Genomic DNA, 115343 nt, shown 5'->3' with positions numbered 1-115343 from the left:
AGTAAGTCCAAATCCGCCTATTTTTTCACCCTTTGCCTGCGGAACTAAGTAGCGTTGTTTTTGTTCATCTGTTCCCCATTGCAAAAGCGACATGCTGTTAAGGCCAGTATGAACAGACACAGCCGTTCGGAAAGCCGTGTCTCCACGCTCTAATTCTTCACACACGATAGCCAGGGAATTGTAGTCCATGCCGCTGCCGCCATATTTTTCTGGAATACATACGCCCATCAAACCTAAGTCAGCCAGTTTTTTTAACAAGTTTGGATCAAATTTTCCATTCGCATCCCATTCTCCGATATACGGCATGATTTCCTTATCCACGAATCCGCGCACTGTCTTGCGGAGCATGACCTGTTCTTCACTGAAATCAAAATCCATAAGATCTCTCCTTAAATAACACTCATTTTTCTCAGTTCTTCAATTTGCGTCTTCTTATAGCCCAGTGACTTTAGGATTTCTTCCGTATGTTCTCCTGGTTCAGGAGGGTGGCGCTTTAGTTTCACCTTGGACCGGGAAAGTTTCAAGGGGCTTCCGATCATTTTTATGGGACCTGCTTTCGGATGCTCGGCTTTTAGAAACATCTCTCTTTCTTTAAGCTGTGGGTCGAGGAACAAGTCATCCAGTGTATGGATTGGTCCAAATGGAATATTGGCTCCCTGACATTTTTCTTTCCAGTAATCTGTAGGTTTCTCAAGAAATCCTTCTTGTAAGAGCGGAACAAGTTCCTGTCTATGGGAGACTCGATCTGGATTCGTGCGAAAGCGAATATCTGCAGCAAGCTCGGGTTTTTGGATGATCTGACAGAGAGAAGCAAATTGAATGTCATTTCCAACAGCGATCACCATATCCCCATCCTTGGTGCGAAAAGTTTGGTAGGGGACGATATTGGCGTGATGATTGCCGAGTCTGCCTGGAATTTCCCCGGACATTAAATAATTGCTTCCTATATTAACTAGTGAGCTGACAGCCGCATCGTATAGTGATAAATCAATTTGCTGGCCGTAACCTGAGCGAGACCGTTCGAGTAAAGCAGCTTGAATACCGATACAGGCATATAAGCCCGTTAATATGTCCGTGATGGCAACCCCCGTTTTTTGAGGCCCGGATTCTTCGTTTCCTGTAATGCTCATCAGCCCGCTCATTGCTTGGATGATGAAGTCATACCCTGGGAGATGCTTATAAGGCCCTGTTTCACCAAATCCGGTAATGGAGCAGTAAACAAGCTCTTTATTAATCGTTTTCAAATGCTCATAACTAATCCCGAGCCTCTCCATAGTACCTGTTTTGAAATTATGAAGAACAACATCACTTTCAGCTGCGAGCTGTCGGATGATCTCTCTTCCTTTTTCATTCTTTAAATTAATGGTAAGACTCTTTTTATTACGATTGGCACATGCGTAATAAGCGCTGACTCCTTCCTGAAACGGCGGCCCCCACTTCCGGGTGTCATCGCTTCCCCCGGGCGCTTCCACTTTAATAACATCTGCCCCGAGATCTCCAAGAATCATCGAGCAATAAGGACCAGCAAGCACCCGGGTCAAATCAAGTACACGAATTCCTTCAAGAGCCCCAGCCAATTGGATCACTTCCTTTCTAACAAGTAAAAAGCCAGAAGAACCCATACGTAGTATGAATCCAACTGGCTTGGGAACGGTGGTCATGATTGTAATAAGGTCTGTCCTAAAAGGGTTACACTTCATCTTATTCAAAGGGTGTGGTGGATATGAACCCTTTCTTCATTTTCATTCAATGAATAAATGCCTATCATGAAATAATTTCTATCGTAATAGGATAGAGCAGTGGGACAATTCTGAGAAAATCAGGACAGGTACCAGAAATGGCCCATTCATTTACATCTTAGCAATCAAGATTACTCGATTTGTGACTTGGGGGTTTTACAATGGAATTTGGTTCAAGACAGGTGAAAAGTCTGCCTCCTTATTTATTTTCCATCTTTCATGAGAAAAAGAAGAAATTAAAGCAGCAGGGGATAGACGTTATTGATTTAGGAATAGGAGCTCCGGATTTGCCTGCTCCGTCCTTTATTATCGATCGTTTAACTGTAGAAGCGGCCAATCCTGACAACCATAAATATGCCCCTTACGGCGGATGCGAGGAATTTAAACAGGCAGTCGCTTCCTTTTACAAAAAGCATTATGATGTTGACCTCGACCCGGAGACAGAAGTTCTGGCCTTAATTGGTTCAAAGGAGGGAATCGCTCATTTAATCCGGGCGGTCATTGATCCAGGGGACGGTGTGCTGATTCCTGATCCAGGCTATCCTGTTTACCAGTCAGCCGTACACCTGGCCTACGGAACGGCGCTTCCTTATCCATTGGACAGACAGAATGGGTATGTCCCCGATTATCAACTGCTGGTAGAGGAAGACGTGGAGAAAGCGAAACTGTTGATTTTAAATTATCCTGGAAATCCAACCGGGGCAACAGTAGAGATGGAGACCTTTGAGAAAGCTGTGGCATTTGCGAAGCAGCATAAGCTGTGTGTAGCTCACGATGCAGCTTATGATTTAGTAACGTTCTCTGGTTATAAGGCGCCTAGTATTCTGCAGATACCAGGCGCGAAAGAGACAGCGGTGGAGTTTGGTTCTTTATCGAAAAGTTTTAATATGACTGGATGGAGAATTGGATATGCGGTAGGCAATAAAGAATTAATACAAGCGTTAGCTGTCATGAAAAGTAACACAGACACCAGTCAGTTTCTGCCTATTCAAAAAGCTGGAGCGGCTGCCCTAAACAGTGACTTCTCCACAGTGAAAGAAAATAACAGGATTTATGAAAAGCGTATGGACCGGATGCTGACTGGTTTATCGGAAATGGACATCCATGCAGATCGTCCAAGAGGCACCTTTTTTATTTGGGCACCAGTGCCGAAGGGTTATACATCACAAGGGTACGTTGAAAAAGTACTGGATGAAGCCGGAGTGATTTTAACACCAGGAACGGCTTTTGGGAAGAAGGGAGAGGGGTATTTCAGGATTTCCTTATCCGTCCCTGAAGAGCGTCTGCAGGAAGCGGTTAATCGCATGAAAATCATGAAGGCAGGAGAGCATTCGAATGGTCCATAAGGAATCGCGATTGATGACTAGTGCCCGGGCAATTATAGAATGCATGAAAATAGAAGCCATCGATAAAGTGTTTTGTGTACCTGGAGAAAGCTACCTTCCGGTTATGGATGCGATTCTTGATGAACCGTCTATGAAGCTGATATCTGCACGGCATGAGGGCGGGGCTTCATTTATGGCTGAAGGTTATGCAAAAGCAACTGGAAAGCCTGGTGTTGTAATGGCTACAAGAGGGGTGGGTGGATCGAATCTTGCGATTGGCGTGCATACAGCTTATCAGGATTCCACTCCCTTGGTAGTTTTTTTAGGACAAGTTCATAGCGGATTCAGAGGGAGAGAGGGGTTCCAGGAAATTGACCTGGCTCACTTCTTTAGTTCAATTACGAAATGGACGGTGGAAATCGATAACCCTGTCCGCACTCCCGAACTGGTTCAGCGGGCCTTTCGAATCGCACAAACCGGACGGCCGGGACCTGTGGTGATTTCTCTACCAGAAGATCTACTGCCAAAAGAAGCCAACATGGAGTTTCAGAATCCAACGGCCAGGCCTTGTCCTGCTCCATCCCGAAAAGAAATCAAGCTTGTAGAAGAGCATATACAAAAAGCGGAGCGTCCTCTCCTTATTGCAGGTGGCGGCGTGAAAATGGCAGGTGCAGAAGAGACACTCGTTCAAGTGGCAGAGAAATGTGAGATCCCAGTGATGGCGGCTTTTCGGAGGCAGGATGTTTTTCCAAATAACCACAGGCTGTATGCCGGACATCTCGGTTTAGGAACGGAGAAAGCTGTCGTGCAGACGGTGAAGGAAGCAGATTTCATCCTGGCAGTAGGTACACGGTTATCCGAGATTACCACCCAGGATTATACGATATTCAATAAAGACCAGACCTTGATCCATATGGATATAAATGATGAAACCCTGGGGAAAGTGTATGCCCCTGATGTGGGGATCGTATCCGATGCGAAAGAAGGACTGGAAGCGCTTTTAACTTTAAATGCTGTGCCAAAATGGAAGCAATGGACGGCGAAGAGGAGAGAACTCTATCAATCTTCGTTGAATCGATCGGTTCATAACACTAGTAACCAGAGGATCATCGCACTTCTTCAAGAACATTTGCCCAATAATGCGATTCTTACGAATGATGCCGGAAACTTTGCTGGATGGCTCCATAAGTACTACCAGTTCAACTCTAAGAAAACGTATATTGGTCCTACATCCGGAGCGATGGGATATGGTTTGCCCGCAGCACTCGGAGCTAAGTTAGCTCATCCGGAGCGTACGGTCGTTTCTCTCTCTGGAGATGGCGGGTTCCTCATGACGATGCAGGAGCTTGAGACGGCTGTAAGATATAACATTCCGGTCATTAGTATTGTATTTAATAATTGTATGTATGGAACGATCCGTATGCACCAGGAAATGCGGTATCCATTTAAAACGATTGGAACGGATCTTGGGAACGTACCTTTTGCGGACATGGCCGTTCAGTTAGGTGCCATGGGTTTCTACGTGAAGAATCCTGAGGAGTTTGAACAAGCCTTGCTGGGAGCCCTGGAATGCCAGGAGCCGGCTCTCATTGAAATAGAAAGTGATGCAGAACAGATATCTGTGTCTTCAACGATTCAACAAATAAGGCAGCGAGCTGCAGATTAAAGTTAGTTCGAGGAGGAGATTACCTGTGAGTCAAAAGTTGAACCAGGAAGAAAAACTGCAGAATTTCATTAATGGGGAATGGGTGGAACCAGGAAGTGGCGCGTATGCGGATGTAACCAATCCGGCTACGCTGGAAACGCTGGTCCAAGTGCCCTTGTCTGGTAAAGAAGAAGTAGCTTCCGCTGTAGAGGCAGCAAAGAAAGCTCAAAAGGACTGGGCGCTTGTGCCTGCTCCTCAGCGTGCGGAAGTACTTTACCGGGTTGGTTTAATTATGAAAGAAAGAAAAGAGTACTTGTCTCGCTGGCTGACGATGGAAAATGGAAAGGTGCTGGAAGAAGCACGCGGGGAAGTGCAGGAAGGGATCGATATGGCTTTCTACATGGCTGGGGAAGGTCGGAGGTTATTCGGCCAGACGACTCCATCCGAACTGAAGGATAAATTCGCTATGAGTGTACGCGCCCCCGTGGGAGTGGTCGGGATAATTACACCTTGGAATTTTCCGATAGCCATAGCTACTTGGAAATCGTTCCCGGCCATCGTCGCAGGGAATGCGGTTGTATGGAAACCCGCCTCCGAAACACCGGTCATGGCTTTTGAATTAGCTAAAATATTTGAAGAAGCGGGCCTTCCTAAAGGAGTCATCAATGTCGTATTCGGTTCAGGTTCTTCCGTCGGGGAAGCTATGCTTGAAGAAAATGACATACGGGTCATCTCGTTTACTGGTTCTAATGAAGTGGGGCGCGGAATTGCTTCTACGTGCGGTCAGAAACTGAAAAAAGTTTCACTTGAAATGGGAGGCAAAAATGCGGTCATTGTGATGGATGATGCTGATCTTTCATTAGCCGTAGAGGGTATTTTGTGGAGCGCATTCGGAACGAGTGGACAGCGCTGTACCGCCTGCAGCCGCGTATTGGTTCATGAAAGCTTAAAGGATCAATTAGAAGAGCGGCTGATGTATGAAATGGCTAAGCTGACCATAGGTAACGGATTAGATGAATCGATTAAGGTAGGTCCTATTATTAATCAAAAAGGACTTGAAAAAATAAAAAGTTATATTCGAGTAGGGAATGAAGAAGGGGCCAAACTGCTTGCAGGTGGCTATGTACTGGAAAACGGAGAACATAAAAAAGGTCATTATTTCGCCCCTACACTATTCACAGATGTGAAAGCCGATATGCGTATCGCCCAGGAAGAAATCTTTGGACCGGTTGTTTCCCTGATTCCAGTAAAGAGTCTCGAAGAAGCTGTTGAGATCAATAACGGAGTGGAGTTTGGCCTTTCGAGTTCTATCTTTACGAAAGATATCAATAAGGTTTTTGCAGCCCAGCGCGATCTGGACACAGGAATTGTATATGTAAATGCAGGAACAACAGGCGCGGAGATCCATCTTCCTTTCGGCGGGACAAAAGGAACGGGCAATGGTCACCGGGATTCCGGTCTCGCTGCTTTAGATGTGTTTACGGAATGGAAATCCGTGTATGTGGATTTCAGCGGTAAATTACAGCGTGCTCAAATCGACGTGGAGTAGATTGTATGGTAATGAGGGAAGAGGAGGACGGATGATGAAAGTAGCAGTACTTGGATCTGGTCTAATGGGGAAAGAAGCAGCAAGGGATTTAGTCCATAGTCCAGGAGTCGAGCACGTGGGACTCGCTGATATAGATTTATCTAGAGCGGAGAAGGTCTGTCAGAGCATAAACTCTCCTAAAATCCACGCTTATAAAGTGGATGCAGGAAACGCTGCTGAACTGGCTGCTTTTATGAAATCTTATGATGTCGTCATTAATGCTTTATTCTATTCGTTCAATGAAATGGTTGCCAGAACCGCCATAGGGGTAGGTGTAAGTTCGGTAGATCTTGGAGGGCATATCGGTCATATCACGGACAAAGTATTAGAATTAGATGAGAAAGCCCAGGCTGCAGGAGTCACTATTATTCCTGATCTTGGTGTAGCTCCTGGAATGATTAATATTCTATCAGGCTATGGAGTTAGTAAACTGGACAAACTGGATTCCCTGCGTTTGTTTGTCGGAGGTATCCCTGTCCAGCCAGAACCTCCTTTAGAATACAATCACGTTTTTTCGATGGAAGGTCTGCTTGATCATTATACAGATCCTTCTACTATTATTCGAAACGGTAAGCTTGAGGAAGTCTCCTCTCTTTCAGAAATAGAACCTATCTATTTTGAACGTTATGGTCCGCTTGAAGCGTTCCATACGTCCGGAGGAACATCGACATTGATTAAGTCCTATCCAAAGGTTCGTACGCTGGAATACAAAACCATCCGGTACCCGGGCCATGCCGAAAAGATGAAGCTGCTGGTCGACTTGAATTTAACGCATAATAACAGCGAAGTTGAGGTCGGCGGTGTGAAGATTAAAACCAGAGAAGTGCTGTTAAAGACGATCGACCCAATTGTTAGCTTAAAGAATAAGGAGGATGCGGTCCTTTTGCGAGTAAACGTGGGCGGAGAAAAGGATGGGAAACAGGCCACCTATCAATATGAAATGGTCACCTATAAGGATCGGGTTACTAATGTGACGGCGATGGCCCGAGCGACGGCGAATACGATATCAGTAGTCGCTCAGATGATTGGCAGTCAGGCCATCACTAAAAAAGGTGTCTGCCCTCCTGAGCAAATAGTTCCGGGCGATCTTTATATTAAAGAAATGGGCAAAAGAGGGGTCATCATTACTGAAAAACCAATCACTTAGAATGATAGAAGCTGCAAAACGCAGCTTCTATTTTTTATGGAAATCTTACCAAATCTCCACCGTGACAATACTTACAGAAAAGCTCCCTATAGCTGAAGACTCGATTTCGAGATATCTAGTGTTTTCCGTCACCAAAATGAGAGGAAGCGGGGTTGGGGAAATGGAGTCGCTTTCCGTGGGCGAACGGCGAGCTTCCTCAGGCTGACGCCTTGCGGGATCTCTCCTGCTCTCTGTTCCCACAGGAGTCTCCCCCATTTCCCCAACCCCTTTTCGTAATAAAGAAAGACGGAAGAAATGTCTAGCGTTCGACCATTTCCTGTTTATGGAACGCCTATATAGAGATGGATTTTATAACCCTTTTCTTAGGTGCTGCCTCGTAGACCAGTCGTTAACTTAAGCTAGCTTTAATCATCATGTTAATATGGGCAAAAACCCATTCGTAACGCTATCCCGGTCCTTATTTCCTAACAAGAATACATGATTATTAATCCTCCAATATCCATCGTATAATCGAACATTTTCTGAATTCATCTATGATGGCACAAAGTCTGTAACTTCTTTTACCAGCCACGGCTTTTGTAAGTGGTTTCGAGTCACTGATTCGGCAAGGTCCGGAGGGGAACGGGGAGACTCCTACAGGATGCACATGACAGATGAGATCCCGCAGGGCGTTAGCCCGAGGAAGCTCAGCGCATGCCTGTGGAAAGCGACTCGTTCCCCGCAGGACCTAACCCACTTAACAAAATATCTCGAAACTGAGTCTTCAAGAAACCGGCCCTTTAGTGGAATAAAAGTGATGAGGACTATTCAAAAGCGTTTGGTGTGGTCATTATAGAAAACTAGATGATTATGTATATTTATTCCTTAATATGGATGGTGGTATCAGAAAATGAAACAGAGGAGTAACTTTCTTCTTAAAAACCATTGAATCAATATGCAATAAAATGTATGATTAACAAATTGAAAAGGATATATAACCTTAAAATTCGAAAAAATATGCATTCATATTCAGAAGTGGAGGAAGGAAGATGGAGTTAGAAAAGCAAGAACTACAGATGGAAAAGAAATACACAGCTAAACAATTATTTAAATTCTTAATCCCGTCCATCATAGGGGTGTTATTGTTCCTCGTGCCCATCTCAGTAGATGGTACGGTCACGATTGGGCTCGGGGTAATGGCCGATGGGCTGCAGGCTGCTATTTCTGATTACATTCCATTATTTATGACAAGTGTACTTTGGATTTCAGCGGTCGGCGCTATTGCAATCAAAGGAATCAGCCAGCCCGCTATTCGCAATCATACATTTATCGCAAATTTATTTGATGTGGGCTTATTCTGGATAGTTCTGCGTTTACTGGGAGCTGTCTTTGCTACCATGACACTCACTGGTGCAGGTCCTGAAATAGTGTCTTCTGAATTAACGGGTCAGGTTGTGTTGTTTGATCTAATTCCGGTACTAATGGTCTGGTTTTTATTTGCCAGCTTGTTCATGCCGTTGTTGTTGGAATTTGGTTTAATGGACTTCATTGGGACGATGGTCCGTAAAGTTATGCATCCATTATTCAAACTGCCGGGCCGTTCCTCCGTCGATGCTTTAGCTTCATGGATGGGCAGTGGAACGGTTGGAGTGTTGCTGACTACTCAGCAGTATGAAGGGGGCTATTACTCCAAACGAGAAGCGGCCGTGGTTGCGACTAACTTTTCCATCGCATCGATCGCCTTCAGTTTAGTTATTGCAAGATTTATAGGAATTGACCATATGTTCGTCCAGTTTTATTTTACTGTAGCCGTATGCGGTATTGTAGCGGCGGTGATCTGTCCGCGTCTTCCACCGCTTTCCCGGAAGAAAAGTACGTACTATGGACCTGCAGGAAAACAAATTGATGAGGCTGTCCCTTCAGGATATTCAAGCTTCCAATGGGCGGTGGAACAGGCTGTAAGCAAGGCCGACCAGGTAAAAAGCGCTCGTAATGTTATCAATAGAGGGATTTTCAATGTCGCCGATATTTGGCTCGGCCTTATTCCTCTGGTTATGGCACTCGGAACGATCGCACTTATAATCGCTGAGTTTACGCCGATTTTCACGTTTTTATCTTATCCTTTTATTCCGTTTTTGAACGTACTGCAAATACCGGAGGCTCAGGCAGCTGCACCGGCAATGATTGTCGGCTTTGCGGACATGTTCCTGCCAGCTGTTATAGGATCGGGAATCGAATCAGAGTTGACCCGTTTTATCATCGGAGTCATGTCTCTGACTCAATTAGTTTATATGTCTGAGATTGGTATTCTATTAATTAAATCGAAAATTCCTTTGAACATTGGAGAATTATTCACTATCTTTTTGCAGAGAACCGTTATTACGCTGCCTATTGCAGCTTTGATGGCTCATCTATTATTCTTTTAAACCGCGTGCTATTATAGAGAGAGTTTTTTATGGAGGTAGTTTGTAATGGGGAACGATTGGAATCATCTTGTGGAAAATATGTCAAACCGGCTGGCGCCAAGCATGGCTAAGGACCACCCTAATTTGCCGGTACTTAAAGAAGAAGGGTGCTATTATTACGGTGTAGATGGCAGAACGTATCTGGATTTTACTTCGGGTATTGCCACTACCAACGTCGGCCACCGCCATCCCAAAGTGGTGGAGGCTATTAAGGAAGGAGCAGATCAGCTTGGGCACGGGCCATCTGGAGTGATTATTTATGAATCAATTCTGAAACTTGCGGATCGTCTGGCTGAAATTATGCCCGGAGATCTCGACTGCTTCTTTTTTGGAAATAGCGGAGCGGAAGCCATTGAAGGTGCTATCAAACTAGCAAAGCATGTGACGGAACGGCCTTACATTGTATCATTTATCGGCGGTTTTCACGGGCGTTCAATGGGCGCTCTAAGTGTAACCAGCTCGAAAAGTAAATACCGTAAGTTTCTGAATCCGACCGGATCTTATCAGATTCCTTACGCCCAGGTGGAAGATGCTCCTGAAGGCACGGATCCAGAACAATATGTAGTGCAGCAATTAGAAAAAGATTTCGAGCGTCTCTTTGCCCATCAAGTGACATCAGATGAGGTAGCGGCTATTTTAGTTGAACCCGTACTTGGAGAAGGGGGCTATATCGTCCCGCCAAAAGCTTGGCTTCAAAAGGTCCGCGAACTATGTGACGATTACGGTTTATTACTCATCTTTGATGAGGTTCAGACAGGATTTGGACGGACAGGTGAATGGTTTGCCTCCCAGACTTTTGATGTGACACCGGATATCATGGCGATTGCGAAAGGCATTGCTAATGGAATGCCACTCAGTGCCACGGTGGCTCCAAATGCACTGATGAAGCAGTGGCCGCTGGGAAGCCATGCCACTACTTTCGGTGGAAATCCAATTGCCTGTTCTGCAGCCAATGCGGTTCTGGATGTGATTCAGGAAGAGAAGCTGCTTGAAAATACAAAGGAAGCTGGAGCTTACGCTGCTCGGAAGCTGCAGGAGATAAAAAGCCGGCACCAATCAATCGGACGCATACGGTCTGTCGGTCTTATGATCGGTATTGAAATAGTGGACCCTGTTACTGGAAAGCCCAATAGCGAAGGCTTATTTAACGTTCTGGACAAGGCTCTTGAAAATGGAGTTCTCTTTTACTTTGGCGGCAATCAGACGGACATCATTCGTATGATACCTCCGTTAACGATAAGTAAAGAACAGATTGACGCGGGACTGAAGATGTTTGATGAAGCTTTAACGGCTTATGAAGAAGAAATAAAAGTGTATTAGGAAAAGACGAGAGATCACTGTTGATCTCTCGTCTTTATTAGTGTAAAAGTTTTATCAATAATCCAAAGCTGCGTTTTATCTATTTTTAAAGAGCTGTTTCAGTTTTAACAACGGGTTCTGTTTTTTCCTTTGATAGGAACCAGCCACCGGCACCGATAGCCAGGAGAACAGACCAGAAGATAAGTTTCCAGGTCAGGCTTTTAGCGAAACCATCTGCTAATAGACCAAGCTCAGGATGGGCTAGTGTGTAGACGGCAAGTTTAACGCCTACCCAGCCTACGATAAGATAAGCAGCTGTTTCAAGACCAGGACGCTTATCGAGCAGAGTTACAAAGTACCCGGCAGCAAAACGCATAATAATCAGCCCGATAATTCCACCCGCAAGGATAACCGCGAAGTGTCCTCCGTCCAAACCGCCGATCTGAGGAAGAGAGCTTGCTGGGAGCATGACGGCTAAAGCGACTGCAGCCAGGATAGAATCTACAGCGAACGCAATATCAGCAAGTTCGACTTTCACAACGGTCATCCAGAAACCAGAGCCTTTGCTTTCTGAGGATGATTTCTTCACCTTTGGTTTTAACACATGTTTTTTCCACAAATGGTAAGCAGCTATCCCGATTAAATACAAAGCACCAATCGCTTGAACCTGCCAAATTTGGACCAGATAGGAGATGATAAACAGAGAAGCAATTCGGAAAGCGAAAGCGCCACCTAAACCATAAAATAATGCTTTTTTCCGTTTATCTTCCGGTAAATGTTTAACCATAGTTGCGATAACAAGTGCATTATCTGCGGCCAAAATACCTTCTAATCCAATAAGAATAAGTAAGACCCAGCCGTATTCCAATAATAATGAAAACTCCATTCCATTATCCCCTTTTTACTTATTTATTTTTAATTTAGACTCTATTAAACTTCGGTGATGGCTTTAAGGTAAAGCTCCCGTTACTTGAAGACTTGATTACGAGATAAATTGGGTCCGTTACTTCATATAGAGGAGGCATGGCTGCAGAAACAACTCGCTTTCCTGCGTCATGCAGGGCAGGAAAGCGGAATCGTCCCCCGAAGGACCTTCCTCATAACCAATATCTCGAAACTGAGCCTTCCACAATCCGGCCCTATTGCGCAATAAGTCTTTTACGAAGAATCTAATCTATTACAAAGCCTTAATTTATAACAACAAGTTCATCGTGATCGAAACGTTTAACATCATCGACGAATACAATCTTCGTCTGCAAACGATAGGAAGATGCATGCGACGTAGGAGGGAGATCTTCAGGAATCTGATAGTGAAAAGGTACTTCCCGTTTTCCTTTCCGTTCGATTGTTTGAGACATTAATACGGTAGCGGCAGGAGCAATGACTTCTATTTTACGATCCTTCGCTTCTCTTACAAAATCGCATTCCAGCCGTTTGATTTTTTGCGGAAGCCATCCTCCGTAAATGTGGAAAGACCCTTTCACTATAGCGCCGGGAACAATCTGATGAGACTGCAGCACTAAATCTACTTTCGGGGAACCGATTTTAAATAAGTTTAATAATGATTGAATCACAACCTGGATCCTCCTTAGTTTTTTTGGGGTTTAATGAATAATCAACTTTCATTGAGTGGTACTCCTTCTTTATGCATTAAAAAAACCTTTACCATCACTCTGGTAAAGGTTTGGGATATCCAAATAAATATACCTTTACCAAATTGGCAAAGGTCTCGCAAACAACATAATGTTGCCAGTTAAGCCGGTGATGAATCATCACGTATTGTCGACATAACTGTAAGCTACTCCCCTTTGGAGTATAATAAGCTCATTAAGAGCACAGTTTTTTACTCGCTAACTGTAACTATATATTATTATATTTTTCCAACTCTGTCAATTTATTTTTTTGAAAATTCTTTCATCGGACACGCCTGAATTTATTTGAGGAACGGTTGGCAAGGGAAGGATTGGCAGTTGCGCCACTCCTGTAAATCAGTATAGACTAGTGGAGCCATGGGGGATAAAGAGATGCCAACTGAAAAAGCACGCTTATATCATCAAATTCAGAAGCCAGTCTACGTGTTGTTAAAGCAAATCGATGCAGGCAAGATTACCAACAATCCTCCAGGTGACAGGATGTAAGATAATTAGTTAGGAGAATGAAATATGCCCGATTTAACAAATCAAATAACTTTAATCACGGGTGCTAATCGAGGCCAGGGGAAAGCGATGGCCGAACATTTAGCTGAGCTGGGAAGCCGTGTAGTGGTTGCCGCTCGTGATTATTCTCAAGCAATGGAAACAGCTGAAGAAATCGGAAATGAGAGGGCTTTTCCAGTAAAGTTGGATGTTACGAGTGAAGAAGAGTGGAAAGAAGCAGTAAGTCTGATCATTACGAGGTTCGGCCGAATTGATACGCTTATTAATAATGCAGGAATCCTTACCCGTAAACCTTTCAGTGAACTTACAATAGAAGAATATCAAAAATTAATTCATGTAAATCAGCTTGGGGTGTTCATCGGCATGCAAACCGTGACCCCTTACATGGAATCACGGAAAAAGGGCGCGATCATTAATAACCTGTCCATTTCGTCTTTTGCTCCTATCAGCGGTTCCTCAGCTTATGCCGCAACCAAGGCGGCAGTGGTGGCGATGTCTAAATCTGCGGCAATTGAATTAGGACCAAGAGGCATTCGAGTCAATATGATTCATCCCGGGGGTATTGAAACGCAGATGGCTACTCAGGGTAAAGGAGTTCCGGAATCCTATCAAAATATCCCGTTGGGACGCATTGGACAGCCTATAGAAATAGCAAGAGTGGCAGCTTTTCTTGCTTCAGATGAAAGCTCATACTGTACAGGAACGGAGATTGTAGTAGATGGAGGCATGACACTTGGTACCTCTTGATATAGGGGCAAATCGTGATGAATTTTTTAATAATCACGTTTGCCAGGTCCAGGCAGGTTTGTTTAGATAACATCACGAATTGTTTAAGTTTTTGTAACAAAAAGACGTGTTTTGTAGATCTGTGGTATGATAACTTAGGTTTATTGAAATTATATAATAATAAGGATGATCATTATGCAGAAAGATAGAATTGAATCTATCTATTTTTTAAGGCTGTTTGCCATGCTGATGGTTGTACTAGTTCATACTACAGGTATCTTCCAATCCGTCTTTACTGAAGGTAGTATGGAGTTTGGAGTCTATCACTTTATCAATCGAATTATACGATTAGAAGCTGGTATCTTCATCATGATTACAGCCATGGTGTTTTTCTATAAATATATGGATAAAAAAATGACAGTACCGGAACTGAAAGACTATTATAAGAAGCGGGCGCTTTATATTGTGGTTCCCTACCTTTTATGGGCTTTATTCTATGAAGCTTTCTCTCTTTACATTGGCGCGGTTCCTCTCAATTTTGCAGAGATGACCTGGAGAATAATTCAAGGAGAATCCTTTTACCAGCTTCATTTTATATTCTTAATAGTGCAATTTTATCTGGTGTTTCCTATTATTCTGTTTATTGCCCAGAAGGTTCCAGTGTTTAAAAAATACATGTGGGTATTTGGAATTGCTATAGAAATCGGATACTATTTCTTTGACCAGACATTCCAATTGATTCCGTTTTCCATCTTCCTAAGCTCTCTGGGACCTTATTTGCTTGGAGCGTGGATCGGAGCATATTATAAAGAACAGCGTTCGCTCATCTATAGAAAAACGAACGTCGCTTGGGCCGTTTTTGCACTGGCAGCCGGTGTGACGACCGTGTTCTTACACTATCATTTATACACGGTTTCTACGTTCGCCCTCCCAGGGTATGTTTATTTAATTATGAACCTTTCCTATATTCTAAGTGGAAGCTATCTATTGTTCCGATTGACCGAAGTTATCTGTGACAAGTGGCCGGGCATTATTCCGTATGTGCAGCGAGTGGCTGTGTATTCTTTTGGATTTTATCTGCTTCACCCTTTTATCCTGAAAGTCGTGGCTCAATTCATTCCTGCGCCTGAAGGTTATTGGTTCCATTTGTTCATTCTTCTTAGATACGTAAGTACGATTATCCTTTGTTACTTGGTCATCTGGTTCACGCATAAGTACTTCGTGCGGCCTGGTTTACTATTTGGAAAACTTCCTAGAAGAGCACCTTCAATTTTGGAAGCTCCAAAAGTTTCTACAGATAATAGAAGTACTGGAACGTAAAATTATAGTTTCTTCAAAGATGCACGCTCTTTCCTGGGCGTGCATCTTTTTTATAATGGAAGTGGACTATCATCCCCTTTTATTATACTGGAAATTATATTATTCCTGTTCGCTTATCATAAACAAGGTTTATATTATATCGGAATAAGGAACAGAACCCATATAGTGTAAATTATGAAGGGGGAAATTAGAATGAAGGAAAGAATCGAATATTTAACAGAGTGGTTACAAGGTAAAGTAAAAGAAGCAGGAGCGGATGGAGTTCTCGTAGGTATAAGTGGGGGAATCGATTCAGCTGTAGTTTCTTATTTAATTAAACGAGCGTTCCCAGAAAATTCGTTAGGGGTACTGCTCCCTATTAACAAAGAAGTAGAAGATCAGACGGATGCTCTGAATGTAGTAGAGGGCTCTGGTCTTGATTACGTTGGAATTAATCTGACGTCTTCTTATGAAACGACATATGCCGCTATTCAGGAAGAACTCGAAAAAAAGGGTGACTGGAATAGTGATAAATCTCAATTAGGTGGAGCCAACCTTCAGGCTCGTCTGCGTATGAGCACGCTTTATGCTGTAGCGAACAACTATAATTATCTTGTCGTAGGTACAGATAATGCGCCAGAAGATTATACAGGCTACTTTACGAAGTACGGAGACGGAGGAGTGGACCTGGTTCCTCTTATCAATATGAGAAAAGAAGAAGTAAGGGAAATGGCAAAAGCCCTGGACGTGACCGATGCCATTATCCATAAGAAACCGAGTGCAGAGCTATGGGAAGGACAGTCTGATGAAGAAGAGCTTGGCCTTTCCTATGACACGATAGATGCTTACTTACGCGGAGAACAAATTGACCCAGAGGATGAAAAGCTCTTGAAGGATCTGCATGAAAAAACAGAGCACAAGCGCCAGATTCCAGCAGGTCCGGAAAAATATAGCGGAAAGTGAGTGTTGTTATATGAAAAACGATACAGCGCTCATTATCATTGATATGATCAATAAAATGGATTTTAGTGGAGGCGAAGACCTTCTTGAGAATACAAGGCCTATGGTTGAAACCCTCCAATCTTTTAAAAAGGAAATGCAAAAAGAAGGCTTACCTGTCATTTATGTTAACGATAACTTTGGTCTTTGGCAGGATAATGTATCTGACTTGATTGATGAATGCAGGAGTGGACAGGGAGAAACTGTTATTAATCAAATTCTTCCTGATGAAGACGACTACTTCATCATTAAGCCGAAGCATTCAGGTTTTTTTGGAACTCAGCTTGATATCCTGCTCAATCAATTAGGTGTGAAAAACCTTATTTTAACTGGAATTGCAGGAGATATTTGCGTTTTATTTACGGCTAATGATGCATACATGCGGGAATACAACTTGTGGGTTCCGGAAGATTGCACGGCCTCAGAAAAATCAGAAGGCAATGAAAATGCCCTCAAAATTATTGAGCGCTCCTTATTTACGAGTACAGCACCAACCACTGAAGAAAGTTATCAGTCCATTTTTGAGGATTGACATTTCCAACTTCAGGACATATATTAAAAAGAGGAACAGACTTCTGTTCCGCCAACAATATCCTTTCAATAAGAGGAGAATGGTTTATGAGTGTGGTTGTTCTTAACTAATCCGTAATTGGATAAAGTCCTGATTAAAGGAATGGGAAAAGGCGTGGAATTAACACGTCTGGTTTGTGAACCCATTTTTCAGGAACAGTTAAGAACAAGCATAAGCGTAGCACGTTGAGGATAGAAACGAAGCTATGACTGGCTTATTCAGTCATAGCTTTTTTTATATTCTCTGTTGGCGGAATAGAAGCCTTCACTTATAAGTGAGGTCTGTTCTAATCAAGCCACGGCGAGCGTATCTGCTTGCCGTGGCTTTTTTTATTTATGGGCAGAGAAGGAGTGCCGGCATAAACTTGAGCGTCTTTGGACGCCTACTGCCATCCAGGCAGCTGCCCGATCGTCCTATATAAATTTAACCCTTAAGAGGAGGAGTCACCAATGAACGAACGCACGTACAACACTTTAGAATTTTTTGAGATATTGAAAACCGTGAGCCGTCTGGCTTTTACAAAGGCCGGCAAAGAAACAATTGAATCCTTGAGGCCAGTACGTAATATAAAAGCAATGAACCGCTGGCATGAAGAGGTAAAAGAGGCCGTAGCTATTTTAAACACAAGTGGAAATATACCCATCCACACTCTGGAAGATGTAACGGATATGCTTGAACAAGGGAAAAAGGGCATGTTCATTCGGGCAAACCAATTTTCAGTTTTGCTTTCATTTCTGGATCACTGTACAAAGTTGAAGCGTTTTATGAAGGACAAAGAGATTATTGCCCCCACAATCAGTCTGTATGCATCCTCTATTTCTGATTTAACCAGGTTGGAAGAGGATATCCATCAGGTAATTCGTCACGGACAGGTAGATGATTATGCTTCTAAGAATTTAGCTAAAATCCGAAAGCAGATTCAAACGAAGCAAGGCCGATTGAAGGAGAGGACAGAGGCTCAGGCAAAGAAATATAAAACGATTATGCAGGAACCAAGACCTGTAGAGAAAGATGGACGATGGACTCTACCGATAAAAAGGGAGAATCGGAACAAGATCAAAGGAGGCATTGTCGATCAGTCTGCTTCAGGAGCAACCCTTTTTGTTGAGCCAGAAGAGCTTGCCAATCTACAGGAAGAACTGCAGTTACTTCGTATGAATGAAGAACATGAGGTCGAACAGATCCTTTATACTTTGACCTCAGAAGTGCTGGACAACGAGTCTGAATTGAATCTTGCTATGGAAACTATGCATGAGTATGATGTTATTTTTGCTAAAGGGAAATACAGCCGCATGATCAATGGGACGGCACCGGAGTTCTCCGAAGACTTTACGCTTCGTATCAGCAGGGCGAGACACCCCATGCTTGGCGAGAAGGCTGTGCCTCTAAGTATTCAAATGGATTCTGAAGATCAGGCTTTACTCATTACGGGGCCTAATACAGGAGGCAAAACGGTAACGCTGAAGACGGTCGGGCTGCTCTGTCTTATGGCTCAATCCGGTCTTCCGATTCCGGCAGAAAAGGGGAGTGTCCTACCTGTTTTTCAGCAGGTATTTGTGGATATTGGAGATGGGCAGAGTATAGAGGAGAACTTAAGTACCTTTAGTTCAAGACTCGTTAACTTAATCGATATTTTAAGAGAAGCGAATGATCATTCTCTGCTTTTACTGGATGAAGTTGGCTCAGGGACGGATCCCGGGGAAGGCATGGGGCTTGCGACAGCCATACTCGATAAACTTTCGGAAAAGGGAGCAACGATCCTTGCGACCACCCATTATAGTGAAATGAAGGAGTACGCCCGGCACAAGCCAGGCTTTATGAATGGGGCTATGGAATTTGATCTTGAAACGCTTCAACCCACCTACCGGCTTCACCTTGGAACTTCGGGCAGAAGTCAGGCTTTTGATATTGCTCATAAATTAGGTCTTCACCCTGAAATTTTAAACCAGGCGTACTCGATCACGTATAAGCAGGAGGGAGATTTTCAGGTCAGTGATCAGAAATTAAAGGAAGCCGAGTATAAACGGCAGGCTGCCGTAAACCGTTATAGAAGGGGGAAAACTCCCCGGGAGCCTGCGACCGAAAAACCGCACTTTCAAATGGGCGATAATGTCATTATTCAAGCTACAGGAGAAACTGCCATTGTATATAAAGGTCCAGATCAAACGGGCAACTATGTGGTTCAGGTAAAAGGTGAAAAGTTCACCTACAATCACAAACGACTTAAGCTCCACATTCGTGCTGAAGATTTATATCCAGAGGATTACGACTTCGATATTATTTTCAAGTCTAAAGAATATCGAAAAATTAGGAAGCAGCTGGATAGGAAACATGTGGAGGGGCTGATCCTGGAGGAAGAAGATTGAGGCCTGCATATTTCTAGGAGATAATCGAGTTCACGTGCTATGATGAAGGTAAATAAAGCAATAAAGGTGGGCATCATGATGAAGCGGAAAAAATGGTTGATTATAGCCGGCGTGCTCGTGATCATTGGGATTTTTGCGATTCCAGAAGCTTATGCCTATTTGACAAAAAGAAATTATGAAAGTGAAGCTATTACGAAGGACCAGGTTCCAGAAGGCTATCTGGTTGCTACTTTTGCCGGAGGCTGTTTCTGGTGCATGGAACCGCCTTTTGAAAAATTGAAAGGAATTCAGGAAGTTGTCTCAGGGTACACGGGAGGCGATACGAAGAACCCTTCGTACAAAGAGGTTTCATCTGGTGGAACCGGACATGTGGAAGCCGTACAGGTTTACTATAATCCGGAAGTTATTTCATACGAACAGCTTTTACAAGTATTTTGGCGTCAGATTAATCCGACCGATGATGAAGGTCAATTCGTTGATCGCGGATTTCAATATACGACAGGGATCTTTTATCATAATGAAGAACAGAAACAGGCTGCCATGGAATCCAAACAGAGGCTTGCGGAATCCGGTCGTTTCGAAAGTGAAATTGTGACCCCTATTCAGCAGGCAGAGGAATTTTACCGGGCTGAAGAGTATCACCAGGATTATTATAAGAAAAATAAGGTGCGGTATGATTTTTACCGCGGTAACTCTGGCCGTGATGATTACCTGGAGGATACATGGGGTAGCGATAGGGAACTGGATTTACCGAAGAAATGATAAGAACTCCTCTTGCAGGTCAAGGGGAGTTCTAAAATACAAACCAATATCCTTTATCCAGGCGCTTCTTCCAAATTTCGACAAGTTTATTCATTAAAATAGAAGGGAACGAGAATATATATACGTACTTATCACCATTTTTTCAAAATTACAGAGGGGATGAATTAGGTGAACAACTACAAATTGGATCGCTTTGAAGGGGCTTATGCCATTCTGATTCAAGAGGATGCTCATAATAATGAAATATCTGTTTTAAAGGAGCGTTTAATAGCGTTCGCCAAACCCGGAGATTTTATTAAGATCGATTTTGACAATATTGGGAACTTAAAGCACGTAGAAATTATATCTAAAGTAGATAAAATGGAAAAGGCATAAGCCGTTATGGAAACCAGGGAAATTCCCCTGGTTTATTTTTTCTGAAAATTAAGTCGAATGTTCTTGATTTTCTCCTCAATACCTTCATAATAAAAGTAAGATACACACCGAGGGGGAAATGAAGGTGCTCTTGCGAAACGCTATGGATCTATTAGATGAAGGTGTATTGATTCTAAACAAGGATTTCAAAGTGACGTACGTTAATCCTGCCTATGTTCGAATGTTTGAATTAGAAGAAGAACGGGTTATCGGAGAGCATATTCATGATATTTATCCCAACATACCTCAATCCAAACGGGTAGTAACCCATACGTTTGAAAAAGAAAGAGATATCACAGTAGAGTCTATGGAATTTCATTGGCGCGGTAGAGAGATGATCCTTCAATTTCAAACGAAGCGGTTTATTCATGAAGGTGAATGGTACGTGTTAAGCAGGATTGTGGATGTTACAGAGCAATTCCAGACAGAAAAGCATCTGATACATATGATTGAAGAGATGACAGCAAATGTGGTCTCGATCGCCAAGGGATACGCGCTGTTACCCTTGCAGCCGATTTTAAGAGAAGAGCAGCGCTTTATTCTCCTGGAAAGAGTGCCTGTTCAATGTCAGGAACAAAATGTAACCCGCCTGGTCATCCAGTTTTCCGGCATATCAGAAATCGACCAGGATTGGGCGGTGCTGCTTAGAAATTTAATGCACAGTTTAAAATTACTTGGCATTGAAGTGGTGCTTGCAGGTATGCGTCCTAAAGTGGTGAGGCAGTTCACTGAAAATAACATTATGTTAAATGATGTTCGAACCTTTATGAACATACGCCAGGCGACTAAATACTTTTTAGAAACCGGCTTAAAAGCAAACTTTTAATGTGGATACTGCATTAAAAGCTTTTGTTGATCTTAAAAACCGGCCTATTAAACAATAGGGCCGATTAGTTGAAGACTCAGTTTCGAGATATTTGATGAGAGGGTAGGTCCTGCGGGGGACGATTTCGCTTTCCGCGGGCATGTGCTGAGCCTCCTCGAGCTGACGCTCTGCGGGGTCTCACCGATCATGTTCATCCCGCAGGAGTCTCCATCGCCCTCCTCCGAACCTGGCCGAACAAGAGGCTCGAAACCACTTTATACATTACCTCCGTGTTGAAGCATTAGACCATTAGGATTCTACCTATTTTCAGGATGTAAAAAGCCACAAAGTCTGGCATAAAAGCGTTTAATCCAGATTAAGCAGGAGCATCATTCTCTTATAGAAGGGTCCGTTCGCAGTATTAAAGTGGGGTTGGTGGGGAAATGGCGAGACTCCCGTGGGAGAAGGATCTAGGTGAGACCCCACAAGGAGTGAAACGACTGAGGAGGCTCATGGAAAAAAGGAGGATCGACTAAATTCGCCACGTCCTGTGGCAACGTCGATCGATCCTACGTCATGTAGGGCCACAGGAAAGCGAGTTATTTCCCCACCAACCCTTATCCATCTAACGTAATGGACCCATTTACCTCGAAACTGAGTCTTTCGCTAACGGGAGCTTTACTGCAATAGTACCAGTGGAATTTTACAAAGTTCTATAAAATAAAAAAACCCGCCTCATTCCATTTAATAGATAGATGGTAAGAGGCGGGGTTTTTTGGGAATTATACGAGAATATGCTTGTTCAATTCATGCTCTTTAATGTGAGCCTGTGGGAGCATAATTGAACCGAAATCAAATTCTTCCAAAGCTTTCTCCTGTTTAATCCGCTTCGGTGCATCAGGATTTTGTAGTGCGCTGGTACCTAAACTTACAAAATCAGCATGTCCGTTGTTTAACATATAAACAGCTTTTTCCGGATCAGCTAATTTACCGTTTGCGATGACGGGAATGCCACTATGTTTCTTAGCTGCTTCAGCCATGGACATAGAGCCCTGACCGAATCCAGGTTTCTCAGCATCATCATCCGTCACATGGATATAATCGAGAGATTCACTTCCAAGAGTGGTGAAGATGGTATCGGCGTCCGATTCTCCAAGCGCCCATCGATGATCGGCATCGGATGCCTTCCCTTGGGAGATGCGAATTCCAACGATAAAGTCTTTACCGACTTTTTTACGAACCTCTTTAATAACCTCAAGTGCAAAACGAAGGCGGTTCTTGGTATCGCCACCGAATTCATCTTCTCTACGGTTGAAATAATCAGTTAAGAACTCATCAATTAAATAGCCGTTCGCTCCGTGGATTTCTACACCATCGAAGCCAGCTTCTTTAGCAAGTTCAGCAGAACGGCCAAAAGATTCCACAGCTGTTTGTATATCATCGTGACTCATTCGCTTCGGTTCAGGAAAAGGTCCCTCTCCTCCATAGAAAGAAAGCTTATCATTTTTCGGGGCTACCTGGGAGGGACCGATATTGTGCTCAGCATATGGATTTTCCTGTGATTGCGCGCCTGCATGCATAATTTGCGCAATGAAAAGTGCTCCATGTTCCTGAACGCTTTTCACAATTGGCTTCCAAGCATCGCGGTGAGCTTCATTTGCAAGGCCGGGCTGATTAGGGTATCCCTGTGAAAATCGTTCATCAGGATAGACTCCTTCCGTAATGACGGTCCCGAACCCGCCTTTAGCATAGCGTTCATAATATTTTTTCATCGTTTCATTTGGCATTCCATTATTCTCAGCACTTACACGGGTCATCGGTGCTACAACATAACGGTTGGCAAACGTACGGTCATTTATCGTTTTACTTTCAAACAATGGTTGGTGTTGTTCCTTCATACTATTCAACTCCTTCATGGATTTCATAACCTCTATACGCATTTTTTAAACAGCTGGGTCTGCTGATTATCTTCCCTGATATGCTATAATACAAACAAATGTTCTTTGGAAGGTGAGTACTTTTTATGGAAGAACTTCTTGCAGAATTAAATGAATCCCAACAGGAAGCTGTCGTTTCCACTGAAGGATTTATCCGGGTTATTGCCGGAGCAGGATCAGGAAAAACGCGTGCCCTGACCCATCGTTACGCATTTATTGTAAATGAACTAGGCGTAGATCCTTCTAATATACTCTCAGTCACATTCACAAATAAGGCTGCTCATGAAATGAGGCGGCGTGTGAAGAAACTGATCGGAGGGGAGCAGGATACAGGTTTTATTACCACCTATCACGGATTTTGCGTTCGTGTACTTCGAGAGGATATCCACCGGTTATTTTATCCTAAGAATTTTATTATTTTAGATGTGGAAGACCAGAAGATTCTGCTGAGAGAAATTTTTGAGGATCTGGATTTAAAAATGAACGATAAAACTTTTAAGAGGCTGCTTGATAAGATCGGAACTCTCAAGGCAAACACGCATTACGTACAGCAAATGATTTTACGAGGGGAAATGCCTGCTGTAGAAGACGCTGGAGATGTGGACGGTCAAATTATCCAGCGCTATTTGAAGAAACAAAAGCGTGTGTACGGTCTGGATTTCGATGACCTTCTTAATTTTGTGTTTGTCCTTTTTGACCAGTATCAGGAAGTACTGGAGAAATGGCAGGATCGGCTTTTCTATATTCAAGTGGACGAGTTTCAGGATAGCAGCCTGAAGCAGTTTGAGTTAGTAAAAAAGCTTTCGGCGAATCATGGAAACCTCTTTGCAGTGGGGGATCCAGATCAGACCATCTATGAGTGGAGGGGGGCTAATCCTAAGTACATGGTAGATTTTGAAACGTATTTTCCTGACACCCAGACGATCTTTTTAAAGCAGAATTACCGTTCTACCCCGGAGATTCTTTCCCTTGGAAATGCCCTCATCCAGAATAACTATTTCCGTGTGGATAAGGATATGGAAACCAGCAATCCATCTGGTGTGAAAGTCGTTCATTATCACGGGAAGAATGAAGTGGATGAGGCGAAGTGGGTGGTGAACCGGATCAAGGAGATTGTGGAAGCGAGGAAGGCGAACTATAGCGATATTGCGATATTGTACCGGGCAAACTATCTCTCGCGTTCTATTGAACAGGAACTTATTAGTGTTAACATTGAGTACACGATTTTTGGCGGCTTTAAGTTTTTTGATCGACTGGAAATAAAGGATGCTCTGGCTCACTTACGAATGACTGCTGCCGCAGATGATCTGTCATTTTCCAGAATTGTAAATGTTCCCAGGCGGCAGATTGGCAAAAAGCGAATGCAGTTTCTTCGTGAACGTGCCGAGGCTGAGAATCTCTCTTTGTATGAAACGTTGAAAAAATATAAGGATCACGATCGGTTCAAATCGACAGATGCCCATTCATTTATCGAGGCGATTGAATATGTAAAGAATCGAAAAGATGAGTTAAAAGTTTCTGAATTACTCCAGGAAGCCCTGCAGAAAACCGGTTATGAAGCCTACCGACGGGAGGATGGAGACCAGGAGCGTCTGGATAACCTGACTGAATTACTTCATTCCATCGTTCAATATGAGCAGACATTGGGGGAAGATATTAATTTGGAAGAGTATCTTCAAATGATTTCGCTGTACACCGATAATGAACGTGACGATCAGTTGGACTCTGTTAAGCTGATGACCATTCATACAGCTAAAGGGCTTGAGTTTCCTTATGTATTTGTAGTGGGTATGACAGAAAGCGTACTGCCAAATGTGCGTGCGCTCAGAGAAAGAAAAGAGCGGGCGCTTGAAGAGGAGCGGCGTCTTGCTTATGTGGCGGTCACCCGTGCTGAAAAAGAGCTTTACTTAACTGAATCTGAAGGGTTTCAAAATGGTGGCCAGAAGAAATATCCTTCCCGTTTTATTTTTGAAGTGGAAGATGATCTCTATGATAGAATCGGAGAATTAGATGAAGCTCTGATTGAAGAAGCGAAAGAATATATACGAGCGACCCATCATAGTAAAGAAGAGGATCCTGCAGTCTTGTTTGAAAAGGGCACCCGGGTGAAACACCCTGTTTTCGGAGAAGGCGAGATCGTGGATATAGATGAAAAGAAAAATACGTACCGGGTGTTCTTTGATAAGCTGAAGGCCCCGAGGCCGATCAGCAGGAATTTCAAGAAACTCGAAAAAATAGCAGAATCCTAAAGGAAGGACCGGTTGTGTGAAGAATCTATCTGGCAATGAACTTTGGATGAATTCATTTGTAATATTTGCGGTTGTCCTAATTGCGGTAATTGTCGTAAGAGGTATTCTTATTGGCACTTTGAAGAAATGGAGTTCTAATAAAGAGGAACGATCCAGAATTTTTTATATGGTTCAAAGTATTATTAATTGGATTGCGTTATATGGAGTTGTTATCTATACGCTGTTTCATTTTCGAAGTGCCCAGTGGATGTTCAGTGCTCTATTTACCATTGGATCCGAACCTGTATCTGTGTTCTTGCTGATTATAGCTGTACTGATTATATCTCTTACAAATCGCATATCTAAGCTTTTCCGTGGATATGTGTTTCCGGGAGTATATAAACGGTATGAACTGGATCGGGGCGTCCAATTTACGTTCGACAAAGCGTTTCACTATTTAATCATGGTACTGGCTATTATTATCAGTTTATCTACAGTTGGGTTCGAACTGAGCGCTCTTACGGTTTTTGCTGGAGTCATAGGAGTCGGGATTGGGTTCGGGATGCAGAATATTGCCTCTAACTTCATTTCCGGAATTATTCTTTTATTCGAAAGACCTATTAAAGTAGGAGACCGGGTCATTGTGGACGAAATTATTGGTGATGTACAGCGTATAAACATGAGAGCAACGGTTATTAAAACCTTGGATAATGAGCATATTATTGTTCCCAATTCGTATTTTCTGGAAGAACACGTGATTAATCGATCGTATAGCGATAAAGTAATGAGGTTAGTGATGCCAGTGGGGGTTGCTTATGGGAGTGACGTACCTTTAGTGAAAAAACTTCTGCTCCAGGTCGCAGAAGATGAGGCGGGGGTTTCCCCAACCGTTCGCCAGATGCCGGAGCCTTTTATTAATTTTAAAGAATTTGGAGATTCCTCTTTAAACTTCGAGCTCTTTGTCTGGATCTCGGATCCTCAGCACGTGATACGAATCCGCAGCAATATAAACTTCAGGATTGATGCAATCTTTAGAGAAAACGGTGTAGAAATTCCATTCCCGCAAAGGGATCTCCATGTTAGGAGTGTAGATGAGAAGATAATAGAAAAGTGGAAGAGTTAAAACTTGGTTAGTCTGAATCGGATGAGATTCAGGCTTTTTTATACTCCGGCTTTCCGTTTGTATAATTGATGAAATTTTGAGATAATTACGACTGTACGTTATTTTAGTATAGTAAGAGTTTCTTGTTATGAAACAAATTGCAAGGAAGAAGGCGGGGTATCCTTTCAAGCGTATAAAAAAACGATCAGGTCCTAACCTGAACGTTTTCTTAATTCATGGAATTTGCGATATCCATGGCTTGCTGGGTTTGCTTTTCTTTATCCACTGCACTGTAATCAATTTGGTAAATGACATCTTCATCACTATTGTACCATTCCACGAAAACTTGTTCTTCCTCTTCCCGTACTCCGGCCACGGATCCAGAATTTAATGGAATCTGCAAATCTGTTTCCGCCATCTCTCCATCTGGATCAAATAAGGTAGTGACGGTTAAATCATGGGTTTTGGCAGAATGATAGCGAACCGTTACTTGATTTTCCTCGGCAGAAGCTTCCACAGCTTTCACCTCAAAAGGAAGCTCATCCGGAAGACCGACTCGTTCCTGCTTACTTTCCGGAAGAGTTTCAATTGGTTCTGCAAATGAATCAGGATAATTGTCTTTTAAATCGCTTAAGGCTAACTCGGCAGATGAACATCCGGCTAAAAAAATTAGAAAAGCCAGAAAGATCATGATTTTTTTCATAGGGTGTCTCTCCTTATGTTCAGGTAAAAATTCTTCCTTGTAATTTTAGCACAAAAGTATTACGGATTGGATAGGGTTTCTAGTTTGTGGAGGATCTAATAAGGGAACTCAGCCTACAAAGAGAATAGACGACGACGCTAGAGTGAGGGGCAACTCAACAGGAAAGGATGAATTTGGATGACTGTTCAAATACGATCGTTTTTAGAAAAGGACTTTCACGACATCCAGCAATTAAATGAGAAAGAGGGATGGAACGGACTGGTTGAAAGAAATGAAGAAACGTGTTGTTCCTGGTTGAATTCAGAACCTGCTCTTGTAGCTGAAGAAAATGGGGAGGTAGTCGGCTATTTGCGTGGACTTACGGACGGAGCTGTGACACTTTATATTTGCGAAATTCTGATTAAAGAAAGTCATCGTAATCAGGGGATTAGTGAGCAGCTCGTGCGGACCGCTCATGAATGCTATCCAAGTACGCGTGTAGAGATGCTTGCAACCACTTCTTCCCATGAATATTATGAAAATCGCGGCTATCGTCCATTTTATGGTTTCAGGAAATCATCAGAAGAAATGAGAAACGCTCGGAGCTAAGGCTCCGAGCGTTTTTTTAGGTTTACTTTTTGCCTTCTATATATTCTTTCTCTTCAGTCGGAGAGAGGATTCCGGTGGCTTTTCCAATCGTGCCATTCTGTAAATTCCAAATGGCATTGTGATCTTCATCTATGGTGGAGAAGTCCTCTTCCTTCCATTTAACCAGAATATCCTTGTACACTTGCTTGTGTTCTACGTCGGCCTGGTCAAGACCTTCAAGCAGCCAGGTTATTCGCTCAGGATGGATTTCGTAGAACCCCCACTTCTTAGAAGCTTCTACTTTTTGATGAGACATTCCATGTATGTACTCTTTATAATGATGATCCGTCAATTCGTCAGCAGGCGTGTCTTTTCCAAATGGATTTTTACCTGCTTCTTCATAACGGTCTAGTTCTTCCTCTGAAACAGCTCCTGTAATCACTTCTTCTGCTTCGCGCAGATCTTCTGGGGAGGTGACTTCTTTATCTTCACCGGGTGTAAGGATATATTTTTGTGCGACCCATCCTCCTGCCCCTGCGACCAGAAGGGTTATTAATAAAGTGTATCCGATTATTTTTTTCAAAACTAGGCCCCTCTCCTCATATTACATGAAAGATATAAACATGATTTTCCAATTATACACAAAAAGGAGCAAACTTTGAAGTTTGCTCCATGTTTTTATGAGGATAAAGATGTATACCTGAGTCACACGAAATGACTATTGGTCCATATAGTGAGCCAGTTTGGCTGCAGTGGAACGTGGGATAAACTTAGAAGCATAGACCATCGATTGGTTGGCTGCTCCGGGAACGACCACTCTTTTTCCTTTTATGAAACCAAGGAAACCAGCTTTCGCTACGTCTACAGGAGACATTGTGCTGTTTACTAGTTTTGTGTGCTCCGCTTTAGCCGTTTTGAAGAAGTCTGTATCGGTTGCTCCAGGGCAAAGGGTGGACACGGTAATGCCTGTTCCGCGAAGTTCTTCCACTAACGCTTCAGAGAATGATAGGACGTAAGCCTTTGAGGCATAGTACACAGCCATCTTAGGCCCCGGCTGGAACGCGGCGGTGCTTGCGACATTGATGACCCCTTTTGGTATGTCGGGTAGAGGTGCGTTCTTAATATCCTGTAAGAATAAATGAGTTAAATCTGTAAGGGTATTTACGTTGACTTGGAGCATTTTCTGTTGATCGAGAAGGGGGAGTTCATCAAACTGACCGTTTAATCCAAAACCTGCATTATTCACAAGTACTTCCACTGTAAGCCCGAGTTCTTTGACTTTACTATAGAGAACTTCAGCGGCTCCAGGTTCAGATAGGTCATGAGGAATGATCGTGACTGGATGTTCACCTAATTCTTCTTTCAGCTGCATGAGTTTATCTTCAGACCGTGCGACAACAATAAGATTGTATCCTGATTTGGCAAACAGGCGGGCAAATTCATAGCCGATTCCACCTGAAGCTCCCGTAATTAGAGCGGTTGGTTTCATAAGAGATCTCTCCTTCTGCAAATAATAGTTTGCCCTCAGTCTATACCCGAACCAGACCAATGACAATCTTCCACCATACAGTATACCCAATAACTGGATGACCTGAGGTGGAAGATTCTGGGTTTATTCTTTCTCATGATTAGGAGATCTCTTTGTGTTTCAGGGTATAGGCTGCAGCTGCAAGCAGAATGATGGAAAATAGGACGGCAGTTCCGGCGCTTCCCCACAGGGCGCTTGGTAATTCTCCAGAGATTAAGGCGTTTCTAAGGTGTGAACTGATTAGAGCCGGACTCCATTCCACCACATGAGCGAAAACACTGCTAAGAAGATTCAACGCGATCACGAGCGCTATCGTAAAGAATAAGACAAGACCCGCTGTTTTACTAAATGTATTCATGAAAATGCTGATGGTAAGAATGAATGTCATCCATAAACCGTAAAAGAAAACCGTGCGTAAGAAGCTCCCTGCTGATACTTCACCGAAGAGTAAATTCACATAATACCAGCTGGCCAACAGAGCGATAAAAGTGGATACCCAGATGAGTAAGGTGTAGGCGGCCCACTTAGCCGTAACGTACGAATGATAAGCAATGGGTTTTACCAGGATCAGTTCGGCAACGCCGCTTTTACGTTCGCCCGAAATGGTTCCCATCGAAATTAAAGCGATAATAAGGACTCCAATAAGATTCAGCTGAGACACGCTCATCATGAAAACCTCGGTAGGAGGAGGTTCCGGCATCTCGAAAGTTGCACCCTCTGGAAGACCGCCCGTTGCCTCCAGAATTTGAGGCAGGTAATAAGTTGTGAGTGGATCCGTAATGGCAAGCAAAATGAAAACAAGAGGAACCCAGATCCATTTAAAGTTTCTCCATGACTCCAATAGTTCTTTATTGAATACGGTCAGCCACTGCATAACTTTGCACCACCTTCATAAACAGATCTTCAAGTGTTATTCTTCCCATTTCGAACTGAAGAAGCGGCCAGTGTTCTTTTAGTGCCAGGTTCAGTATAGTTTCTCGAGCCAGCGCCTGGTCCGTAACGTACACGTCGACCGTTTCTTTTTTGATTTCCGTACGGGTCACCACGTTCAAGTGGTCCAGTTTCTGCCTGTAAGATTCGGGACTGTCTTCAAATTGAAGAGTAATTTTGTCAACTTGATGCCTGTCTTTTAATGAAGAAAGCGAACCTGACTCTACAATTTTCCCTTCATGCATAAGAAGAATTTCATCACTTGATTCTTCAGCATCGTTTAAGATGTGGGTGGAATAAAGGATGGTTGTTTCCTTTTTCAATTCTTCCATTAAATTAAGTACATCACGCCGTCCAATCGGATCTAATGCGGAAACGGGTTCATCAAGCATTAATAACTCAGGCTTATGAATCAGTGCCTGCGCTATACCAAGGCGCTGCTCCATTCCCCCGGAATACTTGGAAATCCTTCTATTCCTTACTTCAAAGATTCCAACTCTGGTAAGCAGCTGGTCCGCACGGGAAGCGGCTTCTTTTTTAGATAGGTACGCCAGCTTACCAGCGTAGATAAGAAATTCTCTCCCTGTCATCCACGAGTGGAAATGAGGATGTTGAGGAAGGTAGCCGATATGGCTGCGGATATCACCGGAATGCTCCCCTAAAAGTTCAACTGTGCCGCTTGTAGGGGAGATTAATCCAGCCATCATTCTAAGAGCCGTAGTTTTTCCAGCACCGTTTGGTCCAAGAAGAGCAATACACTTTCCGGATGATAATGTAAAAGAAATATCATCAACCGCCCGGTTATTCTGATAGACTTTGGATAAATTCTGTACCGTAATCACGCGTCCAACCTCCTGCCGAAAATAAAGTAAGCGATAGGACCGAGTGTGTTGAAAATGACAATTACCAACGCCCACACCCATTTCGGGCCGTTCGTTTCTTCTGTGCGAATTAAACTGATTAAAGCAGCAACCATAAGAATGATTTGTATAACGATAAGTGGAGCAATAATAGCTAGATTGTCCTGTAAAAGCTGGATAGCATTCTGCATCATGAACATAACAATAACCCTCCTTTCATGTTAGTTGCGAGGAGACGGATTTAGAGTGACCGCTGTTCCATAGGCCATGATCTCAGAAGCGGAACTTGATATGCTGGAAGTCTCTAATCGTACCGCTATAACAGCGTCTGCACCTTTAGACTCTCCGTGCTCAATCATCCGCCCGATGGCCTGCTGGCGGGCCTGATCCATCATATTTGTATAGTCCGTAATCTCTCCTCCGACCAGGTTTTTTAATCCTGCCATGATATCACGGCCAATATGTTTAGACTGAACCGTGCTGCCTCTGACAAATCCTTTTAATTCCTTAATCTCATAACCTGGAATGAAGTCAGTAGTCACGATAATCACGTTGATCTTCCTCTCTTTTTTCTTTTTTTCTTTCAAGAATTAATCTGTATATGATGATGATTAATAATAAATAGGAACTTAATACAAGGGCAATTCCTGTCCCCAGATGAAAAAAGAGGAGCCCATATCCCAGTAACTGAACGATTATAGCGAGGGTGATCAGCAGAATATTCATAAATGATCCTGTCCTTGACCTTTCTTCTTTTCATTCCAGACGGTTTTAGTGAGGATCAAGTACACCAGGCTTGGAATCGGAAATTGAATAAGTCCTATAATGCCCCATAACCAGGGGGCTTTGCCTCTTTTTCTTGCTTTAATATAAAGAATAGAGCTTTGCGTAATTAATATAATCCCGATTAATATAATGCCCCATAATGGGATTTCTTCAGGTCCATAATGCTTCATGATCGCCAAGCCACCGTTCTGGAGCTTTCCTTAAAGAAGTAACCGAATAAGACGATAACGGAAAGCAATTGAATCCCTATAAATACAAGGGGGGCATACACCACACTAACAGCTAAGACGCTGAAGCAGACGGCAGCCGTCAGCCAGAGAAGAGCGAGTTCAATCCACAGCCTCTTATACCAGGCTTCGGTTTCCTTTTGAACTAAATCAGTAAAGTAAGCAAGGGAAGGTTCCTCTACTTCGATCTCTTTATCCATTTGATGGGCGGTTCTTCGCAGCAGGCTGTCTATGTTCTTGTCATCCTTCATGGTCGCCGAGCTCCTTTCTTAACTGTTTAAGCCCATAATGGACTCTGGATTTCACCGTTCCTGTTTTAGCCTTTGTCATTTGAGCAATCTCCTCATAGTCATAGCCGTAGTAATGTTTTAATACAATAGGGATGCGGTATTGGTCGTCCAGTTGCAGCAGGGCCTGTTGCACGTCATACCATTCGGCAGGCATGGAGCCGGTCATTTCTTCCCGTTTCAGGCGTGCTGCTTCGGATTGTTCATAAGTGAGGGCTCGCTTTTGTTTTCGTTTGATGTCCAGGTACGTATGAGTGGCAATTTGGATCAGCCATGATGAGAAGGAGGACTTTCCTTTATATTGACTAATTTTCTGGATCGCTTTTACGAGCGTCTCTTGTGTTACGTCGTAAGCTAATTGCTCGTCGCCACTCATCTTCCACACGTATTTAACCAGGAAGGAGTAATTTTCTTTGAGCCGTTTAGCTAGAAGTTGTTGGTCTCCGTGCTTAGCAAGTTGAATGTCATTAGAGTCCATCATCATTCCTCATTTCCGACTTACTTATAAGACGAACAGCCAGCAAAATTCGTTCAAAGTTTATGTAAAAATTATTTCAGCCGATTCATTTCTAGTATCTTTGCTTACTATCAATTTTACAGCTAAGCTGTGATTCTGTAAGTTGGGTTTTGTGTATTTCATGTGAAAATATGGAAGGTTGGTAAATAACTACCTTCCTGCGGATGACGGCAAATCTTACCAGTTTTTCACCTCCGGAATCTCGCCACTTTATCCTTTGCAAAAGTGCCATCTCCTTTAACCATAGGCTCTGTTAAAGTGTATTGTTTATTTTTCAAAAAAACCTTATTAAACTAAAGGGCCGGTTTCTTGAAGACTCAGTTTCGAGATATTTTGTTAAGTGGGTTAGTTCCTGCGGGGAACGAGTTGCTTTCCGACCCTGCACGACGCAGGGTCGTTCGACGTTGCCACAGGACGTGGCGGTCTTAGTCGAACTTCTTATATGTGGTAAGCTTCCTCAGGCTTCGCCTTCCGGGATCTTACCGATCATGTTCATCACACAGGAGTCTGCATCGTCCCCCTCCGGACCTAGCCAAATCATAAGCTCGAAACCACTTCAAATATTGTCAGCGTAATGAGGCATTAGACCATGTGGTTTTCTACCTGTTCTCACGGTATAAAGATTCGTAATAGCCTGTCATAAAAGTATTTAACCCAGATTAAGCAGGAGGATTTTTCTCTTCTGGAAGGATCCGTTCACACCATTAAAGTGGGGCTGGTGGGGAAATGGGGAGACTCCCATGGGAGAAGGAATCAGGTGAGATCCCGCAGCGAGTGAAACGAGCGAGGAAGCTCACCGTTCCCCCATAGGAAAGCGAGTCATTTCCCCACCAGCCCTTTCCTCAATCAAACGTACTGGACTTGTTTATCTCGAAACTGAGTCTTACAGAAAAGGGAGCTTAACCTTAAGATCTATATGAAAGTTTTACAAAGCTAACTCTAAGGGTGGAATATAAAGGAAGGTGTCCCCATGCTAAAGCCCTCCTCGGGGGTTATACCATAAACCGGGGTCCCGAAATGGATTGAAGAATCTCCACTTCCCGATAGATGAATACCAAGCCAAACGCCGGTGGTTGACATTATTGTCTGAATTTTATAGACTATTTAAAAGTGATCAGAATATAGAATAGTTGAGATGAGAATGAGAGCCGTAGAGTTGAGGTTTCTAGGATGAGCATAGCTGAGTGAGCACAGGGATCAACAGACGAAGGAGCTGGAAGATTGCCTGGCCGTTATAGAATTATATTTATCATCCTCTTATATTTATCCTCTTAACGTCTCATTCTCCATAAATTTATATGGAGAGGTGAGCCTATGACCACGTACGAAAGATTTATCCAGGATGCCCGCGAGCATCAGACCATTCCCGTAAGCCAATCTTTTTTTACCGATACGTTAACCCCTATCCACATGTTTCATGCGCTTGATGATGAAGCTGTTTATATGCTTGAAAGTCAGGACCCTGAATCACCCTGGTCGAATTATTCCTTCATTGGCTTAGACCCGATGATGGAAATAAAAGAAGACGAGGCTGCTTTTGTGATCTCTGATTTTCAAAAAAAGACCGAAGAATCGGCTGCTACTTTTAAAGAAGCGTTTAATCATGTGGTAAACACTTTGAATGTAAAACCGGCCGATGTCCCACTTCCTTTTAAAGGAGGGGGAGTTGGATACATCAGTTATGATGCGATTTCCGATTACGAGCCAGTTCCTCGTGCCATTCAGGATGAATTGAACTTATCTAATTACCATTTATTATTCTGCCAGACACTAATTGCCTATCATCACAAAACGAAGGAAGTAACCATTTTAACGTATGCAAGAGTCGATAACGAATCGCTCTCTTCTACTATATATGAACAATCTAGACAGCGGATTAAAAAAGTGCAGCAGCGACTAATGAATCACCAGGGACTGCCGGATTTAATGCTTGCCGGTGACTTGGAAGAAGATGCAGGTGTGGAACTCAATAGCAATTACCATCCCGCTAAGTTTAAGAGCGATGTAGAGAAGATTAAAGAATACATCCGTGCTGGCGATATATTTCAAGCTGTATTATCCCAGCGCTTTCACACCGTCACAGAGCGGAGCGGTTTTGAATTGTACCGCGTATTAAGAAACGTCAATCCTTCTCCTTACATGTTCTTTCTGAAGTTTAACGATGTAGAAGTAATTGGAAGCTCTCCAGAGCGTTTACTGGAAGTGCAGGAAGGGAAACTTGAAATTCACCCGATCGCAGGAACGAGAAAGCGGGGAGCTACTCAGGAAGAAGATGACGCTCTCGCTGAAGAACTTTTAGCAGATGAAAAAGAACTGGCGGAACATCGCATGCTGGTCGATCTTGCCCGTAATGATATCGGACGGGTAGCAGAATTTGGTTCCGTGGATGTTACCGAATATATGACCATCGGACGATTTTCGAAAGTTATGCATATTATCAGTAAAGTCGTAGGGCAGCTGAGATCAGACATTTCACCTATTGATGCCGTAAGTTCAGCCTTCCCTGCCGGAACGTTATCCGGCGCCCCTAAAGTGCGGGCGATGCAGATTCTTAGGGAACTAGAGCCCACCCCCCGTAACTTATACGGCGGCGGAATCTTGTATTTCGGATTCGATGGCAATATCGATTCCTGCATTACGATCCGGACAATGACGCTGGTTGGAAAAGATCTTTATATTCAGGCAGGAGCCGGGATCGTTGCCGATTCAGATCCAGAGGCGGAATTTCAGGAAACGTTAAGTAAAGCAAGCGCCCTTAAGAGAACGATTCAAATAGCTGAGCAAGTATTCGAGACGAGCAGAGAAGGAGTGGAGTACAAATGAACGACATCTTGAAACGAGTAGTATCCGGAGAGACTTTATCTGAGAAAGAAGCTTTTGCTACTATGGACGCCATCATGAAGGGAGAAGCGACTACAGGACAGCTGATGAGCATGCTGAGTGTGATGAGCTACCGCGGAGAAACGGTTGAGGAGATGACCGGATTTGTCCAGGCGATGCGGGAGAACATGACGAAGCTTGATGTTCAGGATGATTCTGTCGTAGACACGTGCGGTACAGGAGGCGATGGAGCTTCTACGTTTAATATTTCGACCGCAGTTTCTATTATTCTTGCCAGCATGGGTGTGAAGGTAGCGAAACACGGCAATCGTAAAGTTTCTTCCCGAAGCGGCAGTGCCGATGTGCTCGAAACACTCGGTATTCCAATCGATACAACTCCCGAAGAAGGCGCCAGGGCTCTTCAGGAAAAAGGGATGACGTTCATGTTCGCTCCTCTTTATCATCAGGCGATGAAGCACGCAGGTCCTGCCCGGAAGGAACTTGGTTTCCGTACCGTTTTCAACCTGCTTGGACCGATGTCCAACCCGGCGAATGCGCGCCGTCAGCTAATCGGCATTTATGACACGGCCTATGCGGAGAAGATGGCTGAAGCGCTGCACAACCTTGGTTCGAAACATGTGTTGTTAGCAACAGGCCGTGATGGGTTAGATGAAATAACGATAACCGGTGTTACCGACCTGGTTGAACTGAAAGACGGCACTATCAGCCGTACGACAGTCACTCCGGAAGACCTCGGTCTTACCAGAGGGAAACTCGAAGATATACAAATAGAAAGAACGGAACAAAGCGCAGCGATGATTGAGGCGGTTATGCTCGGCAAAGCGAACGAAAGCGCAACGACAATCGTCACTATGAATGCAGCAGCCGGCCTTTATGTAGCAGGAAAAGCCGAAAACCTTCGCGATGGAGTTAAGCAAGTTCAAGAAGCTATCCAGACAGGGGTGACCCGTCGTTACTTTGAATCTGTAGCCGTGGAAAGGGAGGATCGCCAGTATGCTTGAGACCATTCTAGCTGTGAAGCGACAAGAGGTAGAACGCCTCTTCTTACCGGAAGAACAATCATTTACAAACTATTCACTAAAGGAATCCTTAAAAAATTCTCCCCACTTGGCAGGACTGATTGCTGAGGTGAAAAAAGCCTCGCCGTCCAAAGGGATTATCCGTGAAGATTTCAATCCTGTACGGATCGGACATGAATATAACCAGGCTGGTGTACAGGCGATTTCAGTACTAACAGACCAGCATTTTTTCCAGGGCCATCGGGACTTTTTGACGGATATCAAAAAAGTGGTGGACGTTCCCGTTTTACGTAAGGACTTTATCATCGACTCCATGCAAATTGCTGAGAGCGCCTATATTGGAGCGGACGCCGTACTGTTGATCGGCGAAGCACTGGAAGCAGAGAAGCTTCACGAACTTTATCTGCAGGCTCAGGATCTCGGTATGGAAGCGTTAGTTGAAGTTCACAGTGAAGAAACACTGGAAAAGGTGCTGAAGGAATTTACCCCGGAAATCCTTGGCGTGAATAACCGCAACCTTCATACCTTTGAAACGAAGCTTTCCCAGACGAAAAGAATGGCGGAGCTTGCTCCTAAGGAAGCCCTTCTTGTTTCAGAAAGCGGCATTTTTACAAATGAAGACTTACGCGAAGTAGTCGGATACGGAGCTGAAGGAGTACTTGTCGGAGAATCACTTATGAAACAGGCGGATATTAAAAAAGGTGTTCATGAGCTAATGACGGGAGTCAATGTGTTATGAAGGAGCCTATCATTAAGTTCTGCGGCAACCGCTCCTTATCGGATTTGACGAAAACGGCCTCTTCCAGTGCCACACACCTCGGTTTCATTTTTGTCAGAAAAACGAAACGCTACGTACGGCCGGAGCTTGCCGGCCGCTGGGTGAGACAGATACGTCCAAAGCAGAAGCTTGTCGGAGTCTTCATCGATCCAAGCATTGAAGAAATAGAGGAAGTTCTTCATTTCGTTCCACTTGATGTTATTCAGCTGCATGGAAACGAAAAGGTCTCAGATTTGCTAAAAATAAAGGAATCTTTCGGCCTTCCTGTATGGAAGGTCATTCATCATCAGCAAAATGGAAAAAATCAAATGGAAGTATTTCAGGGGGTAGCGGACGGCTACCTGATTGACTCAAAGGTAAAGGGAGTCTCAGGCGGCACAGGTGTCCGGTTTGACTGGGAAGCGATTCCCGAGTATCGCGATATAGCTTTTGAGCAGGGAGTTCCCTGCCTGATTGCCGGAGGAGTTACGCCGGAAAACGTGGCAGAATTAATCGCCTACCGTCCGGAGGGAATCGACATATCAAGCGGTATCGAAAAAGATGAACAAAAAGATCTTAGTAAAATACAAGCGATTACGAAAGAGGTGGAGCGGAATGTTGCAAGTATTTCCAGACGTTAAAGGCAGATTCGGTGACTTTGGAGGTAAATATGTACCTGAGACCTTAATGGGACCTCTTCAGGAACTGGAAGATGCTCTTGACCAGGCTATGGAGGATCAGGCTTTTCATGATGAATATCATCATGTACTTGAAGAATATGCGGGCCGTCCTACAGCTCTCACGTATGCGGATAAAATTAGTGACTATCTGGGCGGAGCCAAGATTTATCTGAAGCGTGAAGATTTAAATCATACAGGAGCGCACAAATTGAACAATGCGATTGGCCAGGCTTTGCTTGCTAAACGAATGGGCAAGGAGAAAATCATTGCCGAAACAGGTGCCGGCCAGCACGGTGTAGCATCAGCAACTGTAGCTGCTAAATTCGGGCTGAAATGCAAAGTGTTCATGGGCGAAGAAGACATTCGCCGTCAGGAATTGAATGTATTCCGCATGAAGCTTCTTGGAGCGGAAGTCGTGTCCGTTTCAAGCGGGAATGGAACGCTTAAGGACGCAACCAATGAAGCGATCCGCTACTGGGTCGCCAATTGTGAAGACCACTTTTACCTAATTGGCTCTGTTGTCGGTCCTCACCCTTATCCGCGCATGGTCCGCGATTTTCAGCGTGTCATTGGTGATGAGTCTAAGAAGCAGTTCCTTGAAGTGGAGCAGGATCTTCCGAACCGCATTTACGCCTGTGTAGGCGGAGGAAGTAATGCGATGGGAATGTTTTACCCGTTCCTTGAAGACGATGCAGAACTGATCGGCGTGGAAGCCGCCGGCCGCGGAATCGACACCCCAGAACATGCTGCGACACTTACTAAGGGTGCCCCTGGCGTTATCCACGGCTCCCTTACGTATTTGATGCAGGATGATAACGGACAGATTACGGAACCTTATTCCATATCTGCTGGTCTGGATTACCCGGGCATCGGCCCAGAACACGCTCATCTCTTCCAAACGAAAAGAGTACGCTATGAATCTATCACAGATAAAGAAGCCTTGGATGCCCTTCGCCTGTTAACGGAACGTGAAGGAATTATACCGGCTATTGAAACTGCTCACGCACTAGCTCAGGCTTTCAAAGAAGCCGGCAGCATGTCTAAAGATGAAACTATGTTAATTAACCTGTCCGGCCGTGGGGATAAAGATATGGCGACGCTGATGGAACATTTTGAGGAGGAGGTTTAGTATGCTGACGAAGACATCGTTTCAAGGTAAGTTAGAAAAAACGGAGGACCTGTTCATCCCTTTTCTCGTAGCGGGTGACCCCAGTCCATCCATGACGATTGCATTCGCGCTTCGTCTTCAGCAGCAGGGCGCCGATGTGCTGGAACTCGGTGTTCCTTACTCTGATCCTCTTGCAGACGGACCAACGATTCAACGGGCAGCAAGACGAGCTCTTGACGCAGGAATGTCACTGAGAAAGGCGATTGAACTCGTCCCACAGCTTCGGAAGCACGGTCTTACCATTCCGATCGTAATTTTCACGTATTACAATCCAGTCTTAAGACTCGGCCATGATCAGTTTTTCGATTTACTTGAAGAAAATGGAGTCGAAGGTGTGCTCATTCCAGATCTTCCTTTTGAAGAAAGTGAAGAGATTCGAGGACAGGCAGAATCCAAGGACATCGAATTTATCTCTCTGGTAGCTCCAAACTCTGAGCAGCGAATCAAGCAGATTGCAGAAAACGCGAAAGGCTTTCTATACTGTGTGTCCACGCTTGGTGTAACAGGTGGAGAAAACACGATGACAGGAGAATCGCTGGCTTTTATTAAAAAGGTGAAAGAATACAGTCCCGTGCCTGTTGCAGTAGGCTTTGGTGTTTCTACCAATGAGGATGTAAAAATTGTACGTGAACATGCAGACGGTGTCATTATTGGCAGTAAAATAATCCGTTTAATAGAAAACGAGCTTGATAAAATTAACAGCGGCGAGAAAAGTGGGGCATTGAAGAGCTTTTCAAACAGCATTGCTGAACTTGTTAAATAAGTAAAGCGGTAGAGAGGAGTGGAGCAGAGTGATTTACATGATTGATCATTATGATTCATTTACCTACAACCTGGTTCAGTATTTAGGAGAGCTCGGGGAAGAGGTGCTGGTCAGACGTAATGATGAAATCGATATAGCAGAGATAGAAGCAGTAGAACCGGACTTGATTTTCCTGTCACCGGGTCCATGTTCCCCGGATGAAACAGGTCAAACCCTTGAAGTGATCGATTACTTCAAAGGCCGCATCCCCATTTTTGGGGTATGTCTCGGTCATCAGTCCATCGCCCAGGTATTTGGTGGACAGGTCGTACGTGCGGACAGACTTATGCACGGAAAAGCGTCTACGATATTTCATGGAGGCCGGGGCATTTATGAAGGTTTGAACAATCCTATGGAAGTCATGCGTTACCATTCCCTCATTGTGGATGGAGAAGACCTTCCTGAATGTCTGGAAATAACCGCTACTACGATCGAAGGTGAAATCATGGGCCTTCGTCATTTAGAATATCCGATTGAAGGGGTCCAATTTCACCCTGAGTCGATCGGTACCAATGATGGCAAGCAGCTATTGAAAAATCTACTTGAAAATCGTATTAAAGCCCTGATTTAAAGAGAAGCGGATGTCTGCACCATAGATATCCGCTTCTTTTTTTAGTACTATCGAATCATTTTTGAAACGAATTTTCTTTTTTAACAGCCCTATTAATTAGAAATTTCTTAAAAATCGAGCAATTTTTTCATCCTATGGCGTTATCGCTTTCATAGAAGGTTGTGAAAATCTTCCATCTGTCAAAATTGCCTCTAAATGCCTCTAAAGCCACATGGATTTGCTATTTTCACAATCTTTTAAAGTGTGATAAATTGGATAACGTTGTGTTCAGAGAGCGCTTCATTCATCGGCCGATGCAGAAAGACGACTCAGCAAAGAACCAGCAACTAATACTTCAGGAGATGATTGAGTAGTTATGGAATTACAGCAAAATCCGAATTTACTTTGGTTTATTGTTATATATGGCCTGATTATGGTCGGTATCGGTATAATTATGTCTAAGAAAGTAGCTGGAAGTGAAGATTTCGTTCTGGCAGGGAAGAGTCTAGGACCATTTGTATTAATGGGGACGCTGCTTGCTACCTGGACAGGCAGTGGAAGTATCTCTGGCGGAGAAACATCCATGGCCTTCAGTTATGGCATTCTTCCATCTTTGATGATGATGCTCCCAACGTTAGTCGGTATTATCATTCTCTATGTCGTTGCTCCCAAAATTCGTGCGTATGGAAAGTTCACGGTTTCAGGAATTTTGGAAGCAAAATACGGGCGCACATCCCGTAACATTGCGAGTGTCATTATCATTCTTGCCTATGTAGGTATCGTTTCTTATCAAATGAAAGGCTTTGGCTTTATACTTAATTTAACCACAGGAATGAGTGTGCAGACTGGTACCATAATCGGTGCAGCTATGATTATCTTTTTGGCTATGATCGGAGGGCTTCGTTCGGTTTCGCAGACAGATGCGATCAGTGGTTTCCTTATGGTAGGTGGACTGATCATAACGGTACCGACGATTATTGCCGTCGCAGGCGGATGGAGTGAAGTCGTTGCTAATGTTCCCGAATCTCATATGAGCTCGACAGGCGGGTTAACAACCATCCAAATGATCGGGTATTTACTTCCGTCCCTATTCTTATTATTAGGCGATCAGAATATGTATCAGCGTCTGGCATCCTCCAAAGGGGACAAATCAGCTAAACGAGCACAGCTTGGCTGGTTGATTGCAATGCTTGTCATTTCACCATCCATTTCGTTGATTGCCTTCGCATCGCGTTCTTTATTCCCGAATATTGATCCGGGTATGGCATTGATGGCTACCACAGTAGCGATGCCAATGGCCGTTGGCGGAATTCTGCTTGCTGCTGCAGCGTCCTTTATCATTACAACAGGAAACTCATATCTATTATCTGCAGCCACTAATTTAACGTATGATCTCTATGGAAAATACGTTAATAAGGATGCATCGGATAAAAAGCAGTTGTCTATGACTCGTATCTTCATCGCGGCGCTTGGGATTTTCTCTTACCTGCTCATCAGTTACTTCCCAACCGTACTGAGCGTTCAGATGTATGCTTATACGGTGTATGGAGCAGGACTAACTCCTGCTGTTCTGGCCGTGTTCTTCTGGAAGCGTGTGAATGCAGTAGGGGGAGTATCCTCAATGGTGGCGGGAGTGGTAGCCACTCTTACATGGGAAATTATCTTACAAAAGCCGTTTGAGGTTAATAGCGTAGTAGTGGCTGTACCGGTAGCTGTTATCGTGCTGATTGTTGCGACTCTACTAACGACGAACAACTATCAGACACGCAGTGTAACCTCTAATGCTTAACTATATAAAGCTTAAGACTGTCGAGACAATCTCGGCAGTCTTTTTAATTTTTGTAGAAATTTATTCCTGAAAACACTCTGATTAGGGGCATATCAACTTTTAAAAGACGATGGCCATTAAGGTCATTGGACGAAGGGAGGTTTAGATTTAGGCAGGGATGAGCACTAAGAGATTAACCGCAATTAAGAACAAAAATGTAGGTTCATAGTAGTAAATATTATCTTACAATGGTAAAATATGTCTTGTACATAGAGATTAGGGGGACTTTAATAGGTCCATAGATATAATATAAAAGGTGCAAAACCTAATAATATCAGTAGTTAGGAGGCGTGTTACACGTACGTAAGTACTGCTCGTAATTACCACATCCATTCTGTACTGTATTGTACTTTTGTTCGTTATGTCGAATGTTGTCAAAATCCAATTGTGAATTTTGTTCAGTAAAGCAGGAGGTAGATGAGCGATATGATTCGAGTCATGATTGTTGATGATCATAGCGTACTAAGAGATGGAATTGCGCTTGTAGTGAATTTAGCTAAGGAATTAGAAGTGATTGAACAAGCCAGTACAGCAAATGAAGTAAAGGAGAAAATCGGCCTTTCCCAACCGGATGTTGTTATTATGGATATCCATCTACAGGAGGAAAGTGGAATTGAATTGACCAGATATATGAAGAAGCACTATCCCAAAGTTAAAATACTCATGCTGACTATTGCAGACGATGAGCACTATTTACAGAGAGCCCTGGAAGCAGGAGCTGCCGGTTATTTATTAAAAGATACCTCTAGTGATGAGCTTATTCATGGGATTATTAATGTTTACCGGGGGGACTGTGTGATCCCGCCTTCGATGACCAAGAATTTAGTCATGAACTATAAAAGAAGGAAACATGCTGTGAGTTCTGATTCTCGTCTTACCAAGCGTGAACACGAAGTATTGCATGAACTGACGAAAGGTCATACTAATAAGGAAATCGCCCATATTCTGTACATTAGTGATAAAACTGTAAAAATACACATCAGCAATATTTATCGTAAATTAAAAGTGAAAAGTCGATCTCAAGCCGTTCTTTATGCTGTTCAGAACAAACTGCTGCCTCCCGTTGGCATGGATTAACTAGTAATATTAAAGTGCCTGTCAGATCACTAGTTATATAAGAGGTTCCGATTATCGAATTTTTGATAACCGGAATCTTTTTTGTTTGTCTACATTTGTGAAACCTTAGGGATGACTTTTTACGTAAAAGCACCCATTTGTTGAAGACTCAGGTTCGAGACTTTTATAAGAATTAGGTCCTTCGGAGGATGGTTTCGCTTTCCGGCCCTGCACGACGCAGTGCCGCAGGAAAGTGTTCAAATATGAAATCGCCCCGATAGACACGAATAGTATAAGCCGCTCATCTAAAGGATGATGGTTTTTCCATCCATTGATGAGCGGCTTATATCACGAGTTTCCTGGTGATGGAACAAGACGGGCTGTTTCCGTAGACGCCTTCATCGACTTTGGGCAACGGTCCCATTTTACCTCAAATCGAGTCTTACAGTAACCGGCCCTTTAATGGATGAAGTGGTTGGTTATATATCAACATCAACTTGTAATTAAAAGATATAGAGGATCTAGTACCTTTGGTGTACATCTTCTAGTAATTCTAAAGGTATATAAAAATACGCTGAATGGATAATGTTAAGAATATTCAAAATATAAGATGATAGATACAAGATAAACACGCAAGTAGAAAGGATGATTTTATGAAGCCCTGGCATCTGCGTGTAATTACATTCATTATTGTTCCTCTTTTCACTCTAAGCCTTGTCGTATCATTATTCTCGCAGTTAGTCACAGGTACGGAGGCCGCTTTTGTTTCTGAAGAAAAGGAGCGGATGACGATTTCCACAGCCTCTCTTTTTCCCAGCGAAGTAGAAGAAAGAGTAGCAGAATTACAAGATATTTATGAGCATATCCACTCTCTTTACGTTCCCCTCTTAGAAGAAGACAAAGATGTAAAGAAACTCACAGAGGGTCGTTCTGAACTCAAAAAGAGCATGGAAGAGTTTGATGCTTTACATAAAAAATTACTTAATTTACTTAACGATCATAAGAAGGAAGGTCTTCCTTTTGTTAGAGAGGGACTGGAGGAAGTAGAGAAAGTGGTGTCCCGCTATCAAAAAGTGGACATAGAACTAGCTGATAAAAGAATAGAAGAGAAGAAGAAAGCAGAAGCAAAAGAAAAACGTGAATTGCAGCAAGAAAAACAAGAGAAACAAAATGAGCAAAAAGAGGATGAAAAAGACATAGAAGAAAAGAATGAAGACCAACCAGAAAAAGATGTAGATGAAGCAAAAGAAAAAGAGCAGACTCCTGCCCAAAAAGAAGACAAAAAAGAAACAGAAAAAAAGAATTCTGAACAAGAAGATAAAAGTCAAGCAGAAAAAGACACAGATGAACGAAAAGAAAAAAAACAAAACCCTATACAAAGTGAAGAGAAAAAAGAGATAGAAGAAAAAAATGCAGAACCAGACGAAAAAAATAGGACAGAAAAAGACAAAGTGGAACCAGAAGAAAATGCTCGGGAAAAGCCTGGAGATGAGGAAGAAGGTAAATCTAAAAATAAAATGGAAACGGATTCAATTAGTTCCAAGAAGGATAGAAAATCCAGCGATTTAGAGTCTTCTAAACTGGAAAGCAACAAAGAAATAGAGCAGGATAAGCCTTCAGGAAAAGAAGAAACAGAAAAGCCCACTGAAAAATCCACGCCTGAAGATCATGAAGGTATAAAGAAAGAAAAAGAAGCAGAAGGAGAAAAAGATCCTGCCGAAGTTAAAGAAGAACACGAATCAGATGCAAAAGATTGAAAGTCAAATCAAAAGAAATCAGGAGGTTTTCACCATGAAAACGATGTTGCAAGTTTGTAAGAAAATCATATCCACGTTGACCATTCTAGTTATTCTTACTCTAGCGGTAGTGGTTATAGCCGTAAAGGCCAGTGGAGGAGAACCGACCATTTTAGGCTATCAATTTAAAACGGTTCTATCTGGTTCCATGGAGCCGACGTTCCAAACAGGTTCGATTATAACCATTAAATTAACGGAAAAAGACCAACAGTATGCAAAAGGTGATGTGCTTACCTTTATTGATAAAAATGAAAACCTTGTAACTCACAGGGTTACGGAAGTAAAAAAGGCGAATAATGAAACTCTTTATACAACTCAAGGGGACAATAATGATGGAGCTGATCTTGATCCAGTACTATCTGAAAATGTGGTGGGACACTATACAGGCTTCACGATCCCTTATCTGGGTCACATAGTAAATTATGCGGGTTCTAAATCCGGGGCAGCCCTGCTATTGTTTGTGCCCGGAATTCTATTATTTATCTATGGCGGTATCACTTTTAGAAAAGCCGTCAATGACTTTAAAAAACAACATGAAACAGCCTCAACGAATCAATAAGTGTTCCACTTCTTATGTTTTCAATACATAAGAGTTCACTAATAAAAAGGAGGAGATGGAATGAGTTTTTTTAAGAAAGTAAGTGCTGGAGTGGTGACTGCGTCCTTAGGGCTATCATTAATGGGAGGAGGAACTTATGCATACTTCAGCGACACCGAAACGACCAATAATACGTTTGGAATGGGGACGTTAGATGTGTCGGTGGATCCTGAAGTGATTGTGGATGTGAATGACCTGAAGCCGGGAGACACGGTACTTAAAGAATTTAAATTAGGTAACGAAGGCACTCTCGATATCAAATCTATCAGCCTATTAACGGATTATAGTGTGATTGACGCTGAAGGTGATAATGGAAGCAAGGATTTAGGAGATCATATCCGCGTGAATTTCTTGTGGAACTGGGATAAAGAAAGTGAGCCTGTTTTCGAAACGACCTTAAGTGAACTTCAGAACATGGATCCTGATACCGTAGCGAAAGACGTATTCGATCCGCTTTGGGAGCAACGTGGAGGCTTAGATGTAGGCGATGAAGATACTCTGTGGGTTCAATTTGAATTTGTTGATAATGGTGAAGACCAAAACGCGTTTCAAGGTGACGACCTGAATCTTACTTGGAAATTCCAAGCAAACCAAACCGATGGTGAAGATTACGAGTGATCAGAGTGAGTTACTAATCTTGAATTAACAGGAGGGTAATTGGATGAAGAAAAAAGTAGTTTCATCGACACTTGCGCTAACTTTAGCTCTAAGCGGTCTTGGTATTGGGGCCAGCACTATCCATGCAGACGATTCAAAATTAAAAATGAATGAAAAGTATGGTACACCATCGTATATTATTGAAAACTGGGAGATGCCAAAGTTTTCATCCCTGACTAAGCAGACGCATACCGTAGAAGATATTGCTTTGTCTTATCTTAACTATCAAAAAGATAAGTTCAAACTAAAAGGAAGCAGTAACGAGAATTTCAAAGTCCTCGATACTCAAAAAGATCAAAAAGCGGGTACTTCCCACGTGCGTTTAACCGAGCAATATAAAGGAGTTCCTATATACGGAGCTCATCAGACTGTTACCTTGAATGAGGAGGAAGAAGTAAAAGCCTTCTTTGGAAAGGTGGTACCGAATATGGATGAAAAGGGAATAGACACAAACGCTGAAATTACAGGAGATCAAGCAATCGAAACAGCCAAAGCTTCTATTGAAAAGGAAATCGGAGAGGTAGAGGCTTATGATGCTCCGCCTTCCAGTGAGCTTTTCATTTACGAGTTTGATGGAAAGTTTCAACTTACCTATTTAGTAAAGGCTTCAACCTCAGATCCTGAACCAGGTTACTTCCATTACTTCATCGATGCTAAAACGGGTGACGTCGTTGACGACTACAATGCGATTGATCACGTAAAAGCATTTGGAAAAGGGGTCCTTGGAAATAAAGAAATGTTTGAAGTGACATTTCAAGAGGGAGATTACTACATGTTTGACGAGACCCGGGGAGACGGAGTTCATACATTTGATGCACTCAATATGGAACCCGGATGGTTTAACCTATTTTCTCAATTGCTCGGTTACCATGGAGAAGAAGTCACGAGCGGTCATAAATACTTTGGTGATGCGGCTGCAGTGGATGCTCATAAGAACGCAGGGATCGTTTATGACTATTTTAAAGACACCTTTAATCGAGATTCCTATGATGACAATGGAGCGCGCATGATTTCCTCCGTTCACGTAGGTGAAAACTGGAATAATGCCGCTTGGAACGGCGTGCAAATGATGTATGGCGATGGGGACGGTGAAACTTTTATTCCGTTATCAGGAGCCGTCGATGTTATTGGTCATGAGTTGACCCACGCTGTTACCGATCGTTCGGCTGATCTTGTATATCAGGATGAACCTGGTGCTTTAAATGAATCGCTGTCTGACATTTTAGGGGCTATGGTAGATCGGGATGATTGGTGGATGGGAGAAGATATCTACACGCCAGGAAAAGAAGGCGATGGTCTACGTTCCCTGAAAGATCCATCCCAGGTGCCTCATCCATTTTATCCTGACAGGGGCTATCCGGATCATTACAGTGAATTGTACACCGGAGAGTTAGATAATGGTGGCGTCCATATTAATTCAAGTATTAATAATAAGGCTGCTTATCTAGTCTCGGAAGGCGGAACTCATTATGATGTGGAGGTAGAAGGGGTAGGAAGAGCGGCAACTGAACAAATCTACTATCGTGCTTTAACGAAATATCTAACGGCGACTTCAGACTTCAGTATGATGAGACAAGCCGCTATCCAGTCAGCTGTTGACCTCTATGGGGAAAATTCAATGGAAGTAAGTGCTGTTATGCAGGCTTATGATGCAGTTGGAGTAGAATAACTCAGATAAGAAGCTCTTTCAGACGAAAGAGCTTCTTTTTATATCTTTAAATGGATGTTTATAGTATCCTGCATGAGAGGTCAGACCGCAGAAAGTGTTTTGCATAAAGGAGAGGTTATAAGTTTTCCATCAGCTTCTTGGCGATGCGTTCATAATCGTCCCGGTCAATTCCCGGTGCGAATTCTTCGGGAAGATCATCCAGGTCAGGAATGGGGGCGCCTTTAGGTGTTCCTTGAATCACCTGTAATGGAGCGCCACTTTCCGGATTAGTTCCTTTCCAGATCTGATTAATATCCTGATAATCCGTATCGCTCCATGTATAGAGTATGTTGTCCAGTCCCTGTTCAATAAACGGGCGGGCATAGTCAAACTTAGAGTTGTCCAAATCGGGAACAGGAAGCATTTTTTTTACATCAACACCAGTCGCGATCTCAAGGGCTTTCGCATAAGCGAGCGCATGAGTGCCGCCTCGGACTAATAAGTATCCAATCATCTCACGGGCCGTTGGATGATCTGTCATTTCATATACGCGCATCTTATGTGTCCGGGCTCCAAGCTCCAGGAAAAAGTTATGCAGTAAATCTAAAACCAGATTTCCGCTGTTAAAAACGTTGTCACCAGTCCACGCTCTGCCCATCGAATCGCCTGGAAGAGCCGTCTGCGCGGTTGCAATAAACTGATAGGTATTGCGTTTATTGAGGCCATTCTGCAAAGGTGCAATATCAGGGTCTCCTGTAAACGTGATCCCGCGTGTTAATAAATTAATGGAATTGTTTACGAGTTCTACATGACCGAATTCTTCCGCGGTAATGCTTGCCACTAGATCATAGAAGGGTTTGAATTTCTTTTTGTTACGAAAACCGAAGGACTGATACATGTAATTGTTCAATGTGGACATTTCTCCGAATTTGCCGCCAAGCAATTCCTGTACGGCAGCGGCCGCATTAGCATCTCCATGCTCAGGAATCGTCAGGGCAATCTGCATACGATTGATGCGCTTAAACATAGCATCCTCCTTTTATCTTTGATCAGGGAAGACCCAGACAATCTGTTGCGTTCGAATGAAAAAAGGGGTTCCACTTACTTCAACCACGATGTGGTCCGGCATCACCGTTTTCAGCATTCCTCTCACAGAACCCTGAGTGGTCTGTACAACGACCGGTCTCCCCTGGATGGACATGAGTGTCTGGTATACATACGGATCGATCGCTGAATTCATCGACACGTTCTGGGAATTCATTGGTTCATCTCCTTTACAGGTAGTCTCATTGATGTATATGTAAGAGGATGGCAAATAATAGGTGTCCTGTTTAAGAATTTTTGTAATGAAAATAGGTAAAAAATAGGTATCCATAAGAAAGACAGCTTATCCATGTGGATAAGCTGTCTTTCTTACTGTTTCTTATAAATAAGCTCTTTTAAGATTTATTGTTGATAAGAGTTGTTACGCAATAGGACCGGTTACTGTAAGACTCCGTTTCGATATATTTTAGGTCCGTTGCTGATAGAGAGAGGGGCTGGCTACGGAAAGCGGAAATCATCCCCTGAAGGACTGTCCTCCCAACCTAAATATCTCGAAATCAGGTCTTCAACAAACGGGAGCTTAACTTTAATATGGATACTGAGATTTAACAGGGCCTGTAAATAAAATAATCAAAATCGGCAGGCTTGCTGCGGCCGGATAAATCCTGGCACTGCATACCTACAAAAGCTCCCGTAAAGAAACCGCCTCCGTCCACGTAATCATCTGATAGTTTATAAGATTCAAAGGTCAGCGGAATGTCCTGCCATTTCTCACCATCAAAGGAATAGGAATAATAGTAAAAATTGTCTCTCACTTCAGATCTTAAGTAAATGGAATCATCTGAATCAGGAATGGAAATTGGCTCCTTCAAAGGCTGATCAAAGGTAAAGTTATCACATGTAGTCACATCGAGGACTTTTCCTTTTTCCTCATCCCAACTGATTTGCAGGGCAGTCCAGTTCCTGGTGTTGTAATAATTCACAAGTCCTGCTGCTTGCTGAAAGGATTCAGGTTCGAAATCAACTTTGGTTTCCGCTGTGAACTGAAAATGCTGCCAGCGGCGGGCGACAAAAGCTTGAGTAAACGGAGAAGTAAGCGACTCTTTACCGTACAGGCGCAGATGTCCTGGGTTTTCTTCAAGAGAAAGTATGTCCTTCCCAAGCGGAATGCGCAGCGATTGAAAATGATGATTCAATTCCTTGCTATCAAAATCATCCTTCTCATCGTAATCCTGTCCCCACGAGTGTTCGTCAATGGAGGGTCCTTTAATGGAGAGAGAGGGCTGGTTTCCACCTACTACATAAGGCCAGTCGTTACTCCATTCCAAGCGTTGAATGGCTGTCTCTCGGCCAAGCGGGCAGTATCCGCGTGGCTGGAGCAATGGTTTGTTTTCCGGTGTGAGTGGACGGCCAGTTAAGTGGACAAGGAACCATTCGTTTGTATGCGTTTTCACTAAGGATGCGTGTCCAGCCTTTTGAAGTGGATTTCTTGGATACGGCCACGTCGTGATCAGCGGATTGTCAGGGTGCACTTCATAAGGACCTTCCAGATTTTCAGAGCGGGCGATGGTCGCCTGATGTTCAAATTTCGTACCACCTTCAGCTGTCAGCAAGTAATAATAACCATTCAGCTTGTAAAGATGAGGAGCTTCGGTTAGCTTAACATCGGTTCCTTTAAAGATCATCTGTGGTTTGCCGATAAGCTTCTGTTCGCCATGATCATATTCCTGGAGCACTATGCCATAAAAGTTATGGTTTCTGATGCGGTGATCCCACACCATGTTAACTAAGTATTTTTTTCCGTCTTCATCGTGAAACAGGGAAGGATCAAAGCCTGAACTGTTCAAGTGGATAGGATCGGACCATTGGCCGTCTATTGTATCGCAGGTGACTAGATAGTTGTGACAATCCTTCCACTGTCCATCCACTACTTTTACATCGGTATAGATAAGCCAGAATTGCCCGTCCTCATAGGAAAGAGCAGGAGCCCATATACCACCAGAATCGGGATTGCCCCTCATATTTAACTGATTCAAGCGGTTTAATGGACGTGAAATAAGTCGCCAGTTTTTTAAATCCTTGGAGTGGTAAATCCCAACGCCGGGAAACCACTCAAAGGTTGAGACTGCGATATAATAATCCTCGCCGGCCCGGCAGATGCTCGGGTCCGGGTTAAATCCAGTTAAGATCGGGTTTTGAATAGTTGACATAGTAACATCACCTCTGTAATAAATTATTTATTCATCAGCTTATAGGCAGGAGCATGGTGAATATCGACTTTAAGGAAATTTTCAAAGGAAAAAGCTGCCACTCCAAGCGCTGTGGCATGAGTGTGTAGTTCCGAAAAGCTTACATTTAAATCATCCTTCTGAAACCATAGAGCGTTGTTTTTTGTTTTTTCAAGAAGCGGCTGTTCAATCCATTGTTTTGCTGCAGCGAGACGGTTCCCAATAATAACTTTTTCCGGATTGAAAGAGTTGATGATATTCGTAATGCCGACTCCCAGATAAGCTCCAATTGTACGGAAGGATTGAATTGGCTCCATGTCTCCGGTGTTTGCCAATTCAATCATTTCTGCTAAAGTATCCTGATCTTCAGAAAAGCCGAGCTTCTTCCCATAGGCCATCAAGGCCTGTTCGGAGGCGTATAATTCCCAACAGCCGTTATTACCACAGCGGCATTTATCTCCATTAACTTCAATGGTCATATGGCCCATCTCTCCGGAAAATCCGTTATTGCCTCTGTACAATTTACCGTTAAGTACGAGTCCGACACCGATTCCTACGCCGACACTTACGTAGATGATGTCCTTTCCGTCTTTGCCGGCTCCAAATTTCTTCTCTCCATAAGCACCTGCGTTAGCTTCATTCTCAATGATCACCGGGCATTCGTATTTTTCTTCAAGCGGCTGTTTAAGCTCGACATTCTGCCAGCCAAGGTTCGGGGCAAGCAGCACCTTGCCATCCTTATTAACCGCACCCGGAACGCCGATTCCAATACCTACAATTCCATAGGGGCTTGGAGGAGCGGCAGCAGTTAAATGATCAATAATTTTACACAGTTCTTCATTGATATGCTCATAGGAAAGCTGGTGAAAATTCATGGATGTCTCTTCACAAATGTTTCCTTCTAAGTCTGTCAGGATGCCAAGAAGATAGTTGACTCCGATATCAATACCAATGCAGTATCCCGCATGCTGATTGAATAATAGCATTACCGGACGCCTGCCGCCGCTTGATTCTCCCGGGCCTTTTTCATAAATTAAATCCTCATTTAACAGTTCACTGACCTGAGAGGAGACTGTACCTTTGTTAAGGCCTGTATTATTGGCAATTTCAGCTCGGGAAATGGGGGCTTGATTCATGATGGTTTCTAATACTAAGGACTTGTTTCCGTTTTTAATGGTGTACTGATTCCAAGTATTCAGCTTTTTCATTTCGCATCCATCCACTTCTTAAAAAAGTTTCCTCAATTATAGCACGAACCACATTGTTTATCCACTAGACAAACTAAGTTTCGTCTGGTACATTGTAATTAACATTCGAAAAGGATGTAAAAATTCTGAATTTATAGGGGGCAAAATTTAGATGAAAAAGAAAGCGGTTACATTGTTCTTGGCGATTACATCGCTCGTTTTGGTTCTTGTCGGCTGCAGCGGAGGAGCGGATGAGGGAAGTGCCAGTCAGGATGAAAAAACAATTGAATTTATGCACTTATGGCCCGAAGGAAGTTCAGCTCAGCATCACAAGATAATTGAGGATATTGTAGCTGATTTTGAGAGTAATAATGAAGGCGTAAACGTCGAAGTTGAAGTTTTAAGCAACGAACAGTACAAAGATAAGATGAAAGTTTTATCTACATCAAATGAATTACCGGATGTAGGGATGACCTGGGCAGCTGGATATTTAGAACCTTATGTAGAAGGTAATAAATTTGCTTCCTTAGATGACGTGCTGGAGGGTGGTCTACAGGATTCCTTCGTATCAGGCACAACGGAAGCCTATGCAATAGATGGAACAACGTATGGTCTTCCACTTGAATTAAACGTTGCTCCTATCTATTACAATAAATCCATTTTTGAGGAAAACGGATTAGAAGTTCCGCAAACGTATGAAGAGTTCAAGCAGGTAGTGGCGACTCTTGAAGAGAATGGAGTGGAACCAATTGCTTTAGGTAACAAAGACCGCTGGACTGGGTCTCTATGGTATATGTATTTTGCTGACCGCATCGGCGGCCCAGAGGCCCTAACCGAAGCTATTGATGGAAACGGTTCCTTTGAAGAGCCTGCGTTTGTAGAAGCAGCGGCTAAAATTCAGGAACTAGCTGATATGAATGCCTTCAACGCAGGTTATAACGGTCTTTCTGACCAGGAAGCTAAAAGTATGTTTATGAGCGGCCAGGCAGCCATGTACATGATCGGCACGTGGGATCTGCCGAACTATACTACGAATGAAGATGTCCCGCAGGATTTCAGAGACTCTGTCGGATACTTCAAGTTCCCAACTGTTAATGGTCAGGGCGACCAAAGCAGTTTTGTAGGCGGTCCTGGTGTTGGGTTGTTTGTAGCTGAAAATTCTGATGTGAAAGCAGAAGCGAAAGATTTTGTTTCATTCTTTGTAGAGCAATGGGGTGAAAGATCCGTGCAAGATGCAGGCGTGATTCCGGCAACTAAAGTAGATGCCGAGTCTATGGATCTTCCACAAATGTACGTCGATGTTTTGAATGACTTAAATAATGCAAGCAACATCACCCTGTTTGCAGATGTACAGATGAGCCCTGATGCAGCAGAAGTTCATTTAAATCAAATTCAAGCATTATTCGGCGGGGAAATTACACCAGAAGAATTCGCAGAAGCCCACCAGGAAGCCATGTCGAGCGAAGAATAGAGTGATAGATAAGACGACTAGTTAATTTAGAAAAGGAGATGCTACAGCTGGTACTCCTTTTCTACCCCATCAGGGGAGGAGGTAAGGTCAGTGAATAAAGTAATGTCCAACAAATGGATGATCGCCTTCTATGTTCTGCCAGCCTTGATCCTTGTCGGAATCCTTATTTTTATTCCGTTAGGATTATCGGCCTACTACGGTCTGATGGATTGGAACGGCATTGGCGACATGGAATTCATCGGAATGGAAAATTATATAACCGCGGTACAGGATATGAAATTCTGGGATAGTGCGTTTCACTCATTTCTATTAGCATTTTTCTCAACATTAAGCTTAATCGTATATTTGGCTATATCTATGATTCTGGCATCCAAAATCAAAGGAGCCGATCTGTTAAGAAAAATATACTTAATTCCTATGCTTTTGTCCTCGGTGGCTATTGCCCAGTTGTGGATTAAAGTCTTTAACCCATCGAACGGAATATTAAACAAGATGCTGATGGGCTTAGGAGTAGATAACCCACCAGCCTGGCTTGCCAATCCGGATATTGTCCTTTATGCGATTTTTATCCCGATTTTATGGCAGTACGCCGGTTTTTACATTCTGATTTACTATGCAGCTTTGAAGAACATCCCGGAATCGCTGATTGAAGCGGCGAAGATTGACGGGGCTTCACCTTTACAGATTGCCTACCGTATCAAACTTCCTCTGATAGCAGGGGTTGTAAAAGTGACCATCGTTCTTGCAATTGTAGGCTCATTAAAATACTTCGATCTGATCTACGTCATGACCGGAGGAGGGCCGAATGGGGCCAGTGAAGTTATGGCATCCTACATGTATAAACTGGCCTTCAGTACCAATGATTTCGGATATGGAAGTGCGATTGGTTTCTTGCTGCTTGTCATTACACTCATTGTCACCGTCATTGTTCGTAAATTAACGGCGGACAAAGAAGAACTTCAATATTAAAAGGAGGTTACCCCATGAATCGCCTCGGCTATATCTTCCTTTATTTATGTTTAGGACTGGTAGCTGTATTTCAGATTTTGCCGATTGTCTGGCTCTTCTTATTTTCGTTAAAAGGAAACCGTGAGATATTTGCTGGATCTCCATTTGCGCTGCCGCAGGAATGGAAGTGGGAAAATTACTTAACGGTATGGGAGGGTGGAATCGGTACCTATTTCTTTAACAGCGTCTGGATTACGGTAGTTGCGATTATTCTTACCTCGCTGCTCGCGAGTATGGCAACGTTTGCGATCACAAGGATGCAGTGGAAACTAAGCAGTTTAGTGCTTGGATTATTTATGGTCGGACTCATGATCCCAATTCATTCCGCCATTATTCCACTTTTTAATATGTTTTTAAATGTGAATTTGATAGATAACCCGTGGTCCATTGTCATTACCTATACGGCATACAACCTGCCGATTACCATGATGATTTTACTAGGGTTTTACTATACATTGCCGCGTGAAATTGAAGAAGCCGCTATTATCGATGGATGCTCGATTCACCGGCTGTTCTTTCGGATTATCCTGCCGATGACGACACCGGTTTTATCAACCATTGTCATCATCAACATGATCTACAACTGGAACGAGTTTGTGTTTGTAAACACCTTCATAAGTTCCGATCAATACAAGACCTTGACAGTAGGAATCCAGAACTTTATCGGTCAGTACATGACAGATTGGGGAGCGATAGGAGCTACCCTTATTATTAGTCTCCTGCCGATTCTATTAGCCTTTATTTTCTTCAGTAACAAAGTAGTAGAAGGCATCTCATCGAGTGCTGTTAAAGGGTAATTTTAAAAAAAGCCTCATCTGCTGATGAGACGAGGCACAGGCTGGTCACGCTGATTTTTGACGGTCAATTCTGCGAAAAGCATGGAGGCTTAGCCACATGGTGATAAAGGTATAAAGGCTTCCGCCGAATAAGAAAGCAAGTGCCGGAAGCGACCGGAACACCAGTATTAGTGAAGCGAGGCTCACTAGAATGAGAAAGCTTTGAACGGGGCTGATCAGCATAATTAAAAAGGTGTTTTTTAAGATAGCTGGAATCTTAAGGTCATAATGTACGAACACGGGAAACAAATAAAACAAGAATAATAGAAATATGAACATGAAAGCGAATAATGGAATATATGTCCAGGTAACGCCTTCTGACATGGAGCGGATATAGTAAATATCCAAGCTTATGAGAAGAAGCAGACCCAGTACAACAAGACCTAAGAGATTGCTTTTCCAAAATTCAGCTTTGAAATATATCCAAAATGCAGAAAAAAGATTCCGATCGGTTTTCCCGTTTAACCAGTCTCGTACGATGGCGAACATTGCAGTAGTAGAAGGGAAGAGCCCAAAAACGACTGCTCCTGCTATAGTAAATAAAATCCACAAGAGGTGGAGATAGGCGAGCCGGCTAATCCAAATCATGATTCGATAAAGTGCGCCGCTGAATAAATTCATCATAGACCCTCCGGAAATTGTTTTAGGAGATATGTCTCATTATACAAAAAGAATTAGTGGCGTAAAGGAAAAATATTTGAATATAACCAAAAATAGAACAGTTTATTATTTTTAGGAGGTTACTATAATGGCTTATTTTAACAATATCGATAAAATTAAATACGAAGGATCTCAGTCAACAAATCCATACGCATTTAAGTTCTACAATCCGGAAGAAACGGTTAACGGTCAGACGATGGAGGAATATCTTCGATTCGGGGTGGCCTACTGGCATACATTTACGGAGGATCTATCTGATCCATTTGGTGTAGGTACCGCGCAGCGTCCGTGGGATCGATACGAAGGGATGGACCTAGCGAAAGCAAGAGTAGAAGCGGCATTTGAGTTCTTTGAAAAACTGAATGTTCCTTACTTCTGCTTCCACGATGTCGATATCGCTCCAGAAGGAAACAGTTTACGAGAGTCGAACGAAAATCTGGACACCATTGTCAGTATGATCAAGGATTATATGAAAGACAGCAAAACGAAGCTGCTCTGGAATACCGTAAATAATTTCACCCACCCGCGCTTTGTTCACGGTGCAGCTTCATCCAGTGAAGCAGATGTATTTGCGTATGCGGCTGCAAAAGTGAAGAAGGGACTTGAAGTTGGAAAAGAACTCGGTTCAGAAAACTATGTATTCTGGGGCGGACGCGAAGGTTATGAAACGCTGCTGAATACGGATATGAAGCTCGAACTTGATAACCTCGGCCGCTTCTACCATATGGCGGTGAACTATGCGAAGGAGATCGGATTCGATGCTCAGTTCTTAATTGAGCCGAAGCCGAAAGAGCCAACTACGCATCAATACGATTTCGACGTAGCTTCCGGGTATGCATTTTTGCAAAAGTATGATCTTCAGGATCACTTTAAATTCAACATTGAAGCTAACCACGCCACACTTGCCGGGCACACGTTCGAGCATGAACTACATTATGCCCGCATCAACAATGTGCTGGGGTCAGTGGATGCCAACCAGGGCCATCCACTGTTAGGATGGGACACCGATGAGTTCCCAACAGACATTTACTCCACGACACTTGCCATGTATGAAATTATTAAAAATGGCGGACTGGGACGCGGAGGATTGAACTTTGATGCCAAAGTACGCCGCGGTTCCTTTAAGCCGGAAGACTTATTCCATGCTCACATCGCTGGGATGGACAGTTTTGCCGCCGGATTAAAGGTAGCTCAAAGACTGCTTGAAGATCGAGTACTTGAAGGAATGGTCGAGGAACGATATAGCAGCTACACGGAGGGAATTGGTAAGGATATTGTGAATGGCACTACAGATTTCCATAAACTTGAGCAACATGCACTTGGATTAAAAGGTTTCTCCCAACCATCAGGACGATTGGAAAGCATTAAAGCGGTCATCAATCAGTACATGCTTAAAACTTTTGCAGGAGACAAGTAAGTATGTCTCATGTTATCGGAATCGATTTAGGTACAAGTGCAGTTAAGCTACTGTTGATGGACCGTGGGGGAAGGATTGTCCAGGAGGTTTCAAAGCCGTATCCATTGATTCAGGAAAGCCACGGCTATAGTGAACAGGACCCGCATGCCTGGGTGGAACAGACGGTCGCAGGGCTGTCTGAACTGATGGACCATTTCCCGGGCAATGCTGAAGATATTGAAGGTATCAGTTTTTCCGGACAAATGCATGGACTTGTGCTGCTGGATGAGAACAACGAGGTGCTGCGCAATGCGATCCTGTGGAACGATACACGAACAACGGCTGAATGTGAGGAAATTTATGATGTCGTCGGCAATGACCGACTGCTTGAGATTACCAAAAACCCTGCTCTGGAAGGCTTCACTCTTCCTAAGTTGTTGTGGGTAAAGAAGCACGAGCCGGATCTCTACTCAAAAGCTAAAACGTTCGTGCTGCCAAAGGATTATCTGCGCTATAAGCTGACCGGAGAACTGCATATGGATTATTCAGATGCATCTGGAACTCTCCTGCTGGATATTCATACGAACAAGTGGAGCGAAGACTTATGCCGGACCTTAGAGATTGATTCTGATCTTTGCCCGCCGCTTGTTGGGTCTTATGAGCAGACAGGAACGCTTCTGCCGGAGATGGCAAGCATCACGGGTCTTTCAGCTTCCACCCGCGTGTTTGCCGGAGGAGCTGATAATGCGTGCGGAGCCATCGGATCAGGCATTTTAGAGGAAGGAAAAACTTTGTGCAGTATAGGTACTTCGGGTGTTGTGCTCTCTTATGAATCCAGTCATGACAAAGAGTTTGGCGGAAAGGTTCATTACTTTAATCATGGCGCCCCAGATGCTTACTACACAATGGGCGTGACGCTTGCTGCAGGTTACAGCCTCAGCTGGTTCAAAGAAGTCTTTGCAAAAGAAGAATCCTTTGAGGCTCTTGTAGCGGAAGTAGACTCCGTTCCACCCGGTGCTAATGGATTAATGTTCACCCCGTATATATCCGGGGAGCGGACTCCGCATGCAGACGCATCGATCCGTGCTAGCTTTATCGGGATGGACAGTTCTCATCAGCGGAAGGATTTCGTCCGTGCCGTGATGGAGGGGATTACCTTTTCCTTGCATGAATCGATCCATATGTTCCGTAATAATGGGAAAACGATTGATACGATTGTTTCTACCGGAGGAGGAACTAAAAATGAACACTGGCTGCAAATGCAGGCCGATATATTTAATGCAGATATTGTGAAGCTATCGAGTGAACAAGGTCCGGGAGTCGGGGCTGCCATGCTTGCTGCTTACGGCTGCGGCTGGTTCGATTCCCTGAAGCAATGTGCGGATGAATTCTTGCAAATTGAAAAGACCTTTTCGCCGAATGAAGAAAATGTCCAGACTTATGAGGAACTTTTTGGAATTTATCGGCATGTTTATGAGCAAACAAGGGAATTAAATACACAATTGCTCCCTTACCGAAAGTAAGAGGGGAAGGAGGAATACTTTATGAAATATAATCGTTTAGGGAATACAGACCTTGAAATTAGTGAACTGAGCTTTGGAACATGGGCGATTGGCGGTGCCTGGGGAGAAACGAACGATGAAGATGCGCTTGCGGCACTTGAAACAGCCATGGAGAGCGGAGTTAACTTTTTTGATACAGCGGACGTGTATGGCATGGGGCACAGTGAAGAACTGCTTGCGCAGGCAACGAAAGGAAAAGAGAAAGAAATCTATATTGCAACGAAATTCGGACGCCAGGGGGACTTTACCGATCCAGCGAACTATACGCCGGAGCAGGTAAGACAGTATGCTGAGGACAGCCTGAAGCGCCTCAATCGTGATCAGATTGATTTGTACCAGATCCACTGTCCAACTTTTGAAATAATAAAGGATGGCTCTGTATTTGATGTATTGGAGGATTTAAAAGCAGAAGGAAAAATTCGTTACTACGGAGTCAGCGTTGAGACGGTGGAGGAAGGGCTGTATGTGCTTGAGCACACAAACGCAAGCTCTCTGCAGATTATCTTCAATATCTTCAGGCAGAAACCGCTCGATGAATTGATACCAAAAGCGCGTGAAAAGCAGGTAGGGATCCTTGCACGTGTACCGCTAGCAAGCGGGCTTCTGACAGGGAAGTTCAATAAACAGCATGTTTTCGAAGAAGATGACCACCGCAACTTTAACCAAAACGGGGAAGCATTCAATGTTGGTGAAACCTTTGCGGGTCTTGAATTCTCGAAAGGTGTAGAATTGAGTGAAGAGCTTCAGTGGATGATCAAAGGCCGCGGAAATATGAGCCGGGCGGCGCTGAAGTGGATTATGCAGCAGGACGGCATTACAAGTGTCATTCCAGGGTTTCGTAATGTGGGTCAAGTAGAGGATAATCTGAAGGCGCTCGAAGCCAGGGATTTCTCAAACGAAGAGCTTCAGCAATTAAAAGAGTTTTATAACGAGCAGGTGCACGATCATATTCGCGGAGTTTATTAATAACGAAGAAAGCCAGGAGGAAGGCCTCCTGGCTTATTTTTATTGGGTTTTAAAAGAAAAAGTGGTGCGTTTATGGTAAGGTTCGTCCCCATTTAAAACAATAGATGGGAATCCATCATGATGAAGCGATGCCGGGGAACTTTGGGTTTCCATACATAAACCTAAATACTTTTCAGCAGATCTTTCTGCCAACAGAAAGCTGTCATCCAGGTTGTTTGAGGTATACATGACCATGCCAGGTTGATTGGTAGTAATCTCGAGCGTACGGCCGCTTGTTGGTTCTTCAACGTGGACCTGTCCATCTTCCAGAATAAAATAATGATCAAACCCGTCTTTAGCGATTTTGTTCTGAGGATGAGGGGTAACCATCCCTTCCACCAGGTCTTTTCCTTCCCGGAAATCAAAAGGTGTGTCATCGACGTCCAGCCATTTTCCAGTGGGAATCAGCTTATCGTCCAATTCGACAAATCGCGGACTGTTAAAGGTAAGATGATGATTATGCAACGTCCTTTTATAATTCCCGCTTAAATTAAAGTAAGAGTGGTTCGTTAATGTCAGAACCGTTGTTTCATCACTTTCCGCTTGATAGTCCACTACCAATTCGTTGTCGTTTGTTAACGTATAAGTCACGGTGACCTCAAGATTGCCAGGGTACGCGTCTTCTTCTTTTGAAACATTCAAAGAGAGCGTAAGACCGATCTGGTTCTCGCTTTCAAATGGAGTGACCTCCCATATCTTTTGATGAAATCCATTCGCACCGCCATGGAGGTGGTTAGGACCTTCATTGGCGTCCAGATCGAAAGTTTGTCCTTCTAATGTAAAAGAAGATCCCTCGATCCGTCCGGCCACTCGTCCGATTAGCGCGCCAAAATAATTAGGATCCTCTTTATAGTCTTCTAAATTCTTGTAGCCAAGGACTACATTTTCAAGTGTTCCGTCCTGATCCGGTACGAGCAGCTCTGTAATAATCCCGCCGTAGTTCAAAACGCTGAGCTTCATGCCGTGATCGTTCGTCAGGGCGTATTTTGTCCAGCTGTTGCTGACTTCTTTCGTCGTAATCTCCATGTTGTATGTACCTCCGTGTAAAAAGCGAAGCAAAGTATCCGCCTATTCTATAATTTCTATAGTCTTCTTTAGTTTATCAGACATTTCTAAGTATTTCGCTTTAACGGATAAGGTTCATATAGAAAAAAGTGAATAAATAAAGAAGTTCGGGACCATTTAGGCTCCTGCAGTCTATCGCATCCTGCTAGGAGGAGTAAACTTTACGATGACTCTTCAATTTTATCCAGCATATGATGAAAGGCTAAAGGGTCTTCAAAATCTTCTGCTGTCCAATTTTCATGAATCCATTGTTTTAATTCTTCCGGTGAATTGAACACCTCTCCACTAGTATCTTCTTTCCGTATGGTATATCGTCCGTTATCGGGATCAATCGTAATGATACAGGGATAGGCCCCATTTTTTCCGCGCAGCGTGAATTCCATTGTGAAATCATCCTTTTTTTAAAGTTATTGTAACCTGGAAGACCATCTTCATACCAATTGTCTATGACATCGTATTTCTTAAGAAAATGAACAGCAGGTTACCTTGAAAAACTGAAATGGAGGTTAGAAATATGGAGGAATATTCCGTAAAAAACCCTTGCGAAGAACTGGTGGTATCAGCTATAATAATATTTGTCGGATTAATCGGCACGAAGGTGCTGGATCGGCAAATTTAATTCTATGGGGCATTAGCTCAGCTGGGAGAGCGCAACACTGGCAGTGTTGAGGTCAGCGGTTCGAGCCCGCTATGCTCCACTACATGTTACATGTCAGTATTTGATTGTAAAGTTTTAAAGAGAGACTGATAAATTCGCTTCTTACGACTTTACACACTAAGCCCACTTTTCTTTTGAGTAAGTAAACTCATTGGAAAGGTGGGCTTTTTTGGTTATTAAGTATGCCATTATAGAATTTATCGTTGAAAGATGAATACCAGATTATTTTGCTGAACCCCTTCAGAGCTTACGAGATGATCTTTTAAACTTTAAGAACTCGTGCTGACTAAAAAATTCACATTAATTCTTTACAAAGAACAATAATTGACATACTTAAAAGAGGGATATATGATGGAAATGTTCTTTATAAAGAAATGGAGTGATTTGATAACTATGATAAGTGGAAAGTAAAGACTTGAGGATTAAAGAATAGTAGAGATTTGGCAAGTGAAATAATGGCGGGAGTCAAGAAATCAGTAATTTCACCTATAGATAGTTAGAACATCCTAAAAGGTGGACGATTAAAACAAAGAATGTCTTTTTTTTACTGGCGCTCTAAAGATGGTGAGTTATTTTCAACAAATATTACATTTTCAATTGAAAAGCAACTGTAAAATTAAAGTTTAAATACTCGTTTTTAGAAAGAATTTAAGAGATTAGGTAAGTAATATTCCTGTGATTCATCAAGTTTAGCGAAAATTGTTAAAATCAGGTTGACAAGTTCTTAATAAAGAACTAAAGTATAGATATTAGCTAAATCAATCGTCCTAACAAATGGGGCATTTTTTTATAACTTTCCGTTCGTTATATAGAATAAAATAGAATCTAAAATCCAAAAGGTGGTTCTTATGAATATTAAAAGACAAAAGAACTTTATAGATGATGGAAGAAGCAGTGACATTAACTTAAAAGAATATTTTGATGTTATCAAAAGAAGAGCTTGGATTATTATAGTCCTCATGCTTCTAACCACATCAGCTGGGATAGCTTATACTCATTTAAACAATACATTACTTTATCAAACATCTACAAGAATTATCCTAGAAACTGAAGACAAAGACATGAACACACTCATGGTTATGATCAAAGATCCCATTATAATGGATGAAGTTAAAAAACTGCTGAATCTGGAAATTTCGGACGAAGAGCTTGCCTCAAAGATCACTGTAGACAGACTCGATGAATCTCAAGTAGTCTTAATTTCTGTAACTGATACAAGCCCTGAGCGAGCTGCGAACATCGCGAACTCTACTGCACAAGTTTATAAAAAAAAGATTGGAGACATTTTATCATTTGAGGAAGTACAACTACTTTCTGAAGCAAAGTTGAACCCAATGCCTATCAATGAAAATCAAAGCCGTAATCTTGTTGCAGCAGCAGTATTTGGATTGATTGTAGGAGTTGGAATCGTTTTTTTATTAGATACACTTGATGGCACAATCCGCTCTCGACATGAGATTGAAGAATACTTGGATATTCCTGTTATTGGATCCGTTTCGACTATGAATAGAAGGAACACGATCACTAACAAAAAGAAAAAACAATCATCCAACGTGGAAGCCAGGGGGGAGAAAATTGATATTAAGCAAAATCAGACAAGCTAAAAAAAGAAGAAATCTAATTACTTATACTAACCCAGATTCCGTGGTATCTGACCAGTTTCGAACGATTCGAACGAATATGAAATTTCTAACAGATAATCGTAATAGCCATAACTTTTTGCTCACTTCTCCGAACAATCAGGAAGGTACTTCGACAACTGGAGCTAACTTGGCTGTATCGATGGCTTTCTTAAGAGATAAGATTCTCCTCATTGACGCAAATTTAAGAAGTCCTTATCAACATGTCATTTTTAAGACTGATAATGAAATCGGACTAAACAATATAATCGCGGGTCAAACAACCTTCAAGCAGGCTGTATATAAAACGGGTATAGGTAATCTTGATTTGTTAACCAGTGGTTCTAGTATGATGAACCCTACTGAAGTCATTAGTGATGAAAAAATGGTTGAATTATTAAAAGAAGTGAGCAGTACTTACGATATTGTTTTGGTTGATTCCCCATCTGTACTTCAATCTACTGAAACAAGGGTGTTGGCTCACCACTGCGATGGAGTTGTGCTTATCATCAATAAAGGAAAAACGGATTTACAAAAAGCAGCTGAAGCAAAAAGCATCTTAGATCTTGCACATGCTGATATCGTAGGGGCTATCTTAAATGATAGAAAGTAATATTTTTTTATTCGCTTGTTCTTTATAAAGAAGTTATTTTCTCAATATAGGTTTCAGGCGATGTCTCCTTGCCTGTATCAATGGAGGCACTCGGCCATGCTGTGGGTTGTCATAATAAGCAACCTTAGACGCGAGTCGTCGTTGGTGTGGCGTGAGGGAGGGTTGAATGCCCATTAATTTTAAATTTTTATGAAGAGGGATCATTTGAACCCTTTTCATAAAAGTTTGGAAATTATACATAATTTGATAGCAGCTAGAACAATTAGGTAAGAGAGGGGAGAATGTATGACCTATCGACAGAGATTGTCCTTATTTATATTTATAGATTCTTGCATTATTATAACAGCGGTTTTATTTAGCCGAATGCTTGTTAATTCGAACTTTTATAACTTTACACCACTTATGATCAGTACCATCGGATTATTAGCTGGTCACCTGTTTTTTTCGTTTCTATTGAATCTGTATAAGAAAGCATGGGAGTATGCAAGCATTGGGGAACTAATTATCATTCTTAAAACGGTTACCTATTCAATAATGTCTACCGCTGCTATTCAATTTATTACCTTACAAGCCGTCTATTTGAGAGCCCTTGCAATTATTTGGATGATTAATTTGCTTGTTATCGGCGGGTCACGCTTCTTATGGAGAATTTACAGAGATAACTACCTCGTTCAAAGCAATACGAAAAAAAGGACTCTAATCATTGGGGCGGGTTCTGCAGGAATCATGGTAGTCAGACAACTACAGAGAAGTGAAGATACAGATTTGTGTCCTGTAGCTTTCGTAGATGATAGTCCGATAAAGCATCATCTGGATATTTTAGGTATTCCTGTAGTAGGTGGCGTGAGTGAAATTGAGAAGTATGTTGACCAATTGGATATCGAAAATATCATCATCGCTATTCCATCACTGAACAGAGAAGGAATTCAACATATATTCCAGGAATGCGCAAAAACAGAAGCAAAAACGCAGATCCTTCCGATGCTTGAAGATCTCGTTACGGGTAAAGTTTCCGTAACACAGTTAAGAGATGTGAAAGTGGAGGACTTATTAGGAAGAGCACCTGTTGATTTGGATATTGATCAAATATCTGACTATGTGAAGGGTCAAATCGTTTTAGTCACAGGAGCAGGTGGTTCAATTGGATCAGAGATCTGCAGGCAAATAGCGAGGTTTGGACCTGAAGAATTAATCTTACTTGGTCATGGTGAAAATAGTATCCATGCAATAGAAACCGAGCTAAGAGAAAAGTTTTCAGAGAATGGAATTAAGATTACTACGGAAATTGCAGATATCCAAGATGGAGATAAAATGGATAAGATATTTAACTATTATTCACCCGAGGTGGTTTACCACGCAGCTGCTCATAAACATGTCCCTCTTATGGAACGCAATCCAGAAGAAGCAGTGAAAAATAATATGATTGGCACCTATAATGTGGCTAAAGCGGCAAGGCGGAGCAACACGGGAACATTCGTCATGATTTCCTCAGACAAAGCCGTTAATCCCACCAGTGTAATGGGAGCCACTAAACGATTATCAGAAATGATTATCCAAAGTATGAATGGATATGGTAATACGAAATTTGTAGCGGTGAGATTTGGGAATGTGCTGGGAAGTCGAGGTAGTGTGGTTCCGATCTTTACAAAACAAATTGCTAAAGGCGGGCCCGTCAAAGTGACCCATCCTGAAATGATTCGTTACTTTATGACGATCCCTGAAGCATCAAGTCTTGTTATCCAAGCAGGTGCTCTAACCCAGGGAGGCGAGATATTTGTTTTAGACATGGGGGCTCCGGTGAAAATTGTTGACTTAGCCAGAAACCTTATCAAACTTTCTGGTTACACCTTGGAAGATATTAAGATTGAATTCAGCGGTATAAGGCCAGGAGAGAAATTATATGAAGAGTTATTGAAGGATGACGAAGTTCATGAAAATCAAGTCTACCCGAAGATTTACTTAGGAAAAACGGCAGACTTATATATCGATGATATACAGGAAATTATCAATAGTTATGATAAATGGGACAAAGAATTTTTAAGAGAGCAGTTATTAAGTCTAGCCAACAATAAAGGGCTCATTCGCTCAAATGAAGCTATATCTATAACAAGTTAGGCAAGGGGGAGAAGAGAATGAGGGGAAGAGTTCTATTTTGTGCTACCGTAGATTATCATTTTAAGCTATTTCACCTTCCGTATTTAAAATGGTTTAAAGAACAAGGCTGGGAAGTTCATGTAGCTGCAAGCGGTAATATGAATCTTCCCTATGTGGACCAAAAATTTAACATTCCAATTCAACGATCTCCATTCAGTCTAAAAAATGTCCAAGCTTATCAGGATTTTAAGGGTCTAATAAATGAGCATCACTATAAAATTGTTCATTGCCATACACCGATGGGCGGGGTTCTAGCTCGCTTAGCAGCTCGAAACGCAAGAAAAAATGGAACGAAGATTATTTATACCGCTCACGGATTCCATTTTTGTAAGGGTGCCCCGATTACGAACTGGCTTCTTTACTACCCAATTGAAAAATTATTGGCTTCTTCTACGGATTGCTTAATCACAATTAACCAGGAGGATTTTCGGCTGGCTACCCAGCGGTTTAAAACAAAACAGATTGAACTTGTGAATGGTGTTGGGGTAAACATAGAGGAATTTAAGAAGATTAGTGAAAAAGAAAAAGTCACGTTAAGAAAGTCATCGGGTTATAGTCCTGATGACTTTTTATTATTCTATGCAGCTGAATTCAATAAAAATAAAAATCAGCAATTTCTACTTCAATCATTAGCATTGTTAAAGAAGGATGTTCCTCAAGCCAGATTGATACTTGCCGGAGAAGGGAGCACTCTTGGTTTTTGCAAGGAGCTAGCCGCCAAACTTGAAATAGATCATATGGTAGATTTCCTAGGATATTGCAATGAAATTAAAGAAATTGTTTCCATGTGCGATATGGTAGCTGCTTCCAGCTTACGGGAAGGTTTGCCTGTAAATATCATGGAAGCTATGGCTTGCGGCTTGCCGATTGTAGCTATTGATAACCGCGGTCATAGAGAGTTAGTAGAAAATGATGTAAACGGGTGGGTGTTTAAAAACAATCAAGTTTTAGAGTTCTCAGAAAAAGTTAAACATATTGCGGAACATATGGAAGTTAGACAAAAGCTTGGGGACAATGGGAGAAAAATAATTATCCAAAAATATAGTACTAATAAAGTCATCCAACAGAATAGTAAAATCTATCAATCTTATATGAGAAAAGGTGAAATCGAGGAATGGGCGATCCATTAAGAGTATTGCACGTAGTCGTAAACATGAACAGGGGCGGAGCAGAGACCCTCATTATGAATTTGTACCGGAATATAGATCGTTCGAAAGTACAATTCGATTTTCTCACTTATAAAGAAGGAGTGTTTGATGAGGAAATAAAACAATTGGGTGGCAAGGTGCACCGGATACCTTATATTTCTGAAGTAGGACATAGGCAGTTTGTAAAAGGCTTGGATGCGTTCTTCCAACAAAACTCCCATTATAAGATTGTTCACTCCCACATGGACAAGATGAGCGGTTTGGTTCTTCGATCTGCAAAACGTTATGAGGTTACCGCACGTATCGCTCATAGTCATAATACGAGTAGCGAAGGTGGAATTCTAACCAGACTATATAAAGAGTATGCTGGGTTATTCATTAAAAATAATGCAACCCATTTATATGCGTGTTCTAACTTGGCAGCTCAATGGTTGTTTCCAAAAAGAGCGAATGAAGCTCTTATTATTAAAAATGGGATAGACAGCGAAAAGTTTACTTATTCTTCAACACTAAGAGATCAGATTAGGAAAGAACTCAATCTGGATGAAGATACTCATGTAATTGGACATGTAGGAAGATTCTCACTTCAAAAAAACCACATGTTTTTAATTGAAGTTTTTGCTGAGTACTCCAGGAAGAAGCCAAACTCTAAATTGCTCTTAATCGGAGATGGTCCACTAAGATCTAAGATCATTGAAAAGATAAAGATTCTTCGATTAGAAGATAAAGTTCAGTTATTGGGTATAAGAGACAATATTCCCTCTTTGCTTCAAGCGATAGATGTCTTTGTATTTCCATCATTTCATGAAGGACTGCCTGTGACATTAATTGAAGCGCAAGGTGCAGGTCTGCATTGTTTCATATCAGATAAGATTTCAGATGAAGTTGACTTGGGATTAGGGTTGATTGAGAGGTTACCAATTTCAAGTGAGGCCCGAGAAATTTGGGTTCAAAAGCTTTTAGAAAAATACCCCATTAAATCTCAGCGATTAATCAGCTCGAAAAAATTAAGCCAAAGTGGGTATGACATTCATCTTACAGCAAGAAAAACAGAGAATTCTTACTTACGGTTAGGGGGAAGAGCAGGTTGAAGCTCCTTACCATCTTTACTCCAACTTATAATCGTGCTTATTGCCTGCATCAATGTTATGAAAGCTTAAAAAGGCAAACGAACAAAAATTTCATTTGGTTAATTATTGATGACGGGTCCACAGACGACACGTTAGAGAGAGTCGAGGAATGGAAGAAAGAAAATATTATTCATATCCACTATCATTATCAAGAGAATCAAGGAATGCATGGGGCTCATAATACAGCTTATAAATTAATTGAAACTGAACTGAATGTATGTATTGATTCAGATGATTATATGCCAGATGACGCTGTAGAAAACATCTTTAATTACTGGGTAAAATATGGAGATGAATCGGTTGGCGGAATCATTGGGCTTGACGCTTTTACAGATCAACAGATAATTGGTTCGACACTGCCCACGAGTCAGAGTACTTCTACCCTTTTCGATCTCTATTATAAACATGGAGTAACTGGAGATAAAAAACTTGTGTACCGTTCAGATCTCACAAGAAAATATCCTTACCCCGTCTTTGAAGGAGAAAAATACGTAGGACTTGCTTATAAATACTATAAGCTAGATCAAGAGTATGAAATGCTTCTATTAAATAAAGTACTCTGCTGCGTGGAGTACTTACCGGATGGTTCTTCCAGAAACATGCTAAAGCAATATCGAAGAAATCCTCAAGGCTTCTCCTTTTATCGTAAAGAGCTGATGAAATTGTCTTTTGCGGGGTTATCGTTTAAATTCAGACAATCTATTCATTATGTTTCAAGCAGCATAATGATGAAAAACTGGAATTTCATCAAAGAGTCTCCTAATAAAGGGTTAACAATTCTGGCTTTACCTTTAGGCCTTTTATTATTTGCTTATGTAACTAGTAGAACAAGAGATGTGATGTACGAATAGATTTCCTTCGAAAGGAAATGGTTATGACACAATTATGGATGAACCTTGCTTTAGTATTCTGTTTAGCTTATTTTGCGAGGCTGGTAGGAGTTAAAATTCAAACGAATACGATGGTGATCAGCAGACCAAATTCATTTTTTGTGTTTGGAGCATTAGCATCACTTGTACTCGTATCAGGATTACGATCGAATATAGGAGATACTTATTTTTATAAACATACCTATGAAATCAATACGTTTACATGGGAGTTTATCCAGTCTCAAAAAGATATAGGGTTTGGCATACTGCAGATGTTATTAAAAAGGATATCTGATGATCCTCAAGTACTTATATTTACAACAGCACTTATTACCAACACATTAATTGTGATGGTCTTATATAAATATTCTCGCATGTTGGAATTAAGTTTGTATGTGTATATCACAGGTGGTCTGTTTTTAGTATCTATGAATGGGATACGGCAGGTGTTAGCTGCCGCTATCGCCTTCACAGCATTAAAGTATATTATAAACGGTAACTTGAAACGCTACATTCTCGTTATTCTTATCGCTTCGTTGTTTCATCAAAGTGCATTAGTGCTGCTGCCGATTTACTTTCTCGTTCAATTTAAAGCCTGGTCTAAAGCTACGGTGGCTCTGCTTATTTTTTCAGTTGTCATTGTTATTGGGTTTGAACAATTTTCATCTTTATTGTTTTCAGCTATAGAAGATACACAATATGGAGATTATGAGAACTTTGCTGAAGGAGGAGCAAGCGTATTAAGAGTAGCGGTTTTTGGAGCACCAATTTTGCTTGCTTACATTGGGAAGGATAAATTGAGAGAAATTTTCCCTCAGAGTGATTACATCGTAAACCTATGCTTAATTGGTCTCGTTTTTATGATTGTGTCGACTCAAAATTGGATATTTGCTAGGTTCTCTATTTATTTTACTTTATATCAGTTGATCCTTGTATCGTGGGTAGTCAAATTATTTCGACCAAGAGATGAAAAAATGATCTATTTCGCAATCATTAGTTGTTATTTGGCTTATTACTATTTCGAAAATGTTATGAACTTGAACATTGATTACCGCAGTGATTTTTTGGTTTGGTAACTACTGGTTTGATAATTAAGAAAACGGAGGTGTGGTTATGGCGGTTTTAATAACAGGTGGAGCTGGATACATAGGGACTCACACCTGTGTAGAATTATTAAATGATGGTCATGAAATCATTGTTGTCGATAACTTTTCTAATAGTCAGCCAGAAGCTCTACGAAGAGTCCAGGAATTAACAGGTCAAGAGTTCAAAACCTATGCCATCGACTTATTGGATGCTCAATCTCTCGAAAGAGTATTTGCGGAAAACCGAATCTCATCAGTTATTCATTTCGCTGGGTTAAAAGCAGTTGGGGAATCTGTAACGGATCCGCTTTGGTATTACAGGAATAACGTTATAGGAACGATCATATTGTGTGAAGTAATGAAAAAGTATGATGTTAAAAACATGGTATTCAGTTCCTCAGCCACCGTGTATGGTCAGCCGGATCAAGTGCCGATTCGTGAAGATTCATTATTAAAGACAACCAATCCATATGGAAGAACCAAGCACATGATTGAGGAAATTCTGAGAGATCTATACATATCCGATTCTTCATGGAGTATAGCACTCTTAAGATACTTCAATCCAATCGGTGCTCATAAAAGCGGAATGATTGGCGAATCGCCTCAAGGAATTCCAAGCAATCTTCTTCCTTATATTTCACAAGTTGCGGTAGGAAGTTTAAAGGAACTGAGGGTATTTGGAAATGACTATGAGACAAAAGATGGGACTGGGGTCAGAGACTATATTCATGTTGTAGATTTAGCACAAGGACACGTTCGAGCTTTAGATAAAGTAGAATCATCAAAAGGAGTACACATATATAATTTGGGGACTGGAAAAGGATACAGTGTACTTGAAATGATTGAAGCTTTTGCAAGAACCTCAGGAAGGGAAATCCCTTACAAAATTATCGATAGACGTCCTGGGGACATCCCCATCTGTTTTGCAGAAACTACAAAAGCAAATGTAGAACTGGGGTGGAGAGCAGAACGAGGGATAAACGAAATGTGTGAAGACACCTGGCGCTGGCAATCACTCAACCCAATTGGATATGAACAATCATTTACAGAAAGTGAAACTTCGGTGCCGAGTAAAGCAGCGGAGTTTTTTGTTATTAAATAATGAGGAAGGGGTTAAAAATAATATGAAAAGATTATTAGATTTAACCATATCCATCCCTTTACTACTAATAATGAGCCCGGTGTTTGTGTTGATCAGTATAATATTAAAAGTGCAAATTGGATCGCCGATTTTTTTTACACAAAAGCGCCCAGGACTAAATGATAAGCTTTTTTATCTTTATAAATTTCGCACGATGAGTAATAGAACCGATGAACAAGGGAGTCTACTTTCAGATGAAAAACGTTTAACCGCAATCGGAGCAATTCTTAGAAAGTATTCGTTGGATGAATTTCCTCAGTTGATTAATGTCATTAAAGGAGATATGAGTTTAGTAGGACCGAGGCCATTATTGTTAGAGTATTTACCATTATACACACCAGAACAATCTCTTAGAAATCTTGTGAAACCGGGGATTACAGGCTGGGCCCAAATTAACGGGAGAAACGCTATTACATGGGAAGAAAAATTCCACTGTGATACATGGTATGTGAAAAACTGGAGTCTTGGGTTAGATCTAAAAATTTTAGCTCTTACATTTATTAAGGTCTTAAAAAAAGAAGGGATCAGCCACCAAAACCACGTGACAATGGAAAAATTCAAAGGTTCGAAAGAAGTGCTGTAAATGGAGATTATCTTAATTGGAGATGGCGGCCATAGTAAGGTTATCCAAGACATCATTATAGCTGAGAAAAAGCATAAGATTATTGGGATTCTAGATGAGAAATATCGTGAAATTCATAAGGAAAGTGGAATAGTTTATGGTCCCCTCACTAACCTGTCTCAATTCATTAAACGGGGTTCAAAAGTCCTTATAGCTATAGGAAACAACCAAATTAGAAAGAAAATAGTTAGAGAAATAAAACTGGATTCCAACCAGTTTATCAGCGTCATTCACCCTTCGGCTATTATTAGTCCTTCAGCAAAGGTTGCTCCTGGAACGGTTGTAATGCCGAACGCAGTTATTAATGCTAATGCAGTCATTCACTCTCATAGCATTATCAATACAGGGGCGATTGTCGAACATGATTGCACAATTTTTAAATTCTCCCATTTATCACCTCGAGTGACTTTAACGGGAAACGTGATGGTGGGTGAAGGGGCAAGCATCGGCGCTGCAACTACTGCGATTCCCGGAGTTACGATAGGTGAGTGGAGTGTAATTGGTGCCGGAGCTACAGTCATCCGTGATATCCCTGGTTATCAAAAGGCAGTAGGATGCCCGGCAAAAGTCATGAGTGCAGAGGTTCAGGTTCAACCACTCAAAGGAGGTGTCTAATGAAGAATTCAAGAATATATCTTTCTCCACCACACATGACGGGGAAAGAGCAACTGTATATTAACGAAGCATTTGAATCGAATTGGATTGCACCACTTGGTAGAAATGTAGATATGTTTGAAAACGAAATTGCAGAGTATGTAGGAGCTAAAGGAGCCGTTGCTGTCAGTTCAGGTACAGCAGCTATCCACCTAGCTCTTTCTTTATTAGATGTAAAACGAGGTGACCGGGTATTCTGTTCCACATTCACCTTTGTAGCTAGTGCAAATCCAATACTATATCAGGGAGCAGAACCAATATTTATTGACTCTGAACCTGAATCTTGGAATATGTCTCCGCTTGCTTTAGAAAGAGCGCTTTATGATGCTTATAAAGAAGGAAAATTACCTAAAGCTGTCATTATGGCAAATATCTACGGTCAATCTGGAAAAATGGATGAATTGATGGCCCTTTGTGATCATTATCGGGTCCCGATAATTGAAGATGCTGCTGAATCACTTGGTTCAACTTATCGTGGGAAATACAGTGGGACCTTCGGTGAGTTTGGAGTTTATTCGTTCAATGGTAATAAAATCATAACAACTTCCGGCGGAGGCATGCTTGTTTCAAATGATTTAAATAGATTGGAAAAAGCACGCTTCTTAGCTACTCAAGCCAGAGAGCAAGCCGTTTATTATCAACACCACGAAGTGGGGTATAACTATCGGATGAGTAATATTCTGGCTGGTATTGGGAGAGCGCAATTAGAAGTAATCGAAGACCGTGTTCATGCAAAAAGAGAAGTATTTAAGATGTATGAACGCCTATTAGCCGATGTAGATGGCATAGATTTTCTAGCTGAACTCCCCGAAACTAGATCGAACCGTTGGTTGACTGTTTTTACTATGGATCATCTGGAAATTGCCGCAGAACCATTTGAGGTTCTTAAATCTATGACTGAACAAAATATTGAAGTTCGGCCGCTATGGAAGCCACTCCATATGCAACCGCTATATTCAGGCACAACCTATTATTCTCATTCGGAACATGAAGACATATCAGAACACTTGTTTAAAACAGGACTCTGTCTTCCATCTGGATCGAACTTATCGGAAATCGAACAGGTAAGAGTAGTCAATTGCTTAAAAGAATCGTTAAAAGGAGCTAAAAGAAAAGAAGGTATCTTCTAATAAATAAAATTGAGGTAACCATACATGATAGGAACTAACATTCATTGTATTCGAAAGCAAAGAGGCTTATCCTTGTCAGATTTGGCAGAGCGTGCGGGAATATCAAAATCTTATTTAAGCAACCTCGAAAGAAACTTAAATAAAAATCCTTCTATTAAAATGGTAGATAAAATTGCTGCTGTATTAGGGGTCGATTTGTTGGTTCTAATGAAAAATGGAGGCATTAATGATTTATCTTATCAACCTCTTGAAAAAGAATGGATGAAATTCATTAACGACTTAAAAGCATCAGGGGTTCAAAAAGATCAACTTAATGATTATAAGAAACTGATTGAATTTATTAATTGGCAGAACAAACAAGATAAGGTTCCTCATAATTAAGGAAGTGAGGAGATAGGTTGATGAGTAAAGGTAAACCAGTGAGAGTACTTCATGTTGTAGGGATTATGAATAGAGCGGGCACTGAAACGATGCTCATGAATATTTACAGACAAATTGATAAAGAAAAAGTTCAATTTGACTTTGTTTCTTACAGTAATGAAGAAGGACACTATGACGAAGAAATAAGGAGTTTAGGTGGTCGAGTTATTAAATTATCTAATACTCAATCCGTTAAGGACCTATACCATGTGATTAAACAAAATGGTCCTTACCAGGCTCTTCATGCTCATACGTTATTCCATTGTGGTGTGGCCAATATTGCAGCTATGTTGACCGGGATTCCGATAAGGATTTCACATGCGCATACCACGTTAGATAAAAACGATAGCATTTCTCGCAAAATTTATATAAAACTCATGCGAATGGTGATTAATATGGCCTCTACTAAGCGATTGGCTTGCAGCAAGGGAGCTGGCAAGTATTTGTTCGGGGAGAAGAACTTGGGGAAATTTTCCTGTAGTTATTTCCCTAATGTTATTAATTACTGTGAATTTCTAAATGAACGCGAAGAAGAAGTTAGTAATTTTAAAAGAGAAGTTGGTTTAGAAGATAAATTAGTGTTCGGTCATATTGGAAGGTTCATACATGCTAAAAACCATCTTTATATAATTGAAATCTTTAAATGTTTACTAAAAAAAGAACCTAATGCCAGGTTACTTTTAGTCGGAGAAGGTGACTTAAAGCAGGATATAGAGAACAGAGCAAAAGATGAAGGGATTTCTGAAAGCATCCATTTTGTAGGGATAAGGCAGGATATTGCCACTATGTTGCAATGCATGGATGTTTTTTTATTTCCATCGATATATGAGGGTTTAGGGTTAGTCCTCTTAGAAGCGCAAGCTGCTGGAGTTCCCTGTATAGTATCTGAATCCATTCAACCAGAGGCGGATTTAGGTTTAGACCTGTTTACTAAGTTGAATTTAAGAGAAGGTGCTGAAGTTTGGGCAGAAGCTGCTTTATCAAATGTAGGCAAAAAGGAACATAATAAAAATTTCATCGAATCAAGCTTTAATACAAACCACTATTCTCTAAATCAAGGGATTTCTAAGTTACTAAAAATATATAAAATTCCGGGTGGGGGAGTTTATGAAACACGTATTGATCGCCTCGTTTGATATGGAGGTAGGAGGAGTTGAAAGAAGTTTAATTGGGATGTTAAACCATTTTGATTATGAAAATTACCATATAGATCTGATGCTTTATAGTCATACTGGTGATTTTATGAAATTACTGCCGTCGACACCTAATTTACTGGAAGAGATGACCGTGTATAAAACCTTTAGAATGTCGATAAGTGAAACGATAAAGAATGGAAAAATACATTTAGGTTTTATTCGCTTGATCGCTAAAATGAAGGCGGAATTAAGTTTCACTCAAGAAAAGGGATATAGACAAATGCAATACATGTGGAAGTATTCTTTACCCTTCTTGCCTAAATTATCTAAAAGGTATGATGTAGCTATCAGTTATTTGTGGCCCCATTATTTTGTAGCAGAAAAAGTTGAGGCAAATACAAAAATTGCGTGGATTCACACTGATTACTCAATGGTTAACACTGACGTGAAACTAGATTTAGATCTTTGGAATAAGTTCAATTATATTATTGCTGTCTCCGAAGACTGTAGGAATGCGTTTTTGGATAAATACCCCCGTTTAGCTTCAAAAGTTGAAGTGATGGAAAACATCGCTTCCCCAAATTTAATAAGATCATTATCGATGCAACAGGTTTCAGAGCCTATGTATAGCGATAAGCGATTTAAGATTGTTACTGTTGCAAGATTATCTTATGCTAAAGGGATCGATCAAGCCGTCAAAGCTATGAAAAAGTTGATTGACCTAGCTAACAATATAGTTTGGTATGTCATAGGCTATGGAGGAGATGAAGGTGAAATAAGAAAGATGATAGCAGAATACGAGTTGGAAGATCATTTCATTTTATTGGGTAAAAAAATTAATCCTTATCCATATATAAAAGAGGCGGATTTATATGTTCAACCTTCTAGGTATGAAGGGAAGGCAGTAACAGTTACAGAAGCATCTATTTTGAATAAACCTATACTTATTACAAACTACCCAACGGCAAGGAGTCAAATAATTGATGGTGTAAATGGATACATCTGTGCAATGGGGAGTGACGGGCTGTATGCGGGAATAAGAAAATTGTATGAGAACAAGGAATTAAGAAATAAAGTAACCAATAGTCAACAATACACCCAAAATGCAGGGGACGAGTTAAATAAGATCTATGATTTAGTAAATGCTGCTGGGAAACAAATTACATTCTAAAGGGGATAAAAAGTTATGGAAAACGTATTGTTACTTGATACGTCAGTTGGATCGTTAAATAAAGGTGACGACATTATTATGAAATGTATCAAAAATCATTTAAAGGAAATAACAATTAACGATTATTTGTTAACTCTTCCGACACACGTCTCCCCTTTTCAGTGGTATCAGGTTCTTAGGAATTCCAATAGAGTTAAAATTTACAAAGAGGCTAAATACAAATTTGTAGGCGGCACGAATCTTCTGACGATGAATATGTTAACACATTTTCCTCAATGGAATATTAATCTATTAAATTACCAACCACTAAAAGGGAGCGTGCTTTTAGGTGTAGGAGCTGGTAAAGGTAAAACTATGAATAGGTACACTAAAATGCTATATAAGAAAGTCTTATCCCACGAATATATACACAGCGTGAGAGATGAACGAACAAAAAGGTTTGTTGAGGAATTAGGATTGAGCGCAATAAATACGGGGTGTCCAACACTTTGGTCTTTAGATAAACAATTCTGTAAAAAAATACCGCATGGGAAGTCAAAATCAGTAATATTTACCTTAACTCATCATTCAAAGGATTATGTTAAAGACCAATTGTTAATTGATACTCTATTAAGAAATTATTCAAAAGTACACTTTTGGATTCAAGATAAAAAAGATCTTGGCTACCTTCAATTATTTAAGGGAATAGAGCGTATTCAAATAGTTTCTCCTACACTAGATGCTTTTGAAGAGATCTTAAAAGAAGATGTAGATTATATAGGAACACGGTTGCATGGCGGCATTTTTGCAATGAGACAGGGAAAAAGGTCGATTATTATTGGAATAGACGAAAGGGCTCATGGAATGAGTGAAACATATAATATCAATATGTTAGATAGAGTTGATATGGATAAGTTGGAAGATAAAATAAACGCCAGATTTGTTACGGATATTAATATAAAACATGAAGCCATAGACCAATGGTTAAATCAATTTCGCAGTATCACTACAAACAAGAAGTTTGAGGTGGATGTCATTTGAATACGATCGTACTAGACCAGGTATTAATTACTAATAAAAGAGTAGATTACTATTTTAGCGTTTCAGAACCTTTAAGAAAGTATTTTAAAGGTGAGAACCATCTTTTTATTGAATTTGAATATGATTTGTCCACCATCCCCGAAAGTATTTTAACGATCCCATTTGTAGCAAATGTCATTCCTTTAGCTTGGATAACCAATTCCACAATTTTTGTCAATGAATTAGATGAGTCCTTCTACGTATCCCTTACTCAAATTAAAAAGGGGTACCAAGCGATGTATCCCGAAGTACCCTTTAAAGGTGATATAACAATTGAGGAGATTGTCCCTAATACCTACAACCCTAGAGTTGAGGCAGCTCAATTATTTAGTGGTGGGTTGGATGCACTTGCTACATTTACTAGAATTCATAATAAACACCCCTTGTTAATTACGGAATATGGATGGCATAAAAATGAAATCGAAAAGAGTAAGGTATGGGATAATGACAAACAGTTAGTGACTGACTTCGCAAGAAAAAATCAATTGAAGAATATATTTATTCACTCTAATTATGGGACTTTTATGAATGCCCAAGTTATTGATCGCTACTTTCAAAGAAGATTGGGAGATTCATGGTGGCACGGTCTTCACCATGGATTGGCTATCATAACAGCTGCGATCCCTATTGCATACTTATTTCGAGTAGAAAATATCTATATAGCAAGTTCCTACTTCGAAGGATATAAAGCGAAGTGTGCATCTGACCCCACTATTGATAACCATGTAAAATATGCTTCTGGAGGGGTGGTTCATGATGGGTACGATATTCACAGACAGCAAAAGGTAAAAGCTGTTCTTAATTTCTTTGAAAATAATCCAGATCAGGCTAAGTTAAGAGTATGCTTCTTAAATGAACAAAATTGTTGCGCTTGTGAAAAATGCATGAGAACGATTTTAGGGATTGTAGCAGAGGGGAAAGATCCGAGAGATTTTGGATTTAATGTTCCAGAAGACCTATCTCATCATGTAAGAGAATTTTTGAGAACCGATGTGAAATTTTTCACTCCGGCTAGAGTCATGCAGTGGAATCTAGCTAAGGAAAGAATGGTCGAAAACAAGGATAAAATTGCCTGTACAAATTTACTCCAATGGTTTATACACTACGATTTTGCAAAAGAAAAGAAAAGGTCTCTTCTGACTTATCGATTAACGAAATTTGTACCGATTATTAAGAGAAGACTAAAAAAACATATAACAAGACTATTTACACAAAAACAATTGAATTAGAAGGCGTTATACATGAGAATACAAAATTCATTAAGAAATATGTTTTTTGGTGTGGCAGGACAATTGATTACCATTATCATGGGGTTTATTGTAAGAACCGTATTCATATACACACTTGGTATTGAATATGTGGGCATTGAGGGGTTATTTACCAGCATTTTATTGATGCTGTCTCTGGCTAACCTTGGCTTTGATACAGCAATGATCTATAGTTTGTACAAGCCACTTGCAGAAGGCGACAAGTATAAGATTCAAGCATTAATGAATTTATACAAGAAAGCCTACCGTATTGTGGGCTTCGTTGTGTTAGCTATAGGGTTGTCATTATTACCTTTTTTACCCTATCTCATTAATGGAAAAGCAGCTCCTGTAGAAAATATTCAGACCATTTATATTCTCTTTTTACTTCAATCAGCTGTTTCCTACTTTTTCATTTATAAGCAATCCATATTAATAGCTGATCAAAGAAATCATATTGTTTCTAAGATTCATAGTGCTTTTATTATCATTTCAAATTCGCTACAAATCCTATTACTAGTATTCTTGGGCAGTTATATACTGGTTTTAGTTACTCAACTTTCTTTTAGAGTTTTTGAGAATATGTATATAGCGAAAAAGGTTGATCGTTTATATCCCTATCTAAGAGGAATGAATAAAGCAGTGTTATATGGGGAGGAGAAGAAGAGATTCTTTCAAGATTTATACTCCCTATTTCTATATAAAATCAGTGGTGCAGTCATAAACGGCACAGATAATATCTTAATTTCTATGTTTATAGGAATTACAGTTGTTGGTATCTATTCTAATTACTTGTTATTGCTATCAACCTTAACAACATTATTAAGTTATATCTTTTATTCTTTAACGGCAAGCGTGGGTAATTTGATTGTTCAAAATAATAGAGAAAAGAAATACCATATATTTCGTGTTATTCGCTTCTCAAACTTCTGGGTCTACGGATTATGTTCTATATGTTTATGGGTGTTATTAGACCCTTTTATATCTTTATGGATAGGAGAACCATACTTGCTTGGGAGTATAGTAGTGGGTATTATTATCCTGAATTTTTATACTACAGGAATGCAAGGTGCTTCAACCACCTATCGGGAAACCACTGGGTTGTTTAAAAAAGGAAAATATAGGCCCATCATTGCTGCTGGGATCAACTTAGCTCTTTCATTGATTTTAGTAAGTATTATTGGGCTAACTGGCATCTTTTTAGGTACTATATTTAGTCGCTTAATGGTTTATTTTTGGTATGACCCGTATATTATTTATAAATACGTTTTTAATAGACCTTTAAAAGAACATTTTATTAAGTACATTTCTTATACTTTTGTTGTTGCAGGGGCAGGATTAATTACAAAATTAGCTGCCAATCAAATTCAAACAAATCATCAAACCTTGACTTTAGTCTTGATGGGTATGCTCTGTCTTACCATACCTAATTTAATCTTTTACTTGTTTTTTAGAAATAGTAAGGAATTTAATTACTTGTCTAGTGTACTGAGAAATTTATACCAGAATAAGTTCTTAAAGACATTTTCAAAAAAATACCATATACAAAATGAAAAAAGTTAAGTTTCTAGACTTAACTTCTTTTAATTTTTAAATCTATATGGAGGGCTTAGAAATGGTTAACAAACATTTAAGGGAAATGGTGAAGAGTAAGTGGTTCCTAGTCATTACCTTAGTGAAGGTATTTGCAATATTAATCTGGTTACCAGTAAACCTAACTGAATCTACAATACCATTTATAGTAAATTACTTGTCATCCTTTGAAAACCCCTGGATTTACGTATATCAACATCCGAATAGTAGCTTAGAGTTCCCTTATCCAGCAGGTCTGCTTTATTTACTCACACTATTTTTAAGCCCATTATCTATTTTTCCAAGCTTATCCTTACACCTACAAGTTTTCCTTATTCAACTTCCTACTTTATTGGCAGACATCCTGATCTGTTATTTCTTATTAAGGGTTTTTCCCGATAAAAAGAAATTTGTGATTCTAATCTATTATTGTTCTCCTATTATTTTTGTGGCTAGCTACATCTACCCAAACCATGATTTAATGGCCATTGCGGCGTTGTTTATTTCAATTTTTTACTTAATTAGAAAACAGCATGTAAGATCTGCTGTTTTTTTTGGTATTGGTTTTTCTTTAAAAGTCCCGGTTATTTTCACTTTACCGATGATCGCACTTTATATAGTGAAAGCTCATAAGATTAAGCACTTGTGGCAGTTCTCTGTCATATCCTTGATCGCATGGTATCTGATTGTTAGTCGATTTCTACCAACAGAAGCCTATCAATCCCTGGTGTTTATGAATGAAGACCAATTTAAATTGTTTGATATTTACCTGAAAATGGAGAATTTAAAAGTCTACGTGGCCCCATTATTCTTAGCTTTACTTTATATCCAATTCCTAAGACATTCCAAGATTAATGTAAACTTTCTATTGACCTACGTAGGGATGCTTTACTTTGTATTTGTTCTTTTTATTCCACCAATGCCTCATTGGTATGCATGGTCATTTGTGTTTGCATCTATTTATTTTATTCAAACAGCATCGAACTTAAACAACCTATACCTTTATACAATATTAACAGTCATCTACTTAAGTTATTTCACTCTGTTCTATCCTGAACCGAGTAGGATAATTGAGAGTATATCAATAATGCTTAATATAAGTATGAGTGACATTTTCTTATCCAATTTAGTATTTACCCTTTTTGAGGGTGCCTTACTATTAACAATATGGGTTTTTTACAGATATGGAGTTCTTAGCAACTCCCTGTATAAAGTTAATGTAAAACCTACTGTAATAGGAATAGGTGGGGACAGTGGGGTTGGAAAAACTACTCTCACTCATAGTCTGAAAAAGATGTTTGGAAAAGAAAGGGTTCTCATTGTTGAAGGAGATGGAGATCATAAGTGGGAGCGAGGTCATGAGAAATGGAATAAATTCACTCACTTAAATCCAAAGGCAAACTTTCTACATCAACAAGCAGCAACTCTGGAGAAACTTAAGAATGGTACACCTACTCAGAGAGTCGAATATAACCACAGCAATGGAACATTTACTAGTCCCCGGAGGATAGATCCGAATGATTTTATAGTCATGTGTGGGTTGCACCCACTTTATTTAGCAAAGACAAGAAATGTTATGGATTTAAAAGTCTATATAGACACAGATGAAAACCTAAGAAAACACTGGAAAATTACTAGAGATTGCGGGGAGAGGGGGTATACGGTAGAAAAAGTTATGAACCAAATAGAGTCTCGTATCGAGGATGCAAAAAAATATATCTATCCGCAAAAAAATTATGCGGATATTGTGATTAAGCATTACACAGAGGACTCATTCACTCTCGGGGATACTAAAGAAAACCCGAAAATTAAACTTAAAATCATTTGCAGTACTGATTTTTGTTTAGACCCAGTTCTAAATACATTGGATAATTACTCAGTTGCCTATGAGCATGACTATGAAAGTAATTTACTCTCCCAATATCTTATCCTCCATGAGCCAGTAACTCAGGAGGTTGTCAATGAAATCGCTCACTTTACGATAGAGAATTTATATGAAGTTACACGAGGGCATGTTATCCAGTGGGGAGAAGAATATGACTCCTTCATTCAATTAATGATGCTGATTTGCGTGAGTGAAAAAATGAAAGGAGAATCACACCTTGTCTTATAAAGGAATTTTACTAGATTTGGACAATACTCTCTACGACTACCATTTAGCACATGAAAAAGCATTAGAACAAGCGCTGAACTACGCTGTAGATATTTTAGGAGTTGAAAAAGAAGAAATATTTTCCTCCTATAACCAAGAAAGAGAAAAGATTAAGGTAGAACTATTAACCACCGCAGCTTCGCATAATCGAATGCTCTACTTTCAAAGGTTGTACGAGAATTTCGACGTTAACCCTCAAATATATGCATTAAATACCTATGACCTCTATTGGGAGACATTTTTGAACAATATGTATCTGTTTCCTGGAGTCACAGATTTTTTAGAAGCATCAAAGGATATTCCAATTTGTTTAGTTACTGATTTAACATCCCATATTCAACATAGAAAGCTTAAGACTCTTGGTGTGCAAGAATATATTCAATTCGTTGTTACCAGTGAAGAAGCAGGCAAAGAGAAGCCGCATCCATATATATTCATGTCAGGGTTAAGGAAACTAGGACTGGATAGAGAAGATGTCATAATGATTGGAGACAATTTCGAAAAGGATATTAAAGGGGCGAGTTTATTGGGAATCAAGTCTTTTTGGTTAACTATACCTTTACCCTCTCAAGAAGAAAAGTTAAATAACGTCATTGAGGTTAGTAGTTTTTCAGAAGTAAAGGAGCAAATTTTTCATGTCTAACACATCTGATCTTCAAAACTTTATATCAATGTCATTATTTGCAGGAGAACGTTTCGATTTAATACAAGCTGGTGGAGGGAACACATCTGTTAAATTGAGCAAAAGTGAGATGTTGGTAAAAGCTTCTGGACACCTTCTGTCTGAAGTAAGTGAGAATCACGGCTATGTACGGGTAGATTTAGTAAAAGTGAAGGATATCATGAACAATTCTTTGGTTGTGAACGAATCTGATAAAAGAAAGAGGGAAGATCTTTCATCCTCATTAATTATGGAAACTATTACTAACGCAATGGAGAGAGACCGTCCTTCTATTGAGACATTTTTACATTCATTTTTATATAAATTTACTCTTCACACACACCCTATTGTTGTAAATCAACTGGCATGTTTAAAAAATGGTATGGATCAGCTGAGTGAATTATTTCCAAATGCCATTATCGTCGATTATAAGACTCCTGGAATAGATCTTGCTATAGAGTTAAAAAAGGAGTGCAGAAACTTCAGCAGACAAAATGGTAGTCTTCCCAAAATTGTATTTCTTCAAAATCATGGGCTAATAATAAGTTCGGACTGTGTTAATGAAGTTAGAAAAATAACGAATGATGTCATAACCAAATTAGAAAATTTTTTAGGAGTAAACTATAAGAAGTATAGATTAACGAATAAATTATCGTCTATTATGAATAGCCATGGAATAAGAAGCCAAGTTTCCTATTTATCAGAAGATAGCTATCTTCAATCGATTACTAAAGCTAAACCAAATTGGATAAAATCCTCTCCTCTGTGCCCTGATACTCTCGTTTTTTGTGGATATAAGGTCGTGGAAATAAAGGATGATGAAGTAGAAATGGCTGAATATATGGATTGGTATGGCAAGTACCCTAAAGTTGTTTTAATGGATGGGTACTTGTTTTTTATAGCTTCAAATATTAAAAAAGCTAAGGAAGCAGAGGAAGTGTTTAAGGCACACCTTTTCACGGTAGAACAAATTTTCGATCAGCAGCAGTCACTTGAATTGGAAGAATTACAATATCTAGATAATTGGAAAGCAGAAAAATTCAGGCAAACCATCTAAGGAGGTCTCAATGTGAAAATAGTAATCCCTATGTCCGGTAGAGGCAGCAGGTTTCTAGATGCAGGATATACTCACCCCAAACCACTAATTGAAGTTGATGGCTTTCCAATGATAGAGCAAGTCGTTAACATGTTTCCGGGAGAATCAGATTTTATTTTCATTTGCAGTAACGATCACTTGGAGTCGACAAATATGGAAGAAACATTGGTTCGAATTGCACCAAAAGGGAAAATAGTCGGCATTGATCCTCATAAAAAAGGACCGGTATATGCAGTTTCGAGAGCTTTTGACTATATCAATGACGATGACGAAGTGATAGTGAATTATTGTGATTTTTCCTGTTATTGGAATTATGTAGAGTTCTTAAAGGATGTTAGGAGTAGTCATTCAGATGGGGCTATTGCTGCATACAAAGGTTTTCATCCTCATATGTTAGGGACGACAAATTATGCATTTATGAGAGAAGAAAATCAATGGATGTTAGAGATTAAAGAAAAAGAGCCTTTTACAAATAATAGGATGAATGAGTACGCATCAAGCGGTACGTATTATTTTAAGACCGGGAGTATGGTGAAAAAATATTTCGAGGAGCTTATGAACAAAGGAATCGATTTAAAAGGGGAGTACTACGTCAGCTTAGTTTACAACCTAATGAAAAGTGATGGGTTAAAGATTAGAATTTTTGAGATTGATCATATGCTGCAATGGGGTACTCCTCAAGACTTAGAAGAATACTTACAGTGGTCTCATTATTTTAAAGAGATCATCAACAGAGGAAATAGCAAAGATTTATTGTATGACATGACGACAATGATTCCTTTATCGGGAAGGGGGAAAAGGTTTTCTGAGAAAGGGTATCATTTGCCCAAACCTCTGATCTCCGTATCAGGTAAACCGATGGTTCTACAATCTCATGACCACCTTCCACAGTCTGCCCATCAAATTTTTATTTGCTTGGAAGAACATTTGAATCAATATCATTTAGAAGAGGAAATCAAAAGATCTTATCCTAAAGCAGATATTATGAGGTTGTCACAAGTCACGGAAGGTCAAGCAGTCACTTGTGAATGGGCATTGGAGCAACTTGATTTAGAGCGACCGCTACTTATTTCCGCTTGCGATAACGGGGTGCTATGGAATGAAGAGAAATTCCAAGATATGTTGCTGGATGAGAGTGTAGATGCAATTATATGGAGTTTCAGAAATCATCCTTCAAGCAACGCTCATCCTGAAATGTACGGATGGGCAAATACTAAAACTAACTCAGAGGTGACTTCTGTTTCCGTAAAAGAACCAATTAGCCACAACCCTGAAAATGATCATGCCATAGTTGGAACTTTTTATTTTCGCAAGGCGAGAGATTTTAAAGAAAGTGTTAAACGAATAAAAGCTAAAAACATACGCGTAAATGGAGAGTTCTATGTAGATAGTTCAATTAATGAATTAATAGCAATGAATTTGAAAGTAAAGGTATTTGAAGTCGATCATTACATTTGTTGGGGAACCCCAAATGACTTGAGAACCTTTGAATACTGGCAGAGTTTTTTCCATAAGTGGAAGTGGCATCCTTATCATTTAGATAAGGATATTTTTATGGCACCTGAAAAAATTAATAAATTGGATGAAAAGTACAGATGTCCCAAGCCAGTCTTTCAGTAAGGTCTAAGTTCCAGCAGCAAATTCAGCGTTTTTTAGTTACAGGGGTATCAGCAGTTCTTGTTGACACCCTCTTTTATTTCTTGTTGATACAAGTAATATCAACATCTTTATCTAAGATGATATCTTTCCTATGTGGTACGATCTTAGCCTACATTCTGAATAAATTTTGGACATTTAAAAAGAAAGCAAAATCTCATATCGAACTTTTTCAGTATATGGGTTTATATTTATCGACTTTAGGCATAAATGTTGCTTCAAATATGCTCTTTCTTACTCTTACTTCAAATAAAATTATTGCTTTTGTTTTTGCTACAGGTATCAGTGCTTCATTAAATTTTATTGGACAGAAATGGTGGGTGTTTAAAGAATGATTAAATATTCTGTGGTCATACCGTGTTATAACGAAGAAAAGAATATACCTTTAATTTTGAAAAGGTTTAATCAAGTTATTAATAGAAATGATATCGAAGTCGTTTTAATCAACAATGGTTCAAAGGATAATAGCAGAATTACTTTAAGTGAAGTTATTCCAAAGTACTCCTTTGCAAAAACGTATGAAGTTAAGGTGAATCAAGGGTATGGCTATGGGATTTTGTATGGATTACAAAAAGCTAGGGGTGAATATTTGGGATGGACACATGCTGATATGCAAACAGACCCAAATGACGTCATGTCAGCCATTGAAGAAATAGAAAAAAATAGATGTCCTCAAAATATTTACATCAAAGGAAAACGGAAAAATCGTCCAGTATTTGATCAAGTCTTTACTACTGGAATGAGTATATACGAAACCATACTATTGCGGACCAAATTAGTTGATATCAATGCCCAGCCTAACCTATTCCATAGGAGCTTTTATGATAGTTTAACGGATGCGCCTAAAGACTTTTCACTTGACCTTTATTTTCTATATATGGCTCAAAAGAAAAAACAGAAAATCCATAGGTTTGAGGTCTCCTTCCCAGAAAGACTACATGGACACTCTAGCTGGAATACCGGCATATCATCAAAATGGAAGTTTATAAAAAGAACGCTCTCCTTTAGTATGAAGCTAAGAAAGGAGAATTTAAAATAATGGAATTTATTGCACATAGGGTTAATACCATTGAAGAATTAAAGTATATCCCTCAAGAACATGGGGTGGAAGTCGACTTAAGAGATTATGGGGACCGGTTAGTCCTCCAGCACGAGCCTTTTATAAATGGAGAAGACTTTGAAGAATACTTAAAACATTATCACCATGGCACGCTGATTTTGAATATTAAAAGTGAAAGGATAGAGCTTAAAGTATTGGAACTTTTAAAAAAATATAAGGTCAAAAATTACTTTTTTCTAGACTCTTCTTTTCCGATGATCCATTTATTAACAAACAATGATGAAAAGAATGTTGCCATTCGATTCTCTGAATATGAAGGGATAGACACAGTGTTGGCTATGAAAGGAAAAGCCAAATGGATTTGGGTTGATTGTTTTTCACAACTTCCACTTAATCTGGCTTTATACAAAGTCTTAAAAAAGGCTGGATTTAAGCTTTGTCTAGTTTCGCCAGAATTGCAAGGAAGAGATGATGATCTGCAAAAGTATAAAGATTATCTTGAGGAAGAGAAGTTATCTGTGGATGCTATTTGCACAAAAGTGTATAACATAGATCAGTGGAAAACTGTTGAAATGGGAAAAGGTGAAAGATATGTTGAGCAAAAATAAAACAACTTTAAAAAAAGAATCAGATTTAGTGTTCGGTGTCACCGTTTTTTTAACCGCTTTATTCTCTGTATATTTTTATCAAGTAGCCTGGGGATGGCCGATTGTTGATAGCTATCCGCAAATGGAAAGAATGTTAGACAGCAACTACCTAACGAATGATTTTTACACAAATACATTCGGCGATTTTTCTGCGCGATTATATATTGCGTATTTTTTTATTTTTGGATCCGAATTTTTTCAAACACACTACACTATATTCATTGGATATGCTAACCTGTTAAGAATTTTTCTATTGACGATGGCTGTTTTTATATTTTTAAACACGGTATCTAAGAATAAATACGTCGCTCTCATTGGAACTTTCCTTGGAGCCGTTTCTTTCTATAGTGTACCGAGAATGATAGCTTGGTTTTTTAGTACTCCAGTCATTAGTGCTGCTGAAATTTCACTTATTATCATTATTTTCAGTACTGCTCTAATTTATCAAAATAAATTATCTATAGGCTTTTTACTACTCGGACTTTCGATGGTCATCCATCCAGTTGTAACCATCCATGGAGTAGGGTTCGCGGCAATCTTATATTTTACTAAGTATGGTCTCGGAGCCTATAAAAAACTTTTTAAGGTTCCTGTATTACTTGCGTTTAGTTTTATGGCAGGTACTTTTCTTCTCAATTACATTCCATACAAAAATTCCTTAAAGGGCTCTACTTTATTATCTAGTAGTGAGTTCACCCACATTATTGGAGAAGTAAGGCACCCGCATCACTATATTCCATCCATGTTTGGTTTAGAAATTTGGGGGTTGTTCTTGTTCTATGCTGCCACCTTTATTTATATGAGCTTTAAATTAAAAAAGCAGTTGGCAAAAAGTATAAATACCTTTATAAAATACTATTTAATCTATCTGAGTCTCGTATTAGTGGTAGGGTATATTTTTGTTGAGGTATGGCCTATAAAAGAAGTTGTAACGATTATTCCTTATAGATCACTGGTGTTTTTTGCTTTAGTGTATTTATTACTATTTTCCCAATACGTGTTCTATAAGTTTATAAATAAAGATTACATTTCATTTTTATTTTTGCATCTACCGTTTATTCCTATTTTAGCTCAAGACATCCTTGTTTCTAGCACTTGTATGATTGTTGCCTTTTCTTATGCGATTCTAACGGATTTTCTTGCGTCAAGAAATATTAAATCATCAATAAAGATTGACCAATATTTTTTCAATAGGCTGAACTTAAACTACTTCTATTTATTTATCATTACGTTTGCTTTAGCCAGTGCTTATTTTGGATTGGGCAGAGGCATTGCCTTTAATATTCCAAATATCAATGCCAAAGAAAATGAGGTGTATAAATGGTTGAACGAGAACACCCCTGAAGAGTCCGTTGTTTTGGCAGAGTTAGATGTTGATTACTTAGTCAATCAGAAAATCAGGCTGATATCGGATAGAGCAGTGCCTATAAGTAAAGATTTTCCATTTAATGAAAAGTATTATTCTGATTGGAACGAAAGATATATAGATATATACGGAGGTAAGTACGATAACTTAAACTATATAAATAACATGTCAGAAGCGGAACTGAATGATATTTCAAAGGAATATGGAGTCGATTACTACCTGAGAACTAAGAGACTTAAGCAAAGTGAGAACATAAGTTTGGAAAAGATTATAAGGGTGAATGAAGAAAATGTATATATTTATATGAGGAATTAAGTGTTCGTTAGTTCTATTTAAGAGAGTATGAAGTGTGGCATCCAACAAATGATTGAATGGGAATTCTATTTATGGTGATTAGGTTTTTTTGAGAAAGGAGATAGAAATTCACTCACGTTACAATGAGAAACTCACATGTTTTTACTTAACGATAGTACAGAACTAACATCATTTCTAAATATGTTATTCCTATGAGTGTAGCGTAGTACTGTAGAAGAATGGAGGATACCCATTGAAAATTAATAATAAAACTCTAATTATTACCTTTTCTCTATTAGTACTAGGAATCCTTATGGCGGCTTATTTAGTATCGGAAAATTCTAACAGATCTGAAATTCAAACAAAGGCCGCAAAAAACGATGATAACGAAGATATTTATGAGCTAGAGTTAGATCGATGGGATATATACAACGATGGAACACATCCTGAAAAAACGACTGGTGGCTTGAATAATGCCTTAAGGTGGGCTTCGGACAATGGATTTTCAATTTTCAAAATTCCGAAAGGAGAGTATCTTATCAGTAAAGGGAAAAAGCCATCTGATTCTGAAGCAAGAATTAATATGGTAAGTAACATGAAGTTTGAATTAGATAATAAAGCTGTAATTAGAAAGGAGAAGAATGGGTTCGAAGCTTATGAATTATTGTACATGGCACCTGGGACTCGAGATGTAATCTTAAAAGGAGGTACTTATGAAGGGGATCGACCATCTCATGATTACACAGACAAAGATAACGAGTATTCTAAGAATACCCATGAATTCGGCATGGGAATTTATGGGTTAGGTGTGGAGAATATCACCATTAAAGGAGTGAAAACCAAAGACTTTACTGGCGATGGAATAATGATTGGAGGAAGTTCCACACAAATCAATATTCTGACCGCGGAAGATTTTGAATCTGGTTCAATCAATAGTGAAGGAACTTTCGTTGATGATGCTTCAAAAACCCGAACTACTAATAAATTCAAAACTAATTTTGATAACGAGAAATTTGATGAATTTAATACTTTTCAATTTTCCAGACCTCAAGGGCTTTCAAAAGAGACGAACTATGAAGTGTTCTTTTACGATTCCAATGATCGTTTTATTTCGAAAAGTAAAGATAATGAAATGGACTGGAGTTTAATCGAAATCCCTGAGGATGCTAGTTATTTCCATGCGGTATTTGACCAACCATATTCTGAAGGTTTCAGAGTGGAGTATTGGAATAAAGTCATCTCTGAGAACATCTCTATCTCTAATAGCGAATCTTTTCTGAATCGTAGGCAGGGAATAACGGTAGCAGGGGTAAATGAAATGAAGATTGAAAACAATGATATTCATGACATTAAAGGTATTGCACCTCAATCGGGTATTGATTTAGAAGCTGGTTTTTATCCTAATACAAATATAACGATTAATAATAACAAAATTTACAATAATGAGAGGTACAATGTTATTCTTTTTGATGGAGAAGATGTAATTGTCGAAGGGAATTATCTAGGGGAGAATGAAAATAGATCATCAATAGGTGTTGCCGTCTCAAAACCTTTTAGGAGTGGAGCACTAATTAAGGAAAACCACTTTGATGGTTCTAAAATAGTAGCAGATGGGGAAGCTAAGTTTGTGGATAACATTATGAATGATTCTATTGCTACACTTTTTGGTCCCAAGACAGAGGTTGATGGAATGCAATTTAAAAACTCACAATTAAGTATTAAAAGTACTGAGCCTAATGGAGTCGCAGTATCTAATATAGAAATGGAAAGTAACATGGAGCAAACAAACACGCTAAGCATTGACGATCATCCTGTGCATCTTAAGAATATTACTTTGAAAGGAAAGGCAGCTCAAAGGAGTATAGTAGGTAATGTTGAAGAGGGAAGCGTATTCGATAATTTAAAAGTCATAGGTTTTAACTCAACCTATGGAATTGATCTTCCAAGAGGAACCTATAACAACTGTTCATTTGAATCCTCACAAGAGGGAAATGGAACAGTAGTCATAAATGATTCAGGAGACTATATATTAAACCAGTGTTCTTTAAAAGGGCTTAATCAACTACTTGTCATTGAAAATAAAGACGCTTATGTTGAGGTGCATGACTCACATTTTGATTTGAAGGATGGAAAGTCTTCCATTTCTGTGAATGAAGCAAAGGTGGTCTCGATTCTTAATAATACCATTAAGATGAAAGGTTCTGCATCAGTTGAGGAGACAATAAAAGTCCAGGAAGCATTTAATTCTCCATCAAAAATTAAAATTGAAGGCAACATGGTTGAGTCAAAGCCTTCAAACTAAGGCTAATAATTGCAGAGCCCAAGGGTTTTAAGTATATTTTGTTTTTACCTGTAAAAAAGAGGCCGCGTGAATTGAGGCCGCTGAAAACCCTACTAATTTCTCCCCGCAGAAAATGAATTCCCCACTTTCATACGAAAAATCATATGAAAGTGGGGAACGGATATCGTATTTTGGGCATTTTCAGCTATAAAAGTGAGAAAAATAATTTACAAAATATGTTTTTCAGTGGCCTGCGTGATTTGGTCTTTTTTTCATAAAGTCCCATAGCCTAAATCGCGTAATTATTTATTAGGATTATTTTTATTGTATAAATAAGATTGTAAGAAAGGAAATGTGGATAGTTACGCACAATTTATTCGAGATAATTCAAACAAAAGTCTTGCGGATAAGGGATAGGATTTAATTCGGATAGAGGAGAAATTTATAGAAATTAAAAAATGATTGTATTTTGTATGAAGATGCGTTATGTTCTTAATATAGAACGATGACTAATTTAACACTTATTATTAGTATAATTATTTATATGACCTAGTTTTTATTGTGTACTCGAAAGTTAGAAGCACTCGAGTTTTCTTCTGCCGCAGAGTTTGTAAACAAACTGCCTCAAGGGTTGGATACGATTATTGGCGATCGTGGAATCAAGTTGTCGGGAGGGGAACGGCAGCGGCTGGTGCTAGCCCGGGCTATTCTTAGAAAGCCGTCCATTTTAATTTTAGATGAAGCGACAAGTGCACTGGATACTGAAAATGAGAAGAAAATTCAACAGGCGATCGAGCGACTGAAAGGTAAGATGACGATTATTGTAATTGCTCACAGGCTATCTACAATCCGGAATGCTGATCAGGTGATTGTACTTGAGCAGGGGGAAGTTGTGCAGCAAGGTCAGTTCAATCAACTCGCACAGGATAAGAAAAACATCTTTAGTCACTTATTGGGAAACCAAATGAAGGTCGTTCCATAAGTGAAAATTTTTTAGTTGCTTGTTCTTTATTAAGAATAAAAAGGAGAATTTAAAATGAAGAAAAAGTTATACAGGAAACCTGAGGTTCTAGATCATCGTTCCATTCAGTTTGAAACGTCCCAAAGCTGGAATAAAGGAAGAGGTCCGGTATCTGGGGATGGAGGAAATAGTGACGGGGACAATTACCCAAATGATCCGTTTCAGCCGAAAAAACCTCATCCTAATAAGTAACTACAAGCGGGAGTCTGACTAATTTATGCATCTCCCGTAAATAAGGAGTCTATCTATGGATAAGCTTGTGTTAGCAATTGGAGATCATTTTATTGAAGTAAGTGGAGACTATTCTCGATTAACTTTACAAAATTACGATTCTTTTCTTACAAATGCAGTTCAAAAGGTAGATTTGACTCTAACTCTTAAGGAAGGTTATGGGCACCCCTTTAAGGACTACGAAGTCACGATTACTTCCGCAGAGGATAAGATCATTTTTCAACGTGCGGATTATCTTATTCGAGTAGCCGCTGATTATCGAAAAGCGGAGTTATTTTATTACGATGGACTTGCTCTAAAGCATGCATTGATGAATCTCTACAGTAATTTCATTGTTCATCATAATTGGGGGGTTCTTCTTCATTCTTCCAGTGTGATGGATGGTTCTAAGGCACATATTTTTTCCGGACAGTCAGGGGCAGGAAAATCGACAGTGGCTCAAATGTCTCAGCCGAGAGATCTTCTTTCTGATGAAGCGGCTATTATTAAAATTACTGATGATGAGGTTAAGGTGTATCCTTCTCCTTTCTGGAGTGAACTCTGCGCAAGCCATATAGGAGAAACAACTCTCTCAAGTATTCAGCTGCTGCACCAGTCGAAAATCAATCATAAACAGCCGCTTAAGAAGAGACAGGCATTGATGCAATTAATTGATAAAGTCTTTTACTGGTCGTATTCACCAGCACAGACAACCCAAGTGATGACTTTATTGAAGCAAGTCGTTGAACAGGTTCCTATAAACGAGCTTTATTTTAAAAAAGATCCTTCTTTCTGGGAGTTGATATCGTAATGAATCGTTATAAAAGGAAAGAATTCCACGAAGTGATGCAGGTAGACAATGAATGGATTATTTTGAACTTAAAAGATTATACGGCTACAACGGTAAATGAAGTAGGGAATTTTTGTTGGAACGAGCTTGCTGCATCCCACTCCTCAGAAGAGATTGTTCGTAAAGTGAAGGATCAATACGATATTGATGAGGAACAGATCGAAGAAGATATAACCCTTTTCTTAGAAATACTACATCAATGCGGGCTGGTTGAAAATGCAGGTTAAGCCTCTTCATGCGTTGGCTATAGAGGGCGTCATCCATAAGAAAGGGTTCATTGATTTACCTTCTTTAGGGAATAGTATGTATCCGTTGATTAAAGAAGGGGACATTTGCAGATTTGTCATGTGTAACTTCGATCATTTGAAGGAAGGGGATATTCTTCTTTACCACTTGAATGGTGAACTCGTCGCTCACCGTTTAATTGAGAAAATAAATGTTGAAGGAAAGGTCTTTTTTCAATGTAAAGGGGATACGAACCTCGGGAAGGATCAATGGGGGGTGGAGGAAGATGTAATCGGTAAACTTCTATATATTAAAAGAAACAAACGAGTTACCTCTGCTCTTGGGCGCAAGGCAAAAGTGTGGGGTTGGAGCATTTTATCCTTGCCGGTGCTTTCTTCATTTTTAAGGATTTATATAAATAAAAAAGGCATCTGAGGTTGGGGGGGATGATAATGAAAAGATTACTCAATAATACCGAAATATCACAGTACTTTTCATTAGGAGAGCTGAAGAGGATCATCCAATTGCTGTTTCCCTATGTGAGAAAACATAAAAAGGCTTATATAGGATTATTCATCATGCTCCTTTTGGACATTGCTTTAGCGCTCGCCTTTGCCTGGTTCTTTGGAAATACAATCGATGCTGCTGTGCAAGGGAATTTCGAGCGGCTCAAGTGGCTGATCGCAACGGGGGTTGCTATTTCTTTTCTGAGTATGGGAGTAAATTTTACAGATACGTACCTTGAAACCGTGGCCTTAAATGGTGTGAAAAAAGACTTTAATCATGATGTTTATGAGCACGTGATACGAATGAAAGGAAAAAATTTTACTAATTATCATTCAGGAGAACTGTTTTCCCATTTTGCCCACGACCTCCATCAGATTGAAGGGGTTGTAGGAAGAGGATTGCTTAATCTGATTCGAGTGCCCATCATCTCTATTTCTGTTTTCATTTATTTACTTCATATTAATTGGGCTTTGACATTAGTGATTCTGCTCGTTATTCCTTTAGCCATTTTGGGTGGTGCATTGTTTGGGGTTTTGCTTAGAAATAATAGTAGAGAAATACATGAATTGATGGGGATGATCAGCAAAACCTTAAACGAAACTTTTCAAGGTCTAATGGTTATCCGTTCTTTTACACTGGAATCCTTTTTTAAACAAAAGTATAAAAAAAGCCAGGATGAGTTATATCAATTGGAACTGAAGGATGCAAAGCTAAGAGGCTGGTTTAACACCGGAGGAGAAGCGGTTGGGATGATGACGTTCCTGACTACCTTAGCTGTGGGGATGTATTTCGTGACGGATGACATTCTCACAATCGGAGCCCTTTTAACATACATCAATCTGGTAAATCATCTCGTCTATCCAATGACTGGACTTGCTGGACAATGGGCAGGTTACCAGAGGTCGGTTTCAGCAATTGAACGAATCATTCGCTTGCTGGATCAACCGAGGGAAAAAGGAAGCGTCGGCTCATACATCCCTGATTGTGAAGATCGAATTGAAGCTAAACATATCACGTTTAGTTATGATAATAACCATCCCGTGTTTACAGACTTTACGATTACTCTGCCTGCCAATAAGCTGACAGCCGTTGTGGGACCAAGCGGCGCGGGGAAATCAACGCTTTTTTATCTATTGCAAGGAATCTATCAGCCACAGCAAGGCACGATTTGTGTTGATGGAATACCTATAGATGAAGAGAATCTCCAAAGCCTTCGTCAGTCTATGGCCTATGTGCCTCAGGAGACATTTTTGTTTAGTGGCACTATCCGGGAAAATCTTCTGGTTTCCGGTAATGAGAGAACAACCGAAGCTGAAATGATGGAAGCAGCTCAGAGTGCTAATATCCATGCATTTATTGAATCCCTGCCAGAAGGTTACGATACAGAAATCGGGGAGCGGGGCGTAAGGTTATCTGGAGGGCAAAAGCAGCGTTTAGCCATTGCGAGGGCACTCTTGAAAGATGCTCCTATTTTATTATTGGACGAAGCCACATCATCACTTGATAACGAGTCAGAATATCTGGTGCAGGAAGCCCTGGGACGATTAATGAAAGGACGAACCACTGTGGTAATTGCCCATCGGTTGTCTACTATTCAACATGCCGATCACATTTTGGTCCTAGATCAGGGGAGGGTGGTTCAACAGGGGACACATGAACAGTTGATTCGGACAAACGGCCTCTATAATGATTTGTATCTTAAGAGCTATTTTCAAAAGGAGAGTTATCCTGAGGTCGTTTCTATAAATGCCTAGGAAGGAAGGAATGGTCATGCTTCCTGCTTTTATTTATAAGATTTATAAAAAAGAGATGCTGAATTACAGCATTGATGAATACCACAGACTCGCGGGTTTGATTCAAAAAGAACAGGTTGGATCCCAAATCCTTCATCTATTAAAGCAACATCATCAATTAGACGAGACGCCTGGTTTCTTTCAAGATTATTTAGTAAAGGAAAGTCAGTATAGTTTGTACCAAAATTTGTTCATCAAGAGTCAGATGAACAAAATTCTCGACCAGCTTGAGCTGTGTAAGATCGAACTCATCCCTATAAAAGGCGTCATCTTTGGCGAGAAGTATTTTGGACATGCAGGAGCAAGAGCAACCTCAGACATTGATTTACTCGTGAGAGATGAGCAAGTAGGAGAAGTTGTACGGGTAGTGAAAGAACTAGGCTTTCAGTATGAAGAGGAAATGATTGAAGGCCATTTCCACTGTTCCCTTAGCAAAGAAATCCCAGGTTCCTCCATACCGCTGGTTGTAGAAATTCATTGGAATCTGATGGAAGAGTCGAATACTCATCTTACCCCTGCTGAATTTTTTAGTACGGCAGAGCCTTATGATGGATATAAATTTGTTAAAGTTTTATCTCCTGCTCACACCTTTTATTTCATGTGCCTTCATGCGTGGAGACATAATTTGGACAGTGCCCGTCATTACTTAGATCTAATACAAGTTATATCAGTGTCTCAACATACTATTATCCCTGGTGAAATTTTAGAAATGGCCCGAAAACATTCCACATTAAAAAGGGTGTTAAGGACTTTATCAGATGTATATTATCACTATCCGTTTCTCGAAGTTTGGCTTCCCTTTCCAGAATTATCTGCGCCCTGGTATAAGAAGAACCGTAATATTCCTCTCCTCTCTTACCTTAAATTTTTCGACTACCAATTCTTAAGTTATGATCAATCCATTCATCGTCTTCGTGAAATTTTCAAATGGATAATCCCAAATAAGAAAAGTGTGGAGAATGAACTAAAGGAAGGGAGAAGTTCAGTTGTGTTTCTCAACTATCTCCGACTATATCGACAACGGGTGAGTAGTTTATGGAGGGCTTTGCGATAATTTATCCTGTTATTTGGGAGTGCGAGTTTAGTGAAAGTGAAGAAGGTATTAGTAAGAGGTTTGTTAGTCATTACGATTGTAGGTGCGGCTATTTTAATTTACACCGTCTGGGATAACTCAAGAGTAAAAGTGGTCAGACAAGAGGTTGGAATACCCGGCCTCCCTAAGGAGTTTGAAGGATATAATATCTTACAGCTTACTGATCTACAGGGAAGAACATTCGGATCCAACCAGGATAAGTTAATCCGACAAATCAATTCACTAAACTATGACTCCATTCTTTTTACAGGAGATATTTTAGATGATAAAAAGGTTGATTATGCTCCCTTCTATCGCTTATTAGATGGGATTGAAAATAAAACAAATGCCTTGTACGTCCAGGGAAATTCAGATCCCTCCAATTACAAGATTGGTGGTAATGGTGAACTAACCAAACATGATTTTGTAAATGGAATGGAAAAGAGAGGCGTAGAATTACTAGAGTCTTCGCATGAATTAACCGTGGATGGAGCAGCCCTAACCTTCGTAGATTTTGAGCTTTCGATCCTCGATCCTGAAAAAGGTTTTACTTTTGCTAATGGAAGAACAAGACCACAAATGTGGAGGAATCAGAAGTACATTGCTTATCAAAATGAATTACTTCAACAATGGAAGGGGTTTGAGAAGAGGGAAAATGAAGTTCTAATCGCTGTAAATCATTTTCCTGTCATCGACGAACGAATTGATCAATTAACAAGTTCAACTTATTATAAATTCAGAGACTACGATTTAATTATCGCGGGCCACTACCATGGAGGCCAAATAAGAATACCATTCCTCGGAGCCCTCGTCGTTCCCGAAGCATTTTATGATTTTGGAGGTTTATTTCCTCCTCAAGACCGTGTGAAGGGATTATGGGAATACAAAGCAATTAAGCAGTATGTTAGCGCAGGTCTGGGGAGCAGTGATGCTGTTGGATTCATGAATTTCCGTCTTTTTAACACACCAGAGATTAATCTTCTTACATTAAAAGATGCAAAGTAGTCATCATGAACACTCAGGATTTAGGGACGCCTTCAACTTCGGAATAACTCGAAGTTGAAGGCGTTTTTTTCTTATGAAGAAAGTCTAACTCCATTGAGATGTTAATAGAGCAAGGCATAAATGGGGCCAGCACACTACTCCTGTTGGGAAGTTTTAGCAAACTAATAGAAGGGAACTTTTATAATAGATAGAATTCCGTAGAGGAGGAAATAAGAAATGAGTAAAACCATCTTTATTACTGGCGCAGGAAGCGGGCTAGGAAAAGGCACAGCGATTGGCTTAGCTAAGAAAGGACATCATGTAATCGCAGCGGTTGAAATAATTTCCCAGATCACGAGTTTGAAAGAAGCAGCTTCTGAAGCGGGTGTAGAACTCGAGATCATTAAGCTTGATATAAAAAACAAGCGTGATCAGCAGTTAATTCATGAATACGATTATGATATTTTCGTAGCGAATGCAGCGATTGGGGAAGGCGGTCCTATTGCGGAAATACCAGTAGACCGTGTCCGGGATATATTTGAAACCAATGTATTCAGTACACTGGAAAATGCACAGATCGCAGCTAAGAAGTTCGTAGAAAAGAAAGCAGGAAAAATTGTATTCTTGAGTTCTATAGCAGGTGTGGTTGGTATGCCTTATCTTGGAGCTTATGTAGCTTCTAAGCATGCCGTAGAAGCAATGGCAAAGACCATGAAAGCAGAGCTTGAAGAGTTTAATGTTCAGGTAGCCACGATTAATCCCGGACCGTACGAAACCGGCTTTAATGACCGTATGTTAGAAGAGAAACACAAATGGTACGATGAGGATAAGAACTTTACACCAAGAGAATCCATTGCTGAAACGGAAAAAATGCTGGAAGATCAGTATGATCCACAGGAAATGATCGACAAGATGGTTGAAGTGATTGAATCGGATCACCATGCTTTCCGTACAGCCTATCCTCAGGATGCAGAGGATATGATGAAAGAGGAAGAACGAAAGAATTGGGAAGCTAAGATATAATAATTTGACCTCAGTAAGATCCTGCAGTCTGACGCCTTTACCCTATAGGAGTCAGGCTGTTTTTCTTTAAGAAATTGAAACTTCGTTATGATGGATCCCCAACTACGATTGAATTTTGTATGTAAATTCCTTTCCGCTTCTTTCTTGCAATGCTTCCCGTTATCCTCTCCAACACTATAATCGTCAGAGAAAGAATTCTGGTGTCAGATTCACTTTCACTATTAGCCCACTGATCATTTACTCTTTCCAACATGCGAAGCGATTTACAAATAAACGTAAGTAGTGGGTGTTCATGCTCTTCTGCATGATTTTGTTTCTTTTCTTTTATTCTCTTTTCTTTTAAATAAAGCGCCCGCTCCTTAGTCCGGTCCAACGGCCGCTCCTTTGGCTGCAATGGCGTTCATTCCTTCATTCAGGTTAACATGCGCATTAGCATTCAAGTTATCAACGCAGCTATCTATAATCCGGCGGTCCCCAATCATTTCTGAGACTGGTAAATCAACCTTCAGTTACAATTAAATAGCTCTTAATTAAAGTGGTTAAGACTTATAAAAAAGAGGAGTTTTTTCAATGGAACATTTACCTATTAATCTTCATGAAAAATTCACAAAATTTAACGATCAGTGGTCACCGAAAGTTATTGGTGAAATGAACGATTATCAATTCAAACTGGTAAAAGTGCAAGGGGATTTTGTGTGGCACCGTCATGAAGATACGGACGAAGTATTTTTCGTGGTGAACGGGCACATGGTTATTGAATTCCGTGATGGAGAAGTCGAGTTGTCTGAAGGAGAAATGTATATTGTGCCAAAAGGTGTAGAACACAAACCTTATGCTGAAGAAGAATGTCAGATTATGCTGGTTGAACCTAAGGGTGTAACGAATACCGGAGAGGCCGAGAGTGACTTAACGGCGGAAAACGATATCTGGATTTAAGCTATTCATTTTTCAGTAAACAGGGAATTTTTCTGGTTTCTAACTGTTATACTATTAAACTATTGATATATAACAGGTTCATTATTACAATATGTGTAAGCGCTTCAATATATTTATAAGGGAGAAGTGATGGAATGCAGGTACCTTTGGTGTTGACTGACTTTCTTGATCGAGCCGTAGAATTGTATGGGGATAAGCCCGCCATTATTGATGATGATCGCACGCTGACGTATAAACAATTGAACGGGCGAGTGAATCAGCTGTCGCGTGGGCTGGGTGAACTCGGAGTGCTAAAAGGAGACAAAGTCGCGTACCTTGCTCCGAACACGCTGGAGATGCTGGAAGGCTTCTATGGTGTATTTCAAGTGGGCGCAGTTATGACTCCGCTGAATACCCGTTTAAAACCGGCTGATTATCAATTCATTCTGGAACATAGTGAAAGTAAAGTGTTATTTGTGGACGCAGATCTTTATCACTTGGTGGAAACGGTCCTGCCTCAGCTTCCGCAGCTTGAACATGTGGTTGTGCATGGAGAAGAAAAAGAAGGAGCTGCTTCCTATGAACCCTGGCTTGCGTCTTTTTCTGATGGTCCGTTTGACCGTGCGGAACTGGAAGAAACCGATATTGCTTCTCTTCTTTATACGAGCGGTACGACAGGTAATCCGAAAGGGGTGCTGCTCAGTCACCGGGCGAACTATCTTCATGCCATGTCCACGATGCATCACTTGCGTGTGAGCGATCAGGATACATTATTGCACGTGCTACCGATGTTCCACGTGAATGGATGGGGGTCGCCCTTCTATTACACAGCTAATGGGGCAACTCAGGTCATGCTTCGCAAAACCGATCCCAAGCTCATGTTAGAAAAGATTAAGAAGCATGGTGTCTCGGTTTTACATATGGCGCCGACTGTACTGAACATGCTTATGGAAGAGTATGATACGGTTAAGCCGCAAATTGAACAGGATGTAAGGGTTGTAATTGCCGGATCTGCCCCGCCGCCTGCTTTTGTTCGAAAAGTGGAGGAGGATTTAGGCTGGAAGTTCATCCAGGTGTACGGCATGACGGAAATCTCCCCGCTGATTACGACATCGGAATTACGATCCATGGATCTTGACCTTCCACCTGAAGAAAAATACCGCCTGAAAGCGAAGGCCGGTTACGAAATGATTGGAAGTAAAGTAAGAGTGGTGGATGAGTTTGGGGAAGAAGTCGCCCATGATGGCAAATCTATCGGAGAGATCATTACCAGGACCAATGGGATTATGGAAGGTTATTTTAAAAATGAGGAAGCGACGAATGCCACGATTCGTGATGGGTGGCTCTACACCGGTGATATGGCCGTAGTAGATGAGAAGCATACCATTGAAATTGTGGACCGTAAGAAAGATGTAATTATCAGTGGAGGCGAGAATATATCCTCGATTGAAGTGGAAGCCATTCTTTATGAGCATCCATCGGTACTGGAAGCGGCAGTAGTTGCGACGCCACATGATAAATGGGGAGAAGTTCCGAAAGCCGTCGTCGTATTAAGAGAAGGCGAGACCGTATCAGAGGAAGAGTTGATCATGTTCTGCCGGGAAAAACTGGCTCATTTTAAAGCACCGAAAAGCATTACGTTTATTGATGAACTGCCTAAAACGGCATCAGGGAAAATACAGAAAGTAATCATTCGTAAATCGTTCTGGGAAGGACACAGCCGGCTTGTTAACTAAATCATGAAACTTATGAGGGCGTACTTTTTGGAAAGTACGCCCTTTTTTAGAGTGAGTGGAGTTCCAATTTATAGCATTGTTCTTAAAAGATGTATATCCCTCTTATTTATGCTAAACTTTTATCTAGAGGCAAAATTCTTGACAAGTGGATGTTTTTTACAAATAGATGGTTTAGGTGGGTGAGCAACATGAATATACTTTTAACTGGTGCCACAGGATTTCTTGGGAAACAGTTAACCATCCGGTTACTTCAGGAAGGTCATTCCGTATATGCGCTGGCGCGGAATGAAAAGAAATCTGAAAGCCTGATGGAATCCGTACCAACTTCTTTGCAGCCGGAATTGACGGTTGTGAAAGGGGATATTGGGAAGGAGAATGTCGGTGTTTCAGAGGAAACATTGGAAGTATTAAAAGACAAGATTGATACAGTTTATCACATCGCTGCTTATCTTTCTTTTGACGATAATGAGAAAGAACAGCTATTTGATATTAATGTAAATGGGACAAAGCGTATTCTGGATTTATCCAGACACATTCGCGTGAAACGCTTTTTCCACGTGAGTACAGCCTATACTCTTGGGGACCAGCTCCATGCTGCCGAGGAACTGCACCCGTTAGATAATTCTTTTGTGAACTATTATGAAAAAAGCAAATGTGAGGCGGAACATTTAGTTTTCAGTTATGACGCGTTCTTTAATGTGAACATTTTCCGTCCGTCGATTATCGTTGGGGATTCCCAGACCGGGGAAGCTGACACAACGTTTGCTTTATACGGAGTTATGAGAAGTTTTGAAATTATGAAAAAGAGATTGGATCGCCAGAAGACGACTCCTGACGATAAGATTAAGTTCTTATGTAACCGGGATACGGCTCAGAATATTGTACCAATTGATTATGTAGTGGATGTACTGGCAGCAGGACTTACCCACGCAGAAAATAAAAAAATATATCACATTACGAATTCGAACCCCCCTAGCAACCAGATTGTATTCGAAGCTTTAAAGAGGGAGTTAAATTTTTATAATGTACAGCTTGTACCAACGGATTATGAAGGAGAACTCACCGAACAGGAACTCAGGTTTAATGAGCCTATGAAAGTTTTTCATCAGTACCTGGATAAAACGTTAACGTTCGATGACTCTAATACGCAGGAACTTTTAAAGAAGAACGGTACAGAACCTCTCAACTTAAACGATACCGTTCTAAAGACGATTATCGCTGGAAGATAAGGCTACTATTTAAAAAGAAAGTACGGATGCATCTATGTTGAACTTCAAGAAGACTTCTTTACATTATGAAGCTTATATTAATAGTGAAAAGAAAGATTGGATTGTGTTTTTTCACGGGTTTGGCGGAAATTATTCGATATTCAACCGGCAGATTGAGTACTTTAAACCAGATTATAATCTATTGTTTATCGATTTACCTGGTCATGGTAAGTCTCCTGACCTGACAAATGATGAAAATATATTGGACTATACGAGCAGGAAAGTGGTTGAACTGCTTGACCGGCTTCATATTAACCAGGTCCACCTTATAGGGGTATCGCTCGGGACGATCGTCATTCAGGACCTGGCCATGAAGTTTCCGAAGCGGATCAAATCCATGGTCTTATCCGGTGCGGTTGGCCGCTGGTTATGGTGGGGAGAGACGCTTGGGAAGATTGTGCTTTCTTTTCCTATTCGGAATATGCTTCCTTATATGGTCCCTTTTGTGAGTTTCGCTCACATTTTAATGCCGAAAAGAAATCATAAGAAATCCAGGGATTTCTTTATTAAAGAAGCATTGAAACTGGGGCAGAATTCTTACCTCCGCTGGCTCTATATCGTAAAGGATGCTCACCAGATCTATTCGAGATTGAAGCAGCAGGTAAACAAAATTCCAAAGCTGTATATCTCGGGTGATGAGGATCATATGTTTTTACAGGGAATTGTGAAACACGCACGTAAGGAAGAAGCGGCGGAATTAACCATATTGGAAAAATGCGGTCACGTATGCAACATTGAACAATCATCACAGTTTAACTTGATATCTCGCGATTTTGTAACTAGATATACTGCGGTTTAGTGACCGATGGTTTTGAAAGCTCTCTACTTGTGTAGGGAGCTTTTTTAATAGGAGTTGTTAGGACTAACTTTAAAATTCAGCTATAAGGCTGATAAAAATTTTATGTCATCCGGTTGACATGTTTTGGGACCAGGAGTACAATTCATTTAAAGTAAACGATTTCAAAAAGGAGGAAATGGATGATGAGGTCGGCCATCTTAGCGAGTTTGTTAGTGCTTTCTTTGTTCCTTGCAGGGTGTGGGGAGGGCAGCAGCTCAAAAGGTAAAAATACTGTGGACATATGGGTTCACACATCTAGTGAAAGCGCTGAAGGTAAAGTCATGAAGGATACAGTAGACAGGTTTAATGAAGAATATGAAGGTACGTATCAGGCAGAAATTCAATTCATTCCCCGGGGCGGTGGAGGAGGCGGATACGAGGATAAAATTAATGCTGCTGTTTCTACCGGGACGCTGCCCGATGTATTAACACTGGACGGCCCAAATACTGCCGCTTACGCGGAAGCTGAAATTGTTGCTCCGATAGGCGAGTACATTTCAAACAAAGAAGATTTATTAGACAGCATTATCAATCAGGGAACGTATAACGGTAAACTTTATGCGGTTGGTTATTCAGAATCCGGAGTAGGTATTTATTACAATAAAGAAATGTTTAAAGAAGCAGGAATTGATATGGACTCTTTACCAACTATAGATGACCCCTGGGGCTGGGACAGGTTTATGGAATTGTCTAAGAAACTGACGGAAACTTATGAGGTGCCTGCGATAGACATGATGTTGAACAGCCAGAATGAGTGGTTAATGTATGCTTTTACTCCTTTTATTTGGTCAAATGGCGGTCAAGTTATTTCAGATGAAGGAAATGCACTTGGTCATTTCAATAGTGAAAAAACGATGGAGGCACTAAATTTTGTACAGGAGATGTTAAATAAAGGCTATACGACTTTGTCCCCGTCAGAGAACGGCTTCCTCACCGGTAAATACCCGATGTTAATGAGCGGATCCTGGACCATCCAGCAGATTGAAACGAACTATGATGATCTAGAATATGGCATCATGCCATACCCGACATCGCCAGAAACAAACGAACTGGTTTCGCCGTCTGGAAGCTGGCAATATGCGATGACTTCGGGGGCGGAGAATAAGGAAGCAGCCGGGGCATTGATTGATTTTATGACCACTACGGAAGCCATGGTGGATGTAAGTTTAGGAAGTGGTGTGCTTCCGGCAAGGCATTCAGCCGCAGAAGAGCTGGAGGGACAGGTTTCCCCTCAAATGAGCACACTGATTGAACAAAATACAGCCTCTGCTCATCCACGACCTATCATACCAGCATACCCGCAAGTTACCCGGGCCTTTCAGCAGACACTTACCGGACTTGCATACTATGAAACGACGGAAGAAATGAGAGATTTGCTCGATCAAAAAGCCAGAGAAATGCAGACAGCTATAGACAGGAGGAATTAATAAAATGGAAGCGACAAACCAGTATGCGGATCGTAATAAGAAGAGTAAGTTTAGTTTACATGCCTTGAATTTCCATTTGCAACCACTGTACTTTATGCTGCCAGCGATTATACTTTTAGGGGTTTTCCTGTTTCTCCCTGCAATTCTGACTATTTATTACGCGTTCACTGATTATTATTTACTGACACCTGATCAGCGTGAATTTGTAGGGTTCAGCAACTTCGTCGAACTCTTTACGGATCCTGTTTTCATGAAGAGTCTACAAAACATTGCGGTTTTTGTAGTTTGTATTATTATCGTTCAAGTAGGTACGGCTTTAGGACTGGCCCTGTTAATTAACAAAAATAGAAAAGGAAATATTTTCTTAAAAATTGCTTTCTTTTCACCGGTAGTTATGTCTTTAGTTGTTGTATCTGTACTCTGGCTATATTTATTAAACCCAGCCGATGGACTGATTAATTCTATCTTACAGGCCGTTGGTATAGATGCCCAGCCATTTTTGACGAGTCCTAAACAAGCTATTTATGTAATCGTATTTGTATCAGCCTGGCAGGGAGCCGGGTATCAGATGTTAATTTTTCTGGCAGGTCTTCAAAATATTTCAAGAGAAGTGTATGAAGCGGCTAAAATTGACGGAGCGAACCGCTGGCAGAGCTTTCTTCATATAACGCTTCCGCTTTTAAGACCAACGACGACTCTAATTATTTTCACGACACTGATCGCTGCATTTAAATTAATTATTCAGCCGATGATTATGACGCAGGGAGGTCCGCTTAATTCAACCATGACACCAATCTATTATATTTTTCAAACCGGTTTTACCGATCGATTAGTAGGCTATGCGAGTGCTATGACGGTTGTCTTCGGCGTATTGATCGCCATCGTTTCATTCTTGCAGCGCAAACTTGCAAAGGAGGATATTTAAATGCAGGGAGTTAAGAAAATCGTCAAAACTATACTACTTATCCTTCTGGCTTCTCTATTCGTTTTTCCATTACTATGGATGATTTCCTCTTCTATGAAACCGGAAGAGAGTATTTATCAGGATTTAGACAGCATTCAAGCTTTACTTCCTTCTTTTGAAGTATCTCAATGGCTGACTTCCTATTCTGAGTTGTTTGCGCGTTTTGATATACTAGGCTACTTGTTTAATAGTATTTTATATGCAGCTATCGTTACTTTCGGTTCGATATTTATAAATGGGATGGCTGGTTATGCATTTGCCAAGTTTCAGTTCTTCGGAAAGAACCTTCTGTTTAGCTTGCTGCTTGCTATGCTCATTGTACCTGTAGAAACGGTTGTTATTACGCAGTTTACGATTATTCATAACCTTGGACTCGTGAACAGTCGTTTGGCTGTCGTTCTTCCGATGATCGCCAATGCGTTCTTTATATACTTGTTCCGGAATTTCTTTATCGCTGTCCCTAATTCGATTATTGAATCAGCGAGAATCGAAGGCGCAAGCAACTGGTCGATTTTCTGGAGAATTATGATGCCGATGTCTAAGCCAGCGATTGCTACGGTAGGGACGCTTTCGTTTATCGCAAGCTGGAATGATTATATTTGGCCGCTGATGATTTTAACGGATGGAGATAAATTCCCGCTCCAGGTAGCGATTACCAACATTAATTCAACCCAGCCAGTCTTCACCAATCAGATTATGGCGATTCTTACGATTTCCACAATTCCATTAATCATTGTTTACATTTTTGCACAGAAATACCTGCTTCAAGGACTGGGCAGTTCAGGTACCGGAAGTAAGTAATAAAAAATTTGACGTGTATGCCAACCGGTTAACACAATTGGAGGATTAAGATGACGATCATCAATCAGAAACATGATAAAAAAGTGAATGAAGCTACTCATGCTGTTCAAAATCAAATAGAAGATCTAAGAGAATCTCAGTATCGCTTACACTATCATTTTACGGCTCCATCTTCCTGGATCAATGATCCCAATGGACTGATCCAGCATAAAGGTGTCTATCACTTATTTTATCAGCATTATCCTTATGGAGTGGATTGGGGGCCGATGCACTGGGGACACGCGACAAGCAGTGATCTGGTGCACTGGAAGCACGAACCTGTAGCCTTAGCTCCCTCTGAAGACTATGAGTATGAAGAGGGGAACTCAGAGGTGGGCTGTTTTTCGGGAAGCGCGGTGTCCAATGGAGACGAGCTTTGTCTCATCTACACCGGCCACGTAGAAGGGAAATCTCCTAAGGAAGTTCAGGCGCTGGCTTCTTCAAAGGATGGTATTCATTTTACTAAGCATGGGAAAAACCCTATTATTGCAGGACCACCGGCAGATTTTTCTGAGGACTTTAGAGATCCAAAAGTGTGGAAACATGATGGTACCTGGTATATGGTTGTAGGCTCGAGCAGGAATGGAAATGGAGCGATCCCCCTATTTAGATCGAGCAACCTTGTGGATTGGACCTATATGGGGGCAGCCCTGGAGGGAGACGGTACACAAGGAGATATGTGGGAATGTCCGGATTTGTTTCCGATTGATGATAAGCATATGCTTATCATTTCTCCGATGAATATGGAGGAGGGTAAGAACAAGATTATGGTAGGCGATATGGATTACGAAGAAGGTAAATTTAGTCCTGTATCCGTGAAAGAAATTGATGATGGTTTTGACTTCTACGCCGCTCAGACCTTTGAAGATGAGAGTGGCAGACGGATTATGATTGCGTGGATGGATACGTGGGAAACGGAATTTCCTACGAAAACCGAAGGCTGGTCAGGAGCCATGACGATCCCGCGACAAGTTATTTTAGACGAGAACCAGGAAGTCAGTTTTCTGCCTGTGCCCGAGCTGGAAGGCTTGAGAGAACACCATTACTTCGAGGATAACTTGAGATTGTCTTCCGGTGAAAGTCTCGATTTGAATAAGCACCGTGGGCTGGAGCAGAGTTATGAACTCAATATGGAAATTACCTTGCCAGAAAATCAGACATCCGGACGAGTGGGACTTGAACTGCGGGCTTCCTCGGACGGAAATGAAAAAACGCTCGTGTACTACGACTTAATGACAGGCGAATTAGTAGTAGATACAACACACTCCGGTAAGGAAACACATCGGGGTGTCAGCAAGACAAAAGTAGAGGTGGAAGATAAACTTTCGCTAAGGCTTTTTATGGATGTTTCTTCTCTAGAAGTATTTACAGCAGACGGTAAATCCTGGATCACTAACCGAATATATCCGGATTCCAGTCACACAGGATTGAATGTATATACTGAGGAAACAGATGCGTATGTGGAAAAAGTGGATACTTGGACATTAAAGAAAGTACTGAATTAGAAAACAATAAGAAAGGAAAGGCCTGGGTATATTCTATCAGGCCTTTCCTTTTTAAATTGTTTTTCCTTGGAAGAGATTGATTTCATGTCTGATTTCTTCATGAGCTACCGGTTTTGTTCCTTCTATCTGCTGTTCAAGCAGGGAGACGGCCGTTTCAGCAATACGATGAATAGGCTGACAGATCGTAGTAAGTTCCGGGTGTATGGTACGAATAATTTCTGTCCCGTCATAGCCAATGAGCTTCAGTTGGTCCGGCATAGCCAGCTTTCTTTTTTCTGCTTCGCGCATAACGGTAAGAGCAATCAGGTCATTACTCGCAAACACCCCGTCTATTTCTGGCTGTTCATCAAACATCTGCTTGATAATGTCATCCTGCTCGTAGGTTTCAGCAAAGCTTGGGATTTCATAGATGGTCTGTTTCAAGTTGTTCTCACTCATTACGTCTTCGTAAGCTTTTCGCCGTAGGTGAGCTGGAGTTTCAAGATCATAGGGACCATTTAGGTGAATAATGCGCCGGCATCCCTTCTCGATCAGCTTTTCTACGGCTGCCTTTCCGCCTTTATAGTTGTCGGATCCGACGACCGGAATATTTTTCGATAGATAATGGTCAATGGCTACGGTAGGCAGATTGTGCTGTTCGTAATCTAATAATCCTTTAACGTATGTTCCTACAATCACACCATCAACCTGGTTGCGCCTGAGCATCTCCCAGTATTTCTTTTCTTTATCTGTATTATTTACGCTATTACAGAGCAATACTTTTAAGCCTTTTTGTGAACAGAAGTTTTCGATTTCGGCTGCAAGTTCACCGAAAAAAGGATTTTTCGTCGTAGGCACAATGAGACCGATTAAATTGGTTTTTCTAGTATATAGGGAACGAGCTAAGTCATTGGGAATATAATTGATTTCTTCCATAGCCGCAAATACTTTATCTTTAGTATCTTGACTGATGTATCCTCGGTCATTTAGAACACGGGACACGGTAGTAGGAGAGACGCCCGCGACCTTGGCCACGTCCTGAATTTTTGGCTTCATAAGATTAGGGAACTCCTTTGTTAAGTATTTTTAGGCAAATTTATTATATCAGTAATGGGACTTTATGAATAACGTTTTGTGAAAACTCTTACATCCTTTCCTCTAATAGTCATTTCACTTGCAGCGCGCGAGGTTTTAATCATTTGGGCTTATAAACAAGGATTGGTAATATAGGGAGAAGAGGTGAAGTCTATGATCGCAAAAGGAGAGTTAAGGAAGCTTCGATTGAAGCAGTTCATCCTATTAAACGCGACGGTAGTACTTGTATTTCTAGGTCTGGATTTATACATAGCCCAGGGCTTTCCTTTTAAAGGAATGATCTGGCTTCTCGGGTTTTTGTTTCTTATGCTAGGTGCGGGGGGCTTGTACCAAATGAAAACCGGGAAAATCTTAGCTACTAAAGACTCTAAGAGACTGGTCAAGTACGAAAGGGAAGTGATGGGAGAGAAAGCCTGGAAAAGACACCAGAAAAGCGGTGTGATCATTATTCTTATACTTGCGGTTGCTGCCTTTGTGGCCGCTTCCGTGATCGATTTTCCTTTACATCACACGGATCGAGGTATGGATCCAGCCAGCTATATTGGTGCTTTCATTGGGATCAATCTTGGAACGGGGATTCGTTCATACCGTATTGACAAGAAGGGAGCAGAGAAACTGGACTGAAGTTTCGCTGCCCGAACACTATTTTACATCATGCTCCCCTGAATCACACGCGCTATAATGGAATAATTCGAATATATGAGCCGGGGGAGCCCAGCCTATGATCCGCACTTTTAATCAATTTCTGCAAAAAATCATGCCTTACCTTACACCTTCAGCTGTTATCATCGGAGTCGTGTTTTCCGACTGGTTTGACTCGCTGGTGTTTCTCGTGCCATGGATTTTCGCCGTTATGACATTTGCAGGAAGCCTGGGATCCAATTTCAGTGATTTGAAAAAGGTGCTCCGTCACCCAGTGGCCATGATCGCCTGCATAATGGTTCTACATATAGTGATGCCGCTGATTGCTCTCGGGGTGGGTACGCTTATCTTCGGAAGCGGAGCTCATACAACGATTGGATTAGTCCTTTCTTTTGTTATTCCTACAGGGATCACGACGCTCATCTGGGTTTCGATTAATAAAGGTAATGTGGTGTTAACCTTATCGATCATTCTTGTCGATACGTTGATTGCCCCACTTGCTGTACCTTTTGTCATGCAAATGCTTGTAGGAAATGCGGTGGAAATGAATGTTCAGGAAATTATGAACGGGCTGCTCTGGATGATTGTCATTCCGTCGCTTGTTGGGATGCTTATTAACCAATTCGCTGAAAAAGAATTCACAGAAAAGCTCGAATCGAACCTTTCTCCTGCAACCAAGCTTGGGATTGGGGCGGTCGTTACGATTAATAGTTCGGCCGTCGCTCCCTATTTTAAAAATATTAACGGAAAACTTATATTAATTGGCGTAGTTGTGTGCATGCTCGCGATCTTTGCTTACTTCATTGGATTTCTGACAGGAAAGCTTCTGAAGATCGGCCGGCCTAGTATTATTTCGCTTACCTTTAACAGTGGAATGAGAAATATAAGCGGTGGCGCCGTTATTGCGATTACTTACTTCCCGCCGCCGGTAGCGGTACCGGTTATTGTGGGGATGTTGTTTCAGCAAGTGCTGGCTTCTTTCACCGGAAAAATATTCGCCAGTCATGGGGCGGAGGAACAGAGTGTCTCTCATTGAATGAATTTCTGAAAAGTTCCCGAATTGGGAACTTTTTTTAGCTTAACGGCGCATGGTAAAGCATGGTTTTGACAGAGACAGGGAAGGGAAACAAATAGCAGTAAAAACAATTGAGGTGTTTCTATTTATGTTATTTTCTGGAACAAAGGTTTCTGACCTTTCCAAAGCTTCTATCATCATTATACTGGCAGGTTTTCTAACGCTGGGTGCTTCTTTTTATTTCTTCTTTGAACTGGCGGATGAAGTACTCGAAAAAGAGAAATTCGCTGTGGATCAATGGGCGATTGATGTAATGGCTTCCATCAGCTCGCCAGGACTGGATCAATTATGGGGCTGGGTTACGGAGGCTGGTTCTGTAACGGTTATAACGGTGCTGTCTGTTCTGCTTCTCATCTATCTCCTGTTCTTTTCTCCATTCAGCCGATGGGTGGGCATCTATTTCATGATCAATATGATTGGAATTAGCGCGCTCACAAAAGGGTTAAAACTACTCTTTGAACGTCAGCGCCCGGAAGTACTGGAAACTTACGACGGTACAGGCTTTAGTTTTCCGAGTGGACATTCTTCAGGGTCTATGGTTTTTTATGGCTTTCTTATCTATTTAGTTGTGATCAGCCGTTTGAATAAAGGATGGAAGTGGTTGATTAATAGTTTATTAGGCCTTTTGATTTTACTTATTGGCTTAAGCCGTGTCTATTTAGGTGTTCACTACTTTACGGACATACTGGCAGGTTTCTTGTTTGGGCTTGCGTGGCTAATGATTTGTATAGCAGCCCTTGAGGTAACGCTCTGGAATCAAAGACGGAGGAAAGCCAGTAAAAAAGCACCTGCCGTTAACACACAAGCGTAGACGTATGGCGGCCATGGCAATTCTTCTAAAATGAATAACGTAACGAAGGGCTCCTGCGGAAGGAGCTCTTCGTTTGTAATATTACATCATGAAATACATTATAAATTGGCTGAGGTGGTATGTATGTTATTTTCTGGTACTAAAATTTCTGATCTTACGAAAGGATCGATTTGTTTACTATTATTAGGTTTTATATTCTTAAGTGGAAGTTTTTATATATTTATGGAGTTGGCAGAGGGAATCTTGCAAAAAGAAAAATTCGCCATTGATGAGAAAGCTTTTGACGTTGTAAGAGAAAATTCCACATCATTATTTGAACAGATCAGCCATTTAATTTCCTATACGGGTTCGATTGCTTTTATGGTTACAGCATCGCTTCTTCTCGCAATTTATCTCTTATTTTTTTCCCCGTTCAGCCGCTGGCTCGGTGTCTACTTTATGATTAGTATGGGAGGGGTAAGTTTACTTACCAAAGAACTGAAATCGATGTTTGATCGAAGCCGTCCTGAGTTCCTAGGGGATTATCACGGATCGACGTCCAGTTTTCCAAGCGGTCACTCCTCCGGTGCCATTGTTTTTTATGGCTTTCTTATATACTTAATTACGATCAGCAGGCTGAATAAAGGATGGAAGTGGCTGATGAATAGTCTGCTTATCCTGATCATTTTACTGATTGGTTCAAGCCGTGTCTATTTAGGCGTTCATTTCTTTACTGATATTTCTGCAGGATTTCTGTTGGGTCTCGCATGGCTGATTATCTGCATAACGGCCTATGAAATTACATTGTGTCATCAGAGACGACGTCAGGCTGAATAGTTATACTTCTCTTTAATTCGGGTATAAACCAAGTAGAAGCGAAAGGAGTGATCTCGTGTTACTATATATTTTAGCTATATTTCTGCCGCCGATTGCGGTGCTATTTACTGGTAGTCCTGGAAAAGCACTATTCAACCTTGTGCTTACGATGATATTCTTTGTTCCTGGAGCGGTACATGCCGCATTAGTTGTTAAAGACTATCATAATGGTGTATAAGAAAAAGGTGTCCAAAGCGGACACCTTTTTTTATTAGGCAGTTATAATTGAGGAGTTGAGTAGTTTAAACGCCTCGCTTGTTTCCCCAGACCAGCGCGTGCACCTGCGGCAGAACGCGGACATGATTTAACTTTTCAGAAGCTACGACCTGATCAATTAACCATTCGTACTGATCCAGAAGGTGGCTTGCCAGAGCTGGAGGAGCATCTTCTTCTAAATCGTCATTTCCTACCTGAAGGAAAAAAGGTACATCCGGATAGCGCTCATGGACCGTTTCAGCATAAGCTAGATCTTCGTGGTTGAACACGACCACTTTTAAGCTGACGTTTGCCAGCCTTCCTTGTTCCACAAGCCGTTCGATTATAGTGTCCAGAACCTGCCAGTTCGTTTTCATTTTTGAACTTGGCGGTTTAGGAGAAATAGTGAGGTCGTCAATTTCCGGGAACCAATCCTGCCAGCGGCTGCCCTGTGTTTCAAGGGCTACTTCAATGCCTCTGGCGTGAAGCGGCTTGATTAATTCATCAAGTTTAGCTAATAACGCAGGATTACCTCCGGAAATGGTTACGTGGTCAAAATGACGTCCGCCCGCTTCTAATAAGCGATCTACGATTTCATTCGCCGTCAGCCGTTCAATTTCTTCTTTAGCACTGCCGTCCCACGTAAATGCAGAGTCGCACCAGGCGCAGCTGTAATCACAGCCTGCTGTTCGAACAAACATGGTTTTACGGCCAACTACCATTCCTTCGCCCTGAATGGTGGGACCGAAGATTTCAAGTACAGGGAATTTACTCATTCTCCATCCACTCCCTTCTTGCTTCAGCAAAGCTGGTTGGAGTCTCATAAAGTTTCACGAATTCCACACGATGTCCCTCGGGCTGACCAGCAAGAGCGGCTGCCATTTTTTCATAAATCCAGACGACCATATTTTCAGCCGTCGTATTCATGTTAGGGAGCGTATCATTTAAGTAGCGGTGATCCAGATGGATTTCAATTTGTTCTTTCCAAATCTCTTTAATATCCCCAAAGTCGATCACGATGCCAATGTCATCCACGTATCCGCTGATCCCAAA

110 protein-coding genes, 1 tRNA gene and 1 pseudogene (2 of these 112 only partly in view) are annotated in these 115343 nt (G+C 40.9%); 85 read left to right on the top strand and 27 right to left on the bottom strand.

Features of this window, described 5'->3' with window-relative positions; all coding sequences use genetic code 11:
- Positions 1–378, bottom strand: partial view of an acyl-CoA dehydrogenase family protein gene (locus LCM11_RS05485; protein WP_224893241.1) — the 5' end (the start) only. Its footprint begins 816 nt before the window's first position; 378 of the gene's 1194 nt are visible here — the first part of the coding sequence; its start codon is at positions 376–378; its stop codon lies off the left edge, out of view.
- Between the two features lie 11 nt (positions 379–389).
- Complete coding sequence (locus tag LCM11_RS05480) at positions 390–1577, bottom strand: CaiB/BaiF CoA transferase family protein (RefSeq protein WP_224893240.1); 1188 nt, start codon at positions 1575–1577, stop codon at positions 390–392.
- A 323-nt stretch (positions 1578–1900) separates the two neighbouring features.
- On the opposite strand from LCM11_RS05480, the gene LCM11_RS05475 reads away from it, so the two are divergent.
- The 6 genes from LCM11_RS05475 to LCM11_RS05450 all read left to right on the top strand — a co-directional run bounded on the left by LCM11_RS05475 (position 1901) and on the right by LCM11_RS05450 (position 11208).
- Entirely contained in the window at positions 1901–3085 is a 1185-nt protein-coding gene (locus LCM11_RS05475; RefSeq protein WP_224893239.1) for an LL-diaminopimelate aminotransferase, read from the top strand.
- Complete coding sequence (locus LCM11_RS05470) at positions 3075–4730, top strand: thiamine pyrophosphate-dependent enzyme (protein WP_224893238.1); 1656 nt, start codon at positions 3075–3077, stop codon at positions 4728–4730. The genes LCM11_RS05475 and LCM11_RS05470 overlap by 11 nt, the downstream gene beginning before the upstream one ends.
- Positions 4731–4755: 25 nt before the next feature.
- Positions 4756–6258: an aldehyde dehydrogenase family protein gene (locus LCM11_RS05465; RefSeq protein WP_224893237.1), complete on the top strand. Its 1503-nt coding sequence runs from the start codon at positions 4756–4758 to the stop codon at positions 6256–6258.
- A gap of 34 nt (positions 6259–6292) precedes the next feature.
- The gene (locus LCM11_RS05460; RefSeq protein WP_224893236.1) at positions 6293–7444 is read left to right on the top strand and encodes a saccharopine dehydrogenase family protein; all 1152 of its coding nucleotides are present in this window, start codon (positions 6293–6295) and stop codon (positions 7442–7444) included.
- A 1028-nt stretch (positions 7445–8472) separates the two neighbouring features.
- The gene (locus tag LCM11_RS05455) at positions 8473–9849 is read left to right on the top strand and encodes a YjiH family protein (protein WP_224893235.1); all 1377 of its coding nucleotides are present in this window, start codon (positions 8473–8475) and stop codon (positions 9847–9849) included.
- A gap of 45 nt (positions 9850–9894) precedes the next feature.
- A complete protein-coding gene (locus tag LCM11_RS05450) occupies positions 9895–11208 on the top strand; it encodes an aspartate aminotransferase family protein (protein WP_224893234.1) in 1314 nt (437 codons plus the stop codon).
- Positions 11209–11293: 85 nt separating this feature from the next.
- On the opposite strand, the gene LCM11_RS05445 is transcribed toward LCM11_RS05450, so the two are convergent.
- Together LCM11_RS05445 and LCM11_RS05440 are read right to left on the bottom strand one after the other, a co-directional pair.
- Positions 11294–12073 carry a TerC family protein gene (locus LCM11_RS05445; protein WP_224893233.1) on the bottom strand — a complete coding sequence of 260 codons (780 nt, stop codon included), beginning with the start codon at positions 12071–12073 and terminating at the stop codon, positions 11294–11296.
- A gap of 301 nt (positions 12074–12374) precedes the next feature.
- On the bottom strand, positions 12375–12761 hold the full coding sequence (locus LCM11_RS05440; protein WP_224893232.1) for a sporulation protein: 387 nt from the start codon (positions 12759–12761) through the stop codon (positions 12375–12377).
- A 588-nt stretch (positions 12762–13349) separates the two neighbouring features.
- Here LCM11_RS05440 and LCM11_RS05435 point away from each other — a divergent pair.
- The 8 genes from LCM11_RS05435 (at position 13350) to LCM11_RS05400 (ending at position 21306) form a co-directional block, all read left to right on the top strand.
- Complete coding sequence (locus LCM11_RS05435) at positions 13350–14090, top strand: SDR family NAD(P)-dependent oxidoreductase (RefSeq protein ID WP_224893231.1); 741 nt, start codon at positions 13350–13352, stop codon at positions 14088–14090.
- Between the two features lie 174 nt (positions 14091–14264).
- Positions 14265–15389, top strand: coding sequence for an acyltransferase (locus tag LCM11_RS05430; RefSeq protein ID WP_224893230.1), 1125 nt, complete (start codon positions 14265–14267; stop codon positions 15387–15389).
- 192 nt (positions 15390–15581) lie between these two features.
- Entirely contained in the window at positions 15582–16331 is a 750-nt protein-coding gene (nadE, locus tag LCM11_RS05425; protein ID WP_224893229.1) for an NAD(+) synthase, read from the top strand.
- A gap of 10 nt (positions 16332–16341) precedes the next feature.
- Positions 16342–16899 carry an isochorismatase family cysteine hydrolase gene (locus tag LCM11_RS05420; RefSeq protein ID WP_224893228.1) on the top strand — a complete coding sequence of 186 codons (558 nt, stop codon included), beginning with the start codon at positions 16342–16344 and terminating at the stop codon, positions 16897–16899.
- A gap of 488 nt (positions 16900–17387) precedes the next feature.
- Positions 17388–19304, top strand: a complete 1917-nt coding sequence (locus LCM11_RS05415; RefSeq protein ID WP_224893227.1) for an endonuclease MutS2 — start codon at positions 17388–17390, stop codon at positions 19302–19304.
- A gap of 78 nt (positions 19305–19382) precedes the next feature.
- Positions 19383–20066, top strand: coding sequence for a peptide-methionine (S)-S-oxide reductase MsrA (msrA, locus tag LCM11_RS05410; protein WP_224893226.1), 684 nt, complete (start codon positions 19383–19385; stop codon positions 20064–20066).
- Positions 20067–20234: 168 nt separating this feature from the next.
- Complete coding sequence (locus LCM11_RS05405) at positions 20235–20441, top strand: DUF3006 family protein (protein WP_014642184.1); 207 nt, start codon at positions 20235–20237, stop codon at positions 20439–20441.
- A gap of 124 nt (positions 20442–20565) precedes the next feature.
- Entirely contained in the window at positions 20566–21306 is a 741-nt protein-coding gene (locus LCM11_RS05400) for a PAS domain S-box protein (protein WP_318246138.1), read from the top strand.
- A gap of 761 nt (positions 21307–22067) precedes the next feature.
- Here LCM11_RS05400 and LCM11_RS05395 read toward each other — a convergent pair.
- Positions 22068–23183, bottom strand: coding sequence for an NADH:flavin oxidoreductase (locus tag LCM11_RS05395; RefSeq protein WP_224893224.1), 1116 nt, complete (start codon positions 23181–23183; stop codon positions 22068–22070).
- Positions 23184–23308: 125 nt separating this feature from the next.
- Here LCM11_RS05395 and LCM11_RS05390 point away from each other — a divergent pair, with 125 nt between their 5' ends.
- Both LCM11_RS05390 and LCM11_RS05385 read left to right on the top strand, forming a co-directional pair.
- On the top strand, positions 23309–25471 hold the full coding sequence (locus LCM11_RS05390) for an ATP-dependent helicase (protein ID WP_224893223.1): 2163 nt from the start codon (positions 23309–23311) through the stop codon (positions 25469–25471).
- 16 nt (positions 25472–25487) lie between these two features.
- Positions 25488–26573 carry a mechanosensitive ion channel family protein gene (locus LCM11_RS05385; protein ID WP_224893222.1) on the top strand — a complete coding sequence of 362 codons (1086 nt, stop codon included), beginning with the start codon at positions 25488–25490 and terminating at the stop codon, positions 26571–26573.
- A gap of 208 nt (positions 26574–26781) precedes the next feature.
- On the opposite strand, the gene LCM11_RS05380 is transcribed toward LCM11_RS05385, so the two are convergent.
- A complete protein-coding gene (locus LCM11_RS05380; RefSeq protein WP_224893221.1) occupies positions 26782–27255 on the bottom strand; it encodes a hypothetical protein in 474 nt (157 codons plus the stop codon).
- Positions 27256–27432: 177 nt separating this feature from the next.
- Here LCM11_RS05380 and LCM11_RS05375 point away from each other — a divergent pair, with 177 nt between their 5' ends.
- A complete protein-coding gene (locus tag LCM11_RS05375) occupies positions 27433–27843 on the top strand; it encodes a GNAT family N-acetyltransferase (RefSeq protein WP_224893220.1) in 411 nt (136 codons plus the stop codon).
- 22 nt (positions 27844–27865) lie between these two features.
- Here the strand turns inward: LCM11_RS05375 and LCM11_RS05370 are convergent, their stop codons facing one another.
- The 10 genes from LCM11_RS05370 to sigY form a co-directional block, all read right to left on the bottom strand.
- Positions 27866–28405 (bottom strand): DUF6241 domain-containing protein, encoded by a 540-nt coding sequence (locus tag LCM11_RS05370; protein ID WP_224893219.1) that lies wholly within the window; start codon positions 28403–28405, stop codon positions 27866–27868.
- 135 nt (positions 28406–28540) lie between these two features.
- A complete protein-coding gene (locus LCM11_RS05365) occupies positions 28541–29311 on the bottom strand; it encodes an SDR family NAD(P)-dependent oxidoreductase (protein ID WP_224893218.1) in 771 nt (256 codons plus the stop codon).
- A 139-nt stretch (positions 29312–29450) separates the two neighbouring features.
- Positions 29451–30224 (bottom strand): ABC transporter permease, encoded by a 774-nt coding sequence (locus LCM11_RS05360; RefSeq protein ID WP_224893217.1) that lies wholly within the window; start codon positions 30222–30224, stop codon positions 29451–29453.
- Positions 30199–31122 carry an ATP-binding cassette domain-containing protein gene (locus LCM11_RS05355; RefSeq protein ID WP_224893216.1) on the bottom strand — a complete coding sequence of 308 codons (924 nt, stop codon included), beginning with the start codon at positions 31120–31122 and terminating at the stop codon, positions 30199–30201. The genes LCM11_RS05360 and LCM11_RS05355 overlap by 26 nt, the downstream gene beginning before the upstream one ends.
- Positions 31119–31340, bottom strand: coding sequence for a PLD nuclease N-terminal domain-containing protein (locus tag LCM11_RS05350; protein ID WP_412098133.1), 222 nt, complete (start codon positions 31338–31340; stop codon positions 31119–31121). The genes LCM11_RS05355 and LCM11_RS05350 overlap by 4 nt, the downstream gene beginning before the upstream one ends.
- A gap of 21 nt (positions 31341–31361) precedes the next feature.
- A complete protein-coding gene (locus LCM11_RS05345) occupies positions 31362–31691 on the bottom strand; it encodes a YbjQ family protein (protein ID WP_224893215.1) in 330 nt (109 codons plus the stop codon).
- Positions 31672–31866, bottom strand: coding sequence for a hypothetical protein (locus tag LCM11_RS05340; protein ID WP_224893214.1), 195 nt, complete (start codon positions 31864–31866; stop codon positions 31672–31674). The genes LCM11_RS05345 and LCM11_RS05340 overlap by 20 nt, the downstream gene beginning before the upstream one ends.
- Positions 31863–32096 (bottom strand): sigma-Y antisigma factor component, encoded by a 234-nt coding sequence (locus LCM11_RS05335; RefSeq protein WP_224893213.1) that lies wholly within the window; start codon positions 32094–32096, stop codon positions 31863–31865. Before LCM11_RS05335 ends, LCM11_RS05340 begins: the two co-directional genes overlap by 4 nt.
- On the bottom strand, positions 32093–32404 hold the full coding sequence (locus LCM11_RS05330; protein ID WP_224893212.1) for a YxlC family protein: 312 nt from the start codon (positions 32402–32404) through the stop codon (positions 32093–32095). The genes LCM11_RS05335 and LCM11_RS05330 overlap by 4 nt, the downstream gene beginning before the upstream one ends.
- Entirely contained in the window at positions 32394–32918 is a 525-nt protein-coding gene (gene sigY / locus LCM11_RS05325; RefSeq protein ID WP_224893211.1) for an RNA polymerase sigma factor SigY, read from the bottom strand. The genes LCM11_RS05330 and sigY overlap by 11 nt, the downstream gene beginning before the upstream one ends.
- A gap of 1353 nt (positions 32919–34271) precedes the next feature.
- On the opposite strand from sigY, the gene trpE reads away from it, so the two are divergent.
- From trpE to LCM11_RS05260, 13 genes are all read left to right on the top strand, one after another.
- Positions 34272–35780, top strand: a complete 1509-nt coding sequence (gene trpE, locus LCM11_RS05320) for an anthranilate synthase component I (RefSeq protein ID WP_224893210.1) — start codon at positions 34272–34274, stop codon at positions 35778–35780.
- Positions 35777–36799, top strand: a complete 1023-nt coding sequence (trpD, locus tag LCM11_RS05315; RefSeq protein ID WP_224893209.1) for an anthranilate phosphoribosyltransferase — start codon at positions 35777–35779, stop codon at positions 36797–36799. The genes trpE and trpD overlap by 4 nt, the downstream gene beginning before the upstream one ends.
- Positions 36792–37556 carry an indole-3-glycerol phosphate synthase TrpC gene (gene trpC, locus LCM11_RS05310; RefSeq protein WP_224893208.1) on the top strand — a complete coding sequence of 255 codons (765 nt, stop codon included), beginning with the start codon at positions 36792–36794 and terminating at the stop codon, positions 37554–37556. The genes trpD and trpC overlap by 8 nt, the downstream gene beginning before the upstream one ends.
- A complete protein-coding gene (locus LCM11_RS05305) occupies positions 37553–38215 on the top strand; it encodes a phosphoribosylanthranilate isomerase (RefSeq protein ID WP_224893207.1) in 663 nt (220 codons plus the stop codon). Before trpC ends, LCM11_RS05305 begins: the two co-directional genes overlap by 4 nt.
- On the top strand, positions 38193–39383 hold the full coding sequence (trpB, locus tag LCM11_RS05300) for a tryptophan synthase subunit beta (protein ID WP_224893485.1): 1191 nt from the start codon (positions 38193–38195) through the stop codon (positions 39381–39383). The genes LCM11_RS05305 and trpB overlap by 23 nt, the downstream gene beginning before the upstream one ends.
- Position 39384: 1 nt before the next feature.
- Entirely contained in the window at positions 39385–40185 is an 801-nt protein-coding gene (gene trpA, locus LCM11_RS05295) for a tryptophan synthase subunit alpha (RefSeq protein ID WP_224893206.1), read from the top strand.
- Between the two features lie 28 nt (positions 40186–40213).
- On the top strand, positions 40214–40795 hold the full coding sequence (locus tag LCM11_RS05290; protein WP_224893205.1) for an anthranilate synthase component II: 582 nt from the start codon (positions 40214–40216) through the stop codon (positions 40793–40795).
- Positions 40796–41150: 355 nt separating this feature from the next.
- Positions 41151–42563 carry a sodium:solute symporter family protein gene (locus LCM11_RS05285; RefSeq protein ID WP_224893204.1) on the top strand — a complete coding sequence of 471 codons (1413 nt, stop codon included), beginning with the start codon at positions 41151–41153 and terminating at the stop codon, positions 42561–42563.
- Positions 42564–43019: 456 nt separating this feature from the next.
- Complete coding sequence (locus tag LCM11_RS05280) at positions 43020–43679, top strand: response regulator (RefSeq protein ID WP_224893203.1); 660 nt, start codon at positions 43020–43022, stop codon at positions 43677–43679.
- Between the two features lie 632 nt (positions 43680–44311).
- Positions 44312–45415, top strand: a complete 1104-nt coding sequence (locus LCM11_RS05275; RefSeq protein ID WP_224893202.1) for a DUF4047 domain-containing protein — start codon at positions 44312–44314, stop codon at positions 45413–45415.
- A 34-nt stretch (positions 45416–45449) separates the two neighbouring features.
- Positions 45450–46013 carry a signal peptidase I SipW gene (sipW, locus tag LCM11_RS05270; RefSeq protein WP_224893201.1) on the top strand — a complete coding sequence of 188 codons (564 nt, stop codon included), beginning with the start codon at positions 45450–45452 and terminating at the stop codon, positions 46011–46013.
- Positions 46014–46073: 60 nt separating this feature from the next.
- Complete coding sequence (locus tag LCM11_RS05265; RefSeq protein WP_224893200.1) at positions 46074–46670, top strand: CalY family protein; 597 nt, start codon at positions 46074–46076, stop codon at positions 46668–46670.
- Positions 46671–46713: 43 nt separating this feature from the next.
- Positions 46714–48378 carry a M4 family metallopeptidase gene (locus LCM11_RS05260; protein WP_224893199.1) on the top strand — a complete coding sequence of 555 codons (1665 nt, stop codon included), beginning with the start codon at positions 46714–46716 and terminating at the stop codon, positions 48376–48378.
- A 115-nt stretch (positions 48379–48493) separates the two neighbouring features.
- Here the strand turns inward: LCM11_RS05260 and LCM11_RS05255 are convergent, their stop codons facing one another.
- The 4 genes from LCM11_RS05255 to LCM11_RS05240 all read right to left on the bottom strand — a co-directional run bounded on the left by LCM11_RS05255 (position 48494) and on the right by LCM11_RS05240 (position 52837).
- Positions 48494–49384, bottom strand: coding sequence for a manganese catalase family protein (locus tag LCM11_RS05255; protein WP_089752043.1), 891 nt, complete (start codon positions 49382–49384; stop codon positions 48494–48496).
- Positions 49385–49396: 12 nt separating this feature from the next.
- The gene (locus LCM11_RS05250) at positions 49397–49618 is read right to left on the bottom strand and encodes a YuzF family protein (RefSeq protein WP_051005589.1); all 222 of its coding nucleotides are present in this window, start codon (positions 49616–49618) and stop codon (positions 49397–49399) included.
- A gap of 388 nt (positions 49619–50006) precedes the next feature.
- On the bottom strand, positions 50007–51611 hold the full coding sequence (locus tag LCM11_RS05245; RefSeq protein WP_224893198.1) for a glycoside hydrolase family 43 protein: 1605 nt from the start codon (positions 51609–51611) through the stop codon (positions 50007–50009).
- 23 nt (positions 51612–51634) lie between these two features.
- Positions 51635–52837, bottom strand: coding sequence for an ROK family transcriptional regulator (locus tag LCM11_RS05240; RefSeq protein WP_224893197.1), 1203 nt, complete (start codon positions 52835–52837; stop codon positions 51635–51637).
- A 151-nt stretch (positions 52838–52988) separates the two neighbouring features.
- Here LCM11_RS05240 and LCM11_RS05235 point away from each other — a divergent pair, with 151 nt between their 5' ends.
- The 3 genes from LCM11_RS05235 (at position 52989) to LCM11_RS05225 (ending at position 56092) form a co-directional block, all read left to right on the top strand.
- Positions 52989–54287, top strand: coding sequence for an extracellular solute-binding protein (locus LCM11_RS05235; protein WP_224893196.1), 1299 nt, complete (start codon positions 52989–52991; stop codon positions 54285–54287).
- Between the two features lie 90 nt (positions 54288–54377).
- Entirely contained in the window at positions 54378–55256 is an 879-nt protein-coding gene (locus tag LCM11_RS05230; RefSeq protein WP_224893195.1) for a carbohydrate ABC transporter permease, read from the top strand.
- Between the two features lie 14 nt (positions 55257–55270).
- Complete coding sequence (locus tag LCM11_RS05225) at positions 55271–56092, top strand: carbohydrate ABC transporter permease (protein WP_224893194.1); 822 nt, start codon at positions 55271–55273, stop codon at positions 56090–56092.
- A 45-nt stretch (positions 56093–56137) separates the two neighbouring features.
- On the opposite strand, the gene LCM11_RS05220 is transcribed toward LCM11_RS05225, so the two are convergent.
- The gene (locus LCM11_RS05220) at positions 56138–56752 is read right to left on the bottom strand and encodes a YesL family protein (protein ID WP_224893193.1); all 615 of its coding nucleotides are present in this window, start codon (positions 56750–56752) and stop codon (positions 56138–56140) included.
- A gap of 127 nt (positions 56753–56879) precedes the next feature.
- Between LCM11_RS05220 and xylA the strand changes: the two genes are divergently transcribed.
- From xylA to LCM11_RS05205, 3 genes are read left to right on the top strand one after another with little or no spacing between them, the layout of a single operon-like run.
- The gene (gene xylA / locus LCM11_RS05215) at positions 56880–58208 is read left to right on the top strand and encodes a xylose isomerase (protein ID WP_224893192.1); all 1329 of its coding nucleotides are present in this window, start codon (positions 56880–56882) and stop codon (positions 58206–58208) included.
- Between the two features lie 2 nt (positions 58209–58210).
- Positions 58211–59710 carry a xylulokinase gene (gene xylB, locus LCM11_RS05210; protein ID WP_224893191.1) on the top strand — a complete coding sequence of 500 codons (1500 nt, stop codon included), beginning with the start codon at positions 58211–58213 and terminating at the stop codon, positions 59708–59710.
- Between the two features lie 21 nt (positions 59711–59731).
- The gene (locus LCM11_RS05205; protein ID WP_224893190.1) at positions 59732–60715 is read left to right on the top strand and encodes an aldo/keto reductase; all 984 of its coding nucleotides are present in this window, start codon (positions 59732–59734) and stop codon (positions 60713–60715) included.
- 39 nt (positions 60716–60754) lie between these two features.
- Here the strand turns inward: LCM11_RS05205 and LCM11_RS05200 are convergent, their stop codons facing one another.
- On the bottom strand, positions 60755–61780 hold the full coding sequence (locus LCM11_RS05200; protein WP_224893189.1) for an aldose epimerase family protein: 1026 nt from the start codon (positions 61778–61780) through the stop codon (positions 60755–60757).
- 200 nt (positions 61781–61980) lie between these two features.
- Positions 61981–62202 carry a hypothetical protein gene (locus LCM11_RS05195; protein WP_224893188.1) on the bottom strand — a complete coding sequence of 74 codons (222 nt, stop codon included), beginning with the start codon at positions 62200–62202 and terminating at the stop codon, positions 61981–61983.
- A 242-nt stretch (positions 62203–62444) separates the two neighbouring features.
- On the opposite strand from LCM11_RS05195, the gene LCM11_RS05190 reads away from it, so the two are divergent.
- The 36 genes and pseudogenes from LCM11_RS05190 (at position 62445) to LCM11_RS05015 (ending at position 100145) form a co-directional block, all read left to right on the top strand.
- Positions 62445–62517 (top strand) — tRNA-Ala (locus LCM11_RS05190).
- Positions 62518–63325: 808 nt separating this feature from the next.
- Entirely contained in the window at positions 63326–64081 is a 756-nt protein-coding gene (locus LCM11_RS05185) for a YveK family protein (RefSeq protein WP_224893187.1), read from the top strand.
- Positions 64053–64709 carry a CpsD/CapB family tyrosine-protein kinase gene (locus tag LCM11_RS05180; protein ID WP_224893186.1) on the top strand — a complete coding sequence of 219 codons (657 nt, stop codon included), beginning with the start codon at positions 64053–64055 and terminating at the stop codon, positions 64707–64709. The genes LCM11_RS05185 and LCM11_RS05180 overlap by 29 nt, the downstream gene beginning before the upstream one ends.
- A 285-nt stretch (positions 64710–64994) precedes the next feature.
- On the top strand, positions 64995–66824 hold the full coding sequence (locus LCM11_RS05175; RefSeq protein WP_224893185.1) for a polysaccharide biosynthesis protein: 1830 nt from the start codon (positions 64995–64997) through the stop codon (positions 66822–66824).
- A 17-nt stretch (positions 66825–66841) separates the two neighbouring features.
- Complete coding sequence (locus tag LCM11_RS05170) at positions 66842–67993, top strand: glycosyltransferase family 4 protein (RefSeq protein WP_224893184.1); 1152 nt, start codon at positions 66842–66844, stop codon at positions 67991–67993.
- Entirely contained in the window at positions 67978–69102 is a 1125-nt protein-coding gene (locus tag LCM11_RS05165) for a glycosyltransferase family 1 protein (RefSeq protein WP_224893183.1), read from the top strand. Before LCM11_RS05170 ends, LCM11_RS05165 begins: the two co-directional genes overlap by 16 nt.
- Positions 69099–69992, top strand: a complete 894-nt coding sequence (locus LCM11_RS05160) for a glycosyltransferase family 2 protein (protein WP_224893182.1) — start codon at positions 69099–69101, stop codon at positions 69990–69992. Before LCM11_RS05165 ends, LCM11_RS05160 begins: the two co-directional genes overlap by 4 nt.
- A 23-nt stretch (positions 69993–70015) precedes the next feature.
- Positions 70016–71086, top strand: coding sequence for an EpsG family protein (locus tag LCM11_RS05155; protein ID WP_224893181.1), 1071 nt, complete (start codon positions 70016–70018; stop codon positions 71084–71086).
- A 37-nt stretch (positions 71087–71123) separates the two neighbouring features.
- Positions 71124–72197: a UDP-glucose 4-epimerase GalE gene (galE, locus tag LCM11_RS05150; protein WP_224893180.1), complete on the top strand. Its 1074-nt coding sequence runs from the start codon at positions 71124–71126 to the stop codon at positions 72195–72197.
- A gap of 22 nt (positions 72198–72219) precedes the next feature.
- Complete coding sequence (locus LCM11_RS05145; protein WP_224893179.1) at positions 72220–72819, top strand: sugar transferase; 600 nt, start codon at positions 72220–72222, stop codon at positions 72817–72819.
- Complete coding sequence (locus tag LCM11_RS05140; RefSeq protein ID WP_224893178.1) at positions 72820–73473, top strand: acetyltransferase; 654 nt, start codon at positions 72820–72822, stop codon at positions 73471–73473.
- Positions 73473–74642: an aminotransferase class I/II-fold pyridoxal phosphate-dependent enzyme gene (locus LCM11_RS05135; RefSeq protein WP_224893177.1), complete on the top strand. Its 1170-nt coding sequence runs from the start codon at positions 73473–73475 to the stop codon at positions 74640–74642. Before LCM11_RS05140 ends, LCM11_RS05135 begins: the two co-directional genes overlap by 1 nt.
- Before the next feature lie 24 nt (positions 74643–74666).
- Positions 74667–75023: a helix-turn-helix domain-containing protein gene (locus tag LCM11_RS05130; protein ID WP_224893176.1), complete on the top strand. Its 357-nt coding sequence runs from the start codon at positions 74667–74669 to the stop codon at positions 75021–75023.
- A 20-nt stretch (positions 75024–75043) separates the two neighbouring features.
- Entirely contained in the window at positions 75044–76198 is a 1155-nt protein-coding gene (locus LCM11_RS05125) for a glycosyltransferase family 1 protein (protein WP_224893175.1), read from the top strand.
- Complete coding sequence (locus tag LCM11_RS05120) at positions 76170–77369, top strand: glycosyltransferase (protein ID WP_224893174.1); 1200 nt, start codon at positions 76170–76172, stop codon at positions 77367–77369. The genes LCM11_RS05125 and LCM11_RS05120 overlap by 29 nt, the downstream gene beginning before the upstream one ends.
- A 15-nt stretch (positions 77370–77384) precedes the next feature.
- Positions 77385–78389 (top strand): polysaccharide pyruvyl transferase family protein, encoded by a 1005-nt coding sequence (locus tag LCM11_RS05115; RefSeq protein ID WP_224893173.1) that lies wholly within the window; start codon positions 77385–77387, stop codon positions 78387–78389.
- The gene (locus LCM11_RS05110; protein WP_224893172.1) at positions 78386–79657 is read left to right on the top strand and encodes a peptidase; all 1272 of its coding nucleotides are present in this window, start codon (positions 78386–78388) and stop codon (positions 79655–79657) included. Before LCM11_RS05115 ends, LCM11_RS05110 begins: the two co-directional genes overlap by 4 nt.
- 12 nt (positions 79658–79669) lie before the next feature.
- Positions 79670–81238 carry a lipopolysaccharide biosynthesis protein gene (locus tag LCM11_RS05105; RefSeq protein ID WP_224893171.1) on the top strand — a complete coding sequence of 523 codons (1569 nt, stop codon included), beginning with the start codon at positions 79670–79672 and terminating at the stop codon, positions 81236–81238.
- Between the two features lie 52 nt (positions 81239–81290).
- Positions 81291–83360, top strand: a complete 2070-nt coding sequence (locus LCM11_RS05100) for a hypothetical protein (protein ID WP_224893170.1) — start codon at positions 81291–81293, stop codon at positions 83358–83360.
- On the top strand, positions 83350–84042 hold the full coding sequence (locus LCM11_RS05095) for an HAD family hydrolase (protein WP_224893169.1): 693 nt from the start codon (positions 83350–83352) through the stop codon (positions 84040–84042). The genes LCM11_RS05100 and LCM11_RS05095 overlap by 11 nt, the downstream gene beginning before the upstream one ends.
- On the top strand, positions 84035–85117 hold the full coding sequence (locus tag LCM11_RS05090) for a class II aldolase/adducin family protein (protein ID WP_224893168.1): 1083 nt from the start codon (positions 84035–84037) through the stop codon (positions 85115–85117). The genes LCM11_RS05095 and LCM11_RS05090 overlap by 8 nt, the downstream gene beginning before the upstream one ends.
- A 12-nt stretch (positions 85118–85129) precedes the next feature.
- Positions 85130–86776: an NTP transferase domain-containing protein gene (locus LCM11_RS05085; RefSeq protein WP_224893167.1), complete on the top strand. Its 1647-nt coding sequence runs from the start codon at positions 85130–85132 to the stop codon at positions 86774–86776.
- Positions 86752–87147, top strand: a complete 396-nt coding sequence (locus LCM11_RS05080) for a GtrA family protein (RefSeq protein WP_224893166.1) — start codon at positions 86752–86754, stop codon at positions 87145–87147. The genes LCM11_RS05085 and LCM11_RS05080 overlap by 25 nt, the downstream gene beginning before the upstream one ends.
- On the top strand, positions 87144–87851 hold the full coding sequence (locus LCM11_RS05075; RefSeq protein WP_224893165.1) for a glycosyltransferase family 2 protein: 708 nt from the start codon (positions 87144–87146) through the stop codon (positions 87849–87851). Before LCM11_RS05080 ends, LCM11_RS05075 begins: the two co-directional genes overlap by 4 nt.
- The gene (locus LCM11_RS05070) at positions 87851–88480 is read left to right on the top strand and encodes a phosphatidylinositol-specific phospholipase C/glycerophosphodiester phosphodiesterase family protein (RefSeq protein ID WP_224893164.1); all 630 of its coding nucleotides are present in this window, start codon (positions 87851–87853) and stop codon (positions 88478–88480) included. Before LCM11_RS05075 ends, LCM11_RS05070 begins: the two co-directional genes overlap by 1 nt.
- Positions 88467–90200 carry a DUF6798 domain-containing protein gene (locus LCM11_RS05065; protein WP_224893163.1) on the top strand — a complete coding sequence of 578 codons (1734 nt, stop codon included), beginning with the start codon at positions 88467–88469 and terminating at the stop codon, positions 90198–90200. Before LCM11_RS05070 ends, LCM11_RS05065 begins: the two co-directional genes overlap by 14 nt.
- Before the next feature lie 232 nt (positions 90201–90432).
- On the top strand, positions 90433–92481 hold the full coding sequence (locus tag LCM11_RS05060) for a right-handed parallel beta-helix repeat-containing protein (RefSeq protein WP_224893162.1): 2049 nt from the start codon (positions 90433–90435) through the stop codon (positions 92479–92481).
- 559 nt (positions 92482–93040) lie between these two features.
- Positions 93041–93442: pseudogene (locus LCM11_RS05055) on the top strand (ATP-binding cassette domain-containing protein); the annotation flags it as partial.
- 54 nt (positions 93443–93496) lie between these two features.
- Complete coding sequence (locus LCM11_RS05050; protein WP_224893161.1) at positions 93497–93673, top strand: hypothetical protein; 177 nt, start codon at positions 93497–93499, stop codon at positions 93671–93673.
- 55 nt (positions 93674–93728) lie between these two features.
- Positions 93729–94502 (top strand): hypothetical protein, encoded by a 774-nt coding sequence (locus LCM11_RS05045; RefSeq protein WP_224893160.1) that lies wholly within the window; start codon positions 93729–93731, stop codon positions 94500–94502.
- Positions 94502–94768 (top strand): PqqD family protein, encoded by a 267-nt coding sequence (locus LCM11_RS05040; RefSeq protein ID WP_224893159.1) that lies wholly within the window; start codon positions 94502–94504, stop codon positions 94766–94768. Before LCM11_RS05045 ends, LCM11_RS05040 begins: the two co-directional genes overlap by 1 nt.
- Positions 94758–95201: a signal peptidase I gene (locus LCM11_RS05035; protein ID WP_224893158.1), complete on the top strand. Its 444-nt coding sequence runs from the start codon at positions 94758–94760 to the stop codon at positions 95199–95201. Before LCM11_RS05040 ends, LCM11_RS05035 begins: the two co-directional genes overlap by 11 nt.
- 17 nt (positions 95202–95218) lie before the next feature.
- Positions 95219–97027, top strand: coding sequence for an ABC transporter ATP-binding protein (locus LCM11_RS05030; protein ID WP_224893157.1), 1809 nt, complete (start codon positions 95219–95221; stop codon positions 97025–97027).
- Positions 97020–98120, top strand: coding sequence for a nucleotidyltransferase family protein (locus LCM11_RS05025; RefSeq protein WP_224893156.1), 1101 nt, complete (start codon positions 97020–97022; stop codon positions 98118–98120). Before LCM11_RS05030 ends, LCM11_RS05025 begins: the two co-directional genes overlap by 8 nt.
- A gap of 30 nt (positions 98121–98150) precedes the next feature.
- Positions 98151–99143, top strand: a complete 993-nt coding sequence (locus LCM11_RS05020; RefSeq protein ID WP_224893155.1) for a metallophosphoesterase — start codon at positions 98151–98153, stop codon at positions 99141–99143.
- Between the two features lie 216 nt (positions 99144–99359).
- Positions 99360–100145 (top strand): SDR family oxidoreductase, encoded by a 786-nt coding sequence (locus LCM11_RS05015; protein WP_224893154.1) that lies wholly within the window; start codon positions 99360–99362, stop codon positions 100143–100145.
- Positions 100146–100230: 85 nt separating this feature from the next.
- On the opposite strand, the gene LCM11_RS05010 is transcribed toward LCM11_RS05015, so the two are convergent.
- The gene (locus tag LCM11_RS05010) at positions 100231–100518 is read right to left on the bottom strand and encodes a hypothetical protein (protein WP_224893153.1); all 288 of its coding nucleotides are present in this window, start codon (positions 100516–100518) and stop codon (positions 100231–100233) included.
- 197 nt (positions 100519–100715) lie between these two features.
- Between LCM11_RS05010 and LCM11_RS05005 the strand changes: the two genes are divergently transcribed.
- The 8 genes from LCM11_RS05005 to LCM11_RS04970 all read left to right on the top strand — a co-directional run bounded on the left by LCM11_RS05005 (position 100716) and on the right by LCM11_RS04970 (position 109638).
- Positions 100716–101081: a cupin domain-containing protein gene (locus LCM11_RS05005; protein WP_224893152.1), complete on the top strand. Its 366-nt coding sequence runs from the start codon at positions 100716–100718 to the stop codon at positions 101079–101081.
- Between the two features lie 134 nt (positions 101082–101215).
- Positions 101216–102796, top strand: a complete 1581-nt coding sequence (locus LCM11_RS05000) for a long-chain-fatty-acid--CoA ligase (protein ID WP_224893151.1) — start codon at positions 101216–101218, stop codon at positions 102794–102796.
- Positions 102797–102984: 188 nt separating this feature from the next.
- Positions 102985–104025: an SDR family NAD(P)-dependent oxidoreductase gene (locus LCM11_RS04995; protein WP_224893150.1), complete on the top strand. Its 1041-nt coding sequence runs from the start codon at positions 102985–102987 to the stop codon at positions 104023–104025.
- A gap of 34 nt (positions 104026–104059) precedes the next feature.
- Positions 104060–104863 carry an alpha/beta fold hydrolase gene (locus tag LCM11_RS04990; protein WP_224893149.1) on the top strand — a complete coding sequence of 268 codons (804 nt, stop codon included), beginning with the start codon at positions 104060–104062 and terminating at the stop codon, positions 104861–104863.
- A gap of 179 nt (positions 104864–105042) precedes the next feature.
- Positions 105043–106329, top strand: coding sequence for an ABC transporter substrate-binding protein (locus LCM11_RS04985; protein WP_224893148.1), 1287 nt, complete (start codon positions 105043–105045; stop codon positions 106327–106329).
- A gap of 4 nt (positions 106330–106333) precedes the next feature.
- A complete protein-coding gene (locus tag LCM11_RS04980; protein ID WP_224893147.1) occupies positions 106334–107254 on the top strand; it encodes a carbohydrate ABC transporter permease in 921 nt (306 codons plus the stop codon).
- The gene (locus tag LCM11_RS04975) at positions 107255–108094 is read left to right on the top strand and encodes a carbohydrate ABC transporter permease (protein ID WP_224893146.1); all 840 of its coding nucleotides are present in this window, start codon (positions 107255–107257) and stop codon (positions 108092–108094) included.
- Positions 108095–108144: 50 nt separating this feature from the next.
- Positions 108145–109638: a glycoside hydrolase family 32 protein gene (locus LCM11_RS04970; RefSeq protein WP_224893145.1), complete on the top strand. Its 1494-nt coding sequence runs from the start codon at positions 108145–108147 to the stop codon at positions 109636–109638.
- A 51-nt stretch (positions 109639–109689) separates the two neighbouring features.
- Here the strand turns inward: LCM11_RS04970 and LCM11_RS04965 are convergent, their stop codons facing one another.
- Positions 109690–110673, bottom strand: a complete 984-nt coding sequence (locus LCM11_RS04965; RefSeq protein ID WP_224893144.1) for a LacI family DNA-binding transcriptional regulator — start codon at positions 110671–110673, stop codon at positions 109690–109692.
- 192 nt (positions 110674–110865) lie between these two features.
- On the opposite strand from LCM11_RS04965, the gene LCM11_RS04960 reads away from it, so the two are divergent.
- The 5 genes from LCM11_RS04960 to LCM11_RS04940 all read left to right on the top strand — a co-directional run bounded on the left by LCM11_RS04960 (position 110866) and on the right by LCM11_RS04940 (position 114273).
- A complete protein-coding gene (locus tag LCM11_RS04960; protein WP_224893143.1) occupies positions 110866–111336 on the top strand; it encodes a hypothetical protein in 471 nt (156 codons plus the stop codon).
- A gap of 97 nt (positions 111337–111433) precedes the next feature.
- Positions 111434–112390, top strand: a complete 957-nt coding sequence (locus LCM11_RS04955; protein WP_224893142.1) for a bile acid:sodium symporter family protein — start codon at positions 111434–111436, stop codon at positions 112388–112390.
- Positions 112391–112517: 127 nt separating this feature from the next.
- A complete protein-coding gene (locus LCM11_RS04950) occupies positions 112518–113240 on the top strand; it encodes a phosphatase PAP2 family protein (RefSeq protein WP_224893141.1) in 723 nt (240 codons plus the stop codon).
- A 123-nt stretch (positions 113241–113363) separates the two neighbouring features.
- Complete coding sequence (locus LCM11_RS04945; protein WP_224893140.1) at positions 113364–114056, top strand: phosphatase PAP2 family protein; 693 nt, start codon at positions 113364–113366, stop codon at positions 114054–114056.
- Between the two features lie 55 nt (positions 114057–114111).
- On the top strand, positions 114112–114273 hold the full coding sequence (locus LCM11_RS04940; protein WP_224893139.1) for a YqaE/Pmp3 family membrane protein: 162 nt from the start codon (positions 114112–114114) through the stop codon (positions 114271–114273).
- Between the two features lie 64 nt (positions 114274–114337).
- Here the strand turns inward: LCM11_RS04940 and queE are convergent, their stop codons facing one another.
- Positions 114338–115066 carry a 7-carboxy-7-deazaguanine synthase QueE gene (gene queE, locus LCM11_RS04935; protein ID WP_224893138.1) on the bottom strand — a complete coding sequence of 243 codons (729 nt, stop codon included), beginning with the start codon at positions 115064–115066 and terminating at the stop codon, positions 114338–114340.
- Positions 115059–115343, bottom strand: partial view of a 6-carboxytetrahydropterin synthase QueD gene (gene queD, locus LCM11_RS04930; RefSeq protein WP_224893137.1) — the 3' portion only. It continues 183 nt past the right edge of the window; 285 of the gene's 468 nt are visible here — the last part of the coding sequence; the start codon falls outside the window, past its right edge; the stop codon is at positions 115059–115061. The genes queE and queD overlap by 8 nt, the downstream gene beginning before the upstream one ends.

This window comes from Halobacillus halophilus (assembly GCF_020171985.1).
GTDB classification, from domain to species: domain Bacteria; phylum Bacillota; class Bacilli; order Bacillales; family Halobacillaceae; genus Halobacillus; species Halobacillus halophilus_A.
Note: the sequence above shows the minus strand (reverse complement) of the source record. Positions and strands in the feature narration are given on the sequence as shown.

Excerpts from the sequence above, each read along its gene's own strand:
- LCM11_RS05115 (WP_224893173.1), top strand. The coding sequence starts at position 77,385 with ATGGAAAACGTATTGTTACTTGATACGTCAGTTGGATCGTTAAATAAA.
- LCM11_RS05225 (WP_224893194.1), top strand. The coding sequence starts at position 55,271 with ATGAATCGCCTCGGCTATATCTTCCTTTATTTATGTTTAGGACTGGTA.
- LCM11_RS04975 (WP_224893146.1), top strand. The coding sequence starts at position 107,255 with ATGCAGGGAGTTAAGAAAATCGTCAAAACTATACTACTTATCCTTCTG.
- LCM11_RS05090 (WP_224893168.1), top strand. The coding sequence starts at position 84,035 with ATGTCTAACACATCTGATCTTCAAAACTTTATATCAATGTCATTATTT.
- LCM11_RS05330 (WP_224893212.1), bottom strand. The coding sequence starts at position 32,404 with ATGAAGGATGACAAGAACATAGACAGCCTGCTGCGAAGAACCGCCCAT.
- LCM11_RS05375 (WP_224893220.1), top strand. The coding sequence starts at position 27,433 with ATGACTGTTCAAATACGATCGTTTTTAGAAAAGGACTTTCACGACATC.
- LCM11_RS05445 (WP_224893233.1), bottom strand. The coding sequence starts at position 12,073 with ATGGAGTTTTCATTATTATTGGAATACGGCTGGGTCTTACTTATTCTT.
- LCM11_RS04985 (WP_224893148.1), top strand. The coding sequence starts at position 105,043 with ATGATGAGGTCGGCCATCTTAGCGAGTTTGTTAGTGCTTTCTTTGTTC.
- msrA (WP_224893226.1), top strand. The coding sequence starts at position 19,383 with ATGAAGCGGAAAAAATGGTTGATTATAGCCGGCGTGCTCGTGATCATT.
- trpC (WP_224893208.1), top strand. The coding sequence starts at position 36,792 with ATGCTTGAGACCATTCTAGCTGTGAAGCGACAAGAGGTAGAACGCCTC.
- queE (WP_224893138.1), bottom strand. The coding sequence starts at position 115,066 with ATGAGTAAATTCCCTGTACTTGAAATCTTCGGTCCCACCATTCAGGGC.
- LCM11_RS04960 (WP_224893143.1), top strand. The coding sequence starts at position 110,866 with ATGATCGCAAAAGGAGAGTTAAGGAAGCTTCGATTGAAGCAGTTCATC.
- LCM11_RS05025 (WP_224893156.1), top strand. The coding sequence starts at position 97,020 with ATGCCTAGGAAGGAAGGAATGGTCATGCTTCCTGCTTTTATTTATAAG.
- LCM11_RS05125 (WP_224893175.1), top strand. The coding sequence starts at position 75,044 with ATGAGTAAAGGTAAACCAGTGAGAGTACTTCATGTTGTAGGGATTATG.
- nadE (WP_224893229.1), top strand. The coding sequence starts at position 15,582 with ATGAAGGAAAGAATCGAATATTTAACAGAGTGGTTACAAGGTAAAGTA.
- LCM11_RS05050 (WP_224893161.1), top strand. The coding sequence starts at position 93,497 with ATGAAGAAAAAGTTATACAGGAAACCTGAGGTTCTAGATCATCGTTCC.
- xylA (WP_224893192.1), top strand. The coding sequence starts at position 56,880 with ATGGCTTATTTTAACAATATCGATAAAATTAAATACGAAGGATCTCAG.
- LCM11_RS05245 (WP_224893198.1), bottom strand. The coding sequence starts at position 51,611 with ATGTCAACTATTCAAAACCCGATCTTAACTGGATTTAACCCGGACCCG.
- trpA (WP_224893206.1), top strand. The coding sequence starts at position 39,385 with ATGCTGACGAAGACATCGTTTCAAGGTAAGTTAGAAAAAACGGAGGAC.
- LCM11_RS05450 (WP_224893234.1), top strand. The coding sequence starts at position 9,895 with ATGGGGAACGATTGGAATCATCTTGTGGAAAATATGTCAAACCGGCTG.
- LCM11_RS05185 (WP_224893187.1), top strand. The coding sequence starts at position 63,326 with ATGAATATTAAAAGACAAAAGAACTTTATAGATGATGGAAGAAGCAGT.
- LCM11_RS05155 (WP_224893181.1), top strand. The coding sequence starts at position 70,016 with ATGACACAATTATGGATGAACCTTGCTTTAGTATTCTGTTTAGCTTAT.
- LCM11_RS05250 (WP_051005589.1), bottom strand. The coding sequence starts at position 49,618 with ATGAATTCCCAGAACGTGTCGATGAATTCAGCGATCGATCCGTATGTA.
- LCM11_RS05045 (WP_224893160.1), top strand. The coding sequence starts at position 93,729 with ATGGATAAGCTTGTGTTAGCAATTGGAGATCATTTTATTGAAGTAAGT.
- LCM11_RS05420 (WP_224893228.1), top strand. The coding sequence starts at position 16,342 with ATGAAAAACGATACAGCGCTCATTATCATTGATATGATCAATAAAATG.
- LCM11_RS05070 (WP_224893164.1), top strand. The coding sequence starts at position 87,851 with ATGGAATTTATTGCACATAGGGTTAATACCATTGAAGAATTAAAGTAT.
- LCM11_RS05130 (WP_224893176.1), top strand. The coding sequence starts at position 74,667 with ATGATAGGAACTAACATTCATTGTATTCGAAAGCAAAGAGGCTTATCC.
- LCM11_RS05200 (WP_224893189.1), bottom strand. The coding sequence starts at position 61,780 with ATGGAGATTACGACGAAAGAAGTCAGCAACAGCTGGACAAAATACGCC.
- LCM11_RS05240 (WP_224893197.1), bottom strand. The coding sequence starts at position 52,837 with ATGAAAAAGCTGAATACTTGGAATCAGTACACCATTAAAAACGGAAAC.
- sigY (WP_224893211.1), bottom strand. The coding sequence starts at position 32,918 with ATGGACTCTAATGACATTCAACTTGCTAAGCACGGAGACCAACAACTT.
- LCM11_RS05260 (WP_224893199.1), top strand. The coding sequence starts at position 46,714 with ATGAAGAAAAAAGTAGTTTCATCGACACTTGCGCTAACTTTAGCTCTA.
- sipW (WP_224893201.1), top strand. The coding sequence starts at position 45,450 with ATGAAAACGATGTTGCAAGTTTGTAAGAAAATCATATCCACGTTGACC.
- LCM11_RS05135 (WP_224893177.1), top strand. The coding sequence starts at position 73,473 with ATGAAGAATTCAAGAATATATCTTTCTCCACCACACATGACGGGGAAA.
- LCM11_RS05080 (WP_224893166.1), top strand. The coding sequence starts at position 86,752 with ATGTCCCAAGCCAGTCTTTCAGTAAGGTCTAAGTTCCAGCAGCAAATT.
- trpD (WP_224893209.1), top strand. The coding sequence starts at position 35,777 with ATGAACGACATCTTGAAACGAGTAGTATCCGGAGAGACTTTATCTGAG.
- LCM11_RS05035 (WP_224893158.1), top strand. The coding sequence starts at position 94,758 with ATGCAGGTTAAGCCTCTTCATGCGTTGGCTATAGAGGGCGTCATCCAT.
- xylB (WP_224893191.1), top strand. The coding sequence starts at position 58,211 with ATGTCTCATGTTATCGGAATCGATTTAGGTACAAGTGCAGTTAAGCTA.
- LCM11_RS05390 (WP_224893223.1), top strand. The coding sequence starts at position 23,309 with ATGGAAGAACTTCTTGCAGAATTAAATGAATCCCAACAGGAAGCTGTC.
- LCM11_RS05015 (WP_224893154.1), top strand. The coding sequence starts at position 99,360 with ATGAGTAAAACCATCTTTATTACTGGCGCAGGAAGCGGGCTAGGAAAA.
- LCM11_RS04945 (WP_224893140.1), top strand. The coding sequence starts at position 113,364 with ATGTTATTTTCTGGTACTAAAATTTCTGATCTTACGAAAGGATCGATT.
- LCM11_RS05455 (WP_224893235.1), top strand. The coding sequence starts at position 8,473 with ATGGAGTTAGAAAAGCAAGAACTACAGATGGAAAAGAAATACACAGCT.
- LCM11_RS04955 (WP_224893142.1), top strand. The coding sequence starts at position 111,434 with ATGATCCGCACTTTTAATCAATTTCTGCAAAAAATCATGCCTTACCTT.
- LCM11_RS05285 (WP_224893204.1), top strand. The coding sequence starts at position 41,151 with ATGGAATTACAGCAAAATCCGAATTTACTTTGGTTTATTGTTATATAT.
- LCM11_RS05165 (WP_224893183.1), top strand. The coding sequence starts at position 67,978 with ATGGGCGATCCATTAAGAGTATTGCACGTAGTCGTAAACATGAACAGG.
- LCM11_RS05100 (WP_224893170.1), top strand. The coding sequence starts at position 81,291 with ATGGTTAACAAACATTTAAGGGAAATGGTGAAGAGTAAGTGGTTCCTA.
- LCM11_RS05350 (WP_412098133.1), bottom strand. The coding sequence starts at position 31,340 with ATGTTCATGATGCAGAATGCTATCCAGCTTTTACAGGACAATCTAGCT.
- LCM11_RS04995 (WP_224893150.1), top strand. The coding sequence starts at position 102,985 with ATGAATATACTTTTAACTGGTGCCACAGGATTTCTTGGGAAACAGTTA.
- LCM11_RS04950 (WP_224893141.1), top strand. The coding sequence starts at position 112,518 with ATGTTATTTTCTGGAACAAAGGTTTCTGACCTTTCCAAAGCTTCTATC.
- LCM11_RS05430 (WP_224893230.1), top strand. The coding sequence starts at position 14,265 with ATGCAGAAAGATAGAATTGAATCTATCTATTTTTTAAGGCTGTTTGCC.
- LCM11_RS05280 (WP_224893203.1), top strand. The coding sequence starts at position 43,020 with ATGAGCGATATGATTCGAGTCATGATTGTTGATGATCATAGCGTACTA.
- LCM11_RS05235 (WP_224893196.1), top strand. The coding sequence starts at position 52,989 with ATGAAAAAGAAAGCGGTTACATTGTTCTTGGCGATTACATCGCTCGTT.
- LCM11_RS05205 (WP_224893190.1), top strand. The coding sequence starts at position 59,732 with ATGAAATATAATCGTTTAGGGAATACAGACCTTGAAATTAGTGAACTG.
- LCM11_RS05335 (WP_224893213.1), bottom strand. The coding sequence starts at position 32,096 with ATGAAGCATTATGGACCTGAAGAAATCCCATTATGGGGCATTATATTA.
- LCM11_RS05145 (WP_224893179.1), top strand. The coding sequence starts at position 72,220 with ATGAAAAGATTATTAGATTTAACCATATCCATCCCTTTACTACTAATA.
- LCM11_RS04965 (WP_224893144.1), bottom strand. The coding sequence starts at position 110,673 with ATGAAGCCAAAAATTCAGGACGTGGCCAAGGTCGCGGGCGTCTCTCCT.
- LCM11_RS05120 (WP_224893174.1), top strand. The coding sequence starts at position 76,170 with ATGAAACACGTATTGATCGCCTCGTTTGATATGGAGGTAGGAGGAGTT.
- LCM11_RS05360 (WP_224893217.1), bottom strand. The coding sequence starts at position 30,224 with ATGCAGTGGCTGACCGTATTCAATAAAGAACTATTGGAGTCATGGAGA.
- LCM11_RS05395 (WP_224893224.1), bottom strand. The coding sequence starts at position 23,183 with ATGAAGGAACAACACCAACCATTGTTTGAAAGTAAAACGATAAATGAC.
- LCM11_RS05305 (WP_224893207.1), top strand. The coding sequence starts at position 37,553 with ATGAAGGAGCCTATCATTAAGTTCTGCGGCAACCGCTCCTTATCGGAT.
- LCM11_RS05380 (WP_224893221.1), bottom strand. The coding sequence starts at position 27,255 with ATGAAAAAAATCATGATCTTTCTGGCTTTTCTAATTTTTTTAGCCGGA.
- LCM11_RS05195 (WP_224893188.1), bottom strand. The coding sequence starts at position 62,202 with ATGGAATTCACGCTGCGCGGAAAAAATGGGGCCTATCCCTGTATCATT.
- LCM11_RS05475 (WP_224893239.1), top strand. The coding sequence starts at position 1,901 with ATGGAATTTGGTTCAAGACAGGTGAAAAGTCTGCCTCCTTATTTATTT.
- LCM11_RS05435 (WP_224893231.1), top strand. The coding sequence starts at position 13,350 with ATGCCCGATTTAACAAATCAAATAACTTTAATCACGGGTGCTAATCGA.
- LCM11_RS05175 (WP_224893185.1), top strand. The coding sequence starts at position 64,995 with ATGACCTATCGACAGAGATTGTCCTTATTTATATTTATAGATTCTTGC.
- LCM11_RS05415 (WP_224893227.1), top strand. The coding sequence starts at position 17,388 with ATGAACGAACGCACGTACAACACTTTAGAATTTTTTGAGATATTGAAA.
- LCM11_RS05105 (WP_224893171.1), top strand. The coding sequence starts at position 79,670 with ATGAGAATACAAAATTCATTAAGAAATATGTTTTTTGGTGTGGCAGGA.
- LCM11_RS05005 (WP_224893152.1), top strand. The coding sequence starts at position 100,716 with ATGGAACATTTACCTATTAATCTTCATGAAAAATTCACAAAATTTAAC.
- LCM11_RS05365 (WP_224893218.1), bottom strand. The coding sequence starts at position 29,311 with ATGAAACCAACCGCTCTAATTACGGGAGCTTCAGGTGGAATCGGCTAT.
- LCM11_RS04980 (WP_224893147.1), top strand. The coding sequence starts at position 106,334 with ATGGAAGCGACAAACCAGTATGCGGATCGTAATAAGAAGAGTAAGTTT.
- LCM11_RS05075 (WP_224893165.1), top strand. The coding sequence starts at position 87,144 with ATGATTAAATATTCTGTGGTCATACCGTGTTATAACGAAGAAAAGAAT.
- LCM11_RS05460 (WP_224893236.1), top strand. The coding sequence starts at position 6,293 with ATGAAAGTAGCAGTACTTGGATCTGGTCTAATGGGGAAAGAAGCAGCA.
- LCM11_RS05170 (WP_224893184.1), top strand. The coding sequence starts at position 66,842 with ATGAGGGGAAGAGTTCTATTTTGTGCTACCGTAGATTATCATTTTAAG.
- LCM11_RS05340 (WP_224893214.1), bottom strand. The coding sequence starts at position 31,866 with ATGAATATTCTGCTGATCACCCTCGCTATAATCGTTCAGTTACTGGGA.
- LCM11_RS05030 (WP_224893157.1), top strand. The coding sequence starts at position 95,219 with ATGAAAAGATTACTCAATAATACCGAAATATCACAGTACTTTTCATTA.
- LCM11_RS05255 (WP_089752043.1), bottom strand. The coding sequence starts at position 49,384 with ATGTTTAAGCGCATCAATCGTATGCAGATTGCCCTGACGATTCCTGAG.
- LCM11_RS05470 (WP_224893238.1), top strand. The coding sequence starts at position 3,075 with ATGGTCCATAAGGAATCGCGATTGATGACTAGTGCCCGGGCAATTATA.
- LCM11_RS04990 (WP_224893149.1), top strand. The coding sequence starts at position 104,060 with ATGTTGAACTTCAAGAAGACTTCTTTACATTATGAAGCTTATATTAAT.
- LCM11_RS04970 (WP_224893145.1), top strand. The coding sequence starts at position 108,145 with ATGACGATCATCAATCAGAAACATGATAAAAAAGTGAATGAAGCTACT.
- LCM11_RS05265 (WP_224893200.1), top strand. The coding sequence starts at position 46,074 with ATGAGTTTTTTTAAGAAAGTAAGTGCTGGAGTGGTGACTGCGTCCTTA.
- LCM11_RS05275 (WP_224893202.1), top strand. The coding sequence starts at position 44,312 with ATGAAGCCCTGGCATCTGCGTGTAATTACATTCATTATTGTTCCTCTT.
- LCM11_RS05140 (WP_224893178.1), top strand. The coding sequence starts at position 72,820 with ATGGAGATTATCTTAATTGGAGATGGCGGCCATAGTAAGGTTATCCAA.
- LCM11_RS05000 (WP_224893151.1), top strand. The coding sequence starts at position 101,216 with ATGCAGGTACCTTTGGTGTTGACTGACTTTCTTGATCGAGCCGTAGAA.
- LCM11_RS05220 (WP_224893193.1), bottom strand. The coding sequence starts at position 56,752 with ATGAATTTATTCAGCGGCGCACTTTATCGAATCATGATTTGGATTAGC.
- trpE (WP_224893210.1), top strand. The coding sequence starts at position 34,272 with ATGACCACGTACGAAAGATTTATCCAGGATGCCCGCGAGCATCAGACC.
- LCM11_RS05040 (WP_224893159.1), top strand. The coding sequence starts at position 94,502 with ATGAATCGTTATAAAAGGAAAGAATTCCACGAAGTGATGCAGGTAGAC.
- galE (WP_224893180.1), top strand. The coding sequence starts at position 71,124 with ATGGCGGTTTTAATAACAGGTGGAGCTGGATACATAGGGACTCACACC.